This is a genomic window from Pontimicrobium sp. SW4 (assembly GCF_039954625.1).
GTDB lineage: Bacteria > Bacteroidota > Bacteroidia > Flavobacteriales > Flavobacteriaceae > Pontimicrobium.
Genome location: NZ_CP157199.1, coordinates 1,613,814 through 1,729,156, shown reverse-complemented (window position 1 = coordinate 1,729,156; position 115,343 = coordinate 1,613,814). Strand labels below are relative to the sequence as shown.

97 protein-coding genes, 3 tRNA genes and 2 other RNA genes (1 of these 102 only partly in view) are annotated in these 115,343 nt (G+C 32.6%); 47 read left to right on the top strand and 55 right to left on the bottom strand.

Translation table 11 applies throughout. The annotated features are described in order from the left end of the window. Positions 1-41 precede the first annotated feature (41 nt). On the top strand, positions 42-1,199 hold the full coding sequence (locus ABGB03_RS08100) for a THUMP domain-containing protein (RefSeq protein ID WP_347921710.1): 1,158 nt from the start codon (positions 42-44) through the stop codon (positions 1,197-1,199). Positions 1,200-1,232: 33 nt separating this feature from the next. Here ABGB03_RS08100 and ABGB03_RS08095 read toward each other — a convergent pair whose 3' ends face one another. From ABGB03_RS08095 to rlmD, 4 genes are all read right to left on the bottom strand, one after another. Beyond that, the gene (locus tag ABGB03_RS08095; RefSeq protein WP_347921708.1) at positions 1,233-1,778 is read right to left on the bottom strand and encodes a DUF4136 domain-containing protein; all 546 of its coding nucleotides are present in this window, start codon (positions 1,776-1,778) and stop codon (positions 1,233-1,235) included. Between the two features lie 237 nt (positions 1,779-2,015). Beyond that, a complete protein-coding gene (locus ABGB03_RS08090; RefSeq protein WP_347921706.1) occupies positions 2,016-2,732 on the bottom strand; it encodes a DUF6048 family protein in 717 nt (238 codons plus the stop codon). Then, positions 2,704-3,213 (bottom strand): DUF6452 family protein, encoded by a 510-nt coding sequence (locus ABGB03_RS08085; protein WP_347921704.1) that lies wholly within the window; start codon positions 3,211-3,213, stop codon positions 2,704-2,706. Before ABGB03_RS08085 ends, ABGB03_RS08090 begins: the two co-directional genes overlap by 29 nt. 6 nt (positions 3,214-3,219) lie before the next feature. Further along, complete coding sequence (gene rlmD, locus ABGB03_RS08080; RefSeq protein ID WP_347921702.1) at positions 3,220-4,632, bottom strand: 23S rRNA (uracil(1939)-C(5))-methyltransferase RlmD; 1,413 nt, start codon at positions 4,630-4,632, stop codon at positions 3,220-3,222. Positions 4,633-4,750: 118 nt separating this feature from the next. Here rlmD and ABGB03_RS08075 point away from each other — a divergent pair, with 118 nt between their 5' ends. From ABGB03_RS08075 to ABGB03_RS08060, 4 genes are all read left to right on the top strand, one after another. Further along, positions 4,751-5,299, top strand: a complete 549-nt coding sequence (locus tag ABGB03_RS08075; protein WP_347921700.1) for a sigma-70 family RNA polymerase sigma factor — start codon at positions 4,751-4,753, stop codon at positions 5,297-5,299. A gap of 48 nt (positions 5,300-5,347) precedes the next feature. Next, complete coding sequence (locus ABGB03_RS08070) at positions 5,348-5,728, top strand: DUF6768 family protein (RefSeq protein ID WP_347921698.1); 381 nt, start codon at positions 5,348-5,350, stop codon at positions 5,726-5,728. A 144-nt stretch (positions 5,729-5,872) separates the two neighbouring features. Next, positions 5,873-7,117, top strand: a complete 1,245-nt coding sequence (gene rocD, locus ABGB03_RS08065) for an ornithine--oxo-acid transaminase (protein WP_347921696.1) — start codon at positions 5,873-5,875, stop codon at positions 7,115-7,117. A 10-nt stretch (positions 7,118-7,127) separates the two neighbouring features. Then, positions 7,128-7,574: a hypothetical protein gene (locus tag ABGB03_RS08060; RefSeq protein WP_347921694.1), complete on the top strand. Its 447-nt coding sequence runs from the start codon at positions 7,128-7,130 to the stop codon at positions 7,572-7,574. Between the two features lie 40 nt (positions 7,575-7,614). Here the strand turns inward: ABGB03_RS08060 and ABGB03_RS08055 are convergent, their stop codons facing one another. The 5 genes from ABGB03_RS08055 to ABGB03_RS08035 all read right to left on the bottom strand — a co-directional run bounded on the left by ABGB03_RS08055 (position 7,615) and on the right by ABGB03_RS08035 (position 10,823). Then, positions 7,615-7,983, bottom strand: a complete 369-nt coding sequence (locus ABGB03_RS08055; RefSeq protein WP_347921692.1) for a DUF2752 domain-containing protein — start codon at positions 7,981-7,983, stop codon at positions 7,615-7,617. 28 nt (positions 7,984-8,011) lie between these two features. Further along, the gene (locus tag ABGB03_RS08050) at positions 8,012-8,290 is read right to left on the bottom strand and encodes a CD225/dispanin family protein (RefSeq protein ID WP_347921691.1); all 279 of its coding nucleotides are present in this window, start codon (positions 8,288-8,290) and stop codon (positions 8,012-8,014) included. A 15-nt stretch (positions 8,291-8,305) separates the two neighbouring features. Beyond that, on the bottom strand, positions 8,306-8,629 hold the full coding sequence (locus ABGB03_RS08045; RefSeq protein ID WP_347921689.1) for a CCC motif membrane protein: 324 nt from the start codon (positions 8,627-8,629) through the stop codon (positions 8,306-8,308). Between the two features lie 8 nt (positions 8,630-8,637). Next, positions 8,638-8,901 (bottom strand): DUF2752 domain-containing protein, encoded by a 264-nt coding sequence (locus ABGB03_RS08040; protein WP_347926399.1) that lies wholly within the window; start codon positions 8,899-8,901, stop codon positions 8,638-8,640. 125 nt (positions 8,902-9,026) lie between these two features. Further along, positions 9,027-10,823 (bottom strand): T9SS type A sorting domain-containing protein, encoded by a 1,797-nt coding sequence (locus ABGB03_RS08035; RefSeq protein ID WP_347921687.1) that lies wholly within the window; start codon positions 10,821-10,823, stop codon positions 9,027-9,029. A 177-nt stretch (positions 10,824-11,000) separates the two neighbouring features. Between ABGB03_RS08035 and ABGB03_RS08030 the strand changes: the two genes are divergently transcribed. Next, on the top strand, positions 11,001-11,204 hold the full coding sequence (locus tag ABGB03_RS08030) for a hypothetical protein (protein ID WP_347921685.1): 204 nt from the start codon (positions 11,001-11,003) through the stop codon (positions 11,202-11,204). After that, positions 11,204-11,746 carry a Smr/MutS family protein gene (locus tag ABGB03_RS08025; RefSeq protein WP_347921683.1) on the top strand — a complete coding sequence of 181 codons (543 nt, stop codon included), beginning with the start codon at positions 11,204-11,206 and terminating at the stop codon, positions 11,744-11,746. The genes ABGB03_RS08030 and ABGB03_RS08025 overlap by 1 nt, the downstream gene beginning before the upstream one ends. Positions 11,747-11,748: 2 nt before the next feature. On the opposite strand, the gene ABGB03_RS08020 is transcribed toward ABGB03_RS08025, so the two are convergent. Next, a complete protein-coding gene (locus tag ABGB03_RS08020; protein WP_347921681.1) occupies positions 11,749-12,267 on the bottom strand; it encodes a hypothetical protein in 519 nt (172 codons plus the stop codon). 101 nt (positions 12,268-12,368) lie between these two features. Here ABGB03_RS08020 and ABGB03_RS08015 point away from each other — a divergent pair, with 101 nt between their 5' ends. Then, complete coding sequence (locus tag ABGB03_RS08015) at positions 12,369-13,511, top strand: cysteine desulfurase family protein (RefSeq protein WP_347921679.1); 1,143 nt, start codon at positions 12,369-12,371, stop codon at positions 13,509-13,511. A 4-nt stretch (positions 13,512-13,515) separates the two neighbouring features. On the opposite strand, the gene ABGB03_RS08010 is transcribed toward ABGB03_RS08015, so the two are convergent. Then, the gene (locus ABGB03_RS08010; RefSeq protein ID WP_347926353.1) at positions 13,516-14,214 is read right to left on the bottom strand and encodes a T9SS type A sorting domain-containing protein; all 699 of its coding nucleotides are present in this window, start codon (positions 14,212-14,214) and stop codon (positions 13,516-13,518) included. 183 nt (positions 14,215-14,397) lie between these two features. Here ABGB03_RS08010 and ABGB03_RS08005 point away from each other — a divergent pair, with 183 nt between their 5' ends. Then, positions 14,398-15,813, top strand: coding sequence for a cell wall anchor protein (locus tag ABGB03_RS08005; RefSeq protein ID WP_347926351.1), 1,416 nt, complete (start codon positions 14,398-14,400; stop codon positions 15,811-15,813). 41 nt (positions 15,814-15,854) lie between these two features. On the opposite strand, the gene ABGB03_RS08000 is transcribed toward ABGB03_RS08005, so the two are convergent. Together ABGB03_RS08000 and ABGB03_RS07995 are read right to left on the bottom strand one after the other, a co-directional pair. Then, positions 15,855-18,368, bottom strand: a complete 2,514-nt coding sequence (locus tag ABGB03_RS08000; protein ID WP_347926349.1) for a carboxypeptidase-like regulatory domain-containing protein — start codon at positions 18,366-18,368, stop codon at positions 15,855-15,857. Continuing rightward, positions 18,322-20,013 (bottom strand): M23 family metallopeptidase, encoded by a 1,692-nt coding sequence (locus ABGB03_RS07995; protein WP_347926348.1) that lies wholly within the window; start codon positions 20,011-20,013, stop codon positions 18,322-18,324. The genes ABGB03_RS08000 and ABGB03_RS07995 overlap by 47 nt, the downstream gene beginning before the upstream one ends. Before the next feature lie 175 nt (positions 20,014-20,188). Here ABGB03_RS07995 and ABGB03_RS07990 point away from each other — a divergent pair, with 175 nt between their 5' ends. The 4 genes from ABGB03_RS07990 (at position 20,189) to rny (ending at position 22,600) form a co-directional block, all read left to right on the top strand. Continuing rightward, a complete protein-coding gene (locus tag ABGB03_RS07990; protein WP_347926346.1) occupies positions 20,189-20,479 on the top strand; it encodes a hypothetical protein in 291 nt (96 codons plus the stop codon). Between the two features lie 17 nt (positions 20,480-20,496). Then, positions 20,497-20,790 (top strand): cell division protein ZapA, encoded by a 294-nt coding sequence (locus ABGB03_RS07985; RefSeq protein WP_347926344.1) that lies wholly within the window; start codon positions 20,497-20,499, stop codon positions 20,788-20,790. A gap of 50 nt (positions 20,791-20,840) precedes the next feature. Then, a non-coding RNA gene (gene ssrS, locus ABGB03_RS07980) (6S RNA) lies at positions 20,841-20,968 on the top strand. Positions 20,969-21,022: 54 nt separating this feature from the next. Then, positions 21,023-22,600: a ribonuclease Y gene (gene rny, locus ABGB03_RS07975; protein WP_347926342.1), complete on the top strand. Its 1,578-nt coding sequence runs from the start codon at positions 21,023-21,025 to the stop codon at positions 22,598-22,600. Between the two features lie 48 nt (positions 22,601-22,648). Here the strand turns inward: rny and xerD are convergent, their stop codons facing one another. Beyond that, entirely contained in the window at positions 22,649-23,545 is an 897-nt protein-coding gene (xerD, locus tag ABGB03_RS07970; RefSeq protein WP_347926341.1) for a site-specific tyrosine recombinase XerD, read from the bottom strand. Positions 23,546-23,715: 170 nt separating this feature from the next. Between xerD and ABGB03_RS07965 the strand changes: the two genes are divergently transcribed. The 3 genes from ABGB03_RS07965 to aroQ all read left to right on the top strand — a co-directional run bounded on the left by ABGB03_RS07965 (position 23,716) and on the right by aroQ (position 25,428). Beyond that, positions 23,716-24,198 (top strand): outer membrane beta-barrel protein, encoded by a 483-nt coding sequence (locus tag ABGB03_RS07965; protein ID WP_347926339.1) that lies wholly within the window; start codon positions 23,716-23,718, stop codon positions 24,196-24,198. A gap of 184 nt (positions 24,199-24,382) precedes the next feature. Then, positions 24,383-24,934 carry a porin family protein gene (locus ABGB03_RS07960; RefSeq protein WP_347926337.1) on the top strand — a complete coding sequence of 184 codons (552 nt, stop codon included), beginning with the start codon at positions 24,383-24,385 and terminating at the stop codon, positions 24,932-24,934. Positions 24,935-25,011: 77 nt separating this feature from the next. Beyond that, positions 25,012-25,428 carry a type II 3-dehydroquinate dehydratase gene (gene aroQ, locus ABGB03_RS07955; protein ID WP_347926335.1) on the top strand — a complete coding sequence of 139 codons (417 nt, stop codon included), beginning with the start codon at positions 25,012-25,014 and terminating at the stop codon, positions 25,426-25,428. Between the two features lie 95 nt (positions 25,429-25,523). Here the strand turns inward: aroQ and lpdA are convergent, their stop codons facing one another. Genes lpdA through msrB form a run of 3 tightly spaced genes read right to left on the bottom strand, consistent with a single transcriptional unit; the run spans position 25,524 to position 27,987 of the window. Next, a complete protein-coding gene (gene lpdA / locus ABGB03_RS07950) occupies positions 25,524-26,900 on the bottom strand; it encodes a dihydrolipoyl dehydrogenase (protein WP_347926333.1) in 1,377 nt (458 codons plus the stop codon). Between the two features lie 57 nt (positions 26,901-26,957). Beyond that, on the bottom strand, positions 26,958-27,512 hold the full coding sequence (locus tag ABGB03_RS07945) for a DUF1572 family protein (protein ID WP_347926332.1): 555 nt from the start codon (positions 27,510-27,512) through the stop codon (positions 26,958-26,960). Next, on the bottom strand, positions 27,505-27,987 hold the full coding sequence (gene msrB / locus ABGB03_RS07940; RefSeq protein ID WP_347926331.1) for a peptide-methionine (R)-S-oxide reductase MsrB: 483 nt from the start codon (positions 27,985-27,987) through the stop codon (positions 27,505-27,507). Before msrB ends, ABGB03_RS07945 begins: the two co-directional genes overlap by 8 nt. Positions 27,988-28,144: 157 nt before the next feature. Here msrB and ABGB03_RS07935 point away from each other — a divergent pair, with 157 nt between their 5' ends. Continuing rightward, entirely contained in the window at positions 28,145-28,963 is an 819-nt protein-coding gene (locus tag ABGB03_RS07935; RefSeq protein WP_347926329.1) for a M48 family metallopeptidase, read from the top strand. 68 nt (positions 28,964-29,031) lie between these two features. Beyond that, positions 29,032-30,366 carry an MFS transporter gene (locus ABGB03_RS07930; protein ID WP_347926327.1) on the top strand — a complete coding sequence of 445 codons (1,335 nt, stop codon included), beginning with the start codon at positions 29,032-29,034 and terminating at the stop codon, positions 30,364-30,366. Positions 30,367-30,410: 44 nt separating this feature from the next. Here ABGB03_RS07930 and ABGB03_RS07925 read toward each other — a convergent pair whose 3' ends face one another. Genes ABGB03_RS07925 through ABGB03_RS07910 form a run of 4 tightly spaced genes read right to left on the bottom strand, consistent with a single transcriptional unit; the run spans position 30,411 to position 33,355 of the window. Then, positions 30,411-31,136, bottom strand: coding sequence for a head GIN domain-containing protein (locus tag ABGB03_RS07925; RefSeq protein WP_347926325.1), 726 nt, complete (start codon positions 31,134-31,136; stop codon positions 30,411-30,413). 24 nt (positions 31,137-31,160) lie between these two features. After that, positions 31,161-32,243, bottom strand: a complete 1,083-nt coding sequence (locus tag ABGB03_RS07920) for a hypothetical protein (protein ID WP_347926323.1) — start codon at positions 32,241-32,243, stop codon at positions 31,161-31,163. Next, positions 32,221-32,784 carry a hypothetical protein gene (locus ABGB03_RS07915; protein WP_347926322.1) on the bottom strand — a complete coding sequence of 188 codons (564 nt, stop codon included), beginning with the start codon at positions 32,782-32,784 and terminating at the stop codon, positions 32,221-32,223. The genes ABGB03_RS07920 and ABGB03_RS07915 overlap by 23 nt, the downstream gene beginning before the upstream one ends. Before the next feature lie 10 nt (positions 32,785-32,794). Further along, positions 32,795-33,355 carry an RNA polymerase sigma factor gene (locus ABGB03_RS07910; RefSeq protein WP_347926321.1) on the bottom strand — a complete coding sequence of 187 codons (561 nt, stop codon included), beginning with the start codon at positions 33,353-33,355 and terminating at the stop codon, positions 32,795-32,797. Between the two features lie 240 nt (positions 33,356-33,595). On the opposite strand from ABGB03_RS07910, the gene lon reads away from it, so the two are divergent. The 9 genes from lon (at position 33,596) to ABGB03_RS07865 (ending at position 43,203) form a co-directional block, all read left to right on the top strand. Next, positions 33,596-36,070 carry an endopeptidase La gene (lon, locus tag ABGB03_RS07905; protein WP_347926320.1) on the top strand — a complete coding sequence of 825 codons (2,475 nt, stop codon included), beginning with the start codon at positions 33,596-33,598 and terminating at the stop codon, positions 36,068-36,070. A gap of 75 nt (positions 36,071-36,145) precedes the next feature. After that, positions 36,146-37,168, top strand: coding sequence for a type IX secretion system protein PorQ (gene porQ, locus ABGB03_RS07900; protein ID WP_347926318.1), 1,023 nt, complete (start codon positions 36,146-36,148; stop codon positions 37,166-37,168). After that, positions 37,168-37,863 carry a (d)CMP kinase gene (gene cmk / locus ABGB03_RS07895; RefSeq protein WP_347926317.1) on the top strand — a complete coding sequence of 232 codons (696 nt, stop codon included), beginning with the start codon at positions 37,168-37,170 and terminating at the stop codon, positions 37,861-37,863. The genes porQ and cmk overlap by 1 nt, the downstream gene beginning before the upstream one ends. A gap of 198 nt (positions 37,864-38,061) precedes the next feature. Next, the gene (gene rpsA, locus ABGB03_RS07890; RefSeq protein ID WP_347926315.1) at positions 38,062-39,894 is read left to right on the top strand and encodes a 30S ribosomal protein S1; all 1,833 of its coding nucleotides are present in this window, start codon (positions 38,062-38,064) and stop codon (positions 39,892-39,894) included. A 129-nt stretch (positions 39,895-40,023) separates the two neighbouring features. Next, a complete protein-coding gene (pyrR, locus tag ABGB03_RS07885; protein ID WP_347926314.1) occupies positions 40,024-40,563 on the top strand; it encodes a bifunctional pyr operon transcriptional regulator/uracil phosphoribosyltransferase PyrR in 540 nt (179 codons plus the stop codon). Positions 40,564-40,567: 4 nt separating this feature from the next. After that, the gene (locus tag ABGB03_RS07880; protein WP_347926312.1) at positions 40,568-41,494 is read left to right on the top strand and encodes an aspartate carbamoyltransferase catalytic subunit; all 927 of its coding nucleotides are present in this window, start codon (positions 40,568-40,570) and stop codon (positions 41,492-41,494) included. 4 nt (positions 41,495-41,498) lie between these two features. Further along, positions 41,499-41,831, top strand: a complete 333-nt coding sequence (locus ABGB03_RS07875; protein ID WP_347926311.1) for a ribonuclease Z — start codon at positions 41,499-41,501, stop codon at positions 41,829-41,831. Continuing rightward, positions 41,828-42,298, top strand: coding sequence for a DUF3291 domain-containing protein (locus ABGB03_RS07870; RefSeq protein ID WP_347926310.1), 471 nt, complete (start codon positions 41,828-41,830; stop codon positions 42,296-42,298). Before ABGB03_RS07875 ends, ABGB03_RS07870 begins: the two co-directional genes overlap by 4 nt. Further along, positions 42,298-43,203 (top strand): ribonuclease Z, encoded by a 906-nt coding sequence (locus ABGB03_RS07865; RefSeq protein WP_347926308.1) that lies wholly within the window; start codon positions 42,298-42,300, stop codon positions 43,201-43,203. Before ABGB03_RS07870 ends, ABGB03_RS07865 begins: the two co-directional genes overlap by 1 nt. Here the strand turns inward: ABGB03_RS07865 and ABGB03_RS07860 are convergent. Continuing rightward, positions 43,200-43,511, bottom strand: a complete 312-nt coding sequence (locus ABGB03_RS07860) for a DUF3784 domain-containing protein (protein ID WP_347926306.1) — start codon at positions 43,509-43,511, stop codon at positions 43,200-43,202. The genes ABGB03_RS07865 and ABGB03_RS07860 overlap by 4 nt on opposite strands. 4 nt (positions 43,512-43,515) lie before the next feature. Further along, a complete protein-coding gene (locus ABGB03_RS07855) occupies positions 43,516-43,944 on the bottom strand; it encodes a hypothetical protein (protein WP_347926304.1) in 429 nt (142 codons plus the stop codon). A 66-nt stretch (positions 43,945-44,010) separates the two neighbouring features. Between ABGB03_RS07855 and pdxH the strand changes: the two genes are divergently transcribed. Beyond that, complete coding sequence (pdxH, locus tag ABGB03_RS07850) at positions 44,011-44,661, top strand: pyridoxamine 5'-phosphate oxidase (RefSeq protein WP_347926397.1); 651 nt, start codon at positions 44,011-44,013, stop codon at positions 44,659-44,661. 60 nt (positions 44,662-44,721) lie between these two features. On the opposite strand, the gene ABGB03_RS07845 is transcribed toward pdxH, so the two are convergent. From ABGB03_RS07845 to ABGB03_RS07830, 4 genes are all read right to left on the bottom strand, one after another. Next, positions 44,722-45,216, bottom strand: coding sequence for a CAP domain-containing protein (locus ABGB03_RS07845; RefSeq protein WP_347926303.1), 495 nt, complete (start codon positions 45,214-45,216; stop codon positions 44,722-44,724). Between the two features lie 412 nt (positions 45,217-45,628). Continuing rightward, entirely contained in the window at positions 45,629-47,545 is a 1,917-nt protein-coding gene (locus ABGB03_RS07840) for an OmpA family protein (RefSeq protein WP_347926301.1), read from the bottom strand. 11 nt (positions 47,546-47,556) lie between these two features. Continuing rightward, positions 47,557-48,477, bottom strand: coding sequence for a type IX secretion system membrane protein PorP/SprF (locus ABGB03_RS07835; RefSeq protein ID WP_347926299.1), 921 nt, complete (start codon positions 48,475-48,477; stop codon positions 47,557-47,559). A gap of 12 nt (positions 48,478-48,489) precedes the next feature. Beyond that, positions 48,490-55,848 (bottom strand): gliding motility-associated C-terminal domain-containing protein, encoded by a 7,359-nt coding sequence (locus ABGB03_RS07830; RefSeq protein ID WP_347926297.1) that lies wholly within the window; start codon positions 55,846-55,848, stop codon positions 48,490-48,492. A gap of 401 nt (positions 55,849-56,249) precedes the next feature. Between ABGB03_RS07830 and ABGB03_RS07825 the strand changes: the two genes are divergently transcribed. Further along, a complete protein-coding gene (locus ABGB03_RS07825) occupies positions 56,250-56,735 on the top strand; it encodes a histidine phosphatase family protein (protein WP_347926295.1) in 486 nt (161 codons plus the stop codon). A gap of 13 nt (positions 56,736-56,748) precedes the next feature. Here ABGB03_RS07825 and ABGB03_RS07820 read toward each other — a convergent pair whose 3' ends face one another. Both ABGB03_RS07820 and ABGB03_RS07815 read right to left on the bottom strand, forming a co-directional pair. After that, on the bottom strand, positions 56,749-57,669 hold the full coding sequence (locus tag ABGB03_RS07820; protein WP_347926293.1) for a type IX secretion system membrane protein PorP/SprF: 921 nt from the start codon (positions 57,667-57,669) through the stop codon (positions 56,749-56,751). Position 57,670: 1 nt separating this feature from the next. Beyond that, on the bottom strand, positions 57,671-60,556 hold the full coding sequence (locus ABGB03_RS07815; RefSeq protein WP_347926291.1) for a gliding motility-associated C-terminal domain-containing protein: 2,886 nt from the start codon (positions 60,554-60,556) through the stop codon (positions 57,671-57,673). A 372-nt stretch (positions 60,557-60,928) separates the two neighbouring features. On the opposite strand from ABGB03_RS07815, the gene ABGB03_RS07810 reads away from it, so the two are divergent. Beyond that, positions 60,929-61,834, top strand: a complete 906-nt coding sequence (locus ABGB03_RS07810; RefSeq protein WP_347926290.1) for an exopolyphosphatase — start codon at positions 60,929-60,931, stop codon at positions 61,832-61,834. Here ABGB03_RS07810 and ABGB03_RS07805 read toward each other — a convergent pair. The 3 genes from ABGB03_RS07805 to ABGB03_RS07795 are packed head-to-tail and all read right to left on the bottom strand — an operon-like array spanning position 61,831 to position 64,750. After that, entirely contained in the window at positions 61,831-62,412 is a 582-nt protein-coding gene (locus tag ABGB03_RS07805; RefSeq protein ID WP_347926288.1) for a tRNA-(ms[2]io[6]A)-hydroxylase, read from the bottom strand. The genes ABGB03_RS07810 and ABGB03_RS07805 overlap by 4 nt on opposite strands. A gap of 2 nt (positions 62,413-62,414) precedes the next feature. Further along, positions 62,415-62,978 carry a DUF4738 domain-containing protein gene (locus ABGB03_RS07800; RefSeq protein ID WP_347926286.1) on the bottom strand — a complete coding sequence of 188 codons (564 nt, stop codon included), beginning with the start codon at positions 62,976-62,978 and terminating at the stop codon, positions 62,415-62,417. After that, positions 62,978-64,750 carry a DNA polymerase III subunit gamma/tau gene (locus ABGB03_RS07795; RefSeq protein WP_347926284.1) on the bottom strand — a complete coding sequence of 591 codons (1,773 nt, stop codon included), beginning with the start codon at positions 64,748-64,750 and terminating at the stop codon, positions 62,978-62,980. Before ABGB03_RS07795 ends, ABGB03_RS07800 begins: the two co-directional genes overlap by 1 nt. A 101-nt stretch (positions 64,751-64,851) precedes the next feature. Between ABGB03_RS07795 and rnpB the strand changes: the two genes are divergently transcribed. Then, positions 64,852-65,157, top strand: an RNA gene (rnpB, locus tag ABGB03_RS07790) — RNase P RNA component class A. A gap of 57 nt (positions 65,158-65,214) precedes the next feature. On the opposite strand, the gene ABGB03_RS07785 is transcribed toward rnpB, so the two are convergent. From ABGB03_RS07785 to ABGB03_RS07775, 3 genes are read right to left on the bottom strand one after another with little or no spacing between them, the layout of a single operon-like run. Further along, positions 65,215-65,763: an RsmD family RNA methyltransferase gene (locus ABGB03_RS07785; protein WP_347926282.1), complete on the bottom strand. Its 549-nt coding sequence runs from the start codon at positions 65,761-65,763 to the stop codon at positions 65,215-65,217. Continuing rightward, positions 65,764-66,543 carry a DUF3822 family protein gene (locus tag ABGB03_RS07780; protein WP_347926281.1) on the bottom strand — a complete coding sequence of 260 codons (780 nt, stop codon included), beginning with the start codon at positions 66,541-66,543 and terminating at the stop codon, positions 65,764-65,766. Between the two features lie 25 nt (positions 66,544-66,568). After that, positions 66,569-67,306 carry a hypothetical protein gene (locus tag ABGB03_RS07775; RefSeq protein WP_347926279.1) on the bottom strand — a complete coding sequence of 246 codons (738 nt, stop codon included), beginning with the start codon at positions 67,304-67,306 and terminating at the stop codon, positions 66,569-66,571. Positions 67,307-67,432: 126 nt separating this feature from the next. Between ABGB03_RS07775 and ABGB03_RS07770 the strand changes: the two genes are divergently transcribed. From ABGB03_RS07770 to ABGB03_RS07750, 5 genes are all read left to right on the top strand, one after another. Next, a complete protein-coding gene (locus ABGB03_RS07770) occupies positions 67,433-68,857 on the top strand; it encodes an AAA family ATPase (RefSeq protein WP_347926277.1) in 1,425 nt (474 codons plus the stop codon). Between the two features lie 105 nt (positions 68,858-68,962). Then, positions 68,963-69,676 carry a 3-deoxy-manno-octulosonate cytidylyltransferase gene (gene kdsB / locus ABGB03_RS07765; RefSeq protein WP_347926395.1) on the top strand — a complete coding sequence of 238 codons (714 nt, stop codon included), beginning with the start codon at positions 68,963-68,965 and terminating at the stop codon, positions 69,674-69,676. Then, on the top strand, positions 69,667-70,371 hold the full coding sequence (locus ABGB03_RS07760; RefSeq protein WP_347926275.1) for an HAD family hydrolase: 705 nt from the start codon (positions 69,667-69,669) through the stop codon (positions 70,369-70,371). Before kdsB ends, ABGB03_RS07760 begins: the two co-directional genes overlap by 10 nt. 14 nt (positions 70,372-70,385) lie before the next feature. Beyond that, positions 70,386-71,468, top strand: a complete 1,083-nt coding sequence (locus ABGB03_RS07755) for an iron-containing alcohol dehydrogenase family protein (protein WP_347926273.1) — start codon at positions 70,386-70,388, stop codon at positions 71,466-71,468. 1 nt (position 71,469) lies between these two features. Next, entirely contained in the window at positions 71,470-72,012 is a 543-nt protein-coding gene (locus ABGB03_RS07750) for a 1-acyl-sn-glycerol-3-phosphate acyltransferase (protein WP_347926271.1), read from the top strand. On the opposite strand, the gene ABGB03_RS07745 is transcribed toward ABGB03_RS07750, so the two are convergent. The 9 genes from ABGB03_RS07745 to gcvT form a co-directional block, all read right to left on the bottom strand. After that, on the bottom strand, positions 72,013-72,618 hold the full coding sequence (locus ABGB03_RS07745) for a peroxidase-related enzyme (RefSeq protein ID WP_347926269.1): 606 nt from the start codon (positions 72,616-72,618) through the stop codon (positions 72,013-72,015). Between the two features lie 261 nt (positions 72,619-72,879). Further along, positions 72,880-73,245: a DUF1801 domain-containing protein gene (locus ABGB03_RS07740; RefSeq protein ID WP_347926267.1), complete on the bottom strand. Its 366-nt coding sequence runs from the start codon at positions 73,243-73,245 to the stop codon at positions 72,880-72,882. Positions 73,246-73,249: 4 nt separating this feature from the next. Then, positions 73,250-74,482, bottom strand: a complete 1,233-nt coding sequence (locus tag ABGB03_RS07735; RefSeq protein WP_347926266.1) for an aminotransferase class V-fold PLP-dependent enzyme — start codon at positions 74,480-74,482, stop codon at positions 73,250-73,252. 13 nt (positions 74,483-74,495) lie between these two features. Continuing rightward, on the bottom strand, positions 74,496-75,014 hold the full coding sequence (locus ABGB03_RS07730; protein ID WP_347926264.1) for a RidA family protein: 519 nt from the start codon (positions 75,012-75,014) through the stop codon (positions 74,496-74,498). A 228-nt stretch (positions 75,015-75,242) separates the two neighbouring features. Next, complete coding sequence (locus ABGB03_RS07725; protein ID WP_347926263.1) at positions 75,243-75,965, bottom strand: YebC/PmpR family DNA-binding transcriptional regulator; 723 nt, start codon at positions 75,963-75,965, stop codon at positions 75,243-75,245. A 60-nt stretch (positions 75,966-76,025) separates the two neighbouring features. After that, positions 76,026-76,316, bottom strand: a complete 291-nt coding sequence (locus ABGB03_RS07720) for a 4a-hydroxytetrahydrobiopterin dehydratase (protein WP_347926261.1) — start codon at positions 76,314-76,316, stop codon at positions 76,026-76,028. Between the two features lie 47 nt (positions 76,317-76,363). Then, the gene (locus tag ABGB03_RS07715) at positions 76,364-77,194 is read right to left on the bottom strand and encodes a sugar nucleotide-binding protein (protein ID WP_347926259.1); all 831 of its coding nucleotides are present in this window, start codon (positions 77,192-77,194) and stop codon (positions 76,364-76,366) included. Between the two features lie 5 nt (positions 77,195-77,199). Continuing rightward, positions 77,200-78,114 (bottom strand): glutaminase, encoded by a 915-nt coding sequence (locus ABGB03_RS07710; RefSeq protein ID WP_347926257.1) that lies wholly within the window; start codon positions 78,112-78,114, stop codon positions 77,200-77,202. A 2-nt stretch (positions 78,115-78,116) separates the two neighbouring features. Beyond that, on the bottom strand, positions 78,117-79,199 hold the full coding sequence (gene gcvT, locus ABGB03_RS07705) for a glycine cleavage system aminomethyltransferase GcvT (protein ID WP_347926255.1): 1,083 nt from the start codon (positions 79,197-79,199) through the stop codon (positions 78,117-78,119). A 118-nt stretch (positions 79,200-79,317) separates the two neighbouring features. On the opposite strand from gcvT, the gene ABGB03_RS07700 reads away from it, so the two are divergent. Beyond that, positions 79,318-80,802 (top strand): aminopeptidase P N-terminal domain-containing protein, encoded by a 1,485-nt coding sequence (locus ABGB03_RS07700; protein WP_347926253.1) that lies wholly within the window; start codon positions 79,318-79,320, stop codon positions 80,800-80,802. 415 nt (positions 80,803-81,217) lie between these two features. On the opposite strand, the gene thrC is transcribed toward ABGB03_RS07700, so the two are convergent. The 3 genes from thrC to thrA are packed head-to-tail and all read right to left on the bottom strand — an operon-like array spanning position 81,218 to position 85,918. Next, positions 81,218-82,510, bottom strand: coding sequence for a threonine synthase (thrC, locus tag ABGB03_RS07695; protein WP_347926251.1), 1,293 nt, complete (start codon positions 82,508-82,510; stop codon positions 81,218-81,220). Next, the gene (locus ABGB03_RS07690) at positions 82,510-83,439 is read right to left on the bottom strand and encodes a homoserine kinase (RefSeq protein WP_347926249.1); all 930 of its coding nucleotides are present in this window, start codon (positions 83,437-83,439) and stop codon (positions 82,510-82,512) included. The genes thrC and ABGB03_RS07690 overlap by 1 nt, the downstream gene beginning before the upstream one ends. Positions 83,440-83,464: 25 nt before the next feature. Then, complete coding sequence (gene thrA / locus ABGB03_RS07685; protein WP_347926247.1) at positions 83,465-85,918, bottom strand: bifunctional aspartate kinase/homoserine dehydrogenase I; 2,454 nt, start codon at positions 85,916-85,918, stop codon at positions 83,465-83,467. A 339-nt stretch (positions 85,919-86,257) separates the two neighbouring features. On the opposite strand from thrA, the gene ABGB03_RS07680 reads away from it, so the two are divergent. The 4 genes from ABGB03_RS07680 to ABGB03_RS07665 all read left to right on the top strand — a co-directional run bounded on the left by ABGB03_RS07680 (position 86,258) and on the right by ABGB03_RS07665 (position 101,453). Beyond that, positions 86,258-87,838: an NAD(P)H-hydrate dehydratase gene (locus ABGB03_RS07680; RefSeq protein ID WP_347926245.1), complete on the top strand. Its 1,581-nt coding sequence runs from the start codon at positions 86,258-86,260 to the stop codon at positions 87,836-87,838. Positions 87,839-87,930: 92 nt separating this feature from the next. Continuing rightward, positions 87,931-89,442 (top strand): histidine ammonia-lyase, encoded by a 1,512-nt coding sequence (gene hutH, locus ABGB03_RS07675; RefSeq protein ID WP_347926243.1) that lies wholly within the window; start codon positions 87,931-87,933, stop codon positions 89,440-89,442. A gap of 409 nt (positions 89,443-89,851) precedes the next feature. Then, positions 89,852-94,366: a T9SS type A sorting domain-containing protein gene (locus ABGB03_RS07670; RefSeq protein ID WP_347926241.1), complete on the top strand. Its 4,515-nt coding sequence runs from the start codon at positions 89,852-89,854 to the stop codon at positions 94,364-94,366. A 430-nt stretch (positions 94,367-94,796) separates the two neighbouring features. Further along, positions 94,797-101,453 carry a T9SS type A sorting domain-containing protein gene (locus tag ABGB03_RS07665; RefSeq protein ID WP_347926239.1) on the top strand — a complete coding sequence of 2,219 codons (6,657 nt, stop codon included), beginning with the start codon at positions 94,797-94,799 and terminating at the stop codon, positions 101,451-101,453. 150 nt (positions 101,454-101,603) lie between these two features. Here ABGB03_RS07665 and ABGB03_RS07660 read toward each other — a convergent pair whose 3' ends face one another. From ABGB03_RS07660 to ABGB03_RS07645, 4 genes are all read right to left on the bottom strand, one after another. Further along, positions 101,604-101,801, bottom strand: a complete 198-nt coding sequence (locus tag ABGB03_RS07660; RefSeq protein WP_347926237.1) for a TraR/DksA C4-type zinc finger protein — start codon at positions 101,799-101,801, stop codon at positions 101,604-101,606. A gap of 10 nt (positions 101,802-101,811) precedes the next feature. Then, positions 101,812-101,937, bottom strand: a complete 126-nt coding sequence (locus ABGB03_RS07655; RefSeq protein ID WP_347926236.1) for a hypothetical protein — start codon at positions 101,935-101,937, stop codon at positions 101,812-101,814. Next, the gene (locus ABGB03_RS07650) at positions 101,930-102,301 is read right to left on the bottom strand and encodes a hypothetical protein (RefSeq protein WP_347926234.1); all 372 of its coding nucleotides are present in this window, start codon (positions 102,299-102,301) and stop codon (positions 101,930-101,932) included. The genes ABGB03_RS07655 and ABGB03_RS07650 overlap by 8 nt, the downstream gene beginning before the upstream one ends. Before the next feature lie 81 nt (positions 102,302-102,382). Beyond that, the gene (locus ABGB03_RS07645; RefSeq protein ID WP_347926393.1) at positions 102,383-104,935 is read right to left on the bottom strand and encodes an ATP-dependent Clp protease ATP-binding subunit; all 2,553 of its coding nucleotides are present in this window, start codon (positions 104,933-104,935) and stop codon (positions 102,383-102,385) included. A gap of 261 nt (positions 104,936-105,196) precedes the next feature. On the opposite strand from ABGB03_RS07645, the gene gyrA reads away from it, so the two are divergent. Both gyrA and ABGB03_RS07635 read left to right on the top strand, forming a co-directional pair. Then, the gene (gyrA, locus tag ABGB03_RS07640) at positions 105,197-107,749 is read left to right on the top strand and encodes a DNA gyrase subunit A (protein WP_347926232.1); all 2,553 of its coding nucleotides are present in this window, start codon (positions 105,197-105,199) and stop codon (positions 107,747-107,749) included. A gap of 27 nt (positions 107,750-107,776) precedes the next feature. Next, positions 107,777-109,054, top strand: a complete 1,278-nt coding sequence (locus tag ABGB03_RS07635; protein ID WP_347926230.1) for a tetratricopeptide repeat protein — start codon at positions 107,777-107,779, stop codon at positions 109,052-109,054. Positions 109,055-109,108: 54 nt separating this feature from the next. Here ABGB03_RS07635 and ABGB03_RS07630 read toward each other — a convergent pair whose 3' ends face one another. Further along, positions 109,109-109,858 (bottom strand): C40 family peptidase, encoded by a 750-nt coding sequence (locus tag ABGB03_RS07630; RefSeq protein WP_347926228.1) that lies wholly within the window; start codon positions 109,856-109,858, stop codon positions 109,109-109,111. 9 nt (positions 109,859-109,867) lie between these two features. Continuing rightward, positions 109,868-111,046: an acetyl-CoA C-acyltransferase gene (locus tag ABGB03_RS07625; protein ID WP_347926227.1), complete on the bottom strand. Its 1,179-nt coding sequence runs from the start codon at positions 111,044-111,046 to the stop codon at positions 109,868-109,870. A gap of 131 nt (positions 111,047-111,177) precedes the next feature. On the opposite strand from ABGB03_RS07625, the gene ABGB03_RS07620 reads away from it, so the two are divergent. The 4 genes from ABGB03_RS07620 to ABGB03_RS07605 all read left to right on the top strand — a co-directional run bounded on the left by ABGB03_RS07620 (position 111,178) and on the right by ABGB03_RS07605 (position 113,607). Then, on the top strand, positions 111,178-113,226 hold the full coding sequence (locus tag ABGB03_RS07620; protein WP_347926225.1) for an HDIG domain-containing metalloprotein: 2,049 nt from the start codon (positions 111,178-111,180) through the stop codon (positions 113,224-113,226). Between the two features lie 106 nt (positions 113,227-113,332). Further along, a tRNA-Ser gene (locus tag ABGB03_RS07615) sits at positions 113,333-113,419 on the top strand. Between the two features lie 21 nt (positions 113,420-113,440). Then, a tRNA-Pro gene (locus tag ABGB03_RS07610) sits at positions 113,441-113,515 on the top strand. A 15-nt stretch (positions 113,516-113,530) separates the two neighbouring features. Then, positions 113,531-113,607, top strand: a tRNA-Arg gene (locus ABGB03_RS07605). Positions 113,608-113,695: 88 nt separating this feature from the next. On the opposite strand, the gene ABGB03_RS07600 is transcribed toward ABGB03_RS07605, so the two are convergent. Further along, the gene (locus ABGB03_RS07600; RefSeq protein ID WP_347926224.1) at positions 113,696-114,352 is read right to left on the bottom strand and encodes an HAD family phosphatase; all 657 of its coding nucleotides are present in this window, start codon (positions 114,350-114,352) and stop codon (positions 113,696-113,698) included. Positions 114,353-114,627: 275 nt separating this feature from the next. Beyond that, positions 114,628-115,343, bottom strand: the 3' portion of a protein-coding gene (locus ABGB03_RS07595) for a class I SAM-dependent methyltransferase (RefSeq protein WP_347926222.1). 466 nt of this gene lie beyond the right edge of the window; the window shows 716 of its 1,182 coding nt (coding positions 467-1,182); its start codon lies off the right edge, out of view; the stop codon is at positions 114,628-114,630.

Here is a 115,343-nt window from a genome sequence, read left to right as displayed (position 1 = left end):
AATTAATACAAAATGAACTTGGTCTAAGATTTAATTAGTATATGGAGAATAATTTTAAAATAGTAGCCAAAACCTTATTTGGTTTTGAAGAGCTTTTAGCAAAAGAACTTAGAAACTTAGGTGCACAAGATGTAAAAATTGGTGTGCGCAATGTCAGTTTTGTTGGAGATACAGGCTTTATGTATAAGGCAAACTTAGCCTTACGAACAGCTATTAAGATTTTAAAACCCATAAAAAACTTTAGAGTTACAAATGAGCAAGATTTATATAACCAAGTTTATAAAATGCCTTGGGATAAGTACTTGTCTGAAAATGGTTCTTTGGCTATCGATGCGACTGTGCATTCTACCGTTTTTACACATTCTAAGTACATTGCTTTAAAAACTAAAGATGCTATTGTAGATAAGTTTAGGGACACAAAAGGAACTAGACCTAATGTAGATTTACGTTTTCCAGATTTAAAGATTAATGTGCATATTGATAGACAATTATGTACAGTGTCTTTAGATAGTTCTGGTGAGTCGTTACATAGACGTGGTTACAAGACTGCTACAAATATTGCACCGATAAATGAAGTGTTGGCAGCAGGATTAATAATGTTGTCTGGTTGGGATGGGCAAACAGATTTTATGGATCCAATGTGTGGTAGTGGTACCATTTTAATTGAAGCAGCGATGATTGCGTGTAATATTCCGCCAAATTTAATGCGAAAAGAATTTGCGTTTGAACGTTGGCAAGATTGGGATGTTGAATTATTTGAGAAAATTGAAGAATCCTTGTTATCAAAAACACGAGATTTTCATTATAAAATGATTGGCTATGATAAATCTCCTTCGGCGGTTAGAAAAGCACAGGATAATATTAAAAGTGCCAATTTAGAGGACTTTATTAAAGTGAAGCATGAAGATTTTTTTAAAACTCAAAAAGCAGGTGAGGAGCATTTACATATGGTATTTAATCCTCCTTATGGTGAGCGTTTAGAAAGCTTGAATGTAGAAGAATTCTATGGAGATATTGGCACTACTTTAAAGCATGGTTATCCAGGAACTCATGCATGGTTCATTACGTCTAACTTAGAAGGTTTAAAATTTGTTGGACTGAGACCGTCACGTAAAATTAAAGTGTTTAATGCGAAGCTTGAAGCGCGCTTAGTTAAGTACGAGATGTATGAAGGTAGTAAAAAAGCTAAAAAGCAATAAGGCTACAAACATTTAGCTTATAGCCTTAAGTTTTTATAATGCGCCATCTACTTTTGGATATTCTTTAAATAGGGTTTCTACCAATTCGTTTACATAACTAGGCAATTTTTTGTTGTAGCGACTCATATCACAAGTTATTGATGCTTGCCAAATTATTTGATTTTTCTCAAAATCAGACACATAAACTACCAAAGTTTCTTCTGTATAAATAGTAGTGTTTATAGTGCATTCAGACCAATAACTGTATTCGTCTTGTTCTTTACAGTCGTAAAAAGTGGCTTCTTTTTCTTCTACCAGTAATTTAAAACCAGCTTGTAATTGTGGATCCATAACATTTGTTTTGTGCCCTCTATTAATCATTTCGTTTTCTACGGCATTTCCTATGAGTTCACGTACTTTATTATTATCGTGATTTGGATATTTTGTATTCTCAACAAACAAATCATCTATACATAATACAAACGTATCATAAGTTTCAAAGTCTACGCTTTCATCAAACTCAGACAATACAGCTTCTGTAGAAGCGCAGCCATAAAGCGTAAGGAGAAAGATAATACCAAGTGTTTTTAAAGTTTTCATAGTTTTGGAATTTAAAGATTGATGTTTTATAGAAATAAAGGTCTTTAAACTCTAAAGGAATTACTATGATAAATGTCAGTTTGGAATGTTAAAAAGATGAGAGTTTCGTTTAACTTTTGTGATATGACGTCGTTTTAATGACTTATACCAGTCGTTAAACGAAGTTAACTTTTTAAAGTTAAAAAGTCAATGCTTTGTTTTGTTTGGTTTCGAAAAGTTTTCAAATAAAGTTTATAATTATTTATCCTTCTTAAACAAAGGAATAAGGTAGGAAACGTTATAACCAAAACTCACACTAAAGTTTCCACTATCATATGTGCGCCCAAATCCAGGAATGTAAAGGTTTTCAAAGTTATTTGGTTCAGTCTCAGTAATGCGACCTTTTAACTGGATATTAAACCCAACATACAAATTATTTAGTGTTTCGGCTTTAACACCAAGAATTAATTCTCCCCAAATAGCTGTTAAACCACTTTGTTTTGTACCATCTGTAACAGTTGTTTGGTTTCCCCAAGGCTGCCCATTGGTATCAAAAATGGTATAACTATTTATAGTTTGGTTAAATGTGCCAAACCCAGCACGAAAACCACTATAAATCATGTTTTCCATACCAAACCAATTATCGTATAAGTTAAAGTCTATACCTCCTTTAAAATAGCTTCCTTGAGCGGTTGCGTTTAGGTAATCACTTTCTGTAGTTTTTTCTTCGGTTCCTAACTCTCCTGCTATGTAAAGATTTTTAGACAAACGATAATCACCATTAATTTCAAAGCCTGTATAATCATCATCAACAAACGATCTCACTAGCTTGCTTACATCGCCACCTAAGCGTAAGCCATATTTTTGAGCATAACGAATGGAGTCGTTTGCGACGCTGTCGTCTTGTGCGCTTACTGAAAATGTCATCAGCAGTACAGCAAAAATACTAGTGATATATGTTAATGTGCGCTGCATTTTCATTGTCTATGGTGTTATTTTCGATAGTAATATTTATTATCCAATTGTCAGCATCAGGTGTTAAAACAGCTCCTAAATTGGTGAACGTCGCTTTATAACCACAAGCACGTGATACATATATGTCTTTTCTTTCGTAACTTACATCTACAGTATCAGGATTTCCAACTAATAAATCATCTGTATCTACTAAATCTTTATGGAAAACTAACTTTGTCATATTACTATCCGTTCTTAAAGGAATAGCTATGGAATCTTTAGTGCCTATTGTAATATTTTTAAAAAATACTGTTTCGTCTGCATCATTAATACCATACACAAATAAACCAGAAATAGATTTTGTGTCTTCTGGAATAAGTGCATCGTAGAATCGAATCACTAGCTGAGGTGTTGTAGCAGTAGCTTCAGAGCAAATATCATCTTTTTCACAAGCAAACATTGTGAGCATTAAGAATAGAATGAATAGGGATTGTTTTTTCATTTAAATCTATTTTCGCTTTTCCAAAAGTACAACATTTTCTACATGAAAAGTTTGTGGAAACATATCTACTGCCTGCGTTTTTATTACTTTATACATAGTGTCCATTAAAGCCAAATCTCTAGCTTGGGTTGCACTATTGCAACTTACATAAACAATTCTTTCTGGCGAAATGTTTAGTATTTGTTTAACCACATCTTTATGCATACCATCTCTTGGAGGGTCTGTAATAATGACGTCTGGCTGTCCATGTGTATTTATAAATTCTTGGTTAAATACGTTTTTCATATCACCAACATAAAACTCAACGTTATCTATGTTGTTTAATTGTGCATTCTCCTTAGCAGCAGTAATTGCGTCTGGAACAGCTTCAACACCAACCACTTTTTCTGCTTTTTTAGCTACAAATTGCGCAATAGTTCCTGTTCCTGTATATAAATCGTACACTAATTCGTTTCCTGTTAATCTAGCAAAGTCTCTAGTAATTTTGTAAAGCTCGTAAGCTTGATCAGAATTTGTTTGATAAAATGATTTAGCATTTATTTTGAATTTTAAGCCTTCCATCTCTTCAAAAATATGGTCGCGTCCATGATAACAAATAATTTCTTGATCATAGATGGTATCATTAGCTTTTCCGTTAATGACGTATTGTAAAGAAGTGATTTCTGGAAAGGTAGTCTTTAAATAGTCTAGTAATAATATACGTTTTTCAACATCTTCTTTAAAAAATTGGACTAAAATCATGATTTCTCCAGTACTAGTTGTACGAATCATCATAGTACGTAAAAGTCCTGTTTGGTTACGAGTATTGAAAAACTCTAGATTATTATCTATGGCAAACTGTTTAACTGAATTTCTAATAGCATTTGATGGATCTGCTTGCAACCAACATTTTTTTACATCCAAAATTTTGTCCCACATTCCAGGAATATGAAAACCAAGTGCATTTTTATCACCTAAATCTTTATCAGAATTTATTTCTTCAAGTGTTAACCAACGACTATCACTAAATGAGAATTCCATTTTATTTCTGTAGAAATATTGCTCTTTTGAACCTAAAATAGGTGTTACTTCTGGCAATTCAATATGTCCAATACGTGTTAAGTTATTGGTAACTTCTTTTTGCTTGTAGAATAATTGGTTGTCGTAACTCATGTGTTGCCATTTACAGCCACCACAGGTTCCAAAATGTTCGCACTTTGGCTCTGTTCTCTTATCAGACAGCTTATGAAAAGCAATGGCTTTCCCTTCATAATAAGCTTTTCGCTTTTTAAAAGTTTGCACATCAACTACATCCCCAGGAACGGCATTTGATAAAAACACGACTTTCCCATCTGGTGCTTTTGCCACTGTTTTGCCTTTTGCTCCAGCATCAATAACTTCTAAATTTGTAAAAACCTGTTTTTTGTTTTTTCTTGCCATGCGGCAAAAATAAGAAAGCATCCTGTAACTCGAACAAATTTCAACTATCTTTATAGAACTTCAGTAAAAATTGAACCTGTTTTGGGTTTTTACGTCTATTATGTAAAGAGACCATTTAATGAGCCAAACCGAAAAAGAAAGAGACGGACTTTTAATTCTAGATTACCAATCTGGAAATAAAATGGCTCTAGCCGCATTGGTAAAACGTTGGCATAAAAAGTTTTGCACGAAAGCATTTTATATTGTTAAAGATGCAGATGAAGCTAAAGATGTTGCGCAAGATAGTTGGAGAACTATTATAGATAAGTTAGAAGATATAAGAGATCCTCAAAGTTTTGGTGGTTGGGCATTAAGAATTGTGCATACAAAGTCTATTGATGCATTAAGGAAAAGGCAAAAAGAGAGAAAAGTAGGGAATGCTTTTAAGCAAGAAACTGATATAATAGATGAGCCTTATGACGAAAGGTTAAATCTTAAGAAGAAACTTTATAGTGCTATTTTAGAATTACCAACAGATCAACAATACGTAGTAAAACTATTTTACTTAGAAGAACTACCGCTAAATGACATCTCTAAGTTGTTAAACATTAAAGCAGGAACAGTAAAATCAAGACTCTTTCATGCAAGAGAAAAATTAAAAAAAAGTATTAAAAAACACAAAGGATAAATATTAACAGTTTCCCACTTTCGTGGGAACAATAAAATAAATTTTATTATGAAAACTAATATGGAAGACATAGACAAGTTAATAAAAGAGACATTAACACAAGAAGAAGCAAAATTCTATGATGAATTAGAAGAGCAAAATATTTTTCAAATGGTTCTTGGGACTTTTAAAGGAAAGAATAAATGGATCATGCTTATGATGAATATAGTAACTGTATTTGTTTTTATAGTATTTGTGTATTGTATGATCCAATTTTTTAATACAGATGTTACAAACGAACTTATTAAATGGGCTCTTATTGGAACATTTTGTATGTTAATAGTTAGTATGTTAAAAATGTTTGTTTGGATGCAAATGGATAAAAATGCAATTATAAGAGAAATTAAGCGATTAGAGTTACAGATTTCATCACTAGCAGCAAAAAACTAAAAGAACATTTTTAGAAGCAGCTTATATTTAGTAATTTGCAAGCCTTTTAGGGATGATTTCTTTCCCACGCTGAATTTTCGACACCTCGAAAGGATAAAGGTAGATAAGGAATGGTTATTTTTTTACTAATTAAAATTTATTAAAATGGCTGTTTTAGACCACATTTCATCGCAAGAAGCGATGGCATTAGAAAACAAGTATGGTGCACAAAATTACCATCCACTTCCAGTAGTATTGAGTAGAGGAGAAGGTGTGCATGTTTGGGACGTAGAAGGTAAGCAATATTACGATTTCTTATCGGCTTACTCATCTGTAAATCAAGGGCATTGTCACCCAAAAATTGTTGAAGCTTTAACAAAGCAATCGCAAACACTTACATTAACATCTCGTGCGTTTTACAACGACATGTTAGGTAAATATGAAAAATATGTTACCGAATATTTTGGTTTCGACAAAGTATTACCAATTAACACTGGAGCTGAAGCAGTTGAAACTGCTTTAAAAGTTTGTAGAAAATGGGCTTACGAGGTTAAAGGTATAGATACTAATAAGGCAAAGATTATTGTTTGTAAAAACAACTTTCACGGAAGAACAACGACAATAATATCGTTTTCTAACGATCCAGTTGCTCGTAAAAACTTTGGACCATATACCGATGGATTTATTAAAATTGAATATGATAATCTTCAAGCTTTAGAGGAAACTTTAGAGAGCTCAAGTGATATTGCTGGGTTTTTAGTAGAGCCAATTCAAGGAGAAGCTGGAGTTTATGTGCCTAGTGAAGGGTATTTAGCAAAAGCAAAAGCATTATGTGAAAAATATAATGTATTATTTATTGCTGATGAAGTACAAACAGGAATAGCAAGAACAGGAAGAATGCTTGCAGTAGATCATGAAAATGTAAAACCAGATATTTTGGTTTTAGGAAAAGCATTAAGTGGTGGGATTTATCCAGTATCTGCTGTGTTAGCAAATAACGAGATTATGAATGTTATTAGACCTGGGAATCATGGTAGTACTTATGGAGGAAACCCTGTAGCTGCAGCTGTAGCTATTGCAGCTTTAGAAGTTGTAAAAGAAGAAAAACTTACTGAAAATGCTGAATTTTTAGGTAAGGTTTTTAGAGCTGAATTAAACAAGTATATTGAAACAACAGATTTGGTAACTTTAGTACGTGGTAAAGGCTTACTTAATGCTATTGTTATTAATGATGATGAAGACAGTGATACGGCTTGGAATATATGTTTAAAGCTACGTGACAATGGGTTGCTAGCAAAACCTACACATGGAAATATTATTCGTTTTGCACCACCTTTAGTAATGACTGAAGAGCAGTTGCTAGATTGTGTGAGTATTATTACTAAAACTCTTAAAGAGTTTGAAAACTAAATAAACTTTTATGGAAAATAACCCGTCTGCTTTTGACAATTTTGAACTAAATATATCAACTAATGTTAAGCGTTTTTTAAATGAAATTGCTAAATGGTCTTTCTTCTTATCAATAATTGGTTTTATTGGTATTGGATTAATGGTTGTGGTAGGATTATTATTTGGGACTATCATGGCAACTTTAGGTGATTCACCTGCTTATCAATTAGGATACACAGCAGGAATGGGAGCATTCTATGTGATTATAGCACTTATATATTTCTTTCCAGTTTATTATTTATATAAATTTTCAAGAAAAATGAAAAGAGCATTACATGCAAATGAGAATGATGATTTTGAATCAGCATTTTCTAATTTAAAATCTCATTATAAGTTTATAGGTATTTTTGCAATAGTTATTATTAGTTTATATCTCATAATGTTTTTGCTTGCTATTGTTGGAGCCTCATTATTTTAATATAAATATTCGTAAAAAAGCGACCTAATGGTCGCTTTTTTTATGGAGCCAATTCAGTAAAAGGGAATAAGTTGATGTTTCTTAAAATCCAAAATAGTATCACAATTACAAGAATACTCAATGTAACTTTAGGCTTATGTAATAAATTAACGATTCCTTTTTGTAATACATTATTCATTATGAACATAAAGGCTTGATATGCTAGTACTAATCCTAGTAGAGCAATTAAATAATTGTGTCTTATACCTTCAATAATGTTTCCGTTTAAAATTTGATGTGCAGCTCGTTGGCTACCACAACCTGGGCAATAAATACCTGTCACTCCATAAACTGGACATTTAGGAAAAATATTTGTTTCTGAGGGATTCCAAAAAATATAAAGTGCTAACATTCCAAAAAACGTAAGCACTCCAATTATAATTATTGATAATTTTAGTTTAGAAATTACCATTACTCATTGCTCCAAAAAGAGCAACTCCAAAAATTAGTATATAAATAAGGAAACCAACAACTGCAACAGCAACAGAAACTAGTCCCCAAGTTTTTGCATTTTTTGAAGCTCTGATCGCTTCGTCGTAATTGCCGTCAGCATACAGACTGTTTACCTTTGTAGCATAAACAATGCTAACAATTCCTAAAGGTAAGCAGCATATTATAGTACTAATAATTGCTAAAGCTAAATAACTATCTGGTCTTGGTGGTTTGATTTGTTCCATATTGATTTTATATTATTATTGAGCCTGCTGCCACTGCTCTAAAGCTTCATTGTACTGTTCCATAAAGCCATCATAGCCTATTGTAGAAAATACATAAACAACTCTAATAAGCATCAATACATTAATTATTAAAACTACTAAAGCTACAATCTTTGCAGTTTTCATTGCTTCAATATTTTCATAATTATCTGGATTTGCATATGCCTCCTTTAATTGCTTGTTAGATAGAAAAAATGCAATTCCAGAAGGTATGACTCCAACTCCCAAAATACAACAGCATAAAAATCCAAAGATTGAAAGTATATAAATAAGAGTGGTGTTGAGTTTTTGTTTTTCCATAATGCTATTTAGTTGGTTATTTTTAATATATAGTTTGCTACAATAAATACAATGCTTAAAACTACTAAAGTTATTTTAATTTTTTCAGAATTTTTAATTTTAAAAAAGAAATTTAGAAGTATAAATATGCCTAATAGAAATAGCGGATAAATACCTGGATACATTTTAAAGGCTGCAATAAAGTCTCCTTGAAAAAGTAATACCAATGACCTTTGAAACCCACAGCCAAAGCATTCTATTCCTAGTAATTTCTTACTTAAGCAGGGTAACATATAATCTTCAGGAGATAGCATTTTAATTTAATAAGTTTTTCAAAGTTAAAAAAGTATCTGTAATAAAAGTAAAAAGAACTATCGTTAAACAGATAGTTCTTTTTATAATGTATATGTAGATTTCTTTATTTGTTGCTTATTATCACCTTTTTATTAATAGTGTAGTTTTTTATTTTAACAGAAACTACATAAACGCCATTACTTAAATTCTCTGTTGAAAATTCATGCTTTGTATTAGGTGATAAATTTTCATGACGGAATATTTGTTTTCCACTCACGTCATATAATGCCAAATCATTTATGCTTAAACTATTAGGATTCGATATAGTTAGAAGTGATTCTGTATTGTTTTGAAAAATTACAAATTGGTCTAATTCCGATTCAGTATTTTCAAGGAAGTTATTAGTGAATGTAATTTCAAATCGGTTAGCGTAATTGCCAACCTCTAAATTTAGTTCATAGTTTTGCTTTGTTAAATCCACATAAGTATCTGTCTCAATATCATGTAAGAAAATGGTTTGTCCAGTATTAAAGTTTTGAACATCATGAATCCTAAATCTTATTAATTGGTTTTCATTATTAACATTTACAACTAAGGGTATTTTTAAATCTTCATCAAAATTAAATGCTTGAGCTATGTAAGGCTTGTCATTTAAAACCCAATGTGCATCAGAACTCACTCCTTCAGGGCTTTCAATTTCTAAACCATAGTCGAAACCATTTGTTGCTGTGTGATGAAAATTTTGTAAAATCTGTCTTGTATAGACATCGTTAAAATCAATATTTAATCTAAAACGCTTGTATTCGCTAGGTAAGATTTGCAAACCACTATTATCATATATTATAGCATTAGTGACTAGCTTCTTTTTCTTGTCTGAATTTGCAATTCTAAAAAATTCACTATCAGTATCAGATTGTTTATAATATTGTCTATGAGAATTCTGGGTTCTTGCAGTACTATTTGCAGTACCAATAACCATAAACCCTTGACCTATTGCAATATATCGTCTTGCTGTTTTTGGGCTTGTTCTTGCTCCTCCTGTAGTATTGATTGTGCCATCTCTGTTGTAAGTATCAAAAGTAGCGTCAATATATGTTTCGGTTACACCGTCAGAAGTTATTGTATATGATGCGTACCCACCAGCATAGTCGGCAACATTGTGTGAGTTGACGCTTAAATCTTGTTCCCAATAGTATAAAGATCCATTAATGGATGTTTGGTTTTGAGTATCGTAGATAAAATCAAGAGCATCTAAAGCTGATGGATATGGATTTCCAATTAATGACCATTCACCATTTAACACATTTGTACTGATGGTACCATTATTTGGTTTTCCGCGAAAATCATAAAGTTGATTATTACCTGAACCGCTTGTGCCCTTCATTGTAAAACCATAACCAGTAGTAACATTTCCTGTATCACCAATATAATTCCATTCACTATTAGTAGTTCCCGGACTATAAGTATATAGCCAACGATTTGATATTACTAATGGACTCGAAGTCCCATCATATGCAGTAGTATAGGTTGCTAAACTACTTGTTATTGGTGCAGTAGTTACATCGTATATGTTGTTGTTGAGTCTAAATGCTCTATTAGCATTATCGTCTGTGTCTGTATTTCCAACAGGAGAACACCAATAGTTATATGCATAATTATGTGTAGTTCCATTTTGGTAAGCACTTAATTGTCCAACACCAGAGTTTCCTGTTGTTCCTGTGCCTTGTAATAATTGCGCATCGTTTCTTAAGTATAAATAAGAGTTTGTGTCTTCTAGATTCACATCATCTTCAACAAAAATATACACATCATTAGCAGCAACGCTGGTTGTAGCATATATGTAGTTATTACCACTCACAGAAAGCTGTGCAAACGCAAACTTTGAAATAAAGCAAATGACAAGTAATATTTTCCATTTCATAACCTTGAAGGCTTGAGATTAATTTTCTTGTAAATATAGATATATTTTTAAATAAAACAGTATTTCATCGATATAAAACACACGTTTATCGACTTATTTTATGTAATATTATGATGCTATTTTCAATAAAAACCATAATTTAGAGAATCTAAAATACAGTATCACTAATTAATAATTATGTCCAGATTAGTAAATTTAATTTTAATCTTAATAGGGGGTTTAATAGCTCTTTATTCGCAAGCAGAAGAAAATCAGAATGTTTATATCTTGGTAGGAGGTATTGTGTTATTAATGACTGGGTTGTACAGATTGTCACGAGGTATTTCAAGTAAAAAAATCACTGATAATGAGAGTTTTGTTAAACATGAAGAGGAAGAATAATGTTTAAGGTAGGTGATGAAGTAGAAGTTTTAGACGAAGCGATTGTTGGCAGAGTTGTAAAAATTAATAATGAGAATGCTATTATAAGTACATCAGAAGGGTTTGAACTTGAATTTTTAGTTAACGAATTAGTTTTAAGGCAAAGTGATAGCTTAAAATCTAAGCTATTTTCTAAAACATCATTTAGTGAAGCTGTTTCGCAAAAAGAAACTAAAAAGAGAAAGACTCAAAAAGTAAAGTCTAAGGAACGATTTCAACCTACTATGGAAGTTGATTTACATATTCATCAACTTACCAATTCTACTAAGGGTATGTCTAGCCATGATATACTAACATTACAGCTAAACACTGCTAAAAGACAATTAGAGTTTGCTATGAGTAAGCGTATTCAAAAGATTGTATTTATACATGGCGTAGGCGAAGGCGTACTAAAACTAGAATTAGAATACTTATTTAAGCATTACGATAATATGAAGTTTTACGATGCTAATTATCAAAAGTACGGTTTAGGTGCTACTGAGGTATATATTTATCAGAACTAACTTTATAGTGTAAATGACCAAGTATATGTGCCTAAAACCTCATTTGTAGAATTTAAGACATCTAAGTCTAAATTTTCAATACTAAATTCTATAGTGACTGTTCTAGTTCCTGCATCGTCTTCAAAAGTTGATGTATAGTTTACTCTTCCGCTGTTGGCTTCATAATCTTTAATAATGTCTATAGAAGAAGATGGGATTTCTTGGCAAATCAATTCTTCAGGATCGCCGTTATAAGTTCTATAATTAAACCTAATTGTACTGTTATTGATATTGAATGAACCACTATGTGGGGTTTCAGTTGGCTTGAAAATCAAGTTATTTTCAGCATTAACAGGAAATAGTAAGGTTAAGGATTCGTTAGCATTTTCTTTTAATGCATAAATCACATAATTTTCACTGTTTTCACCACCGCACAGCTTTAAGTTTTTATCAAATTCTAAATCAATGGTAATAATATCACCATCATCACATGACGTAATTATAAAGATTACTGCTAATAAAAGAAAAAACGATTTGCGCATTATATTGGGTTTAAAGACAAAAATAAAGGATTGTATTTTAAAACGAATCATAATGAGAATAATTTTACTTAATGTATTTTTGTGGCTATAAATAAAAAAATATGAAGCAAGTGTATTTTGATAATGCTGCAACAACTCAAATACGTACTGAGGTCATTGAAGCTATAACAAATTCATTAAAAAATAATTATGGAAATGCTTCATCTGCACATAGTTTTGGAAGATCATCTAAATCTTTAATTGAAAATATAAGAAAAAATATTGCATCTTATTTTAAGGTGTCTGCTGGAGAAATTGTATTTACATCTGGAGGTACTGAAGCCGATAATTTAGTGCTTAGGAGTGCTGTAAGAGATTTGGGTGTTATTGAAATTATCACATCAAAAATTGAACATCATGCTATTTTGCACACGATTGATGAACTTGTAAAAGAGTATAATATTACTGTTAAAAATGTCAATATTGATTCTAATGGTATGATAGATTATAATCATTTAGAGTCCTTATTGCAATCTGATAAAAAACAGTTAGTAACTTTGATGCATATAAATAATGAAATTGGGAATAAACTCGATATTTCTCGTGTTGCTAATTTATGCAAAGCCAATTCTGCCTTGTTTCATAGTGATACAGTGCAATCTGTTGGACATTACAATTTAGATTTGCAAGAGATTCCTATTGATTTTTTAGCAGCAAGCGCACATAAGTTTCATGGACCAAAAGGAGTAGGTTTTTGTTTTATTAGAAAAGGCTCAGGATTGAAGCCATTAATTTTTGGTGGTGAGCAGGAGCGAGGTTTTCGAGCTGGAACAGAGAGTGTACATAATATTGTTGGGTTAGGGGAATCACTTAAACTTGCGTATTCTAATCTTGAAAAAGAAAGTGTTTATGTAAAAGATTTAAAGGAGTATTTTATTTCAAAAATATCTAAAGAACTACCAGATGTTGTATTTAACGGTTGTTCGGGAGATATGGAAAACAGTACTTATACTTTGGTTAATATGCGATTGCCAGTATCAGAAGAAAAATCTGCTATGCTGTTGTTTCAATTAGACTTAAAAGGTATTGCTTGTTCTAAAGGAAGTGCTTGCCAAAGTGGCGCAACATCCAGTTCGCATGTGCTTTCACAAATACTTAGTACTGAAGAATTAAAAAAAACATCAGTTCGATTTTCATTTAGTATTTATAATACTAAGGAGGAGATAGATTATTTAGTAGACGTTCTAAAGGAGTTAATTTCTTAGCTTCTTAATTTTTAATTATTTTATAAGAGTTTAAGTTTTTAGAAGCTATGTCTTTTAGCCATAAAAAATAGGTGCCACTATTTAATTTGGTTAAATCTATTTCTTTATTATTTGTAGTAATTACTTCTTGACCTAAAATGTTATAAATACTTGTTTCAATACTTAATTTGGTATCAATAATTATATAATCTGCTGTAGGATTTGGGTAAACTTTTATTGCTAATAAATTTGATTTATCAGAATTGAGAGTTATGTTATTTGAAGCTGTAACAGATATTAAATTTATAGGAGCAGCAAAATCATAGAACAAATAATTATTTGTTGTATCTAAAGTTCCCGAATATTTATTCCAAGCACTTGCTCCGTCTTTTATTTGCAATACAAGATCACTTTCTGTCGCTCCATTTAATTCAGAATCTTCATAGAAAAGAGTAATTCTTCCTTGGTAATTTGAAATTAAATTATCAAAATTATATACTCTGTCAATGCTAAGAGGATCTATAGCTGTTGAAGATTTAGAAATAGTGTTTGGACTGGTTAAAGTATAATTTGCACTAGGGATTAATTCTAAGCCATTTATGTTAAATACGGTGTTATTAGATATAGTTATAGATTCTCCTCCAGTTAAGGTAATGTCTTGTGCATTAACATAAAGAGTTGGCACTAAAAATAACAACACAAATTTTTTAAAATTTGAAATCATAATGATTAAAATTTTGGAAGAATCGAGGTTAATAAATCCACATTAGTTATTATAAAAGTAGTTCGTTTTTTTTGTAAAAGCAAACTAATTAAGTATTTAATCCTGTAATTTTTGCTTTTCATCGATTTTTTTTTTATTATATTTGAGTATAAGCACTAATAAAATTAACCTAAAATTTCTAATATGAATTTCAAAAAAATACTACTAGTTTTATTGATTACTATTTTTAGTAATATAAGCGTTACAGCACAGATAGGTATAGGGACTTCAGCACCTGATGCATCATCAATATTAGATATGACATCTACTACTCAAGGGGTTTTGGCTCCGCGAATGACTACAGCACAGAGGTTGGCTATTTCAAATCCAGCAAAAGGCTTATTAGTTTTTGATATAGATTCTAATTCTTTTTATTTTTTTAATGGAGGAAGTTGGGAAGAATTAAAAGGAGCAGTTAAAAGAGATAATTATAAGTTAGTAAAGAGTGTTGCAGATTTAGCTGATGAATTGGTGGCAGGTGGAGGCTCAAAATATTTATTATCATCTAATTATTTATATGAGATTAATGGAACTATTGCTATTGACTTCCCTATTGAATTAAATGGTGCTTATGTAAAAGGAGAGGATAATGTTGAAGATAGACTATTAAATAGTACTGGTGGAACTTTATTTACTGGTAATACAGGTGGAAATTTAAAAAGACTAACTGTACTTGGTAATGGAAACCCTATATTTAATATTACAGGTAGTGGCTCTGAAAATTTAATTTGTTTAGCAACTAACTTTATAGGTGCAAGTTCTATTGGATCTTTAAGTAGTTTGAATATTGTTTTTTTTAATACAGGACAATTTATTAGTAATGCTTCAGGATTGACAGTTTCAAACATAAATTCATATTTTATGACTTTATTTACATGGACGGCTAGTAATAGTGGTACTTTTTTAAATATGTTAGGTACATTTAATGAGGTTCAGTTAACAAATTCGAATGTTAATATTAGCTCTGGAGTAGGAATTGATGTTTCTTCCAACCCAACAGTAGCTCAAGGGACATTATTCAATGTAGCTTTTGCTGGAGCTGGAACTTATGTTAATGGATATACTACTGGAAGCTATGTTGGATTTAATTTTACAAATGATTGGTTTGTTAATTGCCCAGGAATACCCTTAGAAGCCGATTGGATTGCGGATGGAAACTTATACATTGCAGCACCGATAGAAACTAGTATTACTTCAGTTAATACCCCTGTGAAGATAGCTGGAACAACTAGTCCTTTAAATCTTTTTAGAACAGAATCATTAATAGATAATAGGTTAACTTATGTAGGTGAAAAAACGAGATTTTTTTCTTATAGTTGTGCATTAACAGTTACATCTGCTAGTAATAATCAAGATTATTCTTTTTACATAGCTAAGAATGGAGTAATCTTGCCTGAATCTAAACAAGGTAGAAAAATAGCAACAGGAGCAGATAAAGGTTCTATTACAATTACAGGAGTAGTGCAATTATCTCCAAATGATTATATAGAAGTCTGGGTTGAAAACAACACAGGTTCAGTAAACATTACTGCTGAATCTATGAATTTATTGATGAAATAGGTAAATTATGTGGTTTTTTAATAATAAACAGGGTTAAAAAGTTAAAACTGAACACCAATCCTTACATTAAACACTCTTGGTGTTAAGTAATTAGGAATAGAGTATTGACGCTTGGAATACACATCTCTTACCCAAGTATTAGTTATGGAATTTTGCACATCAAACATGTTAAAAATTTGAAAACCTACACTCAATTCTTTAAATTTTTGTTTCCAGCCAGAATAGGTTTTGTCTTTATTTATGATAACATACGATAGCCCAATATCTGCTCGTTTATAATCTGGTAAACGTTCTTGATAATCATAAGGGTTTGCATAACTTGGAGAACCACCAGGAACTCCAGTATTATATACCAAGTTTAAGTACATTTTTAAATCTGGAATATTAGGCATGTAATCTTGAAATAAGACACCAAATTTTAAGCGTTGGTCTGTTGGTCTTGAAATATAACCTTGATTGTTAATATTTTCTTCAGTTTTTAAATAGCCAAAGCTAAACCACGATTCAGTACCTGGAACAAATTCACCATTTAATCGAAAATCGAATCCGTAAGCATAAGCTTTTGCAATGTTATCGGCTTCATAGCGAATTCTAACGTTATCTAAAGTATAAGGATTAACATTACTCATGTTTTTATAATACCCTTCTGAAACTAGCTTAAAAGGACGCTCCCATATCTTGAAACTATACTCATTACCAATTACAATATGTACTGACTTTTGCACCTTTACATTTGGATTTACTACACCATTTTTGTCTCTTAACTCACGGTAAAAAGGAGGTTGGTAATACATACCACCACTTAATCGAAACAACATATCTTTTTCCCAATCGGGTTTTATAGCAAATTGCGCTCTTGGACTAAATACAATTTGAGAATTACTTTCTATCCCTTTTCCACTAACTGTCCAGCTATGTGTTCTAACACCAGCGTTATAAAAGACTTCATGGTTGCCAATTTCGGCACGCTTGCTCCATTGTCCATAAGCTTGTAAACGGTCAATTTTTGTGTTATTGGTCGCTCTTACATTTTGGAATGGTACTAAAGGACCTTGATACGCTTCGTAAGGTTGCTCATTGAAATTATCAATATTTGGTGGATTAATTGAAAAACCTGCTGAATCGATTACTTCCCATTCTACAATACGGTCTCTAATATCTTCGTGTGTATATTTTATAGACCATTCTAAAAGGTTATCATTGTAATTATAGTTTCCTTTATGTTCAACATTTGTGATGAGTGCATCTAAATCGTTACGAGCATGATTTAATTGACTACCAATACCTTCGCTAAATTCCACCTCTCCGAGGTTTTCATCTCCAATATTACTATTTACTTCCCCAAGTCTGTATTGAGCTAAAATGTCAAAATATTCTTCTTCGGTGGTATGATATTGTGATGCAATGAGTTTTAATGTCAAATCATCACTCACAAAATAATTTGCCTTAAAAGCACCAAAATAGGTTTGGTATTTATCTTTTTCTTGACCATCATAATATACCAAAAGCGCTAGCGGATTAGTAAGAGTACCAAAGTTAGTTTGCCTTGTTTGTGGTTGATAATTGTAGCTATTGATAGATGCGTTTCCTAAGAAATTTAAATGAAATTTATCTGAAAACTTATAGGTAAGATAGGTTTGAACATCAGCAAAATTAGGTTTATAGTTGGTTTCGGTTTCTTTGGCCTCAACTAATAAACTGTTATCACGGTAGCGTAAACCTACAATACCTGAAAATTTTGAGTCTTTTGAAATAGCTTCTGCAGAAACGCTTCCACCTAATAAGCTTAAATCAGCACTAACACCAAATTTGATAGGACTTCGATATGTTATATCTAAAACTGAGGATAGTTTGTCACCATATTTTGCTTGAAAACCACCAGCCGAAAATTCGACGTTTTGCACTAAATCGGTATTAACAAAACTCAAACCTTCCTGTTGCCCAGAACGTATAAGAAAAGGACGATATACTTCAATTTCGTTTACATACACTAGGTTTTCATCAAAATTTCCACCACGAACAGAATATTGTGTGCTTAACTCATTAGAAATATTAACTCCTGGAAGTGTTTTTAATAAATTTTCCACACCTGGTTGTGCGCCTTGTATGGTTCTTATTATTTCAGGTTTTATAGTGGTTATGCCTTCAACACGATTTCTTTCAGTACTTGTAATAACTACTGTTTCTATTTGCTCTACTTGCGTATCTAAAACTGGGTTAAACTCAAGTGATTCACCATTCTTTAAATTAAATGTGGCTACAATTTTTTTAAAGTTTAAATGTGTAAACTCTACTACAACATCTTTATTTGCTTCAATTTTAATTAAATAAAAACCATTCTCGTTGCTAATAGTGCCATTATTGTTAGCTTTTATATTAACATTTGGAATTGGGAAATTGTTTTTATCAAGGATAACACCTTTTAAGGTTGCTGTTTGCGAAAAGCCTATAAGTGGTAATAGGACAAAGAGAGTGAGTAATAAAAAAGAATTGATTTTCAAGAGGTCTTTATTTTCTAAAAAATGTTGCTTCAAATGTAGAGCTATTTCCAACATTATCGGTAACAATAATCTTTAAATTATTTTTTGTTTCTAATATAATGTTGTCATTAAAATCATAAACTAAGCTATTTTTTTTGGCATCATATTCCATTAAAATCCATTTGCCATTTATAGTTGCTCTGTAATTTTTTACTCCTGAAATGTCGTCGGTTATTTTTACTTTTAAATAACGGTACTTACTTAGCCATTTTCCTTCTTGAAAATTTACTGCAGTTATTTTTGGACCTTCAACATCTGTAGCTAACGTATAAGTGCCAAGTGTTTTAGTACTACTACTTAAAATATTTCCTTTTCTTTTAGTAGGAGAGTAGGCTACGAAGTCTTTATAATCAATTTTTCTTGCTATAAACAATTTGTCTTTATCTTGTTCTAGATATCGACTAATATCAAAACTAATGGTAAAGTTTTTTTGAGCAGGAATAGTACTCTCATGTAATGTTAATGTATCATTTTCGACCTCGAAATCAATAAAAAAGTCATCATAGAAAGTATTGCTAGGAAAATATACTGAAACGTTATCTTTTTCTAAAACATTAGTTTGGTTGGCGTAAATAAAATGTTCGGTGGTTTTTTTTGGTTTTCTTTTAATAGTACTACTTTTTTTACCAGAAATTGGAATAGTTAACCAGATATCGTTGCCTTTAAAATCACTTACCCTTAATTTGTATACTGATGCTGTACTGTCTTCAGCAATGATATAGCCATCATCTATAACATTACTATACATACTAAGCGGATTGTTTTGTTCAACAAAAAGCTTTTGAATTCTAGACTTTTCTTCTTTAAAATGTTCGTAATCAATCAAGCGGTTTAAATGCTTTGTTTCGCTAAAGGAAAATCGTTTAAAATTTAATTCAAAATTTTTATTGCCATTATAAAACGTTTGTATGTTACTAACACCATTTTTATTAGCAGCATGATCTTGTTGGTCATAAGTAACTATACCAAATCCTATTTTCCCATGAGCATCAATAGCTTCGGTTGTATAGTCGCCATTATTAGTTGGTACAATTCTTAATTTTGTTTTTTGGTTGGTATTATTCACATGTGAATCTGCTCCTATAGGATATGCGTATAAACCAAGTATCATTGGCTGTCTACTATCTTTTATATCAACTCCAAAAAGCATTGGATTTATTGGACGTTCCTTGTTGTCTCTAATTTCGTAATGTAAGTGTGGTCCACCTGAACCTCCTGTATTGCCACTATAAGCGATTACTTCATCAGTATCTACTAATAATTCTGTTACTTTTGGAAATACTTCAATCTCAAAACTTTCTTTTTTGTATTGGAAATTTTTTATATAGGCTTCTATTTTTGGAGCGAATTTTTGCAAATGGGCATAAACCGTTGTATAGCCATTTGGATGTGTTATGTATAATGCTTTACCATAACCCCAATGTGAAATTTTAATCCTACTTATATAGCCTGCTGCTGCAGTATACACTTTTAAACCTTCGCGTTGTTGAGTTTTTATGTCTAAACCAGAATGAAAATGATTAGATCGCAATTCGGCAAAAGTACCAGATAATACTAAATTGATATCCAAAGGATTTCTAAAATAATCTTGTGGGTAGGGGCTTTGGGCAAATGTTATTTGCGATAGTATAATAAAAAAAATGATGAGGGATTTTCTCATAAGTAAGTTATTACTGCTAAAATATTAATTTGTCACTAATTTGCAAAGTATATTCAAAACACATGCCATATAACATAACTACTTGATAATTAATGTATTTTAAAATTTAATCAAAATCTATTGCTAATTAACTATTGGTATGTTAACTTTGTGTAATTAGTATTGAATTTGATAAATGAGTAATATTGAGGCAATTGTAGATTCTTTAGAGAATAGAATTAGTAAAGTATTGCATAAACTAGAAGTGTTAAAGCAAACAAACGCTAAATTAAGTGAAGAATTGTCAATATCTCAAGAAAGATTATCTAAACAAGAAGCAGAAGTTGCTACTTGGGTAGACAAATATGAAACATTAAAGTTTGCAAATTCTATACTAGGCAGTGACGAGAGTAAAAGAGAAACGAAGCTCAAAATAAATGCATTAATTAGAGAAATTGATCATTGTATATCTCAATTATCTGAGTAGTGTAATATAGTTTTTAAATGTCTGAAAAGCTTAAAATAAAGCTATCTATAGCTAATAGAGTATATCCTTTAACTATTGAATCAAGTCAAGAGGAAGGATTGCGTAAAGCGGCTCAAAAAATTGACGCTATGATTAAACAATTTGAGCAAAGCTATTCCGTTAGAGATAAGCAAGATGTATTAGCCATGTGTGCTTTACAATTTGCATCTCAAACAGAACAGAAAGAAATAGATGAAGATAATTTAAGTGAAGAGGTTGAACATAAGTTAATAGCTATGGACAAGCTTTTAAAAGAGAGTTTAATCTCTTAAGTTCTTTAAAATAAATAAGGTTACTGCCTACATTAGTTAATTTTTGATAAACTCAACGTTAATTCTTTAAAAAGGGTGAGTTGAAGTTGTAAAAGCGTGCTGCATGTATTGAACTTGTTTCAGTATAAAACAGATACTTGATCAGCTTGTTAGCCCTAAACTTGTTTTTAAGGAGTTTATACAAGACAAAACTGATGTAGGCTTTTTTTATTATTAAACTAAGCATAACAAAATGGAAACGAACACAATTTTATTAATTGTTGGAGGAATTATATTAGGACTAATAGTTGGGTTTTTTATTGCAAAAACACTCGAAAAAAGCAACGCTTCTAAGCTAGTAAAAAATGCAAAAAAGGAAGCTTTAAGCATTATTAAAGAAGCTAATCATGAAGGAGAATCAATAAAGAAAGATAAAATTCTTCAAGCAAAAGAAAAATTTATAGAGTTAAAGTCTGAACATGAAAAGGTTATTTTGTCTAGAGACAAAAAAATGGCTGAATCGGAAAAAAGAACTCGAGATAAAGAATCTCAAATATCTTCAGAATTATCTAAGCAAAAAAAGTTAAATAGTGATATTGAAGAAAAGATAAAAGACTACGATTATCGTATTGAGCGTCTTGAAAAGCGAAAAAATGAAGTTGAGAAAGTTCATAAAAGCCAAATCCAACAACTAGAAGTTATTTCTGGGTTATCAGCCGAAGATGCAAAATCTCAATTAGTTGAATCTTTAAAAGGTGAAGCTAAAAATGATGCGATGGCTTATGTGCAAGATAAAATGGAAGAAGCTAAGTTAACTGCGCAACAAGAGGCTAAAAAGATTATAATAAATACTATACAACGTATTGGTACTGAAGAAGCAGTTGATAATTGTGTATCTGTATTTAATATAGAATCTGATGACGTAAAAGGACGTATCATTGGTAGAGAAGGGCGTAATATTCGTGCCATTGAAGCTGCTACTGGAGTAGAAATTATTGTTGATGATACTCCTGAAGCTATCATATTATCATGTTTCGATTCTGTAAGACGTGAAATTGCTCGTTTATCATTGCATAAATTGGTTACTGATGGTCGTATTCACCCAGCTAGAATTGAAGAGATTGTTAAAAAGACACAAAAACAAATAGAACAAGAGATAATAGAAGTTGGTAAGCGAACAGTTATTGATTTAGGAATTCACGGTCTACATCCTGAACTAATAAAAATGGTAGGTCGTATGAAGTATCGTTCTTCTTATGGTCAAAACTTACTGCAACACTCGCGTGAAGTTGCGAAGCTTTGTGGAGTTATGGCTGCTGAATTAGGTATTAATCCAAAACTTGCAAAGAGAGCAGGATTGTTACATGATATAGGTAAAGTGCCAGATGCCGAAGCTGATATGGAAACACCTCATGCTATTTTAGGAATGCAATGGGCTGAAAAATACGGCGAGAATAAAGAAGTGTGTAACGCTATTGGTGCTCACCATGACGAAATAGAAATGAAATCGTTATTGTCACCAGTAATTCAGGTGTGTGATGCTATTTCAGGAGCACGTCCTGGTGCAAGACGTCAAGTACTTGATTCTTATATACAACGTTTAAAAGATTTAGAAGATATTGCTTTTGGTTTTACTGGAGTAAAGAAAGCTTATGCAATTCAAGCAGGAAGAGAGCTTCGAGTAATTGTAGAGAGTGAAAAAGTAACCGATGAAAAAGCAGCTAATCTATCGTTTGAAATATCTCAAAAAATTCAAACAGATATGACTTACCCAGGTCAGGTAAAAGTTACAGTAATTAGAGAAACTAGAGCTGTCAATATTGCTAAGTAATTAAATTGATAATATATAATTAAAGAGCATCCATATCTGGATGCTTTTTTATTTTCGAGGATGGAACTTATCTACAACATTGCGTAAATGACTTTTATCAACATGCATGTAAATTTCGGTAGTCGTAATGCTTTCATGACCTAACATAATCTGTATCGCTCTTAAATCAGCACCGTTTTCTAATAAATGTGTCGCAAATGAATGTCTAAAAGTATGTGGTGAAATAGTTTTTTTTACTCCTGCTTTTTCACCCAATTGTTTTACAATAGTAAATATCATCGCTCGTGTTAGTTGTTTGCCTCTTCTATTTAAAAATAAAATATCACGATGTTCTTCAAGAATAGCAATATGTGTACGAACCTCGTTTTTATAGATATTTATATACTTTTGAGTAAGGTTTCCTATAGGAACAAACCTTTGTTTGTCTCCTTTACCAGTAACTTTTATAAAACCTTCATCAAAAAACAAATCGGATATTTTTAAATTAATAAGTTCGCTCACACGTAATCCACAACTATACAATGTTTCGATAATTGCTCTGTTGCGTTCACCTTGTGCTTTTGATAAGTCGATAGAAGAAATAATCACATCAATTTCACTTACAGATAAGGTGTCTGGAAGTTTTCTGCCAATTTTTGGAGCTTCAATAAGCTCTAAAGGATTTGTCTCTCTATAATTTTCAAATATTAAAAAGTCAAAAAAACTTCGTAATCCTGAAATTGTTCTTGATTGACTTCTAGCATTTACTTCTTTTGCTATATGGTAAATAAACTCTTGAATAACAGTTTTATTAATATCAATTGGTGATATTAATATGCTATTGTCTTCTAGAAATCTAATTAGCTTTTTTATATCTCTAGAATAGCTGCTAATAGAATTTAGAGAAAGTCCTCTTTCAATCTTTAAATAATTAACATAATCGTCTAATACTTGATGCCATTTCATGTTTATAACTATAAATTTATCAACAAAAAGAAAGAAAAATACTACTTTAAAAACATTAGTAATAATGCGGTATTATCGATAAAAGTACTACTTTTTGGGTTAAAATTTTGTTCAAAAGCATTTTTATTTTTTAATTAGCTGCGAATTAATCAAAACTAAATTTACAAATTATGAAAAAATTATTATTAGTTATGGCAGTCGTAGCATTTAGCTTTACTGCTAATGCACAGGATTTTAGAGCTGGAATTAATGTTGGTTTACCAGTTGGAGATGCTGGAGACGGTTATACATTTAATCTAGGCGTTGATTTATCTTATATGTGGAATGTATCTGAAGATTTTAATGCAGGTTTATCTACAGGTTATAGCCACTTTATGGGAGATGAAATATCTGGATTCGAAATTGATGACGCTTCATTTTTACCATTAGCTGGTTCAGCAAGATTTAACGCTTCTGAAGAGTTTGTTTTGGGTGCTGACCTTGGGTATGCAATAGGTATTAGCCCAGATGGAAATGATGGCGGATTCTATTACAGACCAATGATTGGTTATAATGTTGGAGGAAATGCTCAAATTACTGCTTCTTACAGTGGTGTTAGTGTTGATGGAGGGACATTCTCTTCGATTAATCTAGGAGTAAATTTTGGATTATAGATTTTAAGAAGAATAATATTGATTAATAGCAAATCAAGAAAGAAGGAGCGCACATAAATTGGCGCTCTTTTTTTTTGCTTAATTTAAGTGTAAGAATTATCACATATAATTATGTTAATTTTCTTGTTTTATTTAATCTAAGCATATAGATTTGCCGATCAATAAAATTAAAACCAGATTTATTATGAAAAAAAGTTTATTAGTAGCAGCAATGGCAGTTTTAGGATTTACAACTGTTAATGCGCAAGACGATGGAGTAACTTCCTCGCAATTTGGAGCAAAAGCTGGATTCAATTCACTTAGTATACGTGCTTCTGCTGATGGTGCTTCTGCATCAGAAAGTGTTTCAGGGTTTTATTTAGGTGTTTTTGGAGAATTTGAAGTTTCTGAAAAATTTAATATCCAACCTGAATTACAATTTATAAGTGTAAGTGAAGATGGAGAAAACTCTAGTCTTTTAGCTTTACCTATTATGGTGAAATTTAAAGCTGCTGAAAAATTAAGTATTCTTGCAGGTCCGCAATTAGATTTGCTTTTAGATGAAGAAGCTGAAGGAATTAAAAAATTTGGCGTTGGTCTTGGTGCTGGATTAGCTTATGATATCACAGAAAAATTCATTATTGATGCAAGATATGTTTTAGGACTTTCTAACCGTTTAGAAGATAATGATTTTGGGGGAGTAGAAGTTAACACAACATTTAACTATGTACAATTTGGCTTAGGGTATAAATTTTAACCTAAAGTTCACTAATAAAAAAACCGAAGTTGAATACTTCGGTTTTTTTATGCATTATTTTTTGATACATTTGATTTATGAAAAAACTAATCATCATAAATGGTCCAAACTTAAACTTATTAGGGAAACGTGAACCTAACATATATGGTAGCTTAACGTTTACAGAATTTCTTGACACTGTAAAAAAAAAATATCTTAAAGTAAATTTAGAATACTTTCAATCAAATATTGAAGGTGAATTGATAGACAAAATACAAGAAGTTGGCTTTACTTATGATGGTATTATTTTAAATGCTGCTGCTTATACGCATACCTCAGTAGGTATTGGTGATGCTGTTAAGGCTATTGAAGCTCCTGTTATAGAAGTTCATATTTCTAATACGTTTGCTAGAGAAGAGTTTAGACATCAATCATACATCTCTCCAAATGCTCATGGCGTAATTCTTGGTTTTGGGTTACAGAGTTATGAACTTGCCATTCAAAGTTTTTTATAAATAAACACTTATACAGATAGATTAAAACATATTTTAAAAAGAAAAGTTCCGAAATCTTCGGAACTTTTTAGTCTTATATCTATTATTATCTAAATCTAAAGATGAATTACTTCGCCATAAGCAGCAGCAACTGCCTCCATAACAGCTTCACTCATCGTTGGATGTGGATGCACAGCTTTTAGTACTTCGTGCCCAGTTGTTTCTAGTTTTCTTCCTAAAACAGCTTCAGCAATCATATCAGTTACACCTGCACCAATCATGTGACAACCTAACCATTCACCATATTTGGCATCAAAAATCACTTTTACAAAACCGTCTTTATGTCCTCCAGCACTTGCCTTACCAGAAGCTGAAAATGGGAAGTTACCAACTTTAATGTCATAACCTTGTTCTTTTGCTTGTGTTTCTGTTAAGCCAACACTTGCAATTTCAGGAGAACAGTATGTACATCCTGGGATATTGCCATAATCTAGTGCTTCAACGTGTTGTCCTGCAATTTTCTCAACGCATAATATTCCTTCAGCAGAAGCTACATGAGCTAAAGCTTGACCAGGAGTTACATCTCCAATAGCATAATATCCAGGGATATTTGTTTGGTAAAAGTCATTAACTATGATTTTATCTCTATCCACAACAATACCAACATCTTCTAAACCAATATTTTCAATATTTGTTTTAATTCCTACAGCAGAAAGAACCATGTCGGCTTCCAGAATTTCTTCACCTTTTTTAGTCTTAACTATTGCTTTTACTCCTTTACCAGAGGTATCAACACTTGTTACTTCAGATGAAGTCATAATCTTGATACCACTTTTTTTGAATGAGCGTGCTAACTGTTTAGATACATCTTCATCTTCAACAGGTACTACTCTTGGCATAAATTCAACAACAGTAACTTCTGTTCCCATTGAGTTATAAAAATATGCAAACTCAACACCTATAGCACCAGAACCAACAATAATCATTTTCTTTGGTTGTTTTTCAAGAGTTAAAGCTTCACGATAACCAATTACTTTTTTGCCATCTTGTGGTAGGCTAGGTAATTCGCGAGAGCGCGCTCCAGTTGCAATTATAATGTGATCTGCACTATATTCCGTTCCATCAACATCAACTTTCTTTCCAGGTTTTACTTTTCCGTACCCATTTATAACATCAACTTTGTTCTTTTTTAAAAGAAATTGAACACCTTTACTCATGCCATCTGCAACACCGCGACTACGTTTTACAACTGCATCAAAATCTTTGTCAGCATCTTTAACCGATAATCCATAATCTTCCGCATGTTTTAAATATTCAAAAACTTGAGCCGATTTTAATAATGCCTTAGTAGGAATACAGCCCCAATTTAAACAAACACCACCAAGGCTTTCTTTTTCAACTACTGCTGTTTTAAATCCTAATTGAGACGCTCTAATAGCTGTTACATAGCCTCCTGGACCGCTTCCAAGAACAATTATATCGTATTTACTCATGAGTATGTATTTAAGTCTTAAATTTAGGCTACGAATTTACGAAACCTAAATGTAATATTAAAGGTCTTCGGTAAAATGCTTTCTTGTTTTGTCTTTAGCAAATTTTTCTTCATTATAACGAGTAGATGTTCCTTTAGGAATCGATAAAGATTTCCAATTATCGTTGGTAATCATTTTGCCTAGAAATACAATTTGACCAATGTGGTAAGAATAGTGGGCTAATTGCCTGTTAATAGCTTCAGTTATAGTGTGACCATGGTTTCTTATATAAACTAAACTTTCTAATTGCTCATTTTTTATAGGCGTAATGGCATCAAATAAACATTTCCAACCTTGCTCCCAAGCTTTTAGCATTTGCTCTTTATTAATGTAAGTGTTTTCAAATTCTTTATCACGTTCTCTCCATGTTTTTTCACCATCTTCGGTTAAAAAATTGGTCCAGCGAGACAACATATTTCCAACAATATGTTTCACAATAATAGCAATACTATTACTTTCATTATTATATTGCCAATAAATTTGTTCATCAGTCAATTGATTGAATGTTTTATCACCAAGACTTTTATAATATTCAAACTGTTTAATAATACTAGGCAAATAACTATTACTCATCTTTTTTTGGTATAAATTTTAATGCAGCACCATTAACACAATGTCTTAATCCAGTAGTTTCTCTTGGACCATCATCAAACACGTGCCCTAAATGCCCACCACAAGTTGCACAGATTTCTTCTTTTCTTGCAACACCTATATTATAATCTACAGAATAAGCTACATTGCCTTTTATTTCTCTATCAAAACTTGGCCAACCTGAGCCAGAGTCGTATTTATGTTCACTTTTAAATAATGGTGTGTCGCAAGCAGCACAAACATATACGCCTTTTAAATGATTATCATTAAAAGAACTACTAAATGCTGGTTCAGTACCAGCTTCTCTAAGTACGTAATATTGCAAATCGTTAAGTTGTGCTTTCCATTCTGCATCCGTTTTTGAGATAGGAAAACTTTTTTCAGTTTCTTTTTTTTGAGCAGAACTGTTACAACTAAAACAGAAACTAATTAATGTAAGTACTAATAGCTTTTTCATAGAATAAATTTTAATTCGATTTCTTTTAAAAGTCGAAATCTAATTAAGAGTATTACAAATATTTTTTAAAAAATGTGACAATTAATCAATGTTGGGGTCATAAATTTAAGAAACCTTTTTTGTATTTTTAAGTTTCGTAAATAAAACCTTAAACAAAATGAAATATCATAAACTAATAGTCACATTTGGAGTTGTATTTTTATTTCTTTCATGTGCTACAAATCCTTTTACTGGTAAGAAAACTATGGCTTTTATGCCAAATTCTCAATTATTCCCAACTGCTTTTGCGCAGTACGATCAATTTTTAAGTGAAAACAAAGTAGAAAAAGGTACTAAAGATGCTGAAATGATAACTAGGGTTGGACAACGAATTGCAGTAGCTGCTGAGCGTTGGTTAAATGCTAATGGGTATCAAGGTTATTTAAACGATTATAAATGGGAATACAATCTTGTGAATGATAAAACGGTTAACGCTTGGTGTATGCCTGGAGGAAAAATTGTTTTTTATACAGGTATTTTACCTATTGCTGCTGGAGAAACTGGAGTTGCAGCAATTATGGGTCATGAAGTGGCGCATGCATTAGCAAATCATGGTCAACAACGTATGAGTGCAGGATTACTTCAACAAGCTGGTGCTATAGGACTTAATGTTGCATTGCAAGATGATAAAAATCTAGGGCTTTATAATCAAGCCTTTGGTGTTGTAACGACAGTAGGAGGAATGTTACCTTTTAGTAGAGCTCATGAAACTGAAGCGGATAGGATAGGGTTATATTTAATGGCAATTGCTGGTTATAATCCAGATGAAGCAGCTGAGTTATGGAAGCGCATGAAAGCCAATAGTGGAGGACAAACACCACCAGAATTTTTGAGTACACATCCATCAAACGATACAAGAATTACAAATTTGAAATCACTAGCGCCAACTGCAAAAAAAGAGGCAACTAAATTTGGTATAACTTCCTTTAGAGAATAATTATATAGTCATTTAAAGATAAATGTTTACTTTAGAAGCTGCTCAAACAATTGAGCAGCTTTTTATTTATGGCAGTATTAGAAAAAGGAAGTAAGAAACTCTTAAATGCTTGGGCCTTTTATGATTGGGCGAACTCGGTGTATCCATTAGTTATTACTTCGGCAGTGTTTCCAATTTTTTATGGAGCTTTAACAATAATAAAAGATACAGAAACAGGTGAAAAAATAAGTGACACAGTCACTTTTCTTGGATATGATTTTAATAATGATTCTTTAATAAGTTACATAACGGCATTAAGCTTTTTAGTAGTATCTATTTTGTCTCCTATACTATCTGGAATATCAGATTTTGTTGGTAACAAGGAAGGGTTTATGAAGTTTTTCTGTTATTTAGGCGCATTATCCTGTATTGGTTTATATTGGTTTAGTTTAGACTATTTATGGTTTGGTCTATTATGCTACATGTTAGCTTTAATTGGTTTTTGGGGAAGTTTGGTTTTTTATAATTCGTATTTACCAGATATTGCTTTTCCTGAGCAGCAAGATAAAATAAGCGCCAAAGGATTCTCTATGGGATATGTTGGTAGTGTAATACTACTTGTAGTCAATTTGGTTATGATTTTATTTTATGACTCATTTGGTTTTGAAGACGCGGGACAACCAACCAGAATTGCTTTTATTATGGTTGGAATTTGGTGGATGTTATTTGCACAATATACGTTTAAACATTTGCCAACAGGAACAAACGAAGGACATAAAGTAACAAAATCTGTATTGGTTCATGGGTATAATGAGTTAAAGAAAATATGGAAAGCATTAAAAACTAATCAGATTTTACGAAGGTATTTAAGTGCTTTTTTTGTTTATAGTATGGCTGTGCAAACTATTATGATTGCGGCTACATACTTTGCAGTTGAAGAGCTAGATTGGGGTAAACAAGATTCTACAACTGGATTAATAATTAGTATTTTATTAATACAGTTAATAGCTGTTTTTGGTGCAAATTATACTGCTAGATTATCTGGAAAAATGGGAAATATAAAAACACTAATTATTATTATATTTTCTTGGATTGTTATATGTGCTTATGCGTTTTTTGTAGTTACACCTCTTCAATTTTATATTACAGCTGGATGTGTTGGATTGGTAATGGGAGGAATCCAATCATTATCTAGATCTACTTACAGTAAGCTTATACCTGAGCAATCTAAAGACACAGCATCCTATTTTAGTTTTTATGATGTTGCTGAGAAAATTGGAATTGTTATAGGAATGTTTATGTATGGTTTTGTTGCCGAAATAACTGGAAGCATGCGTTATTCAATTTTATTTCTCATTACTTTTTTTATAATTGGGGTCATTCTTTTATATCGTATTCCAAAAAATGCGATGGAGATTAAATAAAAAAAGCCGCTCAAAGAGTGGCTTTTTTGCTAAAATAATTGTTCTTAGTTACTAATAGTACCAGATCCTGATACTTTAGTGTCTTCTTTTTCAGGGTTACCTTTATATTCAATATCTCCAGAACCTGAAACACGAGCTTTTAAACTTTTATTACTTACCACTTCAATATCACCAGAACCAGCTATAGAAGCTGTAGTATTGTTTGCTTGCATTCCAAAAGCATGTATATCTCCAGAACCAGCAACTTTTACTGTTAAATCGTTAGTGTTACCTTTTAGCGTTAAATCTCCAGAACCAGCAAGACTACCTTTAACAGAAGAAGCTTCTATATTAAGTATGACATCACCCGAACCAGCTAGAGATACACCAAAATTAGTAGCAGTAATTTTATCTTCATTCCATAGATCTCCAGATCCAGCTAGGGAAACACTGTTTATATCTTTAAATGGAATAGTGACTTTTATGGTTTTATTCCAACTAGGGCTTAAGTTAACTCCTTTTTCTACTTTTACGATTAAGTTACCGTCTTTGATTTCTGTAATAATGTGTTCTAATAAATTTGATTCGCCTTCAAGTTTGATTTTTCCTTCAGTTCCAGCTACTAAAATATAATCCATAGAGCCTGCGCATTTAATACCTTCGTAATCTCCTGTACTTCTATTTTCTGTAATAACTTTTCCGTTGCCCTTAATTTTTTTTCCTCCCCACCATTGCGCGTTTATTGTAGAAACGCATAAAATGGCCGCTAATAATAAAATTGATTTTTTCATTTTTCTTTGTTTTTTGATTGATATTTAATTTTTGTTGAAAGTAACACTTCCATAATCTGATGTAATATTAATAGTATTTCCAGATCCTTTTGATCCATGATACCCTGAATACTTTTTGCTACTTGATTTTTCAATTCTTTTTGACACCTCTAAGTCGTCATCTCCACGAAGCGAAGCGTAACTTAAATCTAAATCGAAATCAAAACTATAACCTGATGAATATCCAATAGTTATTTTCATATAATCTGAATCGATACGAACATCTCCAGCATTACTTGTCATATTATCAATTTTCATTGAACCATAATCTGCAGTTACAGATACATTTTTATAAACTTCTCCAATACGTAAGGTTAAGTAATCACCATCTCCTTTTATGTTGTTAGCTTTCCCGATAGTTAGAGAGCCATAATCACAATTATAAGTGACATCTTCGGCTATTTCAATATTAGATTTTGTATAATCTGTATTGATGCGTAAATCATTTGTTTTTGCTACTGTATACCCACTATAATCTGCATCAATAGTTCCACTTTTAATATATTCGAAATAGGAGTTTTTAGTATAATCAAAGGTAATAACATTGTTATCAGCCATTAATTCTTTAGTTGTAATTTTTCCATAATCACAATCAATAGTAGCTCTACCTTCTAGTTTATCCAAATTGATACTACCATAATCATTTTCAAGGTCAACATTATTACTCATTGGCATTTTTACAACGTAATTGATTTTCATACTAACATTGTTGTTTCCCCAATTCCAAAAAGATTTATTTTTTGAGAATCGCGTTTTTGCCATTACATGATTTGAAGTTCCAGAAAACTCTACATCAATTTCCTTTAATTTTTTCTCAACTTTTTCGAGATTATTTCCGTTGGTTGTAATGGTGACATCAATAACAATACGGTTTTCATTCCAAGTAACAATATCTATATTTCCATAGCTGTTGTCAATTTCTAAAGTGGCATCAGAGTTTACTGTAAACTCTTTATGTACTTTTTTCTCTTTAGTATGTTTACCGTTTAAATCATTATTGTTAGCCAAAACTAACGATGGAATAAAAAGTAAAGCAATAAAAGCTTTATAAAGTAGTGTTGTTTTCATTTTGTTCGTTTTTTGTTTGTTTTAATTCATCTATTTGTTCTACCACGTTTTGCAGTAGGTCTATTCTATCTTGAAAATTAGATATCATGGCGTAAATAACTCGTTCATCTTGACCACTTACATCGAGATCTAATTTTAACTGCTCGTAGTTTTCTTCAAGAATTTTCATTTGAAACATCGTATCAACAATTAAATCTTGATATTCTGGAGATTCTTCACTGTTAAGTTTTTCAAGTTCAGCAGTTATTGTATTAGTGAAAAAATCTTGTGTTGTTGCCATTTCTGGGGAAATACTTGCCAAATCTATTGAGTTGTTACCTTTTAAAACTCCAACAGATACTGTAATAATTAAAACTACAGAGGCAGCTACACCAATAATTGGTTGCCATAATTTAAATACTGATTTTTTTTCAGTAATAGCTACAGTGTTTGGACTATTTAACTTATCTAAAAAACGCTGTTTGTGCCCAATAGCAGGCTCTTCAGTATCAAATTGCCCCTTAGTGTTTATAAAAATTCTATTTAAATTATCCTCATTCATAATATATCTTTTAATACTCAGCTGTAAGCTGTAATTTTTGCCTTAAACTTTCTTTAGCTCTTGATATGGTTGTCCTGCAATTAGCATAAGAAATATCCATAATATCACTAATCTCTTCATAATCGTAACCTTCAATTAAATTTAAGGTTAGTGCAATTCTATAATTATCTTTAAGGTTATTAATAACCTTAAGTACCTGTTGTGCTTTTAAGTTTGTAAAATCATAATCACTACCAATGCTTTGATTCTCTTCAACTTTATAAAGCACATTGTCAAAAGGAACGTTTTGGTATTTATGACTTTTTTTATAGTGATAAATACTATTGTTTGTAACAATTCGTTTTAACCAGGCACCAAAGGTTTTTAAATCTTTTAATTCACCTAATTTTGTAAACGCTGTTAAAAAAGAATCTTGCATAATATCTTCTGCTTCATAACTATCCTTTACAATTCTTAACGAAATGTTATACATAGCTTTATAATATCTGTTATACAGCTCTAATTGAGCATTTTGATTTCCAGATTTGCAAAGCTGTGCTAGCGCTTCAGTATTTAGGTTTGGTAGTGACAATAAAACAAATTGTTTATAAGAAAGATTAAGGTAATTAAACTTTGTTACAGTTTAGTGAAAAAAAAGTTTGATTTTATTTAAGAAAGCCATTAATACAATGGCATAACAATTGAATATTAGCATGTGTAAAGTAATAAGAAACCTTGTTAAATATGATGTTTCAAGCAGAAATCAAGGTTTATTAATTAAATTGAAATAAAAAACGATTCTGTTTAAGTGACAGAATGACCTAAAAATAATATGGCGAAATCTAAATTTACAAATCTTGACAGTTTGTCATTTCAGGAATTTGATGAAAATTCAGAATTAATTCCTTTAATGACACCAGAAGATGAAGCAGAAATTAATAATGAAATTTTACCAGAAACACTTCCAATTTTACCATTGCGTAATACCGTTTTATTCCCTGGAGTTGTTATTCCAATTACAGCTGGAAGGGATAAATCGATAAAACTAATTAATGATGCGAACAAGGGAAGTAAGGTGATTGGTGTTGTATCTCAAAAGGATGAAACCATAGAAGACCCTACTGCAAAGGACATTTATAAAAAAGGAACAGTTGCAAGAATACTTAGAGTATTAAAAATGCCAGATGGTAATACAACCATTATTATTCAAGGAAAAAAGAGATTTGAAGTTAAGGAAGTAATTACCGAGGAGCCTTATATTAATGCAACAATAAAAGAGGTAGATGAAGCTCGTCCTGCTGCAGACAATACTGAGTTCAGGGCGATTATTGACTCTATTAAAGAGTTGGCGCTTCAAATTATTAAACAGAGTCCAAACATTCCTTCCGAAGCTACTTTTGCAATAAAAAATATTGAAAGCAATTCGTTTTTAATCAATTTCGTGTCCTCAAACATGAATCTTTCGGTAGAAGAAAAACAAAAACTTCTTGAAATAAACGATTTAAAAGAACGTGCTCTTGCGACTCTAAAAAACATGAATATTGAGCTTCAAAAATTGGAGCTTAAAAATGATATTCAGTCGAAGGTTCAAAGTGATATGAACCAACAACAGCGTGAATATTTTCTACATCAGCAAATGAAAACTATTCAAGAAGAACTTGGTGGTGTATCATCTGATGAGGAAATTGAAGAAATGCGTTTACGTTCTAAGGATAAACTTTGGGATGAAGATATTGCTGATCATTTTAACAAAGAATTGATGAAGCTTCAGCGAATGAATCCTCAAGTTTCAGAATATTCTATTCAACGTAATTATTTAGACCTATTCCTTGATTTGCCGTGGAATGAGTTTAGCAAAGATAAGTTTGACTTAAAAAGAGCCAAAAAGATTTTAGATAGAGACCATTATGGCTTAGACGAAGTTAAGGATAGAATAGTAGAATATTTAGCGGTTCTAAAAATCAGAAACGACATGAAGTCTCCAATACTTTGTTTGTATGGACCTCCAGGAGTTGGAAAAACATCTCTAGGGAAATCTGTAGCTGAAGCATTAGGTAGAAAATATGTTAGAATGTCGTTGGGTGGACTTAGAGATGAGGCAGAAATTCGCGGACATCGTAAAACATATATTGGTGCAATGCCTGGGAGAATTCTCCAGAGTCTTAAAAAAGCAGGAACTTCAAATCCAGTTTTTGTATTGGACGAAATTGATAAATTATCAAACTCACATCAAGGTGATCCTTCTTCTGCGATGTTAGAGGTACTAGACCCAGAACAGAATAGTGAGTTCTATGATAATTTCTTGGAAATGGGATTTGATCTTTCTAAAGTAATGTTTATTGCTACAGCAAATAGCTTGGGTAATATTCAGCCTGCTTTATTAGACAGAATGGAAATTATAGATGTTTCAGGATATACTATTGAAGAAAAAGTAGAAATTGGTAAACGTCATTTGTTACCAAAGCAACTTAAAGAGCATGGTTTAAAAAACACCCATTTAAAAATAGGTAAACCACAACTAGAAAAAATAGTTGAAGGATATACTAGAGAGTCTGGTGTAAGAAGCCTTGAAAAGCAGCTAGCAAAAATGGTTAGATATGCAGCAAAAAATATTGCCATGGAAGAAACTTATAATATTAAAGTTTCTAATGAAGATGTAATTAAAGTATTAGGACCTCCAAAGTTGGAGAGAGATAAATATGAAAACAACGAAGTTGCTGGCGTTGTAACTGGTTTAGCGTGGACTAGAGTAGGGGGCGATATATTGTACATAGAATCTATTTTGTCAAAGGGGAAAGGAAATCTAACCATTACAGGCAACCTAGGAACTGTAATGAAAGAATCTGCTACTATCGCTATGGAGTATATTAAGGCTAATGCTGAGAGTTTTGGTATTAACCCAGAAGCATTAGAAAATTATAACGTACATATTCATGTTCCAGAAGGAGCTACTCCAAAAGATGGACCTAGTGCTGGAATCACAATGCTAACTTCTTTAGCTTCTTTGTTTACTCAACGAAAAGTAAAAAAGAGTTTGGCTATGACAGGAGAAATTACATTACGAGGTAAAGTACTTCCTGTTGGTGGGATTAAGGAGAAAATATTAGCAGCTAAACGTGCTAAGATTAAGGAAATCATTCTTTGTAATGAAAATAAAAGAGATATAGAAGAAATAAATCAAGAATATCTCAAGGGTTTGACCTTTCATTATGTTAACGATATGAGCGAAGTCATAGATATTGCAGTAACAAAGCAAAAGGTTAAGAATCCAAAAAAAATTATAAAGAAAAACCTCGATTTTTATTGAGGTTTTTTTAAGTAATTTAAAAATAAAACACTTTACAAATCGTTTTAAGATAGATTTAGTTACTTTGCCTTTTTTATGATAAGAACTATTACCACAATATGTTTTTTGGTTTTTTTTGTAGAAACCTCCTTTTCTCAAGTAGGAGGTGAGTCAACATATCAATTTCTAAATCTAATATCCTCACCACGTCAAGCAGCTTTGGGGGGAAAAGTAATTACTAATGTAGATTACGATGTTACTCAAGGGCTTTATAATCCAGCGACCATTAATGTGGAAATGGATAACCAATTAGCACTTAACTACACAAGCTATTTAGGAGGTATTGGTTACGGTAGTGCAGCTTATGCGTATACTATTGACAGGCGCACACAAACTATTCACGCTGGCGTTACATATATTAATTATGGAAATTTTGATGGCTATGATGAAAACGGAGAATCTACAGGGAATTTCTCAGGTAGTGAAACAGCGCTTTCGGTTGGCTATGCGACCCAAATAGGGTATTCCGATTTTTATGCTGGCGCAAATTTGAAATTAATCACTTCAAAATTGGAACAATACAGCTCCTTTGGTGTTGCTATAGATTTAGGGCTTTTATATATAAATGAAAATATTGATTTTAATGCAGCAATTGCTGTTAGAAACTTAGGAAGTCAAATAACTACTTACGCAGGCCTAAGAGAGCCTTTACCATTCGAAGTGGATTTTGGAATGTCGCAAACGCTAGAACATGTACCTTTACGTTGGCATATGACGTTCGAAAATTTGCAAGAATGGCCAATAGGAAGACCTAATCCTGCAAGAGCTACAAGTGATTTGGAAGGAAACCAAACTCAAGAGAAAGTCAGTTTTTTTAATAATGCGTTTCGTCATTTAATTTTAGGCGCCGAATTGTTTCCAGATAAAGGATTTAATATTAGATTGGGCTATAGTTTTAGACGGGCCGAAGAATTACGAATTTTAGAACAACGAAATTTTTCTGGATTGTCTTTTGGAGTCGGTATAAAAATGAAAAAAATGCGATTTAGTTATTCGCATGCAAGGTATACAAGTGCTTCTAACGCTAGCTTTTTTGGGCTACAAATAGATTTACAATAATGCAAAAGATTACAATAGCAATTGACGGATTCTCATCCACAGGCAAGAGTACTTTAGCAAAACAACTGGCTAAAGAATTAGGCTATGTATATGTTGATACTGGAGCGATGTATAGAGCTGTGACTTTATATGCTTTGCAAAACAACCTTATTAATGAAACCGATTTCAAAATAAATAAACTCGTTTCTGCATTAAATAAAATTCAATTGTCATTTAAATTCAATGAAGTTTTAGGTTTTTCTGAAATGTATTTGAATGGAGTTAATGTTGAGAAAGAAATAAGAACTCTAGAGGTATCAAATTTTGTAAGTAAAGTATCGGCTATCCCAGAGGTGCGCTATCAGTTGGTGAAACAGCAACAACAAATGGGAAAAGATAAAGGCATTGTAATGGATGGACGTGATATTGGTACTGTTGTATTTCCACAGGCAGAATTAAAAATTTTCATGACAGCTTCTCCAGAGATTAGAGCGCAACGTAGATATGATGAGCTTATTAATAGAGGAGATGAGGTTAAGTATGAAGAGGTATTGCGAAATGTTCAAGAACGTGATTATATAGATTCTCATCGTGAAGATTCTCCATTAATGATGGCAGATGATGCTATAGAAATAGACAATTCTAATCTCACACTTGATGCCCAATTTGAAAGTATTATGAATCTAGTTAAAATGACTTTGGAAGGATTAGAATAGTAGTTTCATTTTCAATACTTTAAAAACCTTATTTCTATTAAAATAAAATTAGGCAATTTAGCAGATAATATGTATTTTTGCACTCCTTTTAGCGAATTATCAGAAAATTAAAAGGAATAAAAAAACAAATTATAACACTTCTGTGTGTAAATCGCTTAATTTTTCTGAAAACATACAGAATACAAATGTTAATCAGCAATGGCTGAAAAAAAAGAAAAAGCAGTAGAACCACAAGTTGAAGAAGCTGCAAAAACTGAAGCTCCAGTAGTCTCTGAAGCTCAAGCAAATCCAGAAAAATTCTTAAAAGATTTCAATTGGCACAATTACGAAGAAGGAATTGATCCAGTTGATGACAAACAATTAGAAGAATTTGAAAAATTAGTATCTGAAAACTTTGTAGACACTTTAGATGATGAAGTTGTTGAAGGTGAAGTAATACATATTAGTGATCGTGATGCGATTATTGATATCAATGCAAAATCTGAGGGTGTTATCTCTTTAAACGAGTTTCGTTACAACCCTAACTTAGCTGTAGGTGATAAGGTAGAAGTATTAATTGATGTTCGTGAAGACGCAACAGGACAATTAGTTTTATCTCATCGTAAAGCTAGAGTAATAAAAGCATGGGGTCGTGTAAATGCTGCTCACGATACAGGAGAAATAGTAAATGGTTTTGTTAAATGTCGTACTAAAGGTGGTATGATCGTTGACGTATTTGGTATTGAAGCATTCTTACCAGGCTCTCAAATAGATGTGAAGCCTATTAGAGATTACGATCAGTACGTAAATAAAACTATGGAATTCAAAGTTGTTAAAATCAACCATGAATTTAAAAACGTTGTTGTATCTCATAAAGCTCTTATTGAAGCTGATATTGAAGTACAGAAAAAAGAAATTATTGGTCAACTAGAAAAAGGTCAAGTACTTGAAGGTTCTGTTAAAAACATTACATCTTATGGAGTATTTATGGATCTTGGAGGAGTTGATGGATTAATACATATTACAGATCTTTCTTGGTCTAGAATAAACCATCCAAGTGAAGTTGTAGAATTAGACCAAAAAATAAATGTTGTTATCCTTGATTTTGACGAAAATAAATCAAGAATTCAATTAGGTCTTAAGCAATTAAGCAAACATCCTTGGGATGCTTTAGGTGAAGAGGTTAAAATTGGTGATAATGTAAAAGGTAAAGTTGTAGTCATTGCAGATTACGGTGCATTTATTGAAGTTGCTGAAGGAGTTGAAGGACTAATTCACGTTTCTGAAATGTCTTGGTCTACTCATTTACGTTCTGCACAAGATTTTGTAACTGTAGGTGATGAAATTGAGGCGAAAATCTTAACTTTAGATAGAGAAGAGCGCAAAATGTCTCTTGGAATTAAGCAATTAACTCCAGATCCATGGACAGATATTACTACTAAATATCCTTTAGGTTCTAAGCATTCAGGTATTGTACGTAACTTTACTAACTTTGGTGTATTTGTTGAATTAGAAGAAGGTATTGATGGATTAATTTACATCTCTGATTTATCTTGGACTAAGAAAATCAAGCATCCATCGGAGTTCTGTACTGTTGGTGATACATTAGATGTAGTGGTATTAGAGCTGGATGTTGAAGGACGTAAATTAAGTTTAGGTCACAAACAAACAACTGACAATCCTTGGGATAAGTATGAAACTGAGTTTGCATTAGACTCTACTCATACAGGAACCATTGAAGAAATAGTTGATAAAGGTGCTACAGTTAATTTTAACGAAGACATCGTTGCCTTCATCCCTTCTCGTCATTTAGAGAAAGAAGATGGTAAGAAGCTTAAAAAAGGAGAAGAAGCTGAGTTTAAAATTATTGAATTCAATAAAGAATTTAAACGTGTTGTAGCTTCTCATACTGCTATCTTTAGAGAAGAAGAAGCAAAAATTGTAAAAGCTGCTGCTAAAAAAGCTTCAGCTGCTGCTGCAGAAGCAAAACCAACTTTAGGTGATGCTAATGATGCTTTACAAGCTCTTAAAGACAAAATGGACGGGAAATAATATTTCTTAGATATTTATATAAAACTAAAGCCTTCCATATTTGGGAGGCTTTTTTTATTGCTTTATAAAACCATTGCAAACCCTAATTTTTTAGCTTAACTTTGTCCACCAAATACGTTTGGAAACAATATGAGTCAAAAAGTGTTACTTAATGCAAAAGAGGTAAACATCATTCTTCATCGATTGGCTTGTCAACTAATTGAAAACCACAACGATTTTTCTAATACTGTTTTAATAGGCATTCAACCTAGAGGCAAGTTTCTTGCTAATCGTTTATGTAAAATGCTTCGAGAAGATTATAAAATAAGGAATGTTCAGTTGGGTCAACTAGATATCACATTTTTCAGGGATGATTTTAGAAGAGGAGATAAACCATTAGAAGCTAATACCACTGAAATTGATTTTGTTGTAGAGAATAAAAAAGTAGTTTTTATAGATGATGTGTTATACACAGGACGAAGTATACGTGCTGCATTAACTGCCATTCAATCATTTGGACGACCAAACGAAATAGAACTATTAACACTTATAGATAGACGATTTAGTAGGCATTTACCAATTCAACCAGATTATAGAGGAAGGCAGGTAGATGCTATAAACGATGAAAAAGTAAAGGTAAACTGGATTGAGAACGAAGGTGAAGATTCAGTCTATTTAATTAATAAATAAAGACATGAGCGAATTAAGTGTTAACCACTTACTGGGAATAAAGTATCTTACCAAACAAGATATTCAGCTTATTTTTGAAACTGCCGATCATTTTAAAGAGGTTATTAATAGACCCATTAAAAAAGTTCCTTCGCTTAGAGACATTACAATTGCTAATTTATTTTTTGAAAATTCAACTAGAACGAAACTCTCTTTTGAGCTTGCCGAAAAACGTTTATCGGCTGATGTTATTAATTTTTCAGCCTCTCAGTCCTCAGTTAAAAAGGGAGAAACTTTAATTGATACTGTTAATAATATATTATCTATGAAAGTAGATATGGTGGTGATGCGTCATCCTAATCCTGGAGCTGGTGTATTTTTATCTAATCATATTAAGGCAAGTATTATAAATGCTGGCGATGGTGCACATGAGCATCCAACACAAGCCTTATTAGATTCTTATTCTATAAGAGAAAAATTAGGAGAAGTAAAAGGTAAAAATGTAGTGATTGTTGGTGATGTGTTGCATAGTAGAGTGGCACTATCTAACATATTCGCTTTACAGTTGCAAGGTGCTAAGGTTATGGTTTGTGGGCCTAAAACCTTAATTCCAAAATATATTGATAAATTAGGAGTAAAAGTTGAAACCAATTTACGTAAAGCATTAGATTGGTGTGATGTAGCAAATATGCTTCGCGTGCAAAATGAACGAATGGAAATTAATTATTTTCCATCTACAAGGGAATATGCACAACAATATGGAGTCACAAAAGAATTACTTAATTCGTTAGATAAGAAAATCACTATTATGCATCCAGGTCCAATTAATAGAGGTGTTGAAATAACTAGTGATGTAGCAGATTCTGACCAAGCAATTATACTTAACCAAGTTGAAAATGGCGTTGCCATACGTATGGCTGTTATTTATTTATTGGCTTCTAAAATTAAATAAAAATATGATTTTTGATAAACAAGGTAATATCTCAATTATTACTCAAGAGAAGGCTTCAATAATTGAACTTATAAAAAAGTTAGACGTTATTTATGCAAGATTTAAAAATGATAATATCATTATAAATCTTACAACTTTAAAGACTTTAACTACAGAGGATGTTATTGAATTTTTGCAAATTTCTAATCAGCATAGAAAATCTGAACTTTCGTTTGTAATTGTGACAGATAAAATTAATAATGATCGTATTCCTGATGAATTAGTAATTGTACCAACACTACAAGAAGCTTACGATATTATTGAGATGGAAGAAATTGAAAGAGACTTAGGGTTTTGAAATATTATTTAGCTCAAGTAAACATAGCAAAAATGTTAGCGCCAATAGATGATCCAATAATGGCCGATTTTGTTAATAATTTGGATAGAATAAATGCTGTAGCTGATAAAAGTGAAGGCTTTATTTGGAGGTTGCAAGGTATTGAAAGTAATGCCACAGCAATTAAAGCTTTTGACGACGATACTTTAATAATTAACATGTCGGTTTGGGAAGATATGGAAGCTTTATTCAATTATACTTATAAATCTGACCATGTTGCTATTTTTGCAAGAAGAAAGGAGTGGTTTAGTAGGATAAAAGATATGCACATGGTATTTTGGTTTATTCCAGAAGGACATACACCGTCACCTAAAGAAGCTAGAGAACGCTTAGAATATGCCAATACTCATGGTACTTCACCTTACGCTTTTACTTTTAAAGATAAATTTACAGTTAATGATTTTCTAAATTATAATTGCCTAGAATAATGAAGCTTACAATTTTAGGCTGCCATAGCGCTACTCCAAGAATAGATACACACCCAACATCTCAAGTTCTAGAAATTCGAAATCATATTTTTTTAATAGACTGTGGAGAAGGAACCCAAGTACAACTGCGAAAAAATAAGATTAAATTTAATAGAATAAAGCACATTTTTATTTCGCATTTGCATGGTGACCATTATTTTGGATTGGTAGGCTTAATATCTACTTTTAGACTTTTAACAAGGGAAACCGATTTGCATATTTATGCACCAAAAGGGTTAAAAGAACTCATTACCATGCACATGAAGTTAGCCGATTCTTGGACAAATTATAAGCTTATTTTTCATGAGTTAACATCCACAGAGTCTAAATTAATTTTTGAAGACGATAAGGTAGAAGTGCATACCATTCCTTTAGACCATCGTATTTATACTAATGGCTTTTTATTTAAAGAAAAAGAAAAAGAGCGTAAATTAATCCTTGGAGCAGCCGAAGATGTTAACATAAACAAAGTATACTATAGAAAGCTAAAACAAGGCTTTGATGTTGTTAATGAAGATGGAGAACTTATAAAAAACGAACAAGTAACTAAACGAGGCGAAATGCCTAAAAGCTATGCATTTTGTAGTGATACAGCATATAATGAATCTATTGTTCCAGTAATTAAAGATGTAGACGTACTATATCACGAATCTACTTTTTTGGAAAAACTTTCGCATTTAGGAGACAAAACAAAGCATTCAACAGCAAAACAAGCAGCAACCATAGCTAAAAAAGCTAATGCAAAAAAATTAATTTTGGGACATTTTTCAACCAGATACGATGACCTCTCTGAGTTTGTTGAAGAAGCTTCAGAGGTTTTTGAGAATGTAGATATTGCAGAAGCAGGAAAAACGTTTGAGCTTTAAGAGTTTTTATTAAACTTTTTGGCATTTATTATCATAATAATTATACCAAGTATTACAATAGAACAATTAATTAAAAGACTATAAGACTCTTTAATTTCAAGAAAATATAGGATAAGACCAGAAAAAACAATTAACACTCCCATGATTATAAATGTTGTTTTCATCATCTTAGACAAATTTTCTATATCAATTCTTTTCTTATTCTTCTTATTTAATGTGTTATAGCCAGCAATAAGGTTAGGATTTTCTTTCACAAGAAATCCACAAGCAATAAGAATAACACTAATTAATATAGATGAAAATAACATAATTTTAGTTTGCTTCTTCTTGAATTTTAAATTCTCTTAAATTCTCAATCCAAAATAAAGCTTCATCTAAATTATTACATCTCTTAATACTATTTTTAGATAGCCTTTTTTCTATTGAAGCGTTTATATAACTTATTCCATTATAAAAAATAATAGCACTAGCTATAATAAAATTATAATCATTGTTAAAATTAATCCACTGCCTTGAATCTATAGAGTAAGAATTTATGTTATTAAAAATATATCCAATTTTTAAGTTTTCTCCATAATGATCTACTAATAATATAATAAGATCTTCAATTTTAGATTTATCAATATGTACACCCTCAGCTATTTCGGCTATAACATAATTCTCATGCAAATAGAAGTCTCCAAATTTGAGTGATAATATCTTGTAATTTGAATTAAAATATTTTGAATTTTTAAATTGCATAATATTTGGTAGTGTTAAAGCTAAAGTTAAAAATATTTTTTAATATTGAATAAATTACTTTTAATAATGAGTGAAGCAGATTTAAGCAATTATAGAAAATCTTATGAAAAAGGAGAATTGCTAAAAAGTAATGTTCCTGAAAACCCAATAGAATTATTTCAAAAATGGTTTTATGAAGTTGATAATAATGATTCTATTGATGAAGCAAATGCTATGACCGTCTCTACAATAGGTTTGGATGGATACCCAAAGAGTAGAGTAGTGCTCTTAAAAAAATATACTTACGAAGGTTTTATTTTTTATACCAATTACAATAGCGAAAAAGGCAATGCGATTAAAGCAAACCCTAATGTGTGCTTATCTTTTTTTTGGCATGCAGCCGAAAGACAAATAATTATTAAAGGCAAAGCAGAACAGATTGTAGAAAATTTAAGTGATGGTTATTTTGAATCTCGTCCAAGAGGAAGTCAATTAGGAGCAGTGGTATCTAATCAAAGTGATGTTGTTAAAAATAGAGAAGAACTAGAACAAAAACTTCAAGATTTAGAAAAGGTTTATGAAGGGAAAGAAATACCAAGACCTAAATATTGGGGTGGGTTTATTGTAAAACCTGTTGAGATGGAATTTTGGCAAGGAAGAGCTAATAGATTACACGATAGAATTCGTTACAAGCTCCTGGAGGATTATAATTGGAAAATTGATAGATTAGCACCATAAAAAAAGAACCGTTATATAGCGGTTCTTTTTTTATGTTTGTACTTATGAGTTATTCTTAGCCTATTTTTTAATAAATATATTGGTAAAATACCATTTTCCGTCTGGATCTTTTTCTGCTGAAATATCAAAGTTAGTAAAATCACCTTCAATAATTTTTTTGTGACCTTCACTATTTAACCATGCATTAACTACAGATTGTGCTGAGCTATAACCATAGGCTACATTTTCTCCTACTTTACTTGCTCCAGGATTATTTTTTAAACTACTACTACGTTGGTAGAAATTATCATGAGACACTTCTTGTCTATCTCTCATATAGTCTGTGTGACTATAAGCTGTAGCTTTTATTTTGCTCATGTCGTTTAGAGCATTTAAACCAATTGTAATTCTATGATCGTTTATTAATTCTAGAATTTCAATTTCAATGGCTTTTGTTTGTGGAACATAATCTGCCGAAAGTGCATCAATTTTATCTTCTTCAATGGAATCTGTCGAGCAAGAAAACGACATTAAAGTTAACAGTGCCAAAGCTGGCAAAAACTTTGATAGTTTCATAAGTAGGTTATTAAGATTTGGGACTGTAAAATTAGCAGCCTTCTTAAAAAACACTGTTAAAGAAATGTTAAAATCGATTAAAAACACGTATTTCATCGAAATTACACTACAGATTATCGATGAAATACACTTTAATGGATGATTTTTTACTCTTTATCGAGATATATTAAGTTGTTGTTTGAAATTAGAGATATAAAAAGGAGAATTTATTGGTTTATTAATCTTGAAAAATGAAGAATATTTAAGGCCAATTTCATACTATAAACACTCTCGAGTTAATCCAATAAAAAAACCGCTCTAAAAGAGCGGTTTTTAATGTAATAAGTTATTATTAGAATTTACAACCAACCAATAGGTAAATACTATTCTTCTAACATAGAGTAGGGAAGATTATAACATTATTACTTTATAATTAGTTTTCACATTTTCCTTGTACAATAAGGAATTTAGATCTTCTATTTTTTTGATGTTTTTCTTTCGAGCATTTTACATCATTACTACACTCGTTTAGCAATTGAGTTTCTCCGTAACCAATGGCACTTTCAATACGCTCAGGTGCAATGTTTCTTGATAAAAGATAATCTCTTGTAGATTTTGCTCTTCTATCAGATAGTTTGATGTTGTAAGCATCTCTACCACGACTATCTGTATGAGATTCAATTTTAATTACCATTTCAGGATGGTCTCTCATAACACTAACAATGTTTTCAAGTTCATATTGAGCATCAGTTCTAATATTCCATTTATCAAAATCAAAGAATATAGGATTGATAACAATTTCAGAATCAAAACATAGTGGTATTAAATTAAGATCCACTTTATTTTCAAAGTTGTTTTCACTACCTGCTACAAAATGTTGTACATCATCTTTGTAGTTTGGTTTAGAGCCTCTAATACTATACTTTTGGTTACAATCAACCTCGTAAGTATAAGCGCCATCAGCAGCAGTTGTTACTGTTTGAATAATCACGCCTGCATCATTAATAATTTCTATTGATACTGCACTTAAAGGTTCTTGTGTTTTAGAATCACGAGCAATGCCAGTTACTGTTTGTTTACATTCGTAAGCTGCAAAACTGTATATGTCATCACTTCCTTTTCCACCTTCACGGTTAGAAGAGAAGTACCCAGTTTCGTTTTCAGTAATATAGAAAGCAAAATCATCGGCACCGCTATTGTATGGAGCTCCTAAATTTTTTGGCTTATTATTTCCTCCGTTTAAGACATCAGATTTGTAAATATCTAATAAACCTAGGTTTATATATCCATCAGAAGAAAAGTATAACGTATTATCTTTTGCTACAAAAGGAAACATTTCACGACCTTCGGTGTTAACGTTAGCTCCTAAATTTTCTGGATCTCCATAAGTACCATCTTCGTTAATGGAAACTTTAAAAATATCAGTTTGTCCAAAGCTGTCTTCAGTTTTTCTATCAGATACAAAATATAATGTTTTGTTATCAGGACTTAAAGCTGGGTGACCTGTTGAGAATACATCATCGTTAAATGGTAATTCTTCAATGTCAGACCAATTTCCATTATCTAAAGATGCTTTGTAAATCTTTAAATGTGTTGTTCCTTTTTTATCGTAGTCTAAACGATTGCGCTTATTGACGTTATCACGAGTAAAATAAATAGTTTTTCCGTCATTAGTAATAGCTACAGAAGCTTCATGATAATCTGTATTTACATTTTCAGCCATAATAAACCCAGGCTTCCCAAGTGTTTTTACACCATTATTATCTTTAACATCTACTTGATAGATATCTAAAAACGGTTCTTCATTCCAATCGTACAATTTATTACTTGTATTTCTACTAGAAGCAAAATATAAGTTGCCATTGTATTCAAAACTTCCAAAATCAGAATACTCTGTATTTATATCTAAGTTAGTTACTTCGATATATACTTTTTCCATTGATGATAGTTCATCATATATTTTTATGTCTCCTAAAATAAATTTAGTACGACTATCTTCATTTTGCCTGTCTTTGAAAGTTTTTAACCAATTTTCGGCTTCTTGATAGTTTCCTAAACTACGTTGCACTTGACTATACTTATAGATATACTCTGGATGAATATTTGAGTACTTATCTAAAGCTCTTTTGTACCAAGTTGCTGCTTTTGCTGCATTAGAGTTATTGTAATAACAATCACCCAAGCGTGTAAGTACGTGTTCGCTATCATCGCCATTAGCTACAGCTTCTTCATACAGTTCGCTAGCTCTAACGTAAGCAAAATTTTCAAAGAATTTATCAGCAAGCTTGCTTTGAGCATAGGTCAAAGAGCCACTTATTAACAATATTATGAGTAATACTTTTGTTTTCATAGTAGTATATTTTAGAAGTATCTTGGGGATTTAACACGTTTACTTTTAAACACTTCAAACATTAATAAAATTTCATGTGTTCCACTAGAGTAAGGTCTAATATCTGAAATAGGGTGCTCGTAAGCATATCCTAAACGTAATTGTTTAGACACCTGAAAATCAAATATTCCTCCAAAAGCTCCTGTAGATTCATTAATTCTATATGCAGCGCCTAACCAAACTTTTTCATTAAATAAGAAGTTAGCAGTTAAATCATAAGATAACGGTGAACCATTCGTGGCTTTAACCATAAATGCAGGTTTAAACTTTACTGTTTTGCTCATGTCAAATACATAACCACCAGTTAAGTAATAACTAACACGCTCTAAGGCTTTTACATTATTTTCACCATTTAAATCTGTAGTTAATATTCTAGGAGCAGATAAACCTAAATACCATTTGTTAGTGTGTAAAAACCCACCAATTCCTATATTAGGATTCCATCGATCCTCAATTCCATAAATTGCAGGATCTGTTGGGTATGCACTTCTTAATTCTTGGTCTATGCTATAAGAAGTAAACCCTCCTTTTAAACCAAGTGCTAACTTTGTTTTTTCACTAAGATTAAGCGTATAAGAGAAATCACCATATATATAGGTAAAGTTCTCGAATCCTAATTTATCATTGATAAATGATAATCCTAAACCTACCTTTTCATTTCTCATAGGAGAATGAATAGAAAAGGTTTGAGTGGTTGGTCCTCCATCTATTGCTGTCCATTGACTTCTATGAAGACCAACAAGACTTAGCGTTTCTCTACTTCCTGCATATGCAGGGTTTATTGAGATAGTATTATACATATATTGCGTAAACTGAGGTAATTGCTGGCTTAAAGCTGTATAAGAGCTAAGCAATACAATAGCAATAATGTTAAACTTAATAAACTTTTTCATGATAGGTTAAATTTATTTGGTTCCTACGTAAATTGGACCTGCATATGATGCTATCAATTTACCGTTTTCAATTAATTTTAATATATAGTAATATGTTCCTGTTGGCACTTTTCCAGAACTACCAATAGAGTTGTTATGAGATTCTCCACCCCAATCATTTTGATAGTCATTAGATTCGTATATTAAAGAACCCCAACGGTTAAATATTTGTAACTGCATAGTCACATCAAAACATTCAGAATTTGTATCTAATACTCCAATACTAAATGTATCATTCATATTATCACCATTAGCTGTAACTGCTTTTGGGATATCTCGGTCAGGATCGAATTCATCTAAACATGGTAGCACAATACAAGCATCATTTAAAGTAATAATTACTTCAGTTTCACTTGGACAGTCACTTTCTGTATCAGTATAAGTGAATCGATATTCGCCTAATTCTAATTCAAATGGGTTAAACAGGTTTCCATTTAATGTAGCATTACCTGAAGTCACTTCCCATGTTCCGTTAGTTCCATAATCTCCACTTAGTAAATCAAATAAATTATAGTCAAAATTATCACCAACACATAAATCTGTTGCTCCACCAGTAACACGTCCTTCTATTACCACATTTATAGTTTGAGTATAAATTGCTGTATTATCGCATTCGTCACTTACTGTCCATTCTCTGGTAATTATGTAGTTACTGCCGCTGCCATCATTAGTATCAGTTTCATTAAAAGTAACGTCCATTTGTGATGCACATGCATCTTCAAACTCTAATTCTGGAACTACTGGTATATCACCACAACTTACTGTAATATCAGATTCAAAATCAGTAGTCACAATTGGCGCAGTAGTATCTTGTACAGTAATGACTTGACTATACTCAGCAATATTTCCGCAAAGATCCATAGCTGTCCATGTACGTGTGAGTATATAATCTCCTCCACAAGAACCTTCAGTTCTTAATTCATTGAACTCAACTTTAATAAAGTTGCTGTCACAATTGTCAGTGGCAGTTAATACGGCAGCCGTAGGAATTGTTTCATCACATTCTACAGTTGCATCAGCAGGAAGAGCTTCAACAAACGTAGGAGCAGTTGTATCTTGAACAGTGATTGTTTGCGTATGAACAGTTTCTAGTCCACAAGCATCAGTAGCTGTCCAAGTTCTAACAAGTGTATAGTTAGACTCACAGTCACCATCGTTTCTAGTTTCATTAAATGTTACAGTGGCATCACCACAATTATCAGTTGCAGTTAATGTTTCAGCAGTTGGAACAGCATCACATTCTACAGTTGCATCAGCAGGAAGTGCTTCAACAAAAGTAGGCGCAGTTGTATCTTGAACAGTGATTGTTTGTGTATGAGTTGTTTCTAAACCACAAGCATCAGTAGCAGTCCAAGTTCTTTCTAAAATATAATTAGCATCACAACTACCATTAGTTCTTTGTTCGTCAAAAGTAACTGTAGCATCACCACAGTTATCAGTAGCAGTCAATACTTCTGCTGTTGGTACAGCATCACATTCTACAGTTATATCAGCAGGAAGTGCTTCAACAAAAGTAGGCGCAGTTGTATCTTGAACAGTGATTGTTTGTGTATGAGTTGTTTCTAAACCACAAGCATCAGTAGCCGTCCAAGTTCTAACAAGTGTATAGTTAGACTCACAGTCACCATCATTTCTAGTTTCATTAAATGTTACAGTAGCATCACCACAATTATCAGTTGCAGTTAATGTTTCAGCAGTTGGTACAGCATCACATTCTACAGTTGCATCAGCAGGAAGTGCTTCAACAAACGTAGGAGCAGTTGTATCTTGAACAGTGATTGTTTGCGTATGAACAGTTTCTAGCCCACAAGCATCAGTAGCCGTCCAAGTTCTAACAAGTGTATAGTTAGACTCACAGTCACCATCATTTCTAGTTTCATTAAATGTTACAGTAGCATCACCACAATTATCAGTTGCAGTTAATGTTTCAGCAGTTGGTACAGCATCACATTCTACAGTTGCATCAGCAGGAAGAGCTTCAACAAACGTAGGAGCAGTTGTATCTTGAACAGTGATTGTTTGCGTATGAACAGTTTCTAGTCCACAAGCATCAGTAGCCGTCCAAGTTCTAACAAGTGTATAGTTAGACTCACAGTCACCATCGTTTCTAGTTTCATTAAATGTTACAGTAGCATCACCACAATTATCAGTTGCAGTTAATGTTTCAGCAGTTGGAACAGCATCACATTCTACAGTTGCATCAGCAGGAAGTGCTTCAACAAACGTAGGAGCAGTTGTATCTTCAATAGTAAACGTTGCTGTTGTGCTGGTTGCATTTCCACAACTATCAGTAACGGTAAATATTACAGTTGCTGATCCAGTAGCACCACAGTCATCAGATAAAGCAGTAAAATTATTTGTCCAAGTAATAGAAGAACAGTCATCAGAAGCAGTAGCACCACCATTAGCATTTAGCCAATCTTGTAAAGCAGTATCATTTCCTAAGCCATCACATTGTACAGTAAGGTCTTCAGATTCAACATCAATTATTGGAGCAACAGTATCTGTAATTGTATAAGTAGCTGACGTAGTCGTTGAGTTACCACATTCATCAGTTGCAGTAAATATAACTTCTATTGGATTAGCACAATCTGAAGCTGTACCATTATAATTATTTGACCAAGTTATAGCACCACAATTATCAGTAGCAGAAGCACCACCATTAGAATCTAACCAAGCTTGTATAGCCCCACTATTACCAGAACCATCACATTCTACTATTATATCATCAGCTTCAACATCTATAGTTGGAGCAGTTGTGTCTTGTACAGTTATAGTTTGAGTATGAGTTGTTGTATTTCCAGCACAATCAGATACTATCCAAGTTCTAACTAATATATAATTAGAAGGACATGAACCGTCTGTAGTTTGCTCATTAAAAGATACTGTTACGTTAGTATCACAATTATCAGTAGCAGTTAATGTAGCTGCAGCAGGAACATTATCACATTCTACAGTTGTATCAGCAGGAAGTGCTTCCACAAACGTAGGCGCAGTATTATCCTCTACAGTTATAGTTTGCGTATGAGATGTTGTATTACCAGCACAATCACTAACAGACCATACACGAGTAATCGTGTATTCAGAAGGACATGCATCGGCATCACCATCTAAAGTTTCAGCGAAAGATACAGTTACGTTAGCATCACAATTATCAGTAGCAGTTAAAGTAACAGCAGTAGGAACGTTATCGCATTCTACAGTTGTATCAGCAGGAAGTGCTTCCACAAACGTAGGCGCAGTATTATCCTCTACAGTTATAGTTTGCGTATGAGATGTTGTATTACCAGCACAATCACTAACAGACCATACACGAGTAATCGTGTATTCAGAAGGACATGCATCGGCATCACCATCTAAAGTTTCAGCGAAAGATACAGTTACGTTAGCATCACAATTATCAGTAGCAGTTAAAGTAACAGCAGTAGGAACGTTATCGCATTCTACAGTTGTATCAGCAGGAAGTGCTTCCACAAACGTAGGCGCAGTATTATCCTCTACAGTTATAGTTTGCGTATGAGATGTTGTATTACCAGCACAATCACTAACAGACCATACACGAGTAATCGTGTATTCAGAAGGACATGCATCGGCATCACCATCTAAAGTTTCAGTGAAAGATACAGTTACGTTAGCATCACAATTATCAGTAGCAGTTAAAGTAACAGCAGTAGGAACGTTATCGCATTCTACAGTTACATCAGCAGGAAGTGCTTCAACAAACGTAGGCGCAGTTGTATCTTGAACAGTGATTGTTTGTGTATGAGTTGTTTCTAAACCACAAGCATCAGTAGCAGTCCAAGTTCTTTCTAAAGTATAATTAGCATCACAACTACCATTAGTTCTTTGTTCGTCAAAAGTAACTGTAGCATCACCACAGTTATCAGTAGCAGTCAATACTTCTGCTGTTGGTACAGCATCACATTCTACAGTTACATCAGCAGGAAGTGCTTCAACAAACGTAGGCGCAGTTGTATCTTGAACAGTGATTGTTTGCGTATGAACAGTTTCTAGCCCACAAGCATCAGTAGCCGTCCAAGTTCTAACAAGTGTATAGTTAGACTCACAGTGACCATCATTTCTAGTTTCATTAAATGTTACAGTAGCATCACCACAGTTATCAGTAGCAGTCAATACTTCTGCTGTTGGTACAGCATCACATTCTACAGTTATATCAGCAGGAAGAGCTTCAACAAACGTAGGCGCAGTAGTATCTTGAACAGTGATAGTTTGTATATGAGTTGTTTCTAAACCACATTCATCAGTAGCAGTCCAAGTTCTTTCTAAAGTATAATTAGCATCACAACTACCATTAGTTCTTTGTTCGTCAAAAGTAACAGTAGCGTCACCACAGTTATCAGTAGCAGTTAATACTTCTGCTGTTGGTACAGCATCACACTCTACAGTTATATCAGCAGGAAGTACTTCAACAAACGTAGGCGCAGTAGTATCTTGAACAGTGATTGTTTGTGTATGAGTTGTTTCTAAACCACATTCGTCAGTAGCCGTCCAAGTTCTTTCTAAAGTATAATTAGCATCACAACTACCATTAGTTCTTTGTTCGTCAAAAGTAACAGTAGCGTCACCACAGTTATCAGTAGCAGTTAATACTTCCGCTGTTGGTACAGCATCGCACTCTACAGTTATATCAGCAGGAAGTGCTTCAACAAACGTAGGCGCAGTAGTATCTTGAACAGTGATTGTTTGTGTATGAGTTGTTTCTAAACCACATTCATCAGTAGCCGTCCAAGTTCTTTCTAAAGTATAATTAGCATCACAACTACCATTAGTTCTTTGTTCGTCAAAAGTAACAGTAGCATCACCACAGTTATCAGTAGCAGTTAATACTTCCGCTGTTGGTACAGCATCGCACTCTACAGTTATATCAGCAGGAAGTGCTTCAACAAACGTAGGCGCAGTAGTATCTTGAACAGTGATTGTTTGTGTATGAGTTGTTTCTAAACCACATTCATCAGTAGCCGTCCAAGTTCTTTCTAAAGTATAATTAGCATCACAACTACCATTAGTTCTTTGTTCGTCAAAAGTAACAGTAGCATCACCACAGTTATCAGTAGCAGTTAATACTTCCGCTGTTGGTACAGCATCGCACTCTACAGTTATATCAGCAGGAAGAGCTTCAACAAACGTAGGCGCAGTAGTATCTTGAACAGTGATTGTTTGTGTATGAGTTGTTTCTAAACCACATTCATCAGTAGCCGTCCAAGTTCTTTCTAAAGTATAATTAGCATCACAACTACCATTAGTTCTTTGTTCGTCAAAAGTAACAGTAGCGTCACCACAGTTATCAGTAGCAGTTAATACTTCCGCTGTTGGTACAGCATCGCACTCTACAGTTATATCAGCAGGAAGTGCTTCAACAAACGTAGGCGCAGTAGTATCTTGTACAGTGATAGTTTGCTTGTGAACTATTGAGTTGCCACATTCATCTATTGCAGTCCAAGTTCTTTCTAAAGTATAATTAGCATCACAACTACCATTCGTTCTATCTTCTTTAAAAATAACACTAGCATTTGAGCAATTATCTGTAGCAGTTAAAGTCTCTGCAGTAGGAACAGCATCACATTCTACTGTAACGTCGCTAGGTAAAGCTTCATTAAAAGTAGGTGCAGTCGTATCTTCAATAATTATTGTTTGTACATCAGACGCAGTTTTTCCACATGTATCTGTGACTGTAAATGTTCTTTTTACTTCTGTTGAACAAGTATCACTAGAGATAATTTCGTCAATATAAGTAATAATATCAATTGCAATATCATCAGAAGCATTTCCTCCACCATCTAGAGCAGATTGTAGTTCACTTAAAGTAATTTCTTTTAGTGTTGCACTATAAGCTAAATCACTAATATCATTTTGATTACAACCTTCTTTAGTATAATCTTCAGGTGCTGTAATTATTGGATTTTCTTTATCTTGAATGTTTATAGTTGTACTAACCTCAGCTGTACAATTATTGGCATCCTTAATTGTAATAGTGTAATTTCCATCACCTAATCCAGTAAAAGTATCGCTATTTTGGTAGTTTAAGCCACCGTCTTTCGAATACATATATGGAGGTGTTCCATTTACACCAGAAGCTACAATTTCACCAGTTGTATCTCCAGCACAAAGCACATTTTCTTTAGATACTATTTCAGCACCTAAATCACATGTAAGTAAATTTAATTGAGCTACAGGAGATGCACAAACATCAGCACTATTATAATAAAATGCATAAAAAGTTCCTGGAGCAGTAACATTTGTGTTTAATAAATGATCTGTTAGTACTAAAGGATCAGGGTTAGTACTCCATACTAAAACAGAACCAGGAGGATTTGTTGAAGCAGCAGAAATATAATCGTTTAAATTAACTGTTTGAGATCCAGGTATTGTTACAGTTTTATTACTAGTAACAGTAGATACAAAAGTAGGAGGCGTAGCATATCCTTCTAAGCTTAATCTTAAACCATCAACTAATACTACCGATTTACCAGGGTCTTTTGTTTTATAAAATATAGTTACTTGGCCACTATTTGTTGTTTTAAAAGTAATACAAACTGTTTCCCAAAATGGGTCAATTTCTGTCCAACCACCTGGATTTTGAAATGGTCCAGTTGTAGCTGTCGATAATTGTGTTGGAAAATCTGAATTTGGATGTATATTTAAATCGTCATCACTGTACTGTAATTTATCCGAAATTACTGAGCCACCAGATTGTATACCAAATTCTAAATTTGGTATAAATTCTACAAAGCTTCCATCATTATTACTATAACGAGGTATCACAGCAATTTCAAAACAAACTGTATAGTTTGTGTTTGGTAATACATTTAGTGTTTGTCTAATATTCTCATTTTTATATGAAAAAATAGCAAAGCCTCCACCATCTGGGGATTGCTTTATAATTGCAGGTGTATCTTGATTAGCATTAGAATTAGAATAAGATATATATTGTCCTTCGGAATAATCTACCGTAGTCTTGTCGTCTTCCCAACATGAATAATTAAAATTTGCTGCATATGTACTACCATCTACTGCCGTTTTAAAACCACCCCAACTTGGGTCTGGAGAACCATCGCTTCCATTAAAAGATCCACAAGTAATAATATTACATGTTCCAACTAAGCTCGTAGAGCTAGCACTTGATCTAAGGTTCATTGCTTTTTGAGCATTATATTTTAAGGCTCTTTTCTTTAATAAGGTTTCAAATGCAGCCTGTTCTTTTACCGACTCGGTTCTTTTTGGCCAATCGGCAGATTCGCCACCTGTTTGCTGACCAAACATGGTTAACACATTGAAACAAATTAAAATTACTAATGTAGCAGTTGTTTTCATATCTAATAATGATTAACTAAAACTTTTCGCTAAGCGATTAAACTTTTATTGTTTGTTGATTAAAACCCAAATATTCATATACGATGTTACACGTAATGAACTAATTCGATTGTAATATGAGGGAAGTGCACTATAAAGCGCGAATGGATTAAAAATTTGAATTAGATTTGGGATCATTGTTCATTAATTTATACAACAAAAAAAATCATATACTGTATCGTTAACAAATATTAGTGCCATATAGCCCAAAAATTCGTTAAAAAGATACAGGTATACTACTTAGCGGTAAATATGGTATTTAGTCGATTGTACATTATTTATTAATTTTATAGAGCGAAAGTAATCGTTATAACCGAAGAAAACAACATTTTATCGATAAAAATTGCATTTAAACGATAATTATGAAAGAAATTATTTTTATTCGACATGCGAAATCATCATGGAATTATGATGTTAGTGATAGAGAAAGACCATTAAAAAAACGTGGAATCAATGACTCTCACTTAGTTTCTAACTCTTTTAAACAGTATGGTTTTATTCCTGATGCCATTTTTACTAGTCCAGCTAGGCGTGCAAGAAAAACCTGCAAAATATTTACAGAAAATTTGAATATTTCTGTTGATGACATAAAAGTTCAAGAAGATATTTATGATTTTGGAGGAAATATGCTAATTAGCTTTATAAAATCTTTAGATAAAGAATTAAATAGGGTTATGATTTTTGGACATAATCACGCTTTTACTTCAGTTGTTAATGTTTATGGTTCTAAGTATATTGATAACGTTCCAACGTCTGGGTTGGTTAAAATAGTATTTGATATTGATGATTGGAATGCAATTAAAAAAGGAGTTACAACGCTAACTATTTTCCCTAGAGATTTGAAGTAATGTTTGAGGTTGATTAAAACTTATTTTCGCAATCACATTTTGATCTTGGATAATCAAAGGAGTATATAATAAATATTTCATGGGAGCCAGAAGTGTAAGGGTTTATTGCATTGGTGATGAATTCATATGCATAGCCAAACTTAATGTTTTTATTTGCTTCTAGAGTTGCTAAACCACCTAAAGCATCTCCAACTCTATAGGCTAGCCCTAGCCATAACTTATCATTAATTAAAAAATTACCTGTTAAATCTACCGATACTGGTGCACCATTGGTGAATTTTAATAAAAAAGTGGGTTTAAATTTTAAATGAGGATTAAACTCTAGCATATATCCACCATTAAAATAGTAACTCACCCTTTCAATTGCAGCATACTCTATTTCTGTTCTATTATTATAACTCAAAATTCTAGGTGACGAAAAGGACATGAACCAATCATCGGAGCGATAATAAACACCTGCTCCAAAGTTAGGTTTCCATTTATTAAAAATTCTATCTAAATATTGATCGCCAAAAGAGTCAGGATCCATCAACAAATCTGGATCTAAGCCATATTTGCTAAATCCAGCTTTAAAACCAAAAGATAATCTATAATCTTTATTCATGTATACTGTATATGAAAGATCTGAATAGATATAAGTAGTACTTTCGTAACCTAGTTTATCATGTATAATTGATAAGCCAACACCTAAATTTGCTTCAGGAATAATCATATCTGCTGTCAAGGTTTGTGTTACAGGAGCTCCATCAATACCTACCCATTGATTTCTATTTAAAAATGCAACATTTAGTCTTTCTCTTGTACCTGCGTAAGCTGGATTAATAGAGATTGTATTATACATATATTGAGTAAATTGTGGCAACTGTTGCGCTTTACCTGTAAAGGGTAGTAGCAAAAAGATGAGTAATATGTAACTATTTTTTATATAATTCATTTTACTGTTCGGTTCCTAAAAGGATATATCCTTGTATTGGTTTTAAGCCGCTATTTTCAAGTGTTACTACATAGTAATAAGTGCCATTAGGTAAGATATCTGCTCCACCAACACCTCCAGCTGTGCCTGTCCATCTATTATTATAATTAACAGATTCAAATACTTTTGTTCCCCAGCGATTAAACACTTTTACTTTAACAATAATATCGCAATCGTTACTGCTAATTTTATTTGGATTTAAAACATAAGCAACATCGAATGTTTGATTCTTTAAATCACCATTTGGTGTTACCAGTTTAGAAATATCTACATCAAAAGTAGATCTAATACACTTATCGGTTTCTTCACAATCTCCACCAATGTTTGCTATAATTTCTATTACTTCTACACATTGATTGCTAGTTGATACATAAGTAAATGTATAAGTGCCTTCAGTTAAAATAGATGGGTCTAATACCATATTGTTTAACAAATTCACATTTGTATTTTCCCAATATCCATTACTTCCAGTAGGAACATAGTTGTTTAAATCTACTAGAGTATCGTTTGCACATAAGTTAAGTTGGGTCGAAGTAGTCGATTTTATGGTTTCCATGTGAATAACTTGCGTATATGTATTCATATTTGCACAATCATCATAGACTTCCCAAGTTCTAATAATATCAAAATTGGTAAAATCAATTGACACAATATCTTCATAAAAAATAACTTCCAAATCGCTAGAACAATTGTCTGTGAACTCTAAGTTTGGAGGTTCTGGAGGTAATTCGCATGTAATAGATAATTCAGTATTATAAGTCCCAATTAATGTTGGAGCTGTTGTATCTTCAACAGTTATTGTTTGACTTGCGTTAGATGTATTTCCACATTCATCAACAGCTGTCCATGTTCGAGTTATTGTGTAATCGCCATCACAAGCTCCAGGGGTAGTTGTATCAACAAAAGTTAGATTAATAGAGTTGTTGCAGCTATTAGAAAAAGTAGGTTGAACAAAGTTTGGAGTATCGGTACACTCTATAGTAATATCATTTGGAAATACGTCAAAAACTGGACCTGAATTACTCACTACAGAAATCACTTGCACATAATCTGCAATAGTTCTACCACAAGCATCAGTAAAGGTCCATGTATTAGTATATGTGCCTGGGTCTCCACAACCATTACCAGGGACGAATGGACCACTTGTTTTTATCAAGTTAAAATCACATTTATCTGTCGTTGGAAATAAATTTTGTGCAGCCGATAGTTCATTAATGTTTTCACAATCTACAAGTCTGTCAAGATCTCCAGGAGGATTTGCCCAAATAGCAGCATCTGGTTGTATAATAGTTATTGGTAAAACATTTCCTAAATGACAAACATCTAGATCGCTTGAGCTTAAAGTTGTATGTGGTGTAGGATTATTTATACCATTGTAAGTTGCTGTTATTTGTAATTCAAAATTTAAATCACAACTCTGTTCAAGAAAGTAGCATTCATCTTTTATTTGAACTTCAAATTGTATTGCTATTTCTGGATCTCCAATATCTACTAATCCATCTTCTACAAAAAATTGTAAAATTCGGGTGTTATTATCGTAAGTATATGTAACGCCATTAGGTAGGTTGTTTGCAGAGATGAATTCAAGATTGTTAGGCAGAGTAGTATTAAGCACAACATTTATTGCATCATCATTGCCAGTGTTTGAAAAATTAAAATCTAAGATTACATTTTGATCTGCATTTACTAAGTTGTTTTGAGCATCGCTAGAAAGTCGAATAGGATATAAACTTGGAGCCCAAACATCCACAGATAATCCAAGAAGGTAAAAACCATATGTTTCTTGATCTGAGGTTAGTCTTATTGTGGCTGATGATTGATTGTTTCCAATAATTGTGTTATTGGTATTGTCTAGATTAAATACCGCAGCATCAAATCCAAGAGTATTAGTACTAGCTGGGATTCTATCTAAAAAGTCAGTATTATCAATGGTGATTCTACTATTAAAAAAATTATCTGAATTTCTTAAAGGTGTATTTAAATCAATAAAATTATTTGAAGTGTCCAAAATTTGTAATTTATCTCCATCTAAATCTCTATCACCTTCTAGTGAACCAATAGCAATTCTTGTATTTACAGGGCCTGTTGGTGTAGTTTGAAAACCATTAAAATTTACATCAAAATTATTGTCGTTACTAGTAACATGTGCATAACCATCAAAAATACTGATGTTCTTCATGTTTAAATCTGGACTACTGTAAACATAAATTATTTGCCATCCTCCAGAAGTTCCAGCATTTCCTCCTGGTAGATGCTCCATTAAATCATTTATGCTTCCTTCAACATTTGCAACTTGATATGTACCATATTGTGATGCTAAATTTAGAACCTCAGTAGTTATATCTTTTACACATATATATGGATCGTTGCTAAAATGATTATCACGGCCTCTATAGATAACATCGTCTGCTGTATAGGTAGTATATGTGTTTTCTCCCGGAAGCATTAATTTAACATCATTATAATTCCAATTAGGTTCATTATCATTACCATTAGTCTCTTTGTCGGCAGCAGCCCAATATAAATATGCTTTTCTAATTGTTAAGCAGTTTAATAATGGGTTAGGGTTATTGAAATTTGCGCTACTTGAGTTAAAAGTTGTAATATCATTATCAATGTCAACATACACATTGTCTGTAAAGTCATGATTGCCATCAATACCATTATAGTCATTTATTGAATGCCTAGACATCATATTATTACCAATAATAGTGATGTCTCCTCGTATTGATTCAGTATATCTTGAAGTAAAAGGATCTAGTACTTGCGCATTAATATCTATACTTTGAATTAAAATAAAACCCAATATGATAATAATAATGTGACTCGATTTAGTACTTCTTTTCATAATAAGCTATTAAGCTGCCTTTTTCTATTTATCGCTATTGGGTAGTATTAACCATGTATTTCTAAATTATATGTATAGGTTTTTGCTATATATAAAATAGATAGTAGTAGGTTTTACTTTTTATAGAGATAAAAAATAGATTTGGTTCAATTTTTTTATCGATGACAATATATGTATAATTCTATAAAATGAATAAATTATCCGATAAAATGTAATTAATAGTAGGAAAAAGACTATATAATATAATTATTTTGAATTAGATGCAGTGATATGTGTTATAATACTTAGTTGAATATTAATTTTTTGAAGTAATAAGAATGCTTATTTTTGAAAATCGTTAAATGATTCCTCGATATTATTAAAAAAGATTTTATGCTATCAATTAAAAAGTATGGTGCTATAGATATTGGTTCAAATGCTGTTAGGCTATTAATTGCTATAATAATTGAGGAAGAAGGGAAACCAACTCGCTTTAAAAAGAGTTCTCTAGTTAGAGTTCCAATTAGATTAGGAGCCGAAGTTTTTTTAAAAAATACTATTTCTAATGAAAACAAAAGGCGCTTAAAAGATACAATGATGGCATTTAAGCTGCTTATGAAATCTCATAAAGTAGAACGTTATAAAGCATGTGCGACATCTGCAATGCGTGAGGCTACAAATGGCGTTGAAATAGCACAAGAAATATTTGAACATTCTAAAATTCAAATTGATATAATAGATGGAGAAGAGGAAGCTGCTATAATAGCGGAAACTGATTTACATGAGTATATAGATAACGATAGAAATTATGTCTATGTTGATGTTGGAGGTGGAAGTACTGAATTTTCTATTATTCATAATGGTGAAAAAGTAACCTCAAAATCTTTTAAAATTGGAACTGTAAGGCTTTTAAATGATATTGTAAAACGAGAAACTTGGCTGGAATTAGAATCATGGATTAAATTAAATACCGAAAAGTACGATAAAGTAGATGTGATTGGATCTGGAGGAAATATTAACAAAATATTTAAAATCTCAGGTAAAGCTATTGGTAAACCACTTACATATTTTTATTTAAGTACTTATTACCATACTCTAAAATCTTATTCTTATGAAGAACGTATTACAGAATTAGATTTAAACCAAGATAGGGCAGATGTTATAATTCCAGCTATGCAAATATATTTATCGGCAATGAAATGGAGTAGAGCAAAACACATTTATGTGCCAAAAATTGGATTGTCTGATGGTATAATAAAGAGTTTGTACTATGAAACAATACCTAGCAAAACTATTTAACCATGAACAGTTTCTTTATTTCCTAAGTTTTTCATGATTTGGGCTTCATATTCCAATAAATCTTGCCATTTTTTATCTACTTCTTTTCTATCTCCATATTGTCGCGCATAACCTAAAAACATTGTATAATGGTTGGCTTCACTAATCATGAGTTTTTTATAAAAACCTGCTAATTTTTTATCTTCCAGTTCTTCTGATAATAATCTAAAACGCTCGCAGCTTCTAGCTTCAATTAAAGCAGCATATAATAAGCGATGTACCAATTGTGTTGTTCTACTACCTCCTTTGGGAAAGAATTTCAGTAATTGTAATACGTAATCATCTTTTCTATCTCTACCCAAGTTGTAACCACGTTCTAGAATAATATCATGGACCATTTTAAAATGACTCATCTCTTCTTTAACAAGTTCAATCATTTCTTGAACTAAATCGGTATACTCAGGAAAACTAACAATTAGCGAAATGGCTGTACTCGTTGCTTTTTGCTCACAAAAGGCATGGTCTGTTAGTATTTCTTCTATATTTTTTTCAACGATGTTTACCCAACGAGGATCAGTGGGTAGTTTGAGTCCTAACATAATTAGTGTACTTCTTCAGTTTTTAATTCAATAATTTCCATGTCACCATTGTTAGCTATAACTAAGCGAAAATCTTTGCAAATTTCCGATTCAGGTATGCAAAAAGAAGCTACAGTAAATAACTTATCATTATCGGTCAACTCTTTATCAATAAAGAGTCCTAGCATAATAGATTGCTCCCAAAAATGAGCATCATCTTTGTTTTCAAAAAGAGATTTGTCAATAGTTTTACTAAATATTTTCTTTTCTTGAAATTCTACAGTGAGCTCAGTTATAAATTCTCTATAATAATGTTTATAATGAATTGTATCTATTTCAAATTCATTTAGAACATTGTTATTCATATCAGAAAAATACTTGGTACTTATTTTAAAACCATTACTAAAGGTGGTATCAACAATTTCTTCGGAATATTGCTCAGGAATGTAACTTACCTGCTCAAAAAAAGAAGGTGACAAATTACTATCCTCTAATATTTCTTTACTGGTTTTTTTTGCCCTGTCTTTTCCATCACAACTTGTAAAGAACACAAATGATACCATAAAAAGAGCTAAAATGTATTTCATTATATATCTAAGTCAAAAGTTTTACGTAATAAGTCAATATTTGGATTTTTCTCTTTTAGTTTCTCATATTTTTCAATAGGAGTATAGGCATACTTTTTTTCTAATTCTTCATTTACAGTAATATCCAGTGTTATTGAAAAATTATTAAGTTTTTTTCTTAAATAGGCAAGTAAATCATACTGTTGCCTTTCAACTTCTACTTTATTAGTAGAATTCGGAAACACCATATTAATGACAGTCTCAGAGGATAGTTTTGGTGTATCAATTCGCAAAATTGATGCTAAATTATATTTTCCTTTCTTTTCTAAATTAACAACAAACTCTTCCCATGCTATTTGCATGTTGCTTTCAGAAAAAGAATCTGTTGGAAGGTTTTCTTCATCAATAACAACTTCCATCTGCCGAATAAGATGTTCTTTTTTCTTTTTTATACTACTAAGCGATAAACCAGAGGTAGTTTTTGTTTGCTTGTTTAAAATTATTTTCGGTCTCTTTATTGCTAGTTTTTGAGCAACTTCATTTTCAACCGACGCTGCTTTTATAGGTTCAGGTTGTGGTTCGTTTACAACCGATTGCTCTATAGATTGAGTAGATATCGTTATACTGGCTTCTGCTTCTGTATTGACTGGCCTTTTAATAGGAATTGGAGTAATACCTTTACTTTTAAAGTAGGATGCTGGAATTATAAAGTGGCTACTGCTATTTTTTTTTTCTCCATCATAAGTGATAGAGGCAAGTTGCATAAGGCATAATTCCACCAGCAAACGTTGATTTCTACTGGTTTTATATTTAAGATCACAATCGTTAGCTAGCTCTATTCCTTTTAGTAAGAAACTTTGAGATGTTTTTTTAGATTGCTTTAAGTATTTTTCTTTTGTTTGGTCACCAACTTCAAGTAAATCTATAGTTTCAGGTGTTTTACAAACTAAAAGATCTCTAAAGTGTGAAGCTAAACCTGCAATAAAATGATGCCCATCAAAACCTTTAGATATAGTATTATTGAATTGTAATAGTAATTCAGGAATATTATTCTCTAAAATTAAATCGGTGCTTTTAAAATAGGTTTCGTAATCTAATACATTTAAGTTTTCGGTTACAGCCTGCCTTGTTAAATGCTTGCCTGAGAAACTAACAACACGATCAAAAATTGAAAGCGCATCTCGCATAGCTCCATCGGCTTTTTGAGCAATAATGTGCAAAGCATCATCCTCAGCATCGATTTCTTGTTGCTCTGCAATGTACTTCAAGTAGTTTTTTGCATCTTTAACTGTAATCCGTTTAAAATCAAATATTTGACAACGCGATAATATAGTTGGAATAATCTTATGTTTTTCTGTAGTTGCTAGAATAAAAATACAATGCTTTGGTGGTTCTTCTAGCGTTTTTAAAAAGGCATTAAATGCCGATTGCGACAGCATATGCACTTCATCTATAATATACACTTTGTATTTACCAACTTGTGGTGGAATACGAACTTGATCGGTTAAATTTCTAATATCATCTACCGAGTTATTAGAAGCTGCGTCAAGTTCAAAAATGTTAAATGCAAAATCTTCATCCTCTTTTTCTTCACCTTCACTATTAATCATTTTAGCAAGAATACGTGCACATGTCGTTTTACCAACACCACGAGGACCTGTAAATAATAAAGCTTGTGCTAAATGGTTGTTTTCAATAGCATTTAATAACGTATTTGTAATAGCTTGCTGTCCAACAACATCTTTAAATGTTTGTGGTCTGTATTTACGTGCAGATACTACAAAGTGTTCCATTGAAAAAACTTAGAATAGCAAAGTTAAAAATTCAGTTTAAAATTAAGAATTAGTAAGCACTATTTTAAGTTGAGTTATTAACAATTTATGTACTTTTGTGGTAAGTAGATCGCCTTATCGCTCAAGGTTTATACTTTGGGAGGAAAGTCCGAACACCATAGTGCAGCATAGTGGCTAACAGCCACCAGTCGTGAGGCTAGGAAAAGTGCAACAGAAAGAATGTACAGGTAATGCTGTAGTGAAATCAGGTAAACTCTATGTGGTGCAATGTCATGTAAACCAATGTTTGAGCGCTGCACGCGTGATGTTGGAGGGTAGACAGCTAAAGTTTACTGGTAACAGTAAATGTAGATAAATGATAAGGACTCTTTAGAGTACAGAATTCGGCTTATAGATTTGCTTAATTAAACAATCCCATATAGTAATATATACTCTATTTGGGATTTGTTTTTTATAGTATTTTTTTAATCCGCCTTAGGCAGTTCAAAAAAACTAAACCTATTGCCTCCATAGTTTTTGGAATAGGAATAACTTGCTAAACTTGACAGATTGGTATGTTTAGAATGCTCAATTATTAAGATACCATCATCTACTAATAATTGATTTTGAAAAACAAGTTCTGGAATTTTTGAAAAAGCATCTATGCTAAAATCGTAAGGAGGATCAGCAAAAATAACAGTATGCTTTTGCTTGGTTGTTTCTAAGAATTTAAAAACATCAGCTTTTATTACTCGAATATCGAAATCGAATTCATCAGATGTATGAGCAATGAATTTTGTGCAACCAAAATCTTTGTCTACACTTGTTATATCTTCAGTACCACGAGATGCAAATTCATAACTTATATTACCAGTACCAGCAAAAAGATCTAATACAGAGATGTCATCAAAATAAAAACGATTGTTTAAAATATTAAATAAGGCTTCTTTTGCCATATCTGTAGTTGGTCTTACAGGTAGTTTTTTTGGAGCAGTAATGCGCCGTCCTTTATATAATCCAGATATTATACGCATTTAAAAACTATTTGTGATTACAAAATTTGATAAATAGGCTTTACTAATACCTTCTGCTGGTGTAATTGTTGTCTTAGGCTCTATAATTGACACATTTCGAACATATGTATAGGCTATTTTATATAGTTCATTCTCTTTAGTAACATTGCCTAATAGAATAAGAGGAGTTTTCTCAGGATTTAGTTCTAATTGCTCTGCTGTAAATAAGATGTAATAAATAAAATCTTCTTTAGTGGAATAATCAAAAGTATTATATAATTGCAGTTGACCTTTTTTAATAACAATAATTTCAAAATGAGTATCCGCTATGTGAATATACATTTTAGTAGTTTGAGCATTTTTTTCAAGATTTAAAAGAGTTTCTAAAACAATTGTAGAAAAGTGCTTGAATTCAAACTCACCAAAGGAATCATATATATAATTGTTAATGTTTACATAGGGAACATATACGTTAACACTATCATTTGTAGATATTTCATCATAAGTTATAAAATCTGAACGTAGAATTTTAGAGTTGAACTTTAAATAGTCAGCTAAATGTTCTTCATTAAATAATGATTTTGGTACTAATGCCGATAATTCGTTTTCATGAATAACTGTAACAGATTTAAATGATTCTTTTAAACTATCTTCAGTATTAAATTGGTGAGTTAATTTATCAAGAACATCACTTGGATTGAGTTTCTTATCAAATAAGATTTTCTTATAAAAAACAACTGATTGTGTGCTTAAATTCAAGACACAAAAAGAAAGTCCACTCAAGCTAACTTGAATGGACAATGCATTATTTTGTAATATGTCTATTTTACTGTTCGTTTGAAAAGTTTTTAGGCCAGTTTCCTGTTGTATTAACTTCCTCCATTGATCCTACTTTAATTGCATCACCATTTACACCATCAACCGAAATTACTTGATTTTCTTTTGCAATTAAGTTTTTATCCTGATCGAATAATATTATAGATTTCATTGCTTTTGCTTCAAAAACAGGAATTTTCATACCGTTTTGCTCTAGAAAACCAGCTTTTAACTCAAACTTAGCTCCAGGCTCAGCAGAAGGAATATTCATCATCGTTTTATATCTTGGATCTGCACCAAATAAAGAGTCTTTTACAGATACATAACCCAAAGTATCAACAATAACAATATCTTTATAGGTGTCAACTTGAAAACGTCTAGTTTGCTCTTCATCTATAACAGAAGAGTCACGACGCTGTGTAATGGTAAACTGAGCAGTATCAATAAACTTAATTAAATTATCAAAATCACCTTCAAATTTCCCAGTAACAGTTCTATGTGCTAATTCAGCATCTCTAATATCAATTAAGCTCTCAATAACTTGAGCGTAACGCTTATCTTTTAGCTTGTTAAATTTAATTTCACCATAAACAGACATAAAAGTAGAATACCCTAAATACCCAATGAGTACCCAAAGTACAATCATTATAAAAGGCTTAGCTTTTTTTGGAACATATTTGTCAATTACCCAAACGATTCCAATTGTGAGAGCGATTACAACAACTGCTGCTATAATAATATTTAACATAGTGATTTTATTAAAAAATTAATTAATGGACTAACGCAAATCTACAATTTTTTTTTATTCACGAAAGTTATTGTTAGTAAAAATCATTTATATCTTTGATAAATTCAAAAATTGTATTAAAACTTAATGAATTCCTCAGAATTTTATAAACTTATAAAAAACGATTTTCCGTTTGATCCAACAATAAAGCAAAATATTGTTTTACAGCAACTTGCGGACTATGTTTTTGATACATCTCCAAATTCATTATATGTTTTAAAGGGTTTTGCTGGTACTGGTAAAACAACAATTATTGGAACTATTGTAACAAACTTGTGGAAGGCAAAAAAAAGTGCAGTTTTAATGGCGCCAACTGGTAGAGCGGCTAAAGTGATTTCTAATTACTCAGGAAAAGAAGCTTTTACCATCCATAAGAAAATATATACTGCGAGATATTCAAACAGCGGAAAAGTATCGTTTGTATTGGCACCCAATAAGCATAAAAAAACCATTTTTATTGTTGATGAAGCATCAATGATATCTGATATTCCGGGGCAAAGCAATTTGTTTGGAAGTGGATCTTTATTAGACGATTTGATGCAATATGTTTATTCTGGACACCAATGTAAGCTATTGTTAATTGGAGACACAGCGCAATTACCACCAGTAAAACTCGATTTAAGTCCTGCGTTAAACGAAAACGCTTTAAGCCTAAGTTACAATAAAGAAGTAACTAGGATGGAATTAGACGAAGTTGTGAGACAAGAGCAAGATTCTGGTATTCTATTTAATGCAACTTTATTGAGAGAATCTATCGCTGGTTCTTATTTTGACTCTTTTCAGTTTAATCTAAAAGGCTTTAAGGATATTGTTCGTCTTGTTGATGGTTATGATATTATGGACGCTATAAATGACGCTTATAGTAGTTTAGGAAATGAAGAAACGGCAATCATTGTTAGATCAAACAAACGAGCTAATTTATATAATCAGCAAATCCGTTCTCGTATTTTGTTTAATGAACATGAATTAACTGCTGGAGATTATTTAATGATTGTTAAGAATAATTATTTCTGGCTAAAGCCAACAAGTGAAGCTGGGTTTATTGCTAATGGTGATATTATTGAAGTATTAGAAGTTTTTAGTATTAAAGAATTATACAATTTTCGTTTTGCTGAAGTAAAAGTAAGAATGGTAGATTATCCAAAAATGCGGCCATTCGAAACAGTTTTAATGTTAAATACCATTAATTTAGAGACCCCATCACTGCCTTATGATGAAGCGAATAATTTGTATCAAGAAGTTTTGAAAGATTATGAAGATGAAACCACTTCTTATAAAAAATTCTTAAAAGTGAAGAACAACAAGTATTTAAACGCTTTACAAGTAAAGTTTTCTTATGCTATTACGTGTCATAAATCTCAAGGAGGACAATGGAATACGGTTTTTGTAGAGCAACCATATTTACCAGAAGGGATTAATAGAGATTATCTAAGATGGTTATATACAGCTATAACTAGAGCAAAAGAAAAATTATACCTTATTGGTTTTAAAGATGACTTTTTTGAAGCATAACTATTTTTTAGTCTTTAAAAAGTTAACCATACTTGTGTGTGAAATCTCTTAGAAAAACTGTATTTTTGAAATTAGAGAAAGCCTTATTAGATGAAAATAATTTCGATGATTCCAGCACGTTATAGTGCATCTCGATTTCCTGGAAAATTAATGCAAGACCTAGAGGGTAAAACAGTGATACTTCGTACTTACGAGGCAACTGTAGCTACAAAACTATTTGCAGAGGTATATGTAGTGACAGACAGCGATATTATTTTCAATGAAATTACGTCTCATGGAGGAAAAGCTATTATGAGCAAGAAAGAACACGAATCTGGAAGTGATCGTATTGCTGAAGCTGTTCAAAATGTAGATTGCGATATCGTTGTGAACGTCCAAGGAGATGAACCGTTTACCGAAAGGTCTAGTTTAGAAAAAGTCCTTAATGTATTTCATGATGACCCAAATAAAGAAATAGATTTGGCGTCTTTGATGGTAGAAATAAAAGATTGGGACGAAATTTCAAACCCAAATACTGTAAAGGTGATTGTAGATCAACGAGATTTTGCATTGTATTTTTCAAGAAGCCCAATCCCTTATCCTAGAGATAAAAATGTAGGCGCTAAATATTTTAAACATAAAGGTATTTATGCATTTAGAAAACAGGCTCTGATAGATTTTAGTAATTTACCAATGCAATTTATTGAAGCTTCAGAGAAAATAGAATGTATTAGATATTTGGAGTATGGAAAAAAGATAAAAATGGTAGAAACCAATGTTGAGGGTGTAGAAATTGATACTCCAGAAGATTTATTAAGAGCAAAAAAACTGTGGAAGTAGATTACAAGAACATAAGAGTAATTGGCTTTGATGCCGATGACACCCTTTGGGTAAACGAAACTTTTTTTAGAGAAGCAGAGTTAGAATTTGCACGTTTGCTGAGTCCTTACGAAACAGCAAATAAGATAGATCAAGAGCTCTTTAAAAAAGAAATGGATAATTTAGGGTTGTATGGTTATGGAGTAAAAGCATTTGTGCTATCTATGGTTGAGTCTGCTATCGAAATTTCTAACGGATCTGTGTCAAATAAAACTTTGAATAATATTTTAAATATTGGTAAATCTATGCTTAATCAACCAGTCGAATTGTTAGATGGTGTTGAGGATGTTTTAAAAGCATTATCAAAAAAGTATCGATTAATTTTGGCTACTAAAGGTGATTTATTAGATCAAGAACGAAAATTAGAAAAATCTGGGTTGACCGATTATTTTCATCATATTGAAGTATTAAGTGATAAAAAAGAAGAAAACTATTCTAAACTATTAAATCATTTAGATATAAAACCTTCTGAATTTTTAATGATTGGAAATTCATTAAAGTCTGATATTTTGCCATTAATAAACATCAAAGCACATGCTATTCATGTACCATTTCATACTACTTGGGCACATGAACAAGTTGGTGAGGAAGAAACAAATGGTAAAAATTATAAAACGGTTAGTAGTTTGCGTGGGGTATTAAATTTTTTGAATTAGGTAAAAAAAATTAGATGAGTTATAAAAATTTCCCAATGGTGCCAAGAGTTGTTTTTGGACGTGGTAGTTTTAATCAATTAAACGAGATTATCGCCCCAAAGCGTTTAAGTAGTCATGCTCCTTTTATTTTTTTGGTAGACGATGTATTTAAAGGTAATATATGGTTAACCACAAGAATTCCGTTGTCATATCAAGATAAAATATTATATATTTCTGCTAATGAAGAACCTAAAACATCTCAAGTTGACGAATTAGTTGAACAGTTAATTGTAACTAACAAAGAATTACCTTCTGGAATAATTGGCATTGGAGGAGGCACTATTCTCGATTTAGCAAAAGCAGTTTCTATAATGTTGACAAACAAGGGAAGCGCGAGCGATTATCAAGGTTGGGATTTAGTAAAAAACCAAGCTATTTACCATGTTGGTATTCCAACAATTTCTGGAACTGGTGCAGAGGTATCACGTACTACTGTTTTAACTGGCCCCGAAAGAAAATTAGGTATTAATAGCGACTATACACCTTTTGACCAAGTAATTCTAGACCCTGAGTTAACAAAAGATGTCCCTAAAGACCAATGGTTCTATACTGGAATGGATTGCTATATACACTGTATAGAATCACTTAACGGTACCTACTTAAATGCCTTTAGCCAAAGCTATGGAGAAAAAGCTTATGAACTTTGCTTAGAAGTATTTGTAAAAGATGAATTATCTACAGAAGCATCTCAAGATAAATTAATGATGGCTTCATGGCATGGAGGTATGAGTATTGCATATTCACAAGTTGGTGTTGCTCATGCGATGAGTTATGGGCTGTCTTATTTATTAGGAACAAAACATGGTGTGGGAAACTGCATTGTGTTTAACCATTTAGCAGAATTTTATCCAGAGGGTGTGACATTATTTAAAGAAATGATGAAAGCACATAATATTAAACTTCCACAAGGAATTTGCGCACATTTAGAAGACCACCATTTTGATACTATGATAGATGTAGCACTTAGTTTAGAGCCACTTTGGGAAAATGCATTAGGTAAAGACTGGAAAAAAACTATTACAAGAGATATGCTAAAAAGCTTGTACGAAAAAATGTAATATGCGTTGGTTAGCAAAAATCATTTATTATAAAATTCTAGGTTGGAAAGTAACAGGATTTAGTGATTTTGAAAGCGTAAAAAAGGCTGTAATTATAGCTGTACCACATACAAGTTGGCATGATTTCTATATTGGTATTTTATTGCGTTCGGTTATTGGAGTTGAAACGAATTACGTTGGTAAAAAAGGATTGTTCAAATTTCCATTTGGTTGGTTTTTTAGATGGTTAGGAGGCGCTCCGGTTGAGCGAAAAAATAACGAAAACCAAGTAGAGGCAATTGCTAGATTGTTTGAAGAAAAAGAGGTTTTTAGAATGACCATGGCACCAGAAGGCACACGAAAAAAGGTAACCGAATGGCGAACTGGCTTTTACTATATAGCAAAAGCTGCCAAAGTCCCAATAGTGATGTTTACCCTAGATTTTGAAAACAAAGAAAATAAATTCTCAGAGCCTTTTTATCCTACAGATGATAAAGAAGCCGACTTTAAGTTTATGCATAAATTTTATGAAGGCGTTAAAGGCAAAGTTCCTGAATATTCATAGTTATTGATGACCCCAAGCACTTTCATCATCTTTATTACTAGGCGATAAGCCCAATACTTCGTTATCAGTATTCACACCTAAACCCATAACTGTTCGGTTAGCATAATTAAAATAAGCTACTACTTGGTTGACTTCCAATATCTCACCATCATTATAGCCTAAGCTTTTTAAATAACTAATGGTTGCTTTAGAAAGCGTATCTGCTTCAAGAGTTAATTTATGTGCATAATCAATTAGTGCAAATTCCTTTTTTGTTAAATATTCGACAAGAGTTTTATGTTCTATATGGTGCCTTAATTCATCAGCTTTAGTGTCGTTATTTAAAAAACGCTTCATACCAGCAAAATGATGTTCGTAGCAATAGTCACACTTATTAATATAACTAGTATAAGTACCCAAAAGTTCTAGCATCCAGTTTGCAAACGTGTTATTACTATGGTGTAAGATGTTTTTGTACAAACTCATGTGCCCAACCAGTGTATGAGGTCGTAAACTATGAATGCTTAGCACATTATCTATTTGGTTATTTGGACCTTTTATTTTTTTGTAAATCTGTTTTAATTTCCCTGTGGCTTCTTCAAACGGAATAACGTGTATCCAACTCATAATTTTTATTTTTTTAGCGAATAATGTTGTAGAATATGTTTATGACTTTATGACTTTTCGATGAATAACATTTATTTACCTATTAACCGATTGGAAAAATAAAGTATTGGTACGAGATTTGCAATAGTAAAATTGGTTTGTACTTTTTTTAGAATGAAACATAAATTAAATACGTGAAATTCGTATCTCTAAAAAGAAACATTTGCTATTAATTAAGAAAAACCATCTTAAAAGCTGCTTCATAAATTAGATGCAGCTTTTTTATTTTATACTTATAACTCCATTTCTATATAACTCTAAAGCAATTTCTAGAAGTGATTCAATAGTTTTGACTGGAATATCCTCATCAGGATTTATTTGTAATATTTTCATTCTATTACGATTTCCAGTTTCCAGTTTTGGATGGTTAATATGTTGTCCTTCAACAAAAAGAATATAAGGTTCTTTAGTTTTTTTATCTGTCCATAAATAACAAAACATTTTTTTCTTATAACAAAAACAAGGCATGCCATATTTGGTAGTTTCTGTCACGTTTTCATCTTGATTTAATATAATGTCACGTAGTGCTAACAAACAACTTTTATTAGGTTCTTCTTTGTTTAAATAGAAACTTTCGTTTTTATCCATATTGCTAATTTGCTAAAGCTATTTTTAAACCTTCAATGAGTTGGTCTATTTCTTTAGGGCTTGTATAATGCAAGAATGAAATTCTAATAACTCCAGATTGTGTTGGAATGCTCATATTCATCAAAGGTCTCACTGCATAAAAATGTCCTATTCCTAGCATTAATTTATGTTTTGTTAAGTCAGCATACACTTTTTTAATGTTTTTATTAGTTGGAATAATAGAGATAATAGGAGCTCTATCTTTAGTGGTTTCTGGACCAATAATTCTTATGTCATCACGAGACCTTAAAAAGGTAAGTAATGGTTCCATTAAAAGTGTTTCATGATTATGGAATAATGTGTTTAGGGCTTTATTCTTTTCAGATGGGTTTATTTCAGCATCAAAATGATGATTGTAAACTGTATCAAAATAGTCTAAAATCCCATTGGCAGCAGCTATTTGGGCGTGGTCAGGACCAGCAGGTGTCAACATGCTTCTAGTTATGCCTTCTTTAAAAAAGTGAGATTGGTTTTTCATCTTAACAATCAAATTTTTATTAACATACATTAACCCTAAATGAGGCCCAAATGTTTTGTACAATGAAAACAAATAAATATCTGCACCTAAATCCTTTAAATCTGGAAAACCATGAGGTGCATAACCAACGCCATCTACTACTGAGAGAGCTCCATATGCATGAACCATAGCACTAATTTGCTTCGCAGGATTTATATGTCCAATTACATTAGAACAATGAGGATAAGCAACCATTTTTGTTTTATTAGTAAGTAAACGCTCCAAGTCGCCCAACTCTAATAAACCAGTTTTTGGGTTTATATGCCATTCGACAATATTAATACCTTGTTTAACTAATCGTCTCCATGCTCCAGAATTAGCTTCATGGTCTTGACAGGAAACAATTATCTCATCACCATCATTCCACATTGGTCGCATAGCGTTTGCCAATACATAAATATTTTGTGTTGTTGAAGGCCCAAAATGGATTTCGGTTTCATTAACATTTAAGTAATCAGCCATTCGTTTATAGGAGGCATCCATCAATTTACCAGCAAGTGTAGAAGCAGGGTAAGGATAATATACCTGAACTTTATTTTTCATGTAAAAATCAGTTAGCCTATTAATTACTTGTTTACAAGGGTAGGATCCACCAGCGTTTTCAAAAAATGCCCAACCATCTAGTGTTGATTCAGTAAATGCTGGAAATTGAGAGCGTATAAAGTTTAAATCAAGGGTCATGAAAGCTGTAAAATTATTTGGATTTATACACTTCTAATTCAATTTCTATCATAAATTCTGGAATTGCTAATTCTTTTATACCTATCCAAGAACCTGTTGGAAATTGTTTAGTATAAATTTCATTTCGATACGCTGCATTTTCAAGAAACAAAGGCATATTAGTTGTAAAAATATTTTCGACAATAACATCATCAAATGTACAGCCGTAATGTTTTAGAATTTTTTCTAAATCAGCATAACAGTTTTTCATTTGCTGTTCTAAATTGCCAATTGCAGTTGGGTTACCTTCATTATCCATACTTACTGCTCCGGAAATTTTAATATCATTTCCTATTTTCACAGCGTGTGAATATCCGAAAGCTTTTTCCACTTCAGGACGAAGCAAAAAGTACTCAGGTTTTTCAGATTCAACGATTATTTCTTTTTCGACTTGGTTTGTTTCTTCTTTTTGTAATTGATCACAACTCTGTATAACAAAAGCCAATGTTATAAAAATCGTAATTAGAATTAGTTGATTGGTTTGTTTCTTCATAATATTTACTTTAGTATCTATTTTGGTGAGTTTTTGAGTTTTCTTAGGTACAGTAATAGCTATACATAGTTTTGTGAAGTGAAAATAGTGAAACTATTTCATGTAATAAAATGATATATAATTGGCTGTTCTGAATCATCTACGTTGAACATTCCAATATACACAAGCAGCTATATCTACAATTGGAAATTTACTGAACTCTTTAGATATAATTTAATAAATACTTAACTAAGATTCTGTGTCTTCCTCCATTGTATGATACACGTTTTGTACATCATCATCTTCTTCTAGTTTTTCAAGCAATTTCTCAACATCTGCAGCGGCTTCAGCACTTAATGATTTAGTGACTTGTGGAATACGCTCAAATCCAGATGATAGTATTTCTATTTTACGTTCTTCTAAAGCAGCTTGTATGGCTCCAAAACTTTCAAATGGAGCATAGATTAAAATGCCATCGTCGTCTATAAATACTTCTTCGGCGCCATAATCAATAAATTCCAATTCAATTTCTTCAGGGTCTAAGCCTTCGCTTGGAATTCTAAAATTACAGGTATGATCAAACATAAACACCACAGAACCAGAAGTTCCTAAACTACCATCACATTTATTAAAATAACTTCGAACATTAGCAACTGTTCGTGTGTTGTTGTCTGTAGCAGTTTCAACTAATACCGCAATACCGTGAGGCGCATAGCCTTCAAAAACAACTTCCTTATAATCGCCTTGACTTTTATCGCTTGCACGTTTTATGGCACGCTCAACATTGTCTTTAGGCATATTCACTGACTTTGCATTTTGAATTACTGCACGCAATCGAGAATTACTATCAGGATCTGGCCCACCTTCTTTAACGGCCATCACGATGTCTTTACCAATACGAGTAAAGGCTTTACTCATTGCAGACCATCGTTTCATTTTACGTGCTTTACGAAATTCAAAAGCTCTTCCCATAATATTTTTTGAAGTTTAATTTGTGAACACAAAAATAATAATGCTTGTTACAAAAACAAACTATTCTTCTGGCTCTACAATAGATTCTATAGCTTCTGCTAATTCAAAATCTATTTTAGTAAGGCCATTAGCACTGTGTGTAAATAAAGAAATGGTAAGCACATTATAAACATTACTCCAATTTGGATGATGATTTAAGGCTTCACACTCAAATGCAATCCTACTCATGGCACTAAAACAATCTTTAAAGTTTTCGAATTCAAATTCAGCATGAATAGCATTATCATAATATTCCCAATCTGGAAAGCGTAGCATGTATTGTTCTATTTGGTCTGGAGTTAATTTTGACATAACTTATTTTTAATGTTTAAAGTAATAAAATAATTGAAGATAATCACTTAAACTTTTAATTCTTCTAAAATCTCATGACTTTTAATTCGTAAATGCTTTGGGAGCTTATTCTCTTTAGAAAGTACTGCTAAATAACGTTCGTCATTTGTAGTGTAAACGTGCTTGTAAGTGGGCTTGTAATCTCCCAGAGTGTTTACAATGTCGCTTATAAAGTCATCATGATGTACTAAGTCACTACTTCCTAAATGAAATATACCATACTTGCTACGATTGATGATGTAATGAATTTGTTGTGTTAATTTATTGTCAGATGTGACATTCATCACCAAATTTGGAAAAACCTCGATAGGCATTTTTTCTTTTAATGATTGTTTAATTTCGTCAATTCTAGGTGAAAACGCTCCAAACACCATTGGTAATCTTAAAATTGCTACTTTCATTTTTGGAAGCCTAAGCAGCATATTCTCTATCTTTATCTTAAAGTGTCCGTATACACTATGACTAAGTGTTTTATCATTTTCGTAACTAGGATATTTACTGTAAGCATCAAAGACATTGGCAGATGATAAAAAGATAAGCCTACATTTATTTGTAATTATGTATTCTGAAATATGTTGATGCGCAATAACTTGAGCAAAAAAATCGCCACGTAAAGCAGATATAATCACAGTGGGTTTAACGGCATTTAGAATGTCAAAAACATCATCTTCTTCAACATTATATTGAAAAAAATGTTGGTTATTTTCAAAAGATTTGTTGTTCGTGTTATAAGTACCAAAGGTTCTAAAATAGCCACAAAGCTCTTTGTAAACTGAGTTTCCAATGAAACCGCTAGCTCCTAAAATTAGAATGGTAGCTTTTTGTGTATGATGAGGCATAGCAACTAAAAGATAGACAATTTAGTTTTAGTAGTAAAAAGTTCTAAAGCTTTCATGCCCAAGAGTGAGTTTCCTTTTTCGTTTAAACCTGGTGACCATGTTGTAATGGTGAAGTGATTAGGTAATAAGGCAATAATCCCACCACCTACACCACTTTTACCAGGTAAGCCTACTTCAAAAGCGAATTCACCAGCTTCATCGTAAAAACCACAAGTAAGCATAATTGCATTGATGCGTTTTGCTTGACTAGGTGTTAAGCGTTGTTTATTCTGGAGACATTTCCCATTATTTGCCAACATATAAAAAGCATTAGATAGTTGTTCACAAGTCATTTCTATAGAGCATTGATGAAAGTATAGATCTAAAACAACATCAACATCATTTTCAAAATTATTAAATGCTTTTAAAAGGTTAGCTGCAGCAAAATTTCCAAAACCAGTAAGACGTTCTGAATTTGCTACTTCATAATTAAAACTTATTGTTTGATCATTAGTTAAATCGCGAACATAATCTAAAAAAACTTGTTTGGGATTTTCAAATTGCGTTACCAACATATCTGCAATTACAATTGCTCCAGCATTTATAAATGGGTTTCTTGGAATACCAGATTCAAGCTCTAACAACGATAAATGATTGAATGGGTTTCCTGAAGGTTCTACATCTATACGCTCCCAGATAGAATCTTTATAAATGGGTAATGTTAAAGCTAGCGAGAAAGCTTTTGATATACTTTGAATAGAAAAAGGCACATTCCACTCTCCAGCAGCATAAGAATTACCATTAACATGCTTAACAAAAATTCCAAAATTATCAGGATCTATATTTGTTAGTTCGGGAATATATGAAGCCACCAAACCTTTGTTAACTTCGTTTTTTAATTCCTGATGAATATCTTCAATAACATTTTGGAAATCTATCATATCTAGCCTTTATAGAAAGGCAATTTTACAACAGTAGCTGGAACAGCGTTCTTTCTAATTTGGATATTAATTTTGCTACCTACATCAGTAAATACAGAAGGTACATAACCTAATCCAATACCAATTTCTAAACTCGGACTCATAGTTCCTGAGGTAACTTCTCCAATTTTATTACCATTACCATCTACAATATCGTAGCCTTGGCGTGGAATACCGCGTTCATCTAATTGAAAAGCCACTAGTTTTCTTTCTGGTCCTTGACGCTTTTGGTCTTCTAATGCTTTACAATTAGTAAACTCTTTAGTGAATTTTGTAATCCATCCTAAGCCAGCTTCAATAGGGGAGGTGGTATCGTCAATATCGTTACCATATAAACAGTAACCCATTTCAAGTCGTAAAGTATCACGTGCAGCTAATCCAATAGGTTTTATTCCATAATCTGCTCCAGCTTCAAATACCTTATCCCAAATCTGCTTTACTTCACTGTTTTTACAATAAATTTCAAATCCACCACTTCCAGTATATCCAGTTGCAGAAATAATAACATGCTCAATACCTGCAAAATCTCCAACTACAAAATTGTAGAATTTTATATCTGATAAATCATGACTTGTCAAAGACTGCATAGCTTCAACAGCTTTAGGGCCTTGAATAGCTAGTAAAGAATAATCGTCTGAAATATCTTTCATCTCAGCACCAACATCATTTTTAGATTGAATCCAATTCCAATCTTTTTCAATATTACTTGCGTTTACCACAAGTAGATATTGTTCTTCCTTAATCATGTATACAATTAAATCGTCAACAATACCTCCATCATCATTTGGTAAACAGCTATATTGGGCTTTTCCAACTGCCAATTTGCTTGCATCGTTGCTAGTTACTTTTTGAATTAATGCTAAAGCATTTGGGCCATTAATTAAAAATTCTCCCATGTGCGATACATCAAAAACACCAACAGCTTTTCTAACGGTTTCATGTTCTGCGTTTACGCCCTCATATTGCACTGGCATATTGTAGCCAGCAAAAGGCACTATTTTTGCTCCTAAAGCTTCGTGTGTAGATGTTAATGCGGTATTTTTCATGTAATATTTTTATTCGTTAGTAGGACAAAACTAAACAAATTACTTATAAAAAAAATGTTAAAAATTAATTTGTTTTTGATAGAATGTGTAATTTCAAATTCTTAAAAAATATAATAAAATGAAATATTTATCTACATTACTTTTTTCGCTTCTTTTTATTTTAAATGGATTTGCTCAAAAGGACTTACCAACAGACTATTTATCGTCTGAATTTCATAAAGGACGCAGAGATTTATTGCGTAGTAAAATGCCAAAAAACAGCGTGGCAGTATTCTTTGCTAATGCAGTTAGAAATAGAGCTAATGATGTAGATTATATTTATCATCAAGATCCGAATTTTTATTATTTAACAGGCTACAAAGAGCCACATGCAGTATTAGTTATTTTTTCGGATATACAAGATAAAGATGGTAAAAAATTCAACGAACTTGTTTATGTACAGAAAAAAGATGCGCGTAGAGAAATGTGGGATGGAAGACGTTTAGGTGTTGAAGGCACAAAAGATGAGCTAGGATTTGACATGGTGTTTAACGGCAATGAGTTTTTAAATTCTGGAATAGACTTCATGTCTTTTGATAAAGTAATGTTTGACGATTTTAAAGATGATTTTCGTGATAATGAGCGTGATCCAGCAGATTTAGCAAGTTTAGTAGAATCCTTTAAAACCCAGGTTGGTTATTATATTGAAGAAGGTGCGCCTAAAGGAACTGAAGAAATGCGTTTAGAAATGGCTAAAGAAGGTGCTATACAAACCCAAAGAGCAAAAATTGATACTAAAACTCTTAGAACATTAATGGGTAGTATGCGCCAAATAAAAACACCTGAAGAAATGAAATTACTTAAAAAGGCCGTTAGAATTTCTGCTATGGGACAAGTAGAGGTGATGAAAGCGATGAAGCCAAATATGAGTGAAACAGAAATTCAAGGGATTCATGAATACGTTTATAAAAAATATGGTACCGAATATGAAGGCTATCCAAGTATAGTAGGAGCAGGTGAAAATGGTTGTGTGCTGCATTATATAGAAAATAGTAGAACAAAGGTAGAAGGAGACTTAGTTTTAATGGATTTAGGTGCAGAGTACCATGGTTATACAGCTGATGTTACAAGAACCATTCCTGCTAGCGGAAAATTTACTCCTGAACAAAAAGCTATTTACGATATTGTATATGAAGCTCAAAATGCTGGAATTGAGTCAGCAGTTATTGGAAATAATGGTCGTAAAACTTTTGAAGAAGCTATAAAAGTGATTAACGAGGGCTTGTTTAAGCTTGGTATTATTAAATCTATAGATGAAAGGCATATGTATTTACCGCATGGTATTTGTCATCATATTGGTTTAGATGTTCATGATTTAAATGACGGAAGTGATTTTATGCCAAATATGGTTGTTACTATCGAACCAGGAATTTATATTCCAGAAGGAAGCCCTTGTGATGAAAAATGGTGGGGGATTGCTGTACGTATTGAAGACGATATATTAATAACCGAAAAAGGCCCAATAAATTTATCTGGAGAAGCACCTAGAAAATCTAGTGAAATAGAAGCATTAATGAAACAAAAAAGTGCTTTAGATGATTTTGTATTACCAAAGTTGGATTAACCTAGCTGTTAGGTTACACCTATTTTTTTGGGAGTTACGCTTATCGTCCACTGTGTATGGCGTAGTGAGGCGCGCCTCACGGAGAGCCATAATTGCGCCTCATTCGCTATACACGCTGATGTGTGTAGTTTCGTGAGGAGTTCTCGTAGACTCGAATAAATATACAATTAATTTGGCGAGGTGCAATTAACAGTGGACGATGGTATGTAATTAGTAGAAAGGAAGCGTTTGCAAAACGCGATTCTACGTGCCGCAGGCAATTACATACCATCTTTAATGATATAACGTCGTTTCAATGACTTATATCAGTCGATAAGCGAAGGTAGTTTTTTGAAATTTTAAAATCAAGTTAAATACCTAACACTAAGTGATTTGTTTTTAACAGTATTTAATAAGTAAAGTATTTGAGGATGTTTTATTTTAGTAAAAACTGTTTTAAATCTTCATAGGTACTAATCTTAACAGATACTTTTTCTTTACCGATTACACTTTCAATTTGTTTTGGAAGTGCTACAGTTGTTTTAATAACATCTTCAACGACATCTAAAAACTTGGTTGGATGCGCAGTTTCCAAAAAGACACAATGGGCTTTTGGATTACTTTTTAAATAGTTTTTGCATCCTAAGTAGCCAACTGCTCCATGAGGGTCAGCTACATAATTATAGTTGTTATAAATTTCCAACATAGCTAGTTTAGTTTCAGCATCTGTAAAGCTAAAAGAAGAGAGGTTCTCTTGTAGTTTATTGAAATCGTTTTTATAAATTTCTTGAATTCTAATAAAGTTACTCGGATTTCCAACATCCATAGCATTACTTATGGTTTGTATAGATGGTTTTGGATTATAGTTTTTTGTTTTTAAGTATTCAGTAACCACATTATTTTCATTGTTTGAAGCAACAAAATGCTTAATTGGTAAACCTAACTGTTGTGCCATCATTCCTGCACAAATATTTCCAAAATTTCCACTAGGCACAGAAAAAACAATGTCATCATACGTACTTTTAAGTTGTTTGTATGCAAACATAAAATAAAACATTTGTGGTAACCATCTTGCTACATTTATAGAGTTTGCAGATGTCAATTGCATGTTACTTGTTAATGCTTCATCTAAAAATGCTCGTTTCACCATGTCTTGGCAGTCATCAAACACACCATCGACTTCCAAAGCTGTTATATTTTGACCAAGTGTTGTGAGTTGCTTTTCTTGAATATCACTCACTTTTCCACTAGGATATAATATGACAACATTAACACCTTTTACACCTAAAAATCCATTCGCTACAGCACCACCAGTATCACCAGAAGTCGCCACTAAAACGGTAACTTCGTTATTATTGTCTTTGTTAAAATAACCTAAACACCTTGCCATAAAACGAGCCCCAACATCTTTAAAAGCCATAGTTGGGCCATGGAATAATTCCAGCGTAGAAATATTTTCGTTTAATTGAACTACCGGAAAATCGAACGCCAAAGTGTCTTCTACTATTTGTTTTAATACACTTATAGGAATTTCTGGAGAAACGAATTGTTTAATTGCTTCAAACGCTATTTCCGAATTAGAAAGTTGCTCAATATTATCAAAAAAATCTGCTGATAACGGTGTGATTGATTCTGGGAAATACAAGCCTTTGTCTGGAGCTAATCCTTTGATGACTGCCTCTTTAAAAGTTGTATTTGGTGCTTTTCTATTTAGTGAGTAATAGTTCATTATACATTAATAATTTTTATGCCTTCAAGATTAATTTTGGAAACAAATGTATGGTACTCAATATCAGTTTTTGAATATGTGGTTTGCATTGCTTTTTCAACATTGTTAGCAATCTCCTTTCCTTTGCTTAAAGCAAAAACAGAGGGGCCAGAGCCAGAAATTGCGCAACCTAAAGCTCCAGCTTCCATAGCTGCAAATTTTACAGCATCGAAATGAGGTATAAGTTGTTTTCTAAATGGTTCTACAATAATGTCTTGTAAGGATCTTTGAATTAACTTATAATCACTTGTATGTAGTGCATGAATTAAACTTCCAACATTTGCCCATTGTGTTGTCGCATCTCTTAGCGAGACTTGTTTCGGTAGAATTTCACGAGCCTCAGATGTTTTAATCTCTATTTGTGGATGAATTAAAGTGACATACAACTCCGATGGTGTTGGTATTTGCAAAATGTCTAAAGGCAAGATACTTTTTACAAGGGTAAAACCTCCAAAAATAGCTGGTGCTAAATTATCGGCATGTTCACTTTTACTTGCTAAAGCTTCACCTTTCATTGCAAAATAAGTGAGCTGTGTTTTGTTATATGGTTTTCCTAACAATTCGTTTATACCAAAAACACTACCTACAGCACTTGCGGCACTACTACCTATGCCACTTCCTGGTTTAATATGCTTGTATATTTCTATTTCGAATCCACAATCTGGTTTTGCATCCTCATACATTGCTAGCGCTGAAACACCAGCGACATTTTTGTCGGTTTCATAGGGCAAATCATAGCCTTCTATATGCGTGATTTTTATACCCTTTTGTTTCGTTTTTTTAATGACCATTTCATCACCTTTATTATCGAGGCAAAATCCTAAAACATCAAAACCACAAGCAACATTTGCTACAGTTGCTGGGGAAAAAATTCTAATTTCGTTATTCATATTTATTAGCCATAAAGGCAGTCATCTAGTTATTTCCAATTCTAATAATGTCAGCGAATAATCCTGAAGCCGTAACATCTGCTCCAGCTCCTGCGCCTTTTATAATCATTGGTTGCTCAGGATAACGTTCGGTATAAAACATTACAATGTTATCTTTTCCTTCTAGGTTATAAAAAGGGTGACCTTTCGGTATTTCTTTTAACCCAACTTGAGCTTTTCCATCATTGAACTCTGCAACGTATTTTAGTTGAGAATTATTTTCTAGAGCAGATTTATACAAGTTTTGATAATGGGCTTCATCATCAATTAATGTTTTATAAAAATCATCAACCGAGTTTGATGCAATTCCTGATGCAGATAAGAAAGGTTCATTCTTGATGTCTTCTAAGTTCATTTCTGTACCGCTTTCACGTGCTAGAATAAGTATTTTTCTTGCCACATCTACACCACTTAAATCAATACGTGGATCAGGCTCAGTATAACCTTCTTCTTGAGCTAATTTCACAACATCATGAAACTTTTTTGTGTCATCAAAATTATTAAAAACAAAGTTTAAACTGCCAGATAGTACTGCTTGAATTGAATTTATTTTATCACCTGAAGAAATAAGATGGTTAAGTGTGTCAATTATTGGTAATCCAGCACCAACATTTGTTTCGTATAAAAAAGGTGCATTATATTTTCTTGCCAGCTGCTTTAGGTTATTATAATTATTAAAGTCACTAGAACATGCAATTTTATTACATGCTATAACAGCAATACTTTCACTTAAATATTCTGAATATTTGTTTGCGACGTCTTGGTTAGCAGTAATATCTATAAATACACTATTTCTTAAACTAAGAGACTTTACACATTCACAAAACCAAAATAACGAAGCATCTTCTCCTTTTTGTAGTTCTTCTTTCCAATTTGTTAAATCTATACCATCTGAATTAAAGAGCATTTTTCTAGAATTAGAAAGTCCAACAACTCTTAAGTTTAGTTTTAAATGTTCTTTTATATATTTTTTCTGTTGCTTAATTTGTTCTACTAGACGTTCACCGACATTGCCAACACCTGTGATAAACAAATTTAGTTGCTTCGATTTAGTTTCAAAAAAGCGTTCATGTATAGTATTTAGTGCTTTTTTTACATCTTTTTTTGAAATGACCGCAGAAATATTTCTTTCTGAAGCACCTTGTGCAATAGCTCTAATATTCACATTGTTTTTTCCTAAAGCACTAAACATTCGTCCACTAATTCCTTGGTGGTTTTTCATGCTATCTCCAACTACAGCAACAATTGCTAACTCTTTTTCTACAATAATGGGGTCTATTTTATGCAAAGAAATTTCATTCTCAAAAGTTTCATCTATTGCCAATTTAGCTGCATCTGCATCTTTCTCTTGAATACCAATACAAATGGAGTGTTCACTAGAAGCCTGAGTAATTAGAATAACATTAATTTTTTCTTGCGATAATGTTTCAAATAAGCGCTTTGAAAATCCAGGAATACCAACCATTCCGTTACCTTGAAGTGTTAATAAGGCAATATCATTAATGTTGCTTATACCTTTTACTACATTTACGTTTCCATTTGTAGCTCTATTTGAAATGTGAGTGCCTACATCTTCAGGAGCTAAAGTGTTTTTTATAACTATAGAGATTTTTTTATCTAAAACTGGTTGCACAGTTGGAGGATATAAGACTTTAGCTCCAAAATGGGATAACTCTACAGCTTCTTGATACGATATACTACTTATTGGTTTAGCTTGTTTAACTAATTTTGGGTTTGTTGTGTACATACCACTTACATCAGTCCAAATTTGCAATTCAGTAGCATCAACTGCTGCTGCAATTATGGCAGCTGTATAATCTGAACCTCCGCGTCCAAGTGTTGTTATTTCTCCATCTACGGATTTTGAAACAAAACCTGGTAATAAAGTTACGGAGCTTGTGTTTTTCTCAAAAAAACTTACAATATTTCTATTTGTAATGTCAAATTTTACTGAAGCATTAGTATAATTATTATCGGTGATAATTAATTCTTGAGAATTTTTAAGAGTTACATCTATACCGCTTGCTTTCATGGCTTCAGAAATAATATATGAAGACATCTGTTCTCCAAAGCTTAGTAATTTATCGGTTGTTTTTGGAGATAATTCATTAATTAAATAAATACCTTCAAGAAGTTTTTGGAGCGTATCTAATTTATTATTCACTTCCTCTTTTATTTTAGATGTTGATCCTGTTACAATTAATCCATCAATAATATCAAGATGGATTGATTTTACTTGGTTAAAAATTTCTTTATAGGTAATATCTTTTTCAACAGCTTTGTTAGCCGAATTTAATAGTTTGTCGGTAATACCACCAACAGCAGAGACTACTACAGCTATATTATTAGTCTTTTTAGACGAATTTTTAACTATTTCTATTACTTTTTGTATGTTTTTGGCTGAACCTACAGATGTTCCTCCAAATTTTAAAACTTTCATTTTGGGCTTTTTTTATTGAAACATTAATTTTTGTGATAGAAAATCACAGATGTACGGACGGAAAGATATATAATTAGCAACCCCAAAGGGTTGTAATAATTGTAGTAATAGTACCAAAAGAAGGAATGCTTCCAATAGAAGAAATATTGTGTAGCTTAATATTTTGGTCTAAACTGTTCATTTCGCTTATTAATGCTTTTCAAAAGTATTACTTTTGTATTAATAAAAAAATAAATACTAAACTTTTAATGAATTATAAATTGAAGCTATATTTATTTATAATTTCAAGTTATTTTACCCCTTAAGTTACATTATTCTCAATAAAAGAAATTTTAGTGCATGAAAATATTTGCTAAAGAACAGATTTACCAAGGAGATATACTTACAACGCAACGTCAAAATATTTCACCAACAGATTTAATGGAGCGTGCAGGCATGCAAATATTTAATTGGCTACATATAAGAATGCAAGGTGCTCAAGTACCAATTCATGTGTTTTGTGGTATTGGAAATAATGGAGGTGATGGTTTAGTAATTGCAAGACACCTTGTTACGCATGGTTATAATGTATTTACTTATGTGGTTAATTGTAGTGATAAACGTTCTAAGGATTTTTTAAAAAATTATGATAGAATAAAAAACGTTACTAAAGATTGGCCGACATTATTAAGTTGTAAAGAAGAGTTTCCTGAAATTCACCAAGACGATATTATTGTAGACGCTGTTTTTGGCATTGGATTAAATAGACCAATTGATGATTGGGTGAAAGCACTATTTCAGCACTTTAGTAAATCAAGAGCTTATACTTTATCAGTCGACATGCCTTCAGGCTTATATGCCGATAAAGTACCTGAAGATCAAAATGGAGTTGTTTGGGCTAACCATACACTAAGTTTTGCCTCCCCAAAGTTAGTATTCTTTTTACCAGATACGGCAAGGTATACTCAGCAATGGGAAGTTATTGATATTGGTTTAGACAAGGAATTTTTAATGACTACTGAAACAGAAGCTGAACTTATTGGTAAATACGAAGTGTTACCATTATATAGACCTCGTGAAAAGTTTGCTCATAAAGGAACTTATGGTCATAGTTTAATTATTGGAGGAAGTTATGGTAAAATAGGCTCAGTTACATTGGCAAGTCGCGCTGCTTTAGTCTCAGGAGCAGGATTAGTGACAAGTTATATTCCGAAGTGTGGTTATACTATACTACAAACAGCATTACCAGAAGCAATGGTTATTACAGATGAAGATGAGCATGTAGTTTCTAAAATTAATTTAGATATTGAACCTACTGTTATAGGAATTGGAATTGGATTAGGTACAGATAAAAAAACAATTAATGCTTTTGAAGCATTTTTAAAACTAAATAAACACCCTCTGGTTATTGATGCAGATGGGCTAAACATATTATCTTCAAAGAAAGCATTATTGAAATTAATACCAGAAAATTCGGTATTAACACCACACCCTAAAGAATTAGAGCGCCTCATTGGAAGTTGGAAAGACGATTTTGATAAACTTAAAAAAGCCAAATCTTTTGTAAAAAAACACAAAACGATTTTAGTTATTAAAGGTGCAAATACAATTGTAGTTTTTCAAGACAAGCTATATATTAATACCACAGGAAACCCTGGATTAGCAACAGCAGGGAGTGGAGATGTACTCACAGGAATAATCACCGGATTAATATCTCAGGGTTATGATGCTGTAGCGGCAGCTATTTTTGGAGTTTACCTTCATGGTCGTTCTGCAGATATAGCTTTAGAGGATTTTGGTTATCAAAGCTTAATAGCGAGCCATATTATTGATTACTTAGGAGAAGCTTATATTGATTTGTTTAAAAAGCCAGAGCAACCACCACAAGAAAAACAAGAAGATAAAGATAAAAAGGGCACAGATGAAGAAATGTATATTTAGATTAGAGCTAAATATTTTTAATTCATAATATGAGCTGTATTTATTTGGATATATTTTTATGAATGCTGAATTTTGGAATTGAATAAAAAAATATGAGCAACATACATTATATTACTCGCGATATATTAGACTTGAATATTATTAATGATATTCTAACTCAAGAGAAAAAACTAGAACTATCTAAGGAAGCTATAGATAGTATTATAAAATGCAGAACCTATTTAGATAATAAAATGGCATCCCACAAAGAGCCTATTTATGGAATTAATACAGGATTTGGTTCGCTTTATAATGTTAAGATAAGTAATAAGAACTTAACAAAACTTCAAGAAAACTTAATGAAGTCGCATGCATGCGGTACAGGAGATGAAGTTCCTCGAGAAGTAGTAAAGCTTATGCTGTTACTTAAAATTCAATCTTTAAGTTACGGACATAGTGGAAGCCAATTAGAAACTGTTAATCGTTTAGTTGATTTCTATAATAATGATATTCTTCCAGTAGTTTATACACAAGGCTCTTTAGGAGCTTCTGGCGATTTGGCTCCTTTGGCACATTTATCACTTCCTTTAATAGGTAATGGAGAAGTATGGTATAAAGGAGAAGTTAAAAAGGCTAGTGAAATAAATGCAAAATATAATTGGAAGCCTATAGAACTTAAATCTAAAGAAGGACTAGCGCTACTAAATGGGACTCAATTTATGAGTGCTTATGGAGTCTACTTATTATTAAAGTCTTATAAACTTTCGTATTTAGCCGATTTAATAGGAGCGTTATCTATTGATGCTTATGATGGTAGAATAGAACCTTTTAATGAACTGGTACATTTAGTACGACCTCATAATGGGCAATTAAAAACTGCTGAAAGAATTCGCGAGTTTTTGCAAGACAGCGAATTAATAGCTCAAAAAAAGAAACATGTACAGGATCCATATTCTTTTAGATGTATTCCTCAAGTACATGGAGCAACTAAAGATGCATTAGAGTTTGTGAAGAAAACATTTGTTACCGAAATTAATTCAGTTACTGATAATCCTAATATATTTATAGGTGAAGATAAAATTATTTCAGGAGGTAATTTTCATGGTCAACCATTAGCCTTGGCTTTAGACTATTTAAAGATTGCTATGGCAGAAATTGGAAACATTTCAGAGAGAAGAACATTTCAGTTAGTTTCTGGCAATAGAGGCTTACCACCATTTTTAGTGGATAATCCTGGATTAAATTCTGGTTTTATGATTCCACAATATACTGCGGCAAGTATTGTTAGTGCCAATAAGCAATTAGCTACGCCTGCAAGTGTAGATTCGATTGTTTCGTCTAACGGACAAGAAGATCATGTAAGTATGGGAGCTAATGCTGCCACACAAGCTTTTCAATTAGTAAATAATGTAGAACGTGTTTTGGCAATTGAACTGTTAAATGCTTCCCAAGCCTTATATTTTAGAAAACCATTAAAGACATCATCTTTTCTTGAAACGTTCTTAACTACTTATAGAAAAGCTGTTTCTTTTGTAAATGAAGATAGGTTTTTGCATCACGATATTGTAGCCTCAATTTCCTTCATAAGTACCATATCTATTGATAATGAGGAGCTTTTGAATTAAAACTAGACCTTATTTTTCGTTTAAATACCTAAATATTAGTTGAACTCATTTGGAATAACGTAGAAGATGCTCTAATTTTGAATTATATAAGTATCTCGTATATTTATTTAAAAGTTCTAACAATTTTATATGAAAACCTACATCATTATTAAAATTGTTTTACTACCCAAAAATAATTGTTTAATAGCACAACAATTTATTGATTATTAGCACATTTTATTATTAATGTTTAACATTAGTTATTCATTGATTTACAGCAAATTGCATTATTAATTTTAATTAGTAATGCCATTATGTTAACGCCCTTTGTCTACTGTGTATTTACAGTACCTATTTTAAGTTATGTAGACGGCAGAAATGCCGTTGTAAAATGTTAAAATAATTTTAATTAAATCTAAATGTTATGTTTATGAACAATTTTACCAAATGTTGTAGCTCTTTCGGGAGATTACAAAACAAAGGCAAATCAACATTAATGTTGTTTATGTTTTTAGCATTAACGAGCTTATCTTACGCACAAGGCACCGGAGCGAATAACACTGGTGGTGGTGAGGAGTTAGGTCCTGTTAATGGCTGTATGCATGAAGTGCCAGCAATGAAATCAGTGTCAGAATTAATGGCTCCTGGTTACTTTGATGGATTCTTTGATGCATGCCATGATTCAAGTGAAGAATTTCAAATTCACCCAGTAGCTGCTCAACAAGGAGTTGATGGTGAATGGGGAGTTGCCACTGGATTTGCAAAAGGAAGTACACACTGTAGTTGGACTTACTATTATGTTTATTCAGTAAAGTGTGCTGGCGAAGTAACACCATTTACTGTAAAGTATAATGGAGGAGATGCAACAGCGCCATGGGTACCAAAGCAAAACAAAGCAGCTTACAATGCACTAATTGCAGATAAGTTGGACCTAGATCTATGCTTTGACAACCGCCCAATAGCACCAACAGCAAATGAGATTGCAGCGTTATATACTGATAACTGTGAGCACGTAAAAGTGAGCGGAGAATTAGTATCTAAGCGTACAAAGACAAAAAATGATGATTGCGGATGGGTAGAGATTCACGTGTATACAGTAAAAGATTACTGTGATGATAATGCGTTTGAATTTTCTATTACATATTCAGGAAGCGATCAATCAGAACCAGTATTTAATGAAAAGGCTATAGAAGGTCTTAAAGATATTACTGTAGACTGTGATAAGATTCCAGATGCAGTAGCAATTCCTTACACAGATAACTGTGCACCAAGCGGAAAAGCGAAGTTACATGAAGAAGTTTCAACAATCGTTGAAGGTCAAGAATGTGCAGGAGGAATCATCGAAAGATGGTGGAAAGCAACTGATGAATGTGGGAACAATGCATGGCACAAACAAACTATTACAGTTAGACCAGCAAAACAAGCAGTATTCAATCAACCACAAGACATGAGTATCTCATGTGAAGACAGAAATAACTTCGAAGGTTTAATACCAGATTTATACTATTCAAATGGAATGACAGGTGCATGTGAGATTAGCGGATTAGCTAAGCCAGAATATACAGCACCAGATTCTAACTGTGCTTCATTCGAAGTAACATATTCTTTTACAGATAACTGTGGGCGTACTATTAACGAAAGTATGACAGTAACTATCTTTGATAATGTAAATCCATCAGTTTTAAATGCAGCTGAAGATTTAACAGTAGAATGTGATGGTGAAGGAAACATAGAAGATTACAACAACTGGATAGCTACAAATGCAAACGCATCAGCACAGGATAACTGTACAGCTACTGAGGATTTAGTATGGACAAACAATGCAGCAAGTCAACCAATGAGTGATGACTGTGGCGCAACAGGACAAAAAACTGTAATCTTTACAGTAACAGACTCTTGTGGAAACCAATCTAAAACATATGCTACATTTAAGATAGTAGATACTAAAGACCCAGAAACAACTCCAGCTTACAACAAGACTGTAGTATGTGATGGAGAAGGAAATGTAGATCAATTCCAAACATGGTTAGATAACAATGGAGACGCTACAGCTAAAGATGATTGTTCAGGAGTAACTTGGACAAACGATTTCCCTGGAGATCCAAAGCATAAAGATTTCGATATTCGTGATTACTTAAAAGAATCATGTGGAGAAGGTTCATATACTGGATATATTAATGTAGTATTCACTGCAACAGATGCATGTGGAAACGATGTTGATTTACCAGCTACTTTCACAATCGAAGATAGTATAGCACCAGAAGTAACACCAGCTTCAGATATGACAGTTGAGTGTGATAGTTCTATTCCAGATTATTGGAAAGAAAACACTGATTATGATCAAGCAGATTTAGATGCTCAAGGAGGTGGAGCTTACCCAGGAACAAACTATCATGCATGGTTAACTTGGTTAGGAAATAATGGAGGAGCAACAGCTACTGACGGATGTTCAGGAGTTTACTGGAAATTCCGTTACAGAGTTTATGGAAATTCTTGTGACACAGAATATAGAACAACTTTCTACGCTTACGATCAGTGTGGTAATGTATCAACAACAACTGCATCTTTCCATGTAGTAGATACAAACAGTCCAGCAATTGGAAACGAAGCACAAGATTTAATAGTTGAGTGTGGTCAAGAACATGATTGTCCAACATCAACAGAAGGATGTTATTCTCCATTCTTACATTGGTTACATACTAATGGTGGAGCAGAAGCAATGGACATGTGTGATAAAGATCTTACATGGTCAAATGACTGGAATGGAAAAGAGTTAACAGATGAGTGTGGAAACACAGGAAGAATTACTGTAACATTTACAGTAACAGATAACTGTGGATTGAGCTCTTCAACAGCTGCAGAGTATAGAATAGTAGATACTATTGCACCAAGCTTAGATATTCCTGAAGATGTTGTATTAGAATTAGATGAGAAGTGTGAAGCAGATATTACTCCAGCTAACACAGGTATGGCATATGGAAGAGATGCATGTTCAAGTGTAACAATTACTAAAACAGATGTAGAAGATAAGCAAGCTTGTGTAACAACAATTATTAGAACTTGGAAAGCTACAGATGATTGTGGAAATGTAACTACAAAAGATCAAAAGATTACGCTTATCGATAAATTAGCACCAGTTTATACTGGAAACGTTGGACAATTCAATATGTCTAATGTAGATGCATGTTCAGCACCAGCTGCACCAGCAGAGCAATCTATCGCAGATCAATTTACAGATGCTTGTGGTCATGTAATTGCTACATTAGTAAATACAATTACTATTAGTGATGATACTTGTGACTGGGCAGTACAATTTGTATACGAAGTTGCAGATAACTGTGGTAACGTTTATGACGGAACGGTTAAGGTAACTTATTGGGGATCTGATCAAACAGCACCAAACTTAATTGATGGTGAGAAATTGCCAGAAGGAGCTAGTGGTATCAATGCTTGTTTAGCAGATGCATTAGCAGCTAACCCAGCAGTAGAAGATCACGCTATCGAGAAGATATTCGAAGATAATTGTGGTGGGAAAGTATCAGCTAAGTCTGAGTTAACAGTAACTGAAGACGCATGTAAGTGGGCATTCCATTATACATACACAGTAACTGATGAATGTGGAAACGAGTACGATTTCAAACAAGAGTTTAGTGGAGAAGATAATACAGCACCAGAATTAATTGGAACAATTCCAAGTGATATGAGTGATTTAGATGCATGTATAGATTCTTATGAAGGACCAACAGAAGCTGAGATAGCTGCATTATTCCATGAAGAATGTGGATTATCAGTAGTGAAAACTACTCATAGAACAGGATCTAATTGTGGTAATGGATGGATTAACTCATTTGAGTACACAGTATCTGATGCTTGTGGTAATGCTTACCCTCCATTCAAGATTATCTACCAAGGTAGCGATCAATCGGCGCCAGAATGGACTTTCGATTGGAAGAACTGGATAGATAACTCTGTATCTGGAGTTTGTCCTGATGATGCATCAGTATCATTAGAAGTTGGAGATACTTTTAACCAATATGTTACTTATGATTTCAATGGTTTCTTAGTAAATCTTTATGCAAACCCAGCAGTAACTGATAATTGTACAGCTGATGCAGATATCGTAATCGAAGTTGTTAGTAAAGAAACTACATCTAATGGTTGTGAAAGTAATATTGTATTAGGATTAGTAGCTAGAGATAATTGTGGTAATGCTTCAGAAGTATACTACAAAGGTCACAAAACTGCTGATACAGTTGCACCAGTAGTTGATGCGCCTAGCACATCTTGGACTCCATGGGAAACTGATTTTAGTAATACAATTGATTTAGGTCATAATCCTGCAGGATTCTTTAATGGAGGTGATCCAAACTGGGTAGTTGCTTATGCTGCTTATGATGAATTACCTGCAACTGATAATTGTAATAATACAGTACAAAGTATTGTAGGTGGTACTATTTATGGTTTCTCTCCTGTAGCTACTAATACTGGTTATGTACGTCAATTTGTACTAAGACTTGATTATAGTGTTGCAGACACATGTGGAAACACTGCAGACACAGTTTCAGTATTCTGGTCTTATACGGCGGATGTTCCTGGAACAAATGGAGCTAGAACTAGTTCTCCTGAATTAGAACAAGTAGAGCAAGAAGGTGGAGCTCCTTCATCTGCTAACGATGGAGATGATGTATCATTAGACTTCCAAGCTTATCCAGTACCATTCAACAAAGATGTAACTGTTAAGTATATGTTTGAGTTTGATACTAATGTAACTGTAGAAGTTTACGATACTAGAGGATTATTAGTAATGTCTAAGACAGCAGCTTACTCAGCTGGAACAGATGCTACTATGCCATTAAGTATCAATGGTGCAGATCAAATGTACTATGTAAAATTAATTACTAATAAAGGAACTGTAACTAAGAAGATATTAGCTTCTAAACTATAGTAACTAATTAGATAAGTAATTATCATAAATTTAAAAGGAGTCATGAAAATGACTCCTTTTTTTATGTGTAATTTTTAAAAGGAATAGCATTATTAACCATATTATTACGATGTTAGTAATAAGGTAGCTTTTTTAAGTATTTTGTTTAAATAATAATTTCATTATTATCTGATTAAAAGCTTATATTTTAGTTAAATAACCTTTTCTAAATGTTAATAAAAGTTTAATTTTAGAGATGATGGTTTAGGTTATAAGTTTGCCTATTTAAATAAAAGCTTCTTAGGTAACTTATATTGTTACGTTATTCAAAGCTTTTTCAAAAAAATAATTGTTTAATAGCACAACAATTTCTTGATTATTAGCTCATTTACTTTTGTTTTATAAAACCTTTTGTAAATGCAGTAGTCAACTAATACTAAATGTTATGTTTATGAACAATTTTACCAAATGTTGTAGCTCTTTCGGGAGATTACAAAACAAAGGCAAATCAACATTAATGTTGTTTATGTTTTTAGCATTAACGAGCTTATCTTACGCACAAGGCACCGGAGCGAATAACACTGGTGGTGGTGAGGAGTTAGGTCCTGTTAATGGCTGTATGCATGAAGTGCCAGCAATGAAATCAGTGTCAGAATTAATGGCTCCTGGTTACTTTGATGGATTCTTTGATGCATGCCATGATTCAAGTGAAGAATTTCAAATTCACCCAGTAGCTGCTCAACAAGGAGTTGATGGTGAATGGGGAGTTGCCACTGGATTTGCAAAAGGAAGTACACACTGTAGTTGGACTTACTATTATGTTTATTCAGTAAAGTGTGCTGGCGAAGTAACACCATTTACTGTAAAGTATAATGGAGGAGATGCAACAGCGCCATGGGTACCAAAGCAAAACAAAGCAGCTTACAATGCACTAATTGCAGATAAGTTGGACCTAGATCTATGCTTTGACAACCGCCCAATAGCACCAACAGCAAATGAGATTGCAGCGTTATATACTGATAACTGTGAGCACGTAAAAGTGAGCGGAGAATTAGTATCTAAGCGTACAAAGACAAAAAATGATGATTGCGGATGGGTAGAGATTCACGTATATACAGTAAAAGATTACTGTGATGATAATGCGTTTGAATTTTCTATTACATATTCAGGAAGCGATCAATCAGAACCAGTATTTAATGAAAAGGCTATAGAAGGTCTTAAAGATATTACTGTAGACTGTGATAAGATTCCAGATGCAGTAGCAATTCCTTACACAGATAACTGTGCACCAAGCGGAAAAGCGAAGTTACATGAAGAAGTTTCAACAATCGTTGAAGGTCAAGAATGTGCAGGAGGAATCATCGAAAGATGGTGGAAAGCAACTGATGAATGTGGGAACAATGCATGGCACAAACAAACTATTACAGTTAGACCAGCAAAACAAGCAGTATTCAATCAACCACAAGACATGAGTATCTCATGTGAAGACAGAAATAACTTCGAAGGTTTAATACCAGATTTATACTATTCAAATGGAATGACAGGTGCATGTGAGATTAGCGGATTAGCTAAGCCAGAATATACAGCACCAGATTCTAACTGTGCTTCATTCGAAGTAACATATTCTTTTACAGATAACTGTGGGCGTACTATTAACGAAAGTATGACAGTAACTATCTTTGATAATGTAAATCCATCAGTTTTAAATGCAGCTGAAGATTTAACAGTAGAATGTGATGGTGAAGGAAACATAGAAGATTACAACAACTGGATAGCTACAAATGCAAACGCATCAGCACAGGATAACTGTACAGCTACTGAGGATTTAGTATGGACAAACAATGCAGCAAGTCAACCAATGAGTGATGACTGTGGCGCAACAGGACAAAAAACTGTAATCTTTACAGTAACAGACTCTTGTGGAAACCAATCTAAAACATATGCTACATTTAAGATAGTAGATACTAAAGACCCAGAAACAACTCCAGCTTACAACAAGACTGTAGTATGTGATGGAGAAGGAAATGTAGATCAATTCCAAACATGGTTAGATAACAATGGAGACGCTACAGCTAAAGATGATTGTTCAGGAGTAACTTGGACAAACGATTTCCCTGGAGATCCAAAGCATAAAGATTTCGATATTCGTGATTACTTAAAAGAATCATGTGGAGAAGGTTCATATACTGGATATATTAATGTAGTATTCACTGCAACAGATGCATGTGGAAACGATGTTGATTTACCAGCTACTTTCACAATCGAAGATAGTATAGCACCAGAAGTAACACCAGCTTCAGATATGACAGTTGAGTGTGATAGTTCTATTCCAGATTATTGGAAAGAAAACACTGATTATGATCAAGCAGATTTAGATGCTCAAGGAGGTGGAGCTTACCCAGGAACAAACTATCATGCATGGTTAACTTGGTTAGGAAATAATGGAGGAGCAACAGCTACTGACGGATGTTCAGGAGTTTACTGGAAATTCCGTTACAGAGTTTATGGAAATTCTTGTGACACAGAATATAGAACAACTTTCTACGCTTACGATCAGTGTGGTAATGTATCAACAACAACTGCATCTTTCCATGTAGTAGATACAAACAGTCCAGCAATTGGAAACGAAGCACAAGATTTAATAGTTGAGTGTGGTCAAGAACATGATTGTCCAACATCAACAGAAGGATGTTATTCTCCATTCTTACATTGGTTACATACTAATGGTGGAGCAGAAGCAATGGACATGTGTGATAAAGATCTTACATGGTCAAATGACTGGAATGGAAAAGAGTTAACAGATGAGTGTGGAAACACAGGAAGAATTACTGTAACATTTACAGTAACAGATAACTGTGGATTGAGCTCTTCAACAGCTGCAGAGTATAGAATAGTAGATACTATTGCACCAAGCTTAGATATTCCTGAAGATGTTGTATTAGAATTAGATGAGAAGTGTGAAGCAGATATTACTCCAGCTAACACAGGTATGGCATATGGAAGAGATGCATGTTCAAGTGTAACAATTACTAAAACAGATGTAGAAGATAAGCAAGCTTGTGTAACAACAATTATTAGAACTTGGAAAGCTACAGATGATTGTGGAAATGTAACTACAAAAGATCAAAAGATTACGCTTATCGATAAATTAGCACCAGTTTATACTGGAAACGTTGGACAATTCAATATGTCTAATGTAGATGCATGTTCAGCACCAGCTGCACCAGCAGAGCAATCTATCGCAGATCAATTTACAGATGCTTGTGGTCATGTAATTGCTACATTAGTAAATACAATTACTATTAGTGATGATACTTGTGACTGGGCAGTACAATTTGTATACGAAGTTGCAGATAACTGTGGTAACGTTTATGACGGAACGGTTAAGGTAACTTATTGGGGATCTGATCAAACAGCACCAAACTTAATTGATGGTGAGAAATTGCCAGAAGGAGCTAGTGGTATCAATGCTTGTTTAGCAGATGCATTAGCAGCTAACCCAGCAGTAGAAGATCACGCTATCGAGAAGATATTCGAAGATAATTGTGGTGGGAAAGTATCAGCTAAGTCTGAGTTAACAGTAACTGAAGACGCATGTAAGTGGGCATTCCATTATACATACACAGTAACTGATGAATGTGGAAACGAGTACGATTTCACACAAAACTTTAGCGGTGAAGATAATACAGCACCAGAATTAATTGGAACAATTCCAAGTGATATGAGTGATTTAGATGCATGTATAGATTCTTACGAAGGACCAACAGAAGCTGAGATAGCTGCATTATTCCATGAAGAATGTGGATTATCAGTAGTGAAAACTACTCATAGAACAGGATCTAATTGTGGTAATGGATGGATTAACTCATTTGAGTACACAGTATCTGATGCTTGTGGTAACTCTTACCCTCCATTCAAGATTATCTACCAAGGTAGCGATCAATCGGCGCCTGTTTGGGGTCAAGAAGTTCATGATAAAAAAACTGTTAATTTATTTACTGAAAGTGGAGCAGATTGTCCATCAGATGCAACAACGACATTAAGTGTTGGTGATAAGTTAAATATAAATTCAACATTTAGCGTTGCAAGTACTCAACAAGGGTTCTATGCTGCACTTTACCAAGAATTATTTAATGCACCACTTCTTCATGATAATTGCACTGCAACGAATGATATTGTAATAGAAGTTACAGATGTCACTAAATCTGGAGGAGGATGTTATGCAGAATTATCAATTGATTTTGTAGCGCACGATCTTTGTGGTAATACTTCAGGGACTTACACAAAATATTTTACAATTTCTGATAATACAGCACCAGTAATTGACGCTGCACCTGAAAACATTACAGTACAATGTATTGAAGATGTTCCAGCAATGATAAGTTTAGATTGGACAGATAATTGCCAAATAGGTGGATCCGTTCAAGGAGTAGACGGTGAATTAGTTGGAGGTGAATGTGGAGGAACCATTACAAGAACTTGGAATGTTAAAGATGCATGTGGTAATGAGGCAGTAGCAAGAACTCAAATTATTACTGTAGACGACACAACAATACCAGTAATTGATGTAGCACCAGAAAATATAACTGTACAATGTATTGAAGACGTGCCAGCAATGATTAGTCTAGATTGGACTGATAACTGTGATGCTGGCGGAAGTGTTGAAGGAGTTGATACAGATTTGGTGGGCGGCGAATGCGGAGGAACTATTACTAGAACATGGAATATAAAAGATACATGTGGAAATGAAGCAGTTACTAGAACACAAGTTATTACTGTAAACGATACTACTAAGCCTGTAATAACGTTTACACCAGCTGATGTTACAATTGAATGTGATGCATCTACAGATCCATCTAATACTGGAGGAACTGCAACAGCTACTGATAATTGTGCTAGACCAACTGTTACTTTTAGTGATGAAGAATCAACTAATAACGGGGGAGGAGAAGAAACGTTGCTATTTGAAGATTTCGAAGACGCTACAATTACTTATACACCATCTATTGCTGATGATATTGATGAATTAGGTACAAGTGATTATTTTGGACGTATAAACAATGCAAACTTACCGTCAAGTATAAATTATACTAATGTTCAAGGTAATTCATTCTATACAGCACATGATACCGATGGTACAAGTAGTGGTAATATAGATAACCTTCAGTTAAACTGGACAGGAATTGATATTACTGATGTTTCAAACCTAAAATTAGCGATCAAATTAGCCGAAGATGATTCTTCGGATGGGGCTGAAGATTGGGATACAACGTCTAGTGTTAAATTACAAGTTCAAATTGATGGAGGTGGCTATAATTCAATTTTAGCTGTAGAATCTGAACTTGGTACAGATGGTAATGAAACCAACGAAAAGCCTAGACTTGATACTGACTTTAATGGTGTTGGCGATGGAACGGAAATTACTGATGTATTTGCAGAGTTCATCTCTAATATTTCAGGAACGGGAACATCATTAGATATTCGTATTACTATTGACTTTTTAGATAGTGGTGATGAAGATATCGCTATTGACGATGTAAAGTTAACTGGAGAAAGAGCTGCATCTTTATGTGCAGATGAAGTAATAACACGTACATGGAAAGCGACAGATGATTGTGGAAACACCATTACATCTATTCAAAAAATAACAGTTAAAGATACTACAGCACCTGTATTGGCTTCTGCACCAGCTGCAGTAACAGTATCTTGTTTAGCAGATGTGCCAGATATGATAAGTCTTGGTTATACAGATAACTGTGATGCCGACGGTACAGTAGAAGGTGTAGATAGCGCCTTAGAAGGTACTGACTGTAATGGTACAATTACCAGAACATGGAATATCACAGATGCTTGTGGAAATGTTGCAGAAACAAGAACACAGATAATTACAATAAAAGATGAAACAAAACCAACTGCGAGTAATCCAGTTGATGTTAATGTAGTGTGTACAGACGATGTGCCAAACCCAGATATTACAGTAGTGACAGATGCAGACGATAACTGTAGTACACCAACAGTAACATGGGTTAAGGACGAGAGTGATAATGGTAATTGTCCAGAAACTATTACTAGAACCTATAAAGTAGAAGACGCTTGTGGTAATAGTATAGAAGTAGAACAGAAAATTATTATCAAGGATGAGACAAAACCTGTGATAGTAAACTGTCCAGATGATGTTGATTTTGGCGAAGTTACCGAAACGCCAACATTTGCTGAAGTAGCTGATATTACAGCAACTGATAATTGTGACTCAGATCCAATAATAACTTTTGTTGGAGACACTGACGACAGCACGTATGTACCAGGAACACCTAGTGGTAATGCACCAGGGTCAGTATATAAATTTACATGTCAAACACCAGGAATTCCTGATTTTAACTTTATAACCTTTGTTTGGGACGGTACGTTCACTAATGTAGGAACTTCTGGAAATCAAGCAAATTACATATCAGTTGTAACTACTATGGGAACGTATACGTTAACGTTTGAAGAAGGCGTAGACAACCCTAATACGAATCCTGTGGAATCATTAAATGATTGGGTATTACGATTAAATGGACAATTAATTGCCTTAAAGAATTCTAATAATAATGACGAATTCCCAGACTGTGATGCTAATTGGATTGAGACAGATTATATGCAAAACACACTTAACTGTAAAATTTTACGTGTAGATTGTATAGGTGATGCAGCAGGACCAGGAGTCACTAATTATATGAAAATTAGAAGCTTTAAAGCTACTGATGACTGTGGCAACGAAAGTGATTTATGTTCTGTAGTATATAAATGGAGCGTTGTTGATGACGCACCATCTTCTGCCAACAATAGTTCTGGTGAGGATATGATGACAGAGCTAGATTTTAAAGTATACCCAGTACCATTTAATCAAGATGTAACAGTAAGTTATAACTTTGAGTTTGATACTGACGTAACTGTAGAGGTTTACGATACTAAAGGATTATTAGTAGTAACTAAAAAAGCAGCTTATAAAGCTGGTGCAGATGCTACGATGCCATTACGTATTAATGGAGCTGATCAAATGTACTATGTAAAATTAATTACTAACAACGGTACTGTAACTAAGAAGATATTAGCTTCTAAGTTATAGTTTGATTATTAGATAAATAATTAAAAGGAGTCTTGAAATAGCTCCTTTTTTTATACGTTATTGTTAAGAGCGTAGCGACGAAAGCAATCTATATAATTTGTAGTTCTGTATTGTGAGATTGCTTCACTGTGTTCGCAATGACGAAGTGCATTAACTAGCACAATTAACACAATAGCGAGCATGAGGCACTAATAAAATTCTACCTAAAGGTATTTGATTATGACATTTAAAACACAATCCAAAATCGGTATCATTAATATTTGATAGGCCAACTTTAAGATTCTTAAGTTTTTGTTCAGCTTGTTTTAAAGCAGCCTCATTGATGGATTTGTTTTTAAGAGTATCCATTCTTGATATTCTACCAATAGCGTTTTCGGGAGCTATGGGTTAGGTGAGTTTCTTTGTAATGAATTATTGCCGCTTCAGTTTTAGAAATTTCTTCTGCAATTTTTTCTTCGAGATGCTTTAATTCGCTTTTATTCATTAGACACTAGAGATTTTGCCCATTTTATGGCGTCATCTAAGTCTGAGAATATTTCAAATGGTTTGTTTAAAAACAATTTTTCAATTTCAGCATTTCCTTTTGATAATGGTGCCTCTGCAACAACTGCAAATCCAATTAGATTTTTAACTTTAGAAGTTTGTAAGTAAATAGAAGGATCTACTGAGTAGGAATGTTTTCTATGTGTAATATATACAAACGGTTTATCAATAAAATAATCGTTTGCAATATCTTCTAAGATTTTGTTTTTATCTGGCGTTAAATGAAAGCCTTCATTAATGCGAGAGATAACATAATCGTTATAAACATCAATTGTGCAAAAAGAATATTTTAGAGACTTAAGCATAAATAAAATTAATTATCGAATGTATTAATCAAAAAAAGCTCCACTAATTTGTAAGTGGAGCTTTTTTTAGTTAAATAATATCTACGATTCAGTAGTTTTTTCTGAATGCTTGACTTTTACAGTTAATTCGGTAGCATCTTTTTCATAATCCATAGTAATAATATCACCTTCATGGATTTTAGAAACAATAATTTCTTCTGCTAAAGCGTCTTCAATATATTTTTGAATTGCTCTTTTTAAAGGACGAGCACCGTATTGCTTATCAAACCCTTTATCTGCTATAAATGTTTTAGCTTTTTTAGATAATTTGAGCGTGTATCCTAACTCTTTAATTCTAGCTAAAAGTTTTTCCAGTTCTATGTCAATAATCTTGTCTATATCTTCTCTTTCAAGTACATTAAATACTACAACATCATCAATTCTATTTAGAAATTCTGGAGCAAACGCTTTCTTTAGTGCATTTTCAATAATGTTTTTAGAATGTGTTCCTGCTTGAGATTTTTGAGCAGAAGTACCAAAACCAACACCAGTACCAAAATCTTTTAGTTTTCTAGCTCCAATGTTAGATGTCATGATAATTATGGTATTACTAAAATCAATCTTTCTACCTAGACTATCAGTTAAAAAACCATCATCTAATACTTGTAGTAACATGTTAAAAACATCAGGATGTGCTTTTTCTATTTCGTCAAGTAATACAACTGCGTAAGGTTTGCGTCTTACTTTTTCGGTTAATTGACCTCCTTCTTCATAACCAACATAGCCTGGAGGTGCTCCAATTAAACGAGAAATAGCAAACTTCTCCATATACTCACTCATGTCTACTCTTACTAGAGCATCTTCACTGTCAAATAATTCACGGGCTAATACTTTTGCTAACTGTGTTTTACCAACACCAGTTTGCCCTAAAAAGATAAATGACCCAATTGGCTTATTAGGATCTTTAAGTCCAGCACGATTACGCTGTATAGCTTTAACCACTTTACTAACAGCCTCATCTTGACCAATAACTTTGCCTTTTATTAATTCTGGTAATTTTGCTAATTTATTACTTTCGGTTTGAGCTATTCTATTTACAGGAATTCCTGTCATCATAGAAACAACATCAGCAACATTATCTTCAGAAACTGTTTCGCGATGTAATTTGGAATCCTCTTCCCATTTCTCCTGAGCTTCAGTGAGGCTCTTTTCTATACGTTTCTCATCATCTCTAAGCTTTGCAGCCTCTTCATATTTTTGCTTCTTTACAACCGAATTTTTAGTTTCTTTTACAGCTTCTAGTTGTTTCTCTAGCTCAATAATTTGATCAGGAACATTTATATTGGTAATATGTACTCTCGACCCAGCCTCATCTAAAGCATCAATAGCTTTATCTGGAAGGAAGCGTTCTGTCATATAACGATTTGTCAATTTTACACAGGCCTCAATAGCTTCATCTGTATAAGTTACATTATGATGCTCTTCATATTTACCTTTAATATTGTTTAGTATTTCTATTGTTTCATCAACAGTGGTTGGTTCTACAATTACTTTTTGGAAACGACGCTCTAAAGCACCATCTTTTTCAATATATTGTCTATACTCATCTAGAGTGGTTGCTCCAACACACTGTATTTCTCCTCTTGCTAAAGCTGGCTTAAACATATTTGAAGCATCAAGACTACCTGTTGCTCCACCTGCACCAACGATGGTATGAATTTCGTCTATAAACAAAATGATATCATCATTTTTTTCAAGCTCATTCATAACTGCTTTCATACGCTCTTCAAACTGCCCTCTATATTTAGTTCCAGCAACTAAGCTTGCTAAATCAAGGGTAACTACGCGCTTGTTAAATAAAATTCTAGAAACTTTTTTACTAATTATTCTATTAGCTAATCCTTCTGCAATAGCTGATTTACCAACTCCTGGTTCTCCGATTAAAAGAGGGTTATTCTTTTTACGTCTACTCAAAATTTGAGACACACGTTGTATTTCTTTTTCTCTTCCAACAACAGGGTCTAATTTCCCTTCTTCTGCCATAGCGGTTAGGTCTCTACCAAAATTATCTAAAACTGGAGTTTTAGATTTTTTTGCACCTTTAGCTGTTGATTGGCTAAACGGATTATCTTTTGAATTGTCATCAGAAGCATCATCACCTTCATCTGAAAATGATTCTGCCTTTGGAGATTCAATATAATCATCATCGTTAGCTATCATATATTTAAATTGATCTTTCACGTTGTCGTAGTCCACTTTAAGTTTGTTTAATAGTTTAGTAGTTGGGTCGTTTTCATTTCTTAAGATACAAAGCAATAAATGTGCAGTATTAATTGATGTACTTTGGAATAATTTTGCTTCCAAAAACGTCGTTTTTAAAGCACGTTCAGCTTGTCTAGTTAAATGTAGGTTTTTCTTTTCGTTAGATGCGGTCGTAATGTTTGGGTTAGCAGGACTTAATATTTCTACTTTCCGTCTCAAGTGATTTAAATCAATATCTAAAGCGCTTAAAATGTCAATAGCTTTCCCATTTCCATCACGTAATAGACCAAGCATTAAGTGTTCAGTGCCAATAAAATCATGACCTAAACGTAATGCTTCCTCCTTGCTATAAGCAATAACATCTTTTACTCTTGGTGAAAAATTATCATCCATAAATTTGGTTCCTTTCTGCATTAAAAATAATAAAATCTACTTGATTAAGGCAAAAACTATACCTTAATTATACTTTATTGGAGTAAATGACAATAAAAAGTCTAAAAAATCAAAATAAATCTGCCTATAGTTATTAACTAAAATCATCCTAAATATTGTTGATAAAAAGTCTTAAAAAAGCCTTGTTTAGATAGTGTTTGGACTAACAAAATTGTTATATTAGCTCGATTTGAAAACCTACAAAAACTAATAATTTTATTTATGGCAGAAGGAGAAAAACTCATTCCAATAAATATTGAAGATGAAATGAAATCGGCTTACATTGATTATTCAATGTCAGTCATTGTGTCACGTGCACTACCAGATGTAAGAGATGGTTTGAAGCCAGTTCATAGACGCGTACTTTATGGTATGCATGAATTAGGTGTAAGATCTAATACAGCGCATAAAAAATCAGCTAGAATAGTTGGTGAAGTTCTTGGTAAATATCATCCACATGGTGATACATCGGTGTATGATACTATGGTACGTATGGCTCAAGAATGGAGCTTACGTTATATGCTTGTTGATGGACAAGGAAACTTTGGTTCTATAGATGGTGACAGTCCTGCAGCAATGCGTTATACTGAAGCACGTATGCGTAAGATATCTGAGGACATGTTGGCAGATATTGACAAAGAAACAGTAGATCATAAGTTGAATTTTGATGATACACTTCAAGAGCCAACAGTACTTCCAACTAGAATTCCTGGACTTCTTGTTAATGGAGCGTCTGGTATTGCGGTTGGGATGGCTACAAACATGCCACCTCACAATTTATCTGAAGTTGTAGATGGTACAATAGCGTATATTGAAAATAACGATATAGAAATTGATGAGCTAATTACACATGTAAAAGCACCAGATTTTCCGACAGGAGGAATCATTTATGGTTACGACGGTGTTAGAGAAGCTTTTAAAACTGGTCGTGGTCGTGTAGTAATGCGAGGAAAAGCAATAATAGAAGAAGTTCAAGGACGTGAAAGTATTATTGTAACTGAAATTCCTTATCAAGTTAACAAAGCAGATATGATTAAAAAGACTGCTGACCTTGTTAACGATAAAAAATTAGAAGGTATTTCGACTATTAGAGATGAATCTGACAGAAATGGAATGCGTGTAGTGTACGTTTTAAAGCGTGATGCTATACCGAATATTGTTCTAAATAAGTTATATAAATACACTGCATTACAATCATCATTCAGTGTAAATAATATTGCACTTGTAAATGGGCGACCAGAAATGTTGAATCTTAAAGATATGATTCATCATTTTGTAGAGCATCGCCACGAAGTAGTTGTACGACGAACAAAATACGAACTTAGAAAAGCTGAAGAACGTGCTCATATATTAGAAGGACTTATTATAGCTTCGGATAATATTGATGAAGTTATTGCTTTAATTCGTGCATCAGCTAACGCAGATGAAGCTAGACAAAAGTTAATTGATAGATTTGAGCTTACCGAGATTCAAGCCAAAGCTATTGTTGAGATGCGTTTACGCCAGCTTACAGGTTTAGAACAAGACAAACTAAGAGCTGAGTATGATGAATTAATGAAAACTATTGAAGATTTAAAAGATATTCTTGACAAGAAAGAACGTCGAATGAATATCATAAAAGAAGAGCTTCTTGAAGTTAAGCAAAAATATGGTGATGAACGTCGTTCAGTAATAGAATATGCTGGAGGAGATTTAAGTATTGAAGATATGATACCAAATGAGAAAGTAGTTATTACTATTTCTCACGCTGGTTATATTAAAAGAACATCACTTACTGAATATAAAACGCAGAATAGAGGAGGAGTTGGTCAAAAGGCTTCTACTACGCGTAATGAAGACTTTTTAGAACACCTATTTGTAGGAACGAACCATCAATATATGTTGTTCTTTACTCAAAAAGGAAAATGCTTCTGGATGCGTGTTTATGAAATTCCAGAAGGAAGCAAGACTTCAAAAGGTAGGGCTATTCAAAATCTTATAAATATTGAGCAAGATGATAAAGTTAAAGCGTTTATCTGTACTCAAGATTTAAAAGATGAGGATTATATAAATAATCATTATGTGATTATGGCGACTAAAAAAGGACAAGTTAAGAAGACCTCATTAGAGCAATATTCTCGACCAAGAACAAATGGGATTAATGCAATAACGATTAAGGAAGATGATGAGTTACTAGAAGCTAAACTTACAACTGGTGAAAGCCAAGTAATGCTAGCGCTAAAATCTGGTAAAGCAATTAGATTTGAAGAAGCTAAAACGCGACCAATGGGACGAAACGCTTCAGGTGTTCGTGGTATTAGACTTCAAGATGAAAAAACAGATGAAGTAATAGGTATGATTGCCGTTAATGATATGGAAAGTGATATACTTGTTGTTTCAGAAAATGGTTTTGGTAAACGCTCTAGTTTAGAAGATTACAGAATTACTAATCGTGGAGGAAAAGGTGTAAAAACCATTTCTATTACAGAAAAAACCGGTAATTTAGTAGCAATCAAGAATGTAAGCGATGAAGATGACTTGATGATAATCAATAAATCGGGAATTGCTATAAGAATGGCTGTTCAAGATTTAAGAGTTATGGGTAGAGCAACTCAAGGAGTTAAACTTATTAACTTGAAAGGGAGTGATTCTATTGCTGCTGTGGCTAAGGTAATGCATGATGAAGATGAAGTTGAGTTGGATGAAGAAGGTAATGTAATAACTTCTGAAACAGTTGATAACGCTAATCAAAATGAAGATGGCACAACTCTTGATAATACCAAAGAAGAAGAATAAAATACATTAACAATTAAACTATTAAAAATGAAAAAACAGGTTATACTAGCACTAGCTCTGATGATTGGTTCTTTTTCTTTCGCACAGAAGAAAGAAATTAAAAGTGCCGAAAAAGCTATTAAAAGTAGCAACTATGCAGATGCAAAAGCTGCAATTAGTGCAGCAGAATCATTAATGTCTGCAATGGATGACAAAACAAAGGCAAAGTTTTATTTATTAAAAGGACAAGCTTTGTACGCAAATGGAGCTGGTAGTAATGCTGACATAGATGGTGCATTAGAAAGCTTTAAAATGCTAACGGATTTAGAGTCAAAAACTGGAAAAAAAGTTTATACAAGTCAAGCTAATAGTATTAAAGATCAAATGGGACTAGCTTTAGTAGAAAAAGGGACAGCGGCTTATGGTAATAAAAACTTTGAGTTAGCTAGTAGTAATTTTGAAAAAGCTTATAGAATATCTCCAACTGATACAATTTTCTTGTATAATGCAGCAACTGCTGCTGTTAATGGAAAAGACTATGATACAGCTTTAAAAATTTATAAGGAATTATCGAACATTAGTTATACTGGAATTTCTAAGCAATATATGGCTACTGAGGTTGCCACAGGTGAAGACCAATCATTTCCAAGTGATGTATTGAGAGATTTATCTGTCAAAGCTAAAACGCATACCAACCCAAGGGTTGTTAATACAGATTCTAAAGTAGGTGAAATAGCTAAAAACATTACTTTAATATACATAAGTCAAGGTAAGAATGATAAAGCAATAACGGCAATTGAAGAAGCAAAGAAATCTAATCCAAATGATGTTAATTTAATTCTTGCTGAAGCAGATTTGTATAGACAAATGGATAATACTGAAAAGTATGCTCAGTTAATATCTAAAGCTTTAGAGTTAGACCCTAATAATGTAGCTTTAGTATTTAATTTAGGAGTTACCGCAGCAGATAATAACGATTTTGAAGCTGCTAAAAAGTATTATAATAAAGCCATAGAAATGGATCCAAAGTATTCTAATGCTTATATGAATATGGCTGTATTGGTACTTGATCAAGAAAAAGGGATTATTGAAGAAATGAATAAACTTGGAACTTCAGCGGCTGATAATAAGAAATACGATGAATTAAAAGTGAAGAGAGAACAAGTATATAGAGAAGCTACACCATATCTATCAAAGGTTTTAGAATTAAACCCAAAAGATATTAATGCTGCGACTACACTAATGAATTTATACAGTGCTCTAGATGATACCGCAAATTTCAAAGCAATGAAAGCAAGAGTTGAAGCTTTGAAAAGTGAGAATTAATCTATAACAATTTAGATTTCACAAAAAAGCCGCTTTTTAAAGCGGCTTTTTTTATTATATAATCTTTTTTATAACTCGCAATTTATGTGTGTGGATTTTAGATTCCGCATTGTATATTCCAGTATGGTCTAGTCTATCTATTCTTACTTTTCCGTGTGCGTGAATAATGTAATTATCTTTCATAATAATACCTACATGGATAATATTTCCTTCAGTATTATCAAAAAAAGCAAGATCTCCAGGTTCACTCTCTTCAATAAAACTTAAAGCATCTCCTTGCGTAGCTTGCTGTGATGCATCTCTTAGTAATTTATAACCGTTAAGTTTATAAACCATTTGTGTAAATCCAGAGCAGTCTATTCCAAAAGGTGTCTTTCCACCCCATAAATAAGGTGCATTTAAATAAAAAGAAGCTATATGTAATATGTTGTTTTTTTGAAGAACACCAGATGTGGTATTCCCATCATGAATATGGTTTAATATCGATAATCCATTTAATGATGCGCCTAAAGGTATAGGAATTAATTCTTTTGAAGTGTTTTCTATAAATTCCACTAAATCTGTAGCATAAACAGGTACAGTTTGTTGTAGTTCTTTAAACTCACTTTCTGTAATCTCATGATACTGTTTGTTATCAATCCAACCTTCATAACTGTCAAAATCCAAACGAATTTTACTCCATTTTTTTCGTTTTTCTAGTACTTTAAAAAAATCACCGTAAAGCACTTGCGAAACCAATTCAGAAGCATCAGAAGCTTCTAATCTTAAAGGGACAATACTCAGATTGCAAATTCCGTATTGCATCAAATAATATTAATTACGTTCTATAATAATAGCAGATGCACCACCACCACCATTACAAATAGCCGCAGCTCCAATTTTAGAATTGTTTTGTTCTAATACATTTAATAATGTCACAATTATTCTAGCTCCAGAACATCCTAATGGATGCCCTAAAGAAACTGCTCCACCATTAACATTTACATTATCATCTGTCAATCCAAGAAGCTTCATATTTGCTAATCCTACTACAGAGAAGGCCTCATTAAACTCAAAATAGTCAACATCTTTGATATCTATACTCGCTTTAGCCAAAGCTTTTGGCAAAGCTTTGGCTGGTACAGTGGTGAACCATTTTGGCTCTTGTGCAGCATCGGCATAACTTTTAATGGTTGCTAAAGGCTTTAAACTTAATTCATTTGCTTTTTCTTTACTCATCAACACTAAAGCTGCAGCTCCATCATTAATTGTAGAAGCATTAGCAGCAGTAACTGTTCCGTCTTTAGTAAATGCAGGACGTAAAGCTGGAATTTTTTCTATTTTTACGTTAGTGTATTCTTCATCTTTACTAACAATTATAGGTTCTCCACGACGTTGTGGGACTTCAACTGGAACTACTTCATTACTAAATTTATTAGCTTCCCAAGCTGCAGCTGAGCGATTGTATGACTGAATGGCGAAAGCATCTTGATCTTCTCTAGAAAAATTATATTCAAAAGCACAAGCATCTGCGCAAACACCCATAGCATTTCCATCATATACATCCACTAAGCCATCTTTTTGCATACCATCTTCAAGTGTTGTAGGTCCAAATTTTGTCCCAGTTCGTGCATGGTAATAGTGAGGGATTAAGCTCATGTTTTCCATACCTCCAGCGACAATAATATTTGCATCACCGAGAGCAATAGATTGAGCTGCTTGCATTACTGTTTTCATACCTGAAGCACAAACTTTGTTAATAGTGGTACAAGGAACAGTATCCGGGATCCCAGCATAAATAGCTGCTTGTCTCGCTGGTGCTTGTCCAGTTCCTGCTTGAACAACATTTCCCATTAAAACTTCTTCAACTAATTCTGGGTTAAGCTGAATTTTATCTAAAGCTCCTTTAATTGCTATTGCTCCTAATTTAGGTGCTGGAATTGTTGATAAAGCTCCTAAAAAGCTTCCAATAGGAGTTCTAACTGCTGAAACGATTACAACCTCTTTACTCATTATAATTTTATGAATTTATTAGTGATGCGAAATTAGTTAAAATTTAGAAGAAAATAGAATGATTATGTCAATATCATTATCTAAGTTGCGCCTTTATTTTTATTACTTTTGAAATAATCTTAATACAATTCATGAAGGATTTTATAAATAGGCTATATAAAAATCATTCCTTAATATATAAGGCGCTACTTTTTATAGCAACTTCTTTTTTAATAGTATACTTATTCCCTAAGAGCGGAAAGTTTAAGTATAGTTTTGAAAAAGGAAAGCCTTGGCAATCTGAAAATTTGTATGCACCTTTTGATTTTGCAATTAAAAAGGCAGAAGAAGAAGTACAAGAGGAGCGAAAAAAAATACAAGAAAACGCATCTATATATTTTGATATTAATAAGGAAATTACTTCTGAAGTAATAAAAGATTATGAAACTAAATTTCCTATAGTATTTTCAGATTCATTATTTAGAAGAGAGAAAACACAGTTGTTTAATCAGGGTATATCTTTGTTAAATAAAATGTACTCAATAGGCATTCTTGATAAAGACTATGATTATCCAGATAATAAAACAATAATTGTTCTAGAGGATAGAAATCAAATTAAGTCTACAAATTATTCAAGTTTCATTAAGCCTAATTTCAGGACTCATGCCGAGAAGAATATTAGTGAATTAAATCTTGCAATTGAAGATTCACAAAAGTTGATTTCATTATTTTTTGACATAATAAAGCCAAATATTGCTTTAAATACAAGTATTACTAGTAATTCATTACAAGAAGAATTAGACAAAATCTCATTAGTAAGAGGCAGGATAGCTCAAGGTACTATTATTATATCGAAAGGAGAAGTTGTAGAAGGCGATAAGTTTGAGGTTTTAAAATCATTAGAGTCAGAATATGAATCGCAAATATGGAGTGAAGCAAATTATAATTGGATTATAGCTGCTTATACTTTATTAGTGGCGCTAACATTGTTAATGTTGCTACTCTTTTTAAGAAAATATCGACCAGATGTATTTAAAAACAATACAAAAGTCACTTTCATATTTTTTAATATTTCGCTAATGGTATTGCTAACCACTTTGGTGGTAAATTATAATTCAGCATATGTCTATATAGTTCCAATATGTATTTTACCTCTAGTTTTAAAAGCCTTTTTTGATGCACGATTAGGCTTGTTTGCACATGTTGTTACTGTGTTATTACTTGGATTTGTAGTAACAAACAATTATGAATATATGTTCTTGCAAATAATTGCAGGAATTGTTACAATACTTACAGTATCTGAGCTTTACAAAAGAGCTAATCTATTTATATCTGTTGGGCAAATCACACTTATTTATATAGTAGCTTACTTTGCTTTTTTTGTTATACATGAAGGAGGTATTGACAATTTAAAAGGTGAGACTTTCATTCTTTTTATACTTTGTGGATTAGCAACTTTGTTTGTACAACCTTTAATATATGCTTACGAAAAGCTATTTGGTTTAGTTTCTGATGTGTCATTATTAGAGCTTTCAGATACGAATTCAAAATTATTAAAAGAGTTATCTAATAAAGCTCCAGGTACGTTTCATCATTCTTTAAATGTTGCAAATTTAGCTGAGGCATCGGCGAATGAAATTGGAGCTAATGCTATGTTAGTACGTGTAGGTGCCTTATACCATGATATAGGGAAAATGAAAAACCCAACTTACTTTACTGAAAACCAAGCAACAGGCATTAACCCTCATGACGAATTATCTCCTAAAGAGAGTGCAGCAATTATAATTGGTCATGTAATTGATGGTATTGAATTAGCAAAAAAGTACAATCTTCCTGATCGCGTTATAGATTTTATTAGAACACATCACGGAACTAGCTTGGTCTATTACTTTTATAGTAAAGAGAAAGGAATGGATGGTGGAATAGATATTAATGATTTTAGATATCCAGGACCTAGCCCATTTAGTAAAGAAACAGCCATTTTAATGATGTGTGATAGTGTTGAAGCGGCCTCCAAAAGTTTAAAAGAGCCTACTTCTGCTAAGATTGAAGTATTTGTTGAAAATATTATTAGTAAACAAATTGAAAATGGACAATTTTTAAATGCTAATATTACCTTCAAAGAAATTCAATCTATTAAAAAAGTATTAAAGCATAAGTTGGCTAATATCTATCACTTACGCATTGAATATCCAGAATAGTAATATTACTTTAAAAAAGTAAAAAAATTGTTTGCGTTCTTTAAGATGAAAAGTTACATTTGCATCCGCATTAAAAAATAATGCAACGTTCTTACAACATAGAATTGGAGAGGTGCCTGAGTGGCCGAAAGGACTTGTTTGCTAAACAAGCGTACCCTAACGGGTACCCGGGGTTCGAATCCCCGTCTCTCCGCATTTTTTAAGATAATCGTTTCGGGGTGTAGCGTAGCCCGGTTATCGCGCCGCGTTTGGGACGCGGAGGTCGCAGGTTCGAATCCTGCCACCCCGACAAATTAAATTAACTGGTGGCATAGCTCAGCTGGATAGAGCACCTGCCTTCTAAGCAGGCGGTCCTAGGTTCGAATCCTAGTGCCATCACCACAAAGAAACCTTGCAGAAATGCAAGGTTTTGTTGGTTTTATAAGTGACTATAGTTTTCGTTTAGTTTTAAAATTGACAAATAAAGGTTTTAAATTATACTTTTAATTTTATCAAAAGTAATATCTTCAAAAGAAGTCACAACTTTATTAGCTGTTGAGTAATCTTGATTTTTTGAATGTTCACTTTTATATCCAATGCAATAGATATCTGCAGAGTTTGCTGCTTTAATTCCGTTAGTAGAATCTTCAATAACTATACATTCATTTCTATTATAGCCAGAAGATTTAGCTGCATTAATGAAAATTTCAGGATGTGGCTTTGATGCTTTTAAATCAGCACCACTTAATTTATCTTTAAAATATTTATCTAAATCAAAACGATTAAAAACATTGTTTATAGTAGTCATTGAAGCAGAAGAGGCTAATACTAAAGTTAAACCGTTTTTGTAATAATCTTTTATAATATTATGTACCCCATCTATAAGATCTAAATCTTTATCGTTTTCAAAAATATATTTGAAATATTGACGCTTCAAGTTTACTAACTCTTGTGGGGTATTTTGCAAATCGAATTTTGAGCATAGCGTTTTGCAAATATTGTAAGTTGATTGACCAGTAAAAGATTCATACAATTGACTAGAAACATTAATTCCAACAGTATTAAACATTTCTGCATAGGCTTTTTTATGTAAAGGCTCGGAGTTAACAATAACACCATCCATATCAAATATTACTGCTTTTATCACAATTCTATTTTTTTGCGAATATACTTTAATATGCTAAGTATTAAAAGTATATATTATTTAGTTCAATATTTAAACAGGTTTTGATAAGCTTAACTGTTAATTTACACTTAAATTTTTGACATAAGACACTCGAAATTTACAATATTCAGTAAATTAACTGTCTATAAAATTTTTAGTGATAATTATAGAGTGAATCCTTTAGTAAAACTATAGTTTAAGGTTAATGTTATTAGTAATAAAGGATTTTTGGGTTGTCTTTTTTGGCAACCCTTTTTTTATAATTTTTCACAAACAAGTACGATTTTTTCATCGCTAATATTAGTTGTAAAAAATGCATAACTTTCTCCTCCATCTTTCATGTTGAATTTTTTTCTAAGCTCACTTACAGATTCTGAAAAATTTCTAGTTGTGATATTAACTTTAGAGTTTCCTAAAATCTTTTTAATTGCTTTTTTGTTGTAGGGAATGTGCTTGACTATTTTAAAAATTCTCCCAGGGAAATCTATTAATGCATTTGAAGTATATAAATGTGAGTGTTGATGTAATTTATTTATATTTAACTCCTGTGCTATTGTTTTGAAGGCTCCAGATTTCAATATTGCTGCATTAGGCTCATACAAATAGGTTAGTGGTAAAGAAAAGTTGGCTTTTGCATTTAATTCGGTTGAATATAAAAAACTAAAAGTTTCTTTTTTCTCACCTTTAATGTTAATTGTATCTATTGCTATTTCGTCTTTATGCCCTTTGTTTAGCATAAAGAGGACTTCTTTGACTTCGTTATTTACCGCAACTATATGAATGGCTTTAGTGTGTTTTATTTCGGATATACCAATAGATATATCTAGCATTGGAGAAGCTTTTACTAATACATTATTAGTGTACTTAAAAAGTAAGTCTAAATGTTCAGGAACATTTGGTAAGCAATCTTTGAGGTAGAAAACTTTCCCTTTGCTGTCATGCCTTCTGGATGGGTCAATATAAATCCAATCAC

What these genes read in the sequence shown, in the direction of transcription:
- ABGB03_RS08100 (WP_347921710.1), top strand. Translation starts at nt 42, where the DNA reads ATGGAGAATAATTTTAAAATAGTAGCCAAAACCTTATTTGGTTTTGAA.
- ABGB03_RS08095 (WP_347921708.1), bottom strand. Translation starts at nt 1,778, where the DNA reads ATGAAAACTTTAAAAACACTTGGTATTATCTTTCTCCTTACGCTTTAT.
- ABGB03_RS08090 (WP_347921706.1), bottom strand. Translation starts at nt 2,732, where the DNA reads ATGCAGCGCACATTAACATATATCACTAGTATTTTTGCTGTACTGCTG.
- ABGB03_RS08085 (WP_347921704.1), bottom strand. Translation starts at nt 3,213, where the DNA reads ATGAAAAAACAATCCCTATTCATTCTATTCTTAATGCTCACAATGTTT.
- rlmD (WP_347921702.1), bottom strand. Translation starts at nt 4,632, where the DNA reads ATGGCAAGAAAAAACAAAAAACAGGTTTTTACAAATTTAGAAGTTATT.
- ABGB03_RS08075 (WP_347921700.1), top strand. Translation starts at nt 4,751, where the DNA reads ATGAGCCAAACCGAAAAAGAAAGAGACGGACTTTTAATTCTAGATTAC.
- ABGB03_RS08070 (WP_347921698.1), top strand. Translation starts at nt 5,348, where the DNA reads ATGAAAACTAATATGGAAGACATAGACAAGTTAATAAAAGAGACATTA.
- rocD (WP_347921696.1), top strand. Translation starts at nt 5,873, where the DNA reads ATGGCTGTTTTAGACCACATTTCATCGCAAGAAGCGATGGCATTAGAA.
- ABGB03_RS08060 (WP_347921694.1), top strand. Translation starts at nt 7,128, where the DNA reads ATGGAAAATAACCCGTCTGCTTTTGACAATTTTGAACTAAATATATCA.
- ABGB03_RS08050 (WP_347921691.1), bottom strand. Translation starts at nt 8,290, where the DNA reads ATGGAACAAATCAAACCACCAAGACCAGATAGTTATTTAGCTTTAGCA.
- ABGB03_RS08045 (WP_347921689.1), bottom strand. Translation starts at nt 8,629, where the DNA reads ATGGAAAAACAAAAACTCAACACCACTCTTATTTATATACTTTCAATC.
- ABGB03_RS08040 (WP_347926399.1), bottom strand. Translation starts at nt 8,901, where the DNA reads ATGTTACCCTGCTTAAGTAAGAAATTACTAGGAATAGAATGCTTTGGC.
- ABGB03_RS08035 (WP_347921687.1), bottom strand. Translation starts at nt 10,823, where the DNA reads ATGAAATGGAAAATATTACTTGTCATTTGCTTTATTTCAAAGTTTGCG.
- ABGB03_RS08030 (WP_347921685.1), top strand. Translation starts at nt 11,001, where the DNA reads ATGTCCAGATTAGTAAATTTAATTTTAATCTTAATAGGGGGTTTAATA.
- ABGB03_RS08025 (WP_347921683.1), top strand. Translation starts at nt 11,204, where the DNA reads ATGTTTAAGGTAGGTGATGAAGTAGAAGTTTTAGACGAAGCGATTGTT.
- ABGB03_RS08020 (WP_347921681.1), bottom strand. Translation starts at nt 12,267, where the DNA reads ATGCGCAAATCGTTTTTTCTTTTATTAGCAGTAATCTTTATAATTACG.
- ABGB03_RS08015 (WP_347921679.1), top strand. Translation starts at nt 12,369, where the DNA reads ATGAAGCAAGTGTATTTTGATAATGCTGCAACAACTCAAATACGTACT.
- ABGB03_RS08010 (WP_347926353.1), bottom strand. Translation starts at nt 14,214, where the DNA reads ATGATTTCAAATTTTAAAAAATTTGTGTTGTTATTTTTAGTGCCAACT.
- ABGB03_RS08005 (WP_347926351.1), top strand. Translation starts at nt 14,398, where the DNA reads ATGAATTTCAAAAAAATACTACTAGTTTTATTGATTACTATTTTTAGT.
- ABGB03_RS08000 (WP_347926349.1), bottom strand. Translation starts at nt 18,368, where the DNA reads ATGTTGGAAATAGCTCTACATTTGAAGCAACATTTTTTAGAAAATAAA.
- ABGB03_RS07995 (WP_347926348.1), bottom strand. Translation starts at nt 20,013, where the DNA reads ATGAGAAAATCCCTCATCATTTTTTTTATTATACTATCGCAAATAACA.
- ABGB03_RS07990 (WP_347926346.1), top strand. Translation starts at nt 20,189, where the DNA reads ATGAGTAATATTGAGGCAATTGTAGATTCTTTAGAGAATAGAATTAGT.
- ABGB03_RS07985 (WP_347926344.1), top strand. Translation starts at nt 20,497, where the DNA reads ATGTCTGAAAAGCTTAAAATAAAGCTATCTATAGCTAATAGAGTATAT.
- rny (WP_347926342.1), top strand. Translation starts at nt 21,023, where the DNA reads ATGGAAACGAACACAATTTTATTAATTGTTGGAGGAATTATATTAGGA.
- xerD (WP_347926341.1), bottom strand. Translation starts at nt 23,545, where the DNA reads ATGAAATGGCATCAAGTATTAGACGATTATGTTAATTATTTAAAGATT.
- ABGB03_RS07965 (WP_347926339.1), top strand. Translation starts at nt 23,716, where the DNA reads ATGAAAAAATTATTATTAGTTATGGCAGTCGTAGCATTTAGCTTTACT.
- ABGB03_RS07960 (WP_347926337.1), top strand. Translation starts at nt 24,383, where the DNA reads ATGAAAAAAAGTTTATTAGTAGCAGCAATGGCAGTTTTAGGATTTACA.
- aroQ (WP_347926335.1), top strand. Translation starts at nt 25,012, where the DNA reads ATGAAAAAACTAATCATCATAAATGGTCCAAACTTAAACTTATTAGGG.
- lpdA (WP_347926333.1), bottom strand. Translation starts at nt 26,900, where the DNA reads ATGAGTAAATACGATATAATTGTTCTTGGAAGCGGTCCAGGAGGCTAT.
- ABGB03_RS07945 (WP_347926332.1), bottom strand. Translation starts at nt 27,512, where the DNA reads ATGAGTAATAGTTATTTGCCTAGTATTATTAAACAGTTTGAATATTAT.
- msrB (WP_347926331.1), bottom strand. Translation starts at nt 27,987, where the DNA reads ATGAAAAAGCTATTAGTACTTACATTAATTAGTTTCTGTTTTAGTTGT.
- ABGB03_RS07935 (WP_347926329.1), top strand. Translation starts at nt 28,145, where the DNA reads ATGAAATATCATAAACTAATAGTCACATTTGGAGTTGTATTTTTATTT.
- ABGB03_RS07930 (WP_347926327.1), top strand. Translation starts at nt 29,032, where the DNA reads ATGGCAGTATTAGAAAAAGGAAGTAAGAAACTCTTAAATGCTTGGGCC.
- ABGB03_RS07925 (WP_347926325.1), bottom strand. Translation starts at nt 31,136, where the DNA reads ATGAAAAAATCAATTTTATTATTAGCGGCCATTTTATGCGTTTCTACA.
- ABGB03_RS07920 (WP_347926323.1), bottom strand. Translation starts at nt 32,243, where the DNA reads ATGAAAACAACACTACTTTATAAAGCTTTTATTGCTTTACTTTTTATT.
- ABGB03_RS07915 (WP_347926322.1), bottom strand. Translation starts at nt 32,784, where the DNA reads ATGAATGAGGATAATTTAAATAGAATTTTTATAAACACTAAGGGGCAA.
- lon (WP_347926320.1), top strand. Translation starts at nt 33,596, where the DNA reads ATGGCGAAATCTAAATTTACAAATCTTGACAGTTTGTCATTTCAGGAA.
- porQ (WP_347926318.1), top strand. Translation starts at nt 36,146, where the DNA reads ATGATAAGAACTATTACCACAATATGTTTTTTGGTTTTTTTTGTAGAA.
- cmk (WP_347926317.1), top strand. Translation starts at nt 37,168, where the DNA reads ATGCAAAAGATTACAATAGCAATTGACGGATTCTCATCCACAGGCAAG.
- rpsA (WP_347926315.1), top strand. Translation starts at nt 38,062, where the DNA reads ATGGCTGAAAAAAAAGAAAAAGCAGTAGAACCACAAGTTGAAGAAGCT.
- pyrR (WP_347926314.1), top strand. Translation starts at nt 40,024, where the DNA reads ATGAGTCAAAAAGTGTTACTTAATGCAAAAGAGGTAAACATCATTCTT.
- ABGB03_RS07880 (WP_347926312.1), top strand. Translation starts at nt 40,568, where the DNA reads ATGAGCGAATTAAGTGTTAACCACTTACTGGGAATAAAGTATCTTACC.
- ABGB03_RS07875 (WP_347926311.1), top strand. Translation starts at nt 41,499, where the DNA reads ATGATTTTTGATAAACAAGGTAATATCTCAATTATTACTCAAGAGAAG.
- ABGB03_RS07865 (WP_347926308.1), top strand. Translation starts at nt 42,298, where the DNA reads ATGAAGCTTACAATTTTAGGCTGCCATAGCGCTACTCCAAGAATAGAT.
- ABGB03_RS07860 (WP_347926306.1), bottom strand. Translation starts at nt 43,511, where the DNA reads ATGTTATTTTCATCTATATTAATTAGTGTTATTCTTATTGCTTGTGGA.
- ABGB03_RS07855 (WP_347926304.1), bottom strand. Translation starts at nt 43,944, where the DNA reads ATGCAATTTAAAAATTCAAAATATTTTAATTCAAATTACAAGATATTA.
- pdxH (WP_347926397.1), top strand. Translation starts at nt 44,011, where the DNA reads ATGAGTGAAGCAGATTTAAGCAATTATAGAAAATCTTATGAAAAAGGA.
- ABGB03_RS07845 (WP_347926303.1), bottom strand. Translation starts at nt 45,216, where the DNA reads ATGAAACTATCAAAGTTTTTGCCAGCTTTGGCACTGTTAACTTTAATG.
- ABGB03_RS07840 (WP_347926301.1), bottom strand. Translation starts at nt 47,545, where the DNA reads ATGAAAACAAAAGTATTACTCATAATATTGTTAATAAGTGGCTCTTTG.
- ABGB03_RS07835 (WP_347926299.1), bottom strand. Translation starts at nt 48,477, where the DNA reads ATGAAAAAGTTTATTAAGTTTAACATTATTGCTATTGTATTGCTTAGC.
- ABGB03_RS07830 (WP_347926297.1), bottom strand. Translation starts at nt 55,848, where the DNA reads ATGAAAACAACTGCTACATTAGTAATTTTAATTTGTTTCAATGTGTTA.
- ABGB03_RS07825 (WP_347926295.1), top strand. Translation starts at nt 56,250, where the DNA reads ATGAAAGAAATTATTTTTATTCGACATGCGAAATCATCATGGAATTAT.
- ABGB03_RS07820 (WP_347926293.1), bottom strand. Translation starts at nt 57,669, where the DNA reads ATGAATTATATAAAAAATAGTTACATATTACTCATCTTTTTGCTACTA.
- ABGB03_RS07815 (WP_347926291.1), bottom strand. Translation starts at nt 60,556, where the DNA reads ATGAAAAGAAGTACTAAATCGAGTCACATTATTATTATCATATTGGGT.
- ABGB03_RS07810 (WP_347926290.1), top strand. Translation starts at nt 60,929, where the DNA reads ATGCTATCAATTAAAAAGTATGGTGCTATAGATATTGGTTCAAATGCT.
- ABGB03_RS07805 (WP_347926288.1), bottom strand. Translation starts at nt 62,412, where the DNA reads ATGTTAGGACTCAAACTACCCACTGATCCTCGTTGGGTAAACATCGTT.
- ABGB03_RS07800 (WP_347926286.1), bottom strand. Translation starts at nt 62,978, where the DNA reads ATGAAATACATTTTAGCTCTTTTTATGGTATCATTTGTGTTCTTTACA.
- ABGB03_RS07795 (WP_347926284.1), bottom strand. Translation starts at nt 64,750, where the DNA reads ATGGAACACTTTGTAGTATCTGCACGTAAATACAGACCACAAACATTT.
- ABGB03_RS07785 (WP_347926282.1), bottom strand. Translation starts at nt 65,763, where the DNA reads ATGCGTATAATATCTGGATTATATAAAGGACGGCGCATTACTGCTCCA.
- ABGB03_RS07775 (WP_347926279.1), bottom strand. Translation starts at nt 67,306, where the DNA reads ATGTTAAATATTATTATAGCAGCAGTTGTTGTAATCGCTCTCACAATT.
- ABGB03_RS07770 (WP_347926277.1), top strand. Translation starts at nt 67,433, where the DNA reads ATGAATTCCTCAGAATTTTATAAACTTATAAAAAACGATTTTCCGTTT.
- kdsB (WP_347926395.1), top strand. Translation starts at nt 68,963, where the DNA reads ATGATTCCAGCACGTTATAGTGCATCTCGATTTCCTGGAAAATTAATG.
- ABGB03_RS07755 (WP_347926273.1), top strand. Translation starts at nt 70,386, where the DNA reads ATGAGTTATAAAAATTTCCCAATGGTGCCAAGAGTTGTTTTTGGACGT.
- ABGB03_RS07750 (WP_347926271.1), top strand. Translation starts at nt 71,470, where the DNA reads ATGCGTTGGTTAGCAAAAATCATTTATTATAAAATTCTAGGTTGGAAA.
- ABGB03_RS07745 (WP_347926269.1), bottom strand. Translation starts at nt 72,618, where the DNA reads ATGAGTTGGATACACGTTATTCCGTTTGAAGAAGCCACAGGGAAATTA.
- ABGB03_RS07740 (WP_347926267.1), bottom strand. Translation starts at nt 73,245, where the DNA reads ATGGATAAAAACGAAAGTTTCTATTTAAACAAAGAAGAACCTAATAAA.
- ABGB03_RS07735 (WP_347926266.1), bottom strand. Translation starts at nt 74,482, where the DNA reads ATGACCCTTGATTTAAACTTTATACGCTCTCAATTTCCAGCATTTACT.
- ABGB03_RS07730 (WP_347926264.1), bottom strand. Translation starts at nt 75,014, where the DNA reads ATGAAGAAACAAACCAATCAACTAATTCTAATTACGATTTTTATAACA.
- ABGB03_RS07725 (WP_347926263.1), bottom strand. Translation starts at nt 75,965, where the DNA reads ATGGGAAGAGCTTTTGAATTTCGTAAAGCACGTAAAATGAAACGATGG.
- ABGB03_RS07720 (WP_347926261.1), bottom strand. Translation starts at nt 76,316, where the DNA reads ATGTCAAAATTAACTCCAGACCAAATAGAACAATACATGCTACGCTTT.
- ABGB03_RS07715 (WP_347926259.1), bottom strand. Translation starts at nt 77,194, where the DNA reads ATGCCTCATCATACACAAAAAGCTACCATTCTAATTTTAGGAGCTAGC.
- ABGB03_RS07710 (WP_347926257.1), bottom strand. Translation starts at nt 78,114, where the DNA reads ATGATAGATTTCCAAAATGTTATTGAAGATATTCATCAGGAATTAAAA.
- gcvT (WP_347926255.1), bottom strand. Translation starts at nt 79,199, where the DNA reads ATGAAAAATACCGCATTAACATCTACACACGAAGCTTTAGGAGCAAAA.
- ABGB03_RS07700 (WP_347926253.1), top strand. Translation starts at nt 79,318, where the DNA reads ATGAAATATTTATCTACATTACTTTTTTCGCTTCTTTTTATTTTAAAT.
- thrC (WP_347926251.1), bottom strand. Translation starts at nt 82,510, where the DNA reads ATGAACTATTACTCACTAAATAGAAAAGCACCAAATACAACTTTTAAA.
- ABGB03_RS07690 (WP_347926249.1), bottom strand. Translation starts at nt 83,439, where the DNA reads ATGAATAACGAAATTAGAATTTTTTCCCCAGCAACTGTAGCAAATGTT.
- thrA (WP_347926247.1), bottom strand. Translation starts at nt 85,918, where the DNA reads ATGAAAGTTTTAAAATTTGGAGGAACATCTGTAGGTTCAGCCAAAAAC.
- ABGB03_RS07680 (WP_347926245.1), top strand. Translation starts at nt 86,258, where the DNA reads ATGAAAATATTTGCTAAAGAACAGATTTACCAAGGAGATATACTTACA.
- hutH (WP_347926243.1), top strand. Translation starts at nt 87,931, where the DNA reads ATGAGCAACATACATTATATTACTCGCGATATATTAGACTTGAATATT.
- ABGB03_RS07670 (WP_347926241.1), top strand. Translation starts at nt 89,852, where the DNA reads ATGAACAATTTTACCAAATGTTGTAGCTCTTTCGGGAGATTACAAAAC.
- ABGB03_RS07665 (WP_347926239.1), top strand. Translation starts at nt 94,797, where the DNA reads ATGAACAATTTTACCAAATGTTGTAGCTCTTTCGGGAGATTACAAAAC.
- ABGB03_RS07660 (WP_347926237.1), bottom strand. Translation starts at nt 101,801, where the DNA reads ATGGATACTCTTAAAAACAAATCCATCAATGAGGCTGCTTTAAAACAA.
- ABGB03_RS07655 (WP_347926236.1), bottom strand. Translation starts at nt 101,937, where the DNA reads ATGAATAAAAGCGAATTAAAGCATCTCGAAGAAAAAATTGCAGAAGAA.
- ABGB03_RS07650 (WP_347926234.1), bottom strand. Translation starts at nt 102,301, where the DNA reads ATGCTTAAGTCTCTAAAATATTCTTTTTGCACAATTGATGTTTATAAC.
- ABGB03_RS07645 (WP_347926393.1), bottom strand. Translation starts at nt 104,935, where the DNA reads ATGGATGATAATTTTTCACCAAGAGTAAAAGATGTTATTGCTTATAGC.
- gyrA (WP_347926232.1), top strand. Translation starts at nt 105,197, where the DNA reads ATGGCAGAAGGAGAAAAACTCATTCCAATAAATATTGAAGATGAAATG.
- ABGB03_RS07635 (WP_347926230.1), top strand. Translation starts at nt 107,777, where the DNA reads ATGAAAAAACAGGTTATACTAGCACTAGCTCTGATGATTGGTTCTTTT.
- ABGB03_RS07630 (WP_347926228.1), bottom strand. Translation starts at nt 109,858, where the DNA reads ATGCAATACGGAATTTGCAATCTGAGTATTGTCCCTTTAAGATTAGAA.
- ABGB03_RS07625 (WP_347926227.1), bottom strand. Translation starts at nt 111,046, where the DNA reads ATGAGTAAAGAGGTTGTAATCGTTTCAGCAGTTAGAACTCCTATTGGA.
- ABGB03_RS07620 (WP_347926225.1), top strand. Translation starts at nt 111,178, where the DNA reads ATGAAGGATTTTATAAATAGGCTATATAAAAATCATTCCTTAATATAT.